Annotated in this window: 74 protein-coding genes (1 of these 74 cut by a window edge); 40 read left to right on the top strand and 34 right to left on the bottom strand. The window is 68.8% G+C overall.

Annotated features, from left to right (window positions below; translation table 11 throughout):
* Positions 1–263: 263 nt before the first annotated feature.
* The 4 genes from LFM09_RS12660 to LFM09_RS12645 are packed head-to-tail and all read left to right on the top strand — an operon-like array spanning position 264 to position 5,889.
* Positions 264–1,253, top strand: a complete 990-nt coding sequence (locus LFM09_RS12660) for an ABC transporter permease (protein ID WP_414096590.1) — start codon at positions 264–266, stop codon at positions 1,251–1,253.
* The gene (locus tag LFM09_RS12655) at positions 1,250–2,173 is read left to right on the top strand and encodes an ABC transporter permease (protein WP_414096589.1); all 924 of its coding nucleotides are present in this window, start codon (positions 1,250–1,252) and stop codon (positions 2,171–2,173) included. Before LFM09_RS12660 ends, LFM09_RS12655 begins: the two co-directional genes overlap by 4 nt.
* Positions 2,145–4,175, top strand: coding sequence for a dipeptide ABC transporter ATP-binding protein (locus tag LFM09_RS12650; protein WP_414096588.1), 2,031 nt, complete (start codon positions 2,145–2,147; stop codon positions 4,173–4,175). Before LFM09_RS12655 ends, LFM09_RS12650 begins: the two co-directional genes overlap by 29 nt.
* Positions 4,147–5,889, top strand: coding sequence for an ABC transporter family substrate-binding protein (locus tag LFM09_RS12645; protein WP_414096587.1), 1,743 nt, complete (start codon positions 4,147–4,149; stop codon positions 5,887–5,889). The genes LFM09_RS12650 and LFM09_RS12645 overlap by 29 nt, the downstream gene beginning before the upstream one ends.
* Before the next feature lie 290 nt (positions 5,890–6,179).
* Here the strand turns inward: LFM09_RS12645 and LFM09_RS12640 are convergent, their stop codons facing one another.
* The 4 genes from LFM09_RS12640 to LFM09_RS12625 form a co-directional block, all read right to left on the bottom strand.
* Positions 6,180–9,002 carry an ATP-binding protein gene (locus LFM09_RS12640; protein ID WP_414096586.1) on the bottom strand — a complete coding sequence of 941 codons (2,823 nt, stop codon included), beginning with the start codon at positions 9,000–9,002 and terminating at the stop codon, positions 6,180–6,182.
* 1,919 nt (positions 9,003–10,921) lie between these two features.
* Positions 10,922–11,548, bottom strand: coding sequence for a TetR/AcrR family transcriptional regulator (locus LFM09_RS12635; protein WP_414096585.1), 627 nt, complete (start codon positions 11,546–11,548; stop codon positions 10,922–10,924).
* Positions 11,549–11,575: 27 nt separating this feature from the next.
* The gene (locus tag LFM09_RS12630; RefSeq protein ID WP_414096584.1) at positions 11,576–12,595 is read right to left on the bottom strand and encodes a hypothetical protein; all 1,020 of its coding nucleotides are present in this window, start codon (positions 12,593–12,595) and stop codon (positions 11,576–11,578) included.
* Entirely contained in the window at positions 12,592–14,025 is a 1,434-nt protein-coding gene (locus LFM09_RS12625) for an FAD-dependent oxidoreductase (RefSeq protein WP_414096596.1), read from the bottom strand. Before LFM09_RS12625 ends, LFM09_RS12630 begins: the two co-directional genes overlap by 4 nt.
* A 177-nt stretch (positions 14,026–14,202) precedes the next feature.
* Here LFM09_RS12625 and LFM09_RS12620 point away from each other — a divergent pair, with 177 nt between their 5' ends.
* Complete coding sequence (locus LFM09_RS12620; RefSeq protein ID WP_414096583.1) at positions 14,203–17,418, top strand: BTAD domain-containing putative transcriptional regulator; 3,216 nt, start codon at positions 14,203–14,205, stop codon at positions 17,416–17,418.
* Positions 17,419–17,691: 273 nt separating this feature from the next.
* Here the strand turns inward: LFM09_RS12620 and LFM09_RS12615 are convergent, their stop codons facing one another.
* A complete protein-coding gene (locus LFM09_RS12615) occupies positions 17,692–18,108 on the bottom strand; it encodes a DUF3592 domain-containing protein (RefSeq protein ID WP_414096582.1) in 417 nt (138 codons plus the stop codon).
* 153 nt (positions 18,109–18,261) lie between these two features.
* Here LFM09_RS12615 and LFM09_RS12610 point away from each other — a divergent pair, with 153 nt between their 5' ends.
* The 3 genes from LFM09_RS12610 (at position 18,262) to LFM09_RS12600 (ending at position 22,182) form a co-directional block, all read left to right on the top strand.
* Positions 18,262–19,482, top strand: a complete 1,221-nt coding sequence (locus tag LFM09_RS12610) for a hypothetical protein (protein WP_414096581.1) — start codon at positions 18,262–18,264, stop codon at positions 19,480–19,482.
* A gap of 21 nt (positions 19,483–19,503) precedes the next feature.
* Complete coding sequence (locus LFM09_RS12605; protein WP_414096580.1) at positions 19,504–21,099, top strand: helix-turn-helix domain-containing protein; 1,596 nt, start codon at positions 19,504–19,506, stop codon at positions 21,097–21,099.
* A 132-nt stretch (positions 21,100–21,231) separates the two neighbouring features.
* Positions 21,232–22,182, top strand: a complete 951-nt coding sequence (locus LFM09_RS12600; protein ID WP_414096579.1) for a winged helix-turn-helix domain-containing protein — start codon at positions 21,232–21,234, stop codon at positions 22,180–22,182.
* A gap of 38 nt (positions 22,183–22,220) precedes the next feature.
* Here the strand turns inward: LFM09_RS12600 and LFM09_RS12595 are convergent, their stop codons facing one another.
* Positions 22,221–22,649: a hypothetical protein gene (locus LFM09_RS12595; RefSeq protein WP_414096578.1), complete on the bottom strand. Its 429-nt coding sequence runs from the start codon at positions 22,647–22,649 to the stop codon at positions 22,221–22,223.
* Between the two features lie 111 nt (positions 22,650–22,760).
* On the opposite strand from LFM09_RS12595, the gene LFM09_RS12590 reads away from it, so the two are divergent.
* Positions 22,761–23,540, top strand: coding sequence for an SDR family oxidoreductase (locus tag LFM09_RS12590; RefSeq protein WP_414096577.1), 780 nt, complete (start codon positions 22,761–22,763; stop codon positions 23,538–23,540).
* On the opposite strand, the gene LFM09_RS12585 is transcribed toward LFM09_RS12590, so the two are convergent.
* A complete protein-coding gene (locus tag LFM09_RS12585) occupies positions 23,537–24,907 on the bottom strand; it encodes an amidohydrolase family protein (protein ID WP_414096576.1) in 1,371 nt (456 codons plus the stop codon). The two genes, LFM09_RS12590 and LFM09_RS12585, sit on opposite strands and share 4 nt — an antisense overlap.
* An 89-nt stretch (positions 24,908–24,996) precedes the next feature.
* Between LFM09_RS12585 and LFM09_RS12580 the strand changes: the two genes are divergently transcribed.
* The 3 genes from LFM09_RS12580 to LFM09_RS12570 are packed head-to-tail and all read left to right on the top strand — an operon-like array spanning position 24,997 to position 29,073.
* On the top strand, positions 24,997–27,819 hold the full coding sequence (locus LFM09_RS12580) for a CHAT domain-containing protein (RefSeq protein ID WP_414096575.1): 2,823 nt from the start codon (positions 24,997–24,999) through the stop codon (positions 27,817–27,819).
* Between the two features lie 28 nt (positions 27,820–27,847).
* Positions 27,848–28,246, top strand: a complete 399-nt coding sequence (locus LFM09_RS12575) for a hypothetical protein (protein WP_414096574.1) — start codon at positions 27,848–27,850, stop codon at positions 28,244–28,246.
* On the top strand, positions 28,246–29,073 hold the full coding sequence (locus tag LFM09_RS12570) for a hypothetical protein (RefSeq protein ID WP_414096573.1): 828 nt from the start codon (positions 28,246–28,248) through the stop codon (positions 29,071–29,073). The genes LFM09_RS12575 and LFM09_RS12570 overlap by 1 nt, the downstream gene beginning before the upstream one ends.
* Here LFM09_RS12570 and LFM09_RS12565 read toward each other — a convergent pair.
* The 19 genes from LFM09_RS12565 to LFM09_RS12475 all read right to left on the bottom strand — a co-directional run bounded on the left by LFM09_RS12565 (position 29,056) and on the right by LFM09_RS12475 (position 50,380).
* A complete protein-coding gene (locus LFM09_RS12565) occupies positions 29,056–30,096 on the bottom strand; it encodes an acyl-CoA dehydrogenase family protein (RefSeq protein ID WP_414096572.1) in 1,041 nt (346 codons plus the stop codon). The two genes, LFM09_RS12570 and LFM09_RS12565, sit on opposite strands and share 18 nt — an antisense overlap.
* Complete coding sequence (locus LFM09_RS12560; RefSeq protein WP_414096571.1) at positions 30,093–31,094, bottom strand: methyltransferase; 1,002 nt, start codon at positions 31,092–31,094, stop codon at positions 30,093–30,095. Before LFM09_RS12560 ends, LFM09_RS12565 begins: the two co-directional genes overlap by 4 nt.
* Positions 31,091–32,122 carry a methyltransferase gene (locus LFM09_RS12555; protein ID WP_414096570.1) on the bottom strand — a complete coding sequence of 344 codons (1,032 nt, stop codon included), beginning with the start codon at positions 32,120–32,122 and terminating at the stop codon, positions 31,091–31,093. The genes LFM09_RS12560 and LFM09_RS12555 overlap by 4 nt, the downstream gene beginning before the upstream one ends.
* 17 nt (positions 32,123–32,139) lie before the next feature.
* Positions 32,140–32,574, bottom strand: a complete 435-nt coding sequence (locus LFM09_RS12550; RefSeq protein WP_414096569.1) for a PhzA/PhzB family protein — start codon at positions 32,572–32,574, stop codon at positions 32,140–32,142.
* A gap of 8 nt (positions 32,575–32,582) precedes the next feature.
* Positions 32,583–33,245: a phenazine biosynthesis FMN-dependent oxidase PhzG gene (gene phzG, locus LFM09_RS12545; RefSeq protein WP_414096568.1), complete on the bottom strand. Its 663-nt coding sequence runs from the start codon at positions 33,243–33,245 to the stop codon at positions 32,583–32,585.
* A complete protein-coding gene (locus tag LFM09_RS12540; RefSeq protein WP_414096567.1) occupies positions 33,238–34,059 on the bottom strand; it encodes a PhzF family phenazine biosynthesis protein in 822 nt (273 codons plus the stop codon). Before LFM09_RS12540 ends, phzG begins: the two co-directional genes overlap by 8 nt.
* Positions 34,060–34,070: 11 nt before the next feature.
* Positions 34,071–35,912, bottom strand: a complete 1,842-nt coding sequence (locus LFM09_RS12535) for an anthranilate synthase family protein (RefSeq protein WP_414096566.1) — start codon at positions 35,910–35,912, stop codon at positions 34,071–34,073.
* Positions 35,909–36,520: an isochorismatase family protein gene (locus LFM09_RS12530; RefSeq protein WP_414096565.1), complete on the bottom strand. Its 612-nt coding sequence runs from the start codon at positions 36,518–36,520 to the stop codon at positions 35,909–35,911. The genes LFM09_RS12535 and LFM09_RS12530 overlap by 4 nt, the downstream gene beginning before the upstream one ends.
* Positions 36,521–36,530: 10 nt before the next feature.
* Positions 36,531–36,992, bottom strand: coding sequence for a PhzA/PhzB family protein (locus LFM09_RS12525; RefSeq protein WP_414096564.1), 462 nt, complete (start codon positions 36,990–36,992; stop codon positions 36,531–36,533).
* Complete coding sequence (locus tag LFM09_RS12520; protein ID WP_414096563.1) at positions 36,982–38,124, bottom strand: DegT/DnrJ/EryC1/StrS family aminotransferase; 1,143 nt, start codon at positions 38,122–38,124, stop codon at positions 36,982–36,984. The genes LFM09_RS12525 and LFM09_RS12520 overlap by 11 nt, the downstream gene beginning before the upstream one ends.
* Complete coding sequence (locus LFM09_RS12515; RefSeq protein ID WP_414096562.1) at positions 38,121–39,251, bottom strand: nucleotide disphospho-sugar-binding domain-containing protein; 1,131 nt, start codon at positions 39,249–39,251, stop codon at positions 38,121–38,123. Before LFM09_RS12515 ends, LFM09_RS12520 begins: the two co-directional genes overlap by 4 nt.
* 2 nt (positions 39,252–39,253) lie before the next feature.
* Positions 39,254–40,357 carry a DegT/DnrJ/EryC1/StrS family aminotransferase gene (locus LFM09_RS12510; RefSeq protein ID WP_414096561.1) on the bottom strand — a complete coding sequence of 368 codons (1,104 nt, stop codon included), beginning with the start codon at positions 40,355–40,357 and terminating at the stop codon, positions 39,254–39,256.
* On the bottom strand, positions 40,357–41,634 hold the full coding sequence (locus LFM09_RS12505; RefSeq protein WP_414096560.1) for an NDP-hexose 2,3-dehydratase family protein: 1,278 nt from the start codon (positions 41,632–41,634) through the stop codon (positions 40,357–40,359). Before LFM09_RS12505 ends, LFM09_RS12510 begins: the two co-directional genes overlap by 1 nt.
* 431 nt (positions 41,635–42,065) lie before the next feature.
* Entirely contained in the window at positions 42,066–43,007 is a 942-nt protein-coding gene (locus LFM09_RS12500) for an NADP-dependent oxidoreductase (protein ID WP_414096595.1), read from the bottom strand.
* A gap of 15 nt (positions 43,008–43,022) precedes the next feature.
* A complete protein-coding gene (locus tag LFM09_RS12495) occupies positions 43,023–43,457 on the bottom strand; it encodes a nuclear transport factor 2 family protein (protein ID WP_414096559.1) in 435 nt (144 codons plus the stop codon).
* Positions 43,454–43,852 carry a nuclear transport factor 2 family protein gene (locus LFM09_RS12490; protein ID WP_414096558.1) on the bottom strand — a complete coding sequence of 133 codons (399 nt, stop codon included), beginning with the start codon at positions 43,850–43,852 and terminating at the stop codon, positions 43,454–43,456. Before LFM09_RS12490 ends, LFM09_RS12495 begins: the two co-directional genes overlap by 4 nt.
* 127 nt (positions 43,853–43,979) lie before the next feature.
* The gene (locus LFM09_RS12485; protein ID WP_414096557.1) at positions 43,980–48,017 is read right to left on the bottom strand and encodes an acyltransferase domain-containing protein; all 4,038 of its coding nucleotides are present in this window, start codon (positions 48,015–48,017) and stop codon (positions 43,980–43,982) included.
* 143 nt (positions 48,018–48,160) lie between these two features.
* Positions 48,161–48,946, bottom strand: coding sequence for a helix-turn-helix transcriptional regulator (locus LFM09_RS12480; RefSeq protein WP_414096556.1), 786 nt, complete (start codon positions 48,944–48,946; stop codon positions 48,161–48,163).
* A gap of 126 nt (positions 48,947–49,072) precedes the next feature.
* Positions 49,073–50,380, bottom strand: coding sequence for a hypothetical protein (locus LFM09_RS12475; protein WP_414096555.1), 1,308 nt, complete (start codon positions 50,378–50,380; stop codon positions 49,073–49,075).
* 355 nt (positions 50,381–50,735) lie between these two features.
* Between LFM09_RS12475 and LFM09_RS12470 the strand changes: the two genes are divergently transcribed.
* The 3 genes from LFM09_RS12470 (at position 50,736) to LFM09_RS12460 (ending at position 53,680) form a co-directional block, all read left to right on the top strand.
* On the top strand, positions 50,736–51,674 hold the full coding sequence (locus tag LFM09_RS12470) for a hypothetical protein (RefSeq protein WP_414096554.1): 939 nt from the start codon (positions 50,736–50,738) through the stop codon (positions 51,672–51,674).
* A gap of 102 nt (positions 51,675–51,776) precedes the next feature.
* The gene (locus LFM09_RS12465; protein WP_414096553.1) at positions 51,777–52,931 is read left to right on the top strand and encodes an IS701 family transposase; all 1,155 of its coding nucleotides are present in this window, start codon (positions 51,777–51,779) and stop codon (positions 52,929–52,931) included.
* A gap of 170 nt (positions 52,932–53,101) precedes the next feature.
* Positions 53,102–53,680, top strand: a complete 579-nt coding sequence (locus LFM09_RS12460) for a short chain dehydrogenase (RefSeq protein WP_414096552.1) — start codon at positions 53,102–53,104, stop codon at positions 53,678–53,680.
* Between the two features lie 49 nt (positions 53,681–53,729).
* On the opposite strand, the gene LFM09_RS12455 is transcribed toward LFM09_RS12460, so the two are convergent.
* Positions 53,730–54,629, bottom strand: coding sequence for a helix-turn-helix transcriptional regulator (locus tag LFM09_RS12455; RefSeq protein ID WP_414096551.1), 900 nt, complete (start codon positions 54,627–54,629; stop codon positions 53,730–53,732).
* Between the two features lie 164 nt (positions 54,630–54,793).
* On the opposite strand from LFM09_RS12455, the gene LFM09_RS12450 reads away from it, so the two are divergent.
* From LFM09_RS12450 to LFM09_RS12365, 18 genes are all read left to right on the top strand, one after another.
* Positions 54,794–56,257, top strand: a complete 1,464-nt coding sequence (locus tag LFM09_RS12450; RefSeq protein ID WP_414096550.1) for an MFS transporter — start codon at positions 54,794–54,796, stop codon at positions 56,255–56,257.
* Between the two features lie 231 nt (positions 56,258–56,488).
* Positions 56,489–57,961, top strand: coding sequence for an FAD-dependent monooxygenase (locus LFM09_RS12445; protein ID WP_414096549.1), 1,473 nt, complete (start codon positions 56,489–56,491; stop codon positions 57,959–57,961).
* A 190-nt stretch (positions 57,962–58,151) separates the two neighbouring features.
* Positions 58,152–58,625 (top strand): VOC family protein, encoded by a 474-nt coding sequence (locus LFM09_RS12440; RefSeq protein WP_414096548.1) that lies wholly within the window; start codon positions 58,152–58,154, stop codon positions 58,623–58,625.
* A gap of 25 nt (positions 58,626–58,650) precedes the next feature.
* Complete coding sequence (locus LFM09_RS12435) at positions 58,651–59,733, top strand: aldo/keto reductase (RefSeq protein WP_414096547.1); 1,083 nt, start codon at positions 58,651–58,653, stop codon at positions 59,731–59,733.
* Positions 59,734–59,934: 201 nt separating this feature from the next.
* Positions 59,935–61,383 carry an ankyrin repeat domain-containing protein gene (locus LFM09_RS12430; protein WP_414096546.1) on the top strand — a complete coding sequence of 483 codons (1,449 nt, stop codon included), beginning with the start codon at positions 59,935–59,937 and terminating at the stop codon, positions 61,381–61,383.
* A gap of 20 nt (positions 61,384–61,403) precedes the next feature.
* Positions 61,404–61,712, top strand: coding sequence for a muconolactone Delta-isomerase (locus tag LFM09_RS12425; protein WP_053720081.1), 309 nt, complete (start codon positions 61,404–61,406; stop codon positions 61,710–61,712).
* Between the two features lie 16 nt (positions 61,713–61,728).
* Complete coding sequence (locus tag LFM09_RS12420) at positions 61,729–62,406, top strand: EthD family reductase (RefSeq protein ID WP_414096545.1); 678 nt, start codon at positions 61,729–61,731, stop codon at positions 62,404–62,406.
* 192 nt (positions 62,407–62,598) lie between these two features.
* A complete protein-coding gene (locus tag LFM09_RS12415; RefSeq protein ID WP_414096544.1) occupies positions 62,599–64,551 on the top strand; it encodes a maltotransferase domain-containing protein in 1,953 nt (650 codons plus the stop codon).
* Positions 64,548–66,224, top strand: coding sequence for a maltose alpha-D-glucosyltransferase (gene treS / locus LFM09_RS12410; RefSeq protein ID WP_414096543.1), 1,677 nt, complete (start codon positions 64,548–64,550; stop codon positions 66,222–66,224). Before LFM09_RS12415 ends, treS begins: the two co-directional genes overlap by 4 nt.
* On the top strand, positions 66,221–67,471 hold the full coding sequence (locus LFM09_RS12405; protein ID WP_414096542.1) for a phosphotransferase: 1,251 nt from the start codon (positions 66,221–66,223) through the stop codon (positions 67,469–67,471). The genes treS and LFM09_RS12405 overlap by 4 nt, the downstream gene beginning before the upstream one ends.
* Entirely contained in the window at positions 67,471–69,255 is a 1,785-nt protein-coding gene (glgB, locus tag LFM09_RS12400) for a 1,4-alpha-glucan branching protein GlgB (protein WP_414096541.1), read from the top strand. Before LFM09_RS12405 ends, glgB begins: the two co-directional genes overlap by 1 nt.
* Positions 69,256–69,354: 99 nt before the next feature.
* Positions 69,355–70,179 carry a type 1 glutamine amidotransferase domain-containing protein gene (locus LFM09_RS12395; protein ID WP_414096540.1) on the top strand — a complete coding sequence of 275 codons (825 nt, stop codon included), beginning with the start codon at positions 69,355–69,357 and terminating at the stop codon, positions 70,177–70,179.
* A gap of 25 nt (positions 70,180–70,204) precedes the next feature.
* Entirely contained in the window at positions 70,205–71,806 is a 1,602-nt protein-coding gene (locus tag LFM09_RS12390; protein ID WP_414096539.1) for a thiamine pyrophosphate-binding protein, read from the top strand.
* Between the two features lie 5 nt (positions 71,807–71,811).
* Positions 71,812–72,474: a DJ-1/PfpI family protein gene (locus LFM09_RS12385; RefSeq protein WP_414096538.1), complete on the top strand. Its 663-nt coding sequence runs from the start codon at positions 71,812–71,814 to the stop codon at positions 72,472–72,474.
* Positions 72,464–74,290 (top strand): AGE family epimerase/isomerase, encoded by a 1,827-nt coding sequence (locus tag LFM09_RS12380; RefSeq protein WP_414096537.1) that lies wholly within the window; start codon positions 72,464–72,466, stop codon positions 74,288–74,290. The genes LFM09_RS12385 and LFM09_RS12380 overlap by 11 nt, the downstream gene beginning before the upstream one ends.
* Complete coding sequence (locus tag LFM09_RS12375; protein WP_414096536.1) at positions 74,287–76,260, top strand: glycogen debranching protein; 1,974 nt, start codon at positions 74,287–74,289, stop codon at positions 76,258–76,260. The genes LFM09_RS12380 and LFM09_RS12375 overlap by 4 nt, the downstream gene beginning before the upstream one ends.
* Complete coding sequence (locus tag LFM09_RS12370) at positions 76,257–76,577, top strand: STAS domain-containing protein (RefSeq protein WP_414096535.1); 321 nt, start codon at positions 76,257–76,259, stop codon at positions 76,575–76,577. The genes LFM09_RS12375 and LFM09_RS12370 overlap by 4 nt, the downstream gene beginning before the upstream one ends.
* 233 nt (positions 76,578–76,810) lie before the next feature.
* Positions 76,811–77,581 (top strand): class I SAM-dependent methyltransferase, encoded by a 771-nt coding sequence (locus tag LFM09_RS12365; RefSeq protein ID WP_414096534.1) that lies wholly within the window; start codon positions 76,811–76,813, stop codon positions 77,579–77,581.
* Here the strand turns inward: LFM09_RS12365 and LFM09_RS12360 are convergent.
* The 5 genes from LFM09_RS12360 to LFM09_RS12340 are packed head-to-tail and all read right to left on the bottom strand — an operon-like array spanning position 77,574 to position 82,674.
* The gene (locus tag LFM09_RS12360) at positions 77,574–78,452 is read right to left on the bottom strand and encodes a dioxygenase (protein ID WP_414096533.1); all 879 of its coding nucleotides are present in this window, start codon (positions 78,450–78,452) and stop codon (positions 77,574–77,576) included. The two genes, LFM09_RS12365 and LFM09_RS12360, sit on opposite strands and share 8 nt — an antisense overlap.
* A complete protein-coding gene (locus tag LFM09_RS12355; protein ID WP_414096532.1) occupies positions 78,449–79,462 on the bottom strand; it encodes a maleylacetate reductase in 1,014 nt (337 codons plus the stop codon). The genes LFM09_RS12360 and LFM09_RS12355 overlap by 4 nt, the downstream gene beginning before the upstream one ends.
* The gene (locus LFM09_RS12350; protein ID WP_414096531.1) at positions 79,459–81,261 is read right to left on the bottom strand and encodes an FAD-dependent oxidoreductase; all 1,803 of its coding nucleotides are present in this window, start codon (positions 81,259–81,261) and stop codon (positions 79,459–79,461) included. The genes LFM09_RS12355 and LFM09_RS12350 overlap by 4 nt, the downstream gene beginning before the upstream one ends.
* 37 nt (positions 81,262–81,298) lie before the next feature.
* On the bottom strand, positions 81,299–82,237 hold the full coding sequence (locus LFM09_RS12345; RefSeq protein ID WP_414096530.1) for an AraC family transcriptional regulator: 939 nt from the start codon (positions 82,235–82,237) through the stop codon (positions 81,299–81,301).
* A 20-nt stretch (positions 82,238–82,257) separates the two neighbouring features.
* A complete protein-coding gene (locus LFM09_RS12340) occupies positions 82,258–82,674 on the bottom strand; it encodes a Rid family hydrolase (RefSeq protein WP_414096529.1) in 417 nt (138 codons plus the stop codon).
* A 92-nt stretch (positions 82,675–82,766) separates the two neighbouring features.
* Here LFM09_RS12340 and LFM09_RS12335 point away from each other — a divergent pair, with 92 nt between their 5' ends.
* The 5 genes from LFM09_RS12335 (at position 82,767) to LFM09_RS12315 (ending at position 87,813) form a co-directional block, all read left to right on the top strand.
* On the top strand, positions 82,767–83,657 hold the full coding sequence (locus LFM09_RS12335; protein WP_414096528.1) for a GlxA family transcriptional regulator: 891 nt from the start codon (positions 82,767–82,769) through the stop codon (positions 83,655–83,657).
* Positions 83,658–84,061: 404 nt separating this feature from the next.
* Complete coding sequence (locus LFM09_RS12330; protein ID WP_414096527.1) at positions 84,062–86,407, top strand: nitrate- and nitrite sensing domain-containing protein; 2,346 nt, start codon at positions 84,062–84,064, stop codon at positions 86,405–86,407.
* Entirely contained in the window at positions 86,407–86,868 is a 462-nt protein-coding gene (locus tag LFM09_RS12325) for a roadblock/LC7 domain-containing protein (protein WP_414096526.1), read from the top strand. Before LFM09_RS12330 ends, LFM09_RS12325 begins: the two co-directional genes overlap by 1 nt.
* Complete coding sequence (locus tag LFM09_RS12320; RefSeq protein ID WP_414096525.1) at positions 86,865–87,239, top strand: DUF742 domain-containing protein; 375 nt, start codon at positions 86,865–86,867, stop codon at positions 87,237–87,239. Before LFM09_RS12325 ends, LFM09_RS12320 begins: the two co-directional genes overlap by 4 nt.
* On the top strand, positions 87,220–87,813 hold the full coding sequence (locus LFM09_RS12315) for a GTP-binding protein (protein WP_414096524.1): 594 nt from the start codon (positions 87,220–87,222) through the stop codon (positions 87,811–87,813). Before LFM09_RS12320 ends, LFM09_RS12315 begins: the two co-directional genes overlap by 20 nt.
* 54 nt (positions 87,814–87,867) lie before the next feature.
* Here LFM09_RS12315 and LFM09_RS12310 read toward each other — a convergent pair whose 3' ends face one another.
* Both LFM09_RS12310 and LFM09_RS12305 read right to left on the bottom strand, forming a co-directional pair.
* Positions 87,868–89,226, bottom strand: coding sequence for a tryptophanase (locus LFM09_RS12310; protein WP_414096523.1), 1,359 nt, complete (start codon positions 89,224–89,226; stop codon positions 87,868–87,870).
* A gap of 12 nt (positions 89,227–89,238) precedes the next feature.
* Entirely contained in the window at positions 89,239–90,333 is a 1,095-nt protein-coding gene (locus LFM09_RS12305; RefSeq protein ID WP_414096522.1) for a tryptophan dimethylallyltransferase family protein, read from the bottom strand.
* A gap of 449 nt (positions 90,334–90,782) precedes the next feature.
* Here LFM09_RS12305 and LFM09_RS12300 point away from each other — a divergent pair, with 449 nt between their 5' ends.
* Together LFM09_RS12300 and LFM09_RS12295 are read left to right on the top strand one after the other, a co-directional pair.
* On the top strand, positions 90,783–90,944 hold the full coding sequence (locus LFM09_RS12300) for a hypothetical protein (protein ID WP_414096521.1): 162 nt from the start codon (positions 90,783–90,785) through the stop codon (positions 90,942–90,944).
* Between the two features lie 59 nt (positions 90,945–91,003).
* Positions 91,004–91,064 carry the beginning of a TlpA family protein disulfide reductase gene (locus tag LFM09_RS12295; RefSeq protein ID WP_414096520.1) on the top strand. 878 nt of this gene lie beyond the right edge of the window, so the window shows 61 of its 939 coding nt (coding positions 1–61); its start codon is at positions 91,004–91,006; its stop codon lies off the right edge, out of view.

Genomic DNA, 91,064 nt, shown 5'->3' with positions numbered 1-91,064 from the left:
TCCCTGCCCGCCAACGCTGTTGATCATTACGGGACAACCTTTAGGTGTTGATCACAAGTAGCCCTCCCGCTTTGTGTCCGTCCGGCCACTAGTGCAGCGAGTAAACTCGGACCTGAAACAGTGGCGTCGGAACGGTATTGTGATAGTCTGCGTCGATCTGGTCGACGGCAATCGAATCAGAATCCATCATAGCGGCGGATTGTGAAGCCTTTCACAAGTAATGTGGGCGCAATTCCTGCGGTGAGCGATCGGAGAGGAGTGCGTTGGTTCGCTACGTTGTGCGCAAGGCGATCGGTTGGCTGATCATGATCGTCATCGCAACGAACACGACGTACTTTCTTGCGTGCGTCTTCCTCGATCCCCGGTCAAACTACCGAGAACTGCGTCCGGTGCGCACCGACGAGCAGATCGGCGCCGCACTCGCGCCGTACGGCCTAGACCCCCGTGCGTCCATCCTGAACCGCTGGTGGAGCTGGTTGACTGATGTCGTCCTGCACTTCGACTGGGGCCACTCGCCCACCGGGGTGGCGGTCAACTCCGAGATTCCGCATCGCGTTCTGATCAGCGGTCAGCTGGTGCTGGCGGGGGTGGTGCTCTCGGTTGTTCTCGGCGTCGCGCTCGGTGTCTACACGGCGAGCAGGCAGTACGGTGCGATTGACCGGGTCGTCCAGACCATATCTGTACTGCTCTACAACGTGCCGACGGCGGTGAGCGCACTTGGCCTGGTGCTGTTCGCGGTGTGGTTCAACCAGCGGATCGGATGGATGGTATTCCCCGTGGCCGGTGCGAGCGCACCCGGTGGGGCCGACGGCTTCTGGGTGGGTTTGCTCGACCGGGTGGAGCATCTGGTCCTCCCCACCGTTAATATGACGCTGCTCGGCTATGCAGGGTGGCACCTGACGCAACGGGCGTTACTGCTGGACAACATCAACGCCGATTATGTGCGGACGGCACGTGCGACAGGACTCACACGGTCGCAGGCGATCCGGCGCCACGCGTTGCGGGCTTCGCTGATCCCGACTGCTACGTCGGTCGCCTTCACAATCCCCGCAGTGCTCACCGGTGCGGTCATCACCGAGACTGTGTTCGGGTGGGAGGGCATGGGCCGGTATTTCGTTCAGACGATCAGCAAGAACGACGTCCATGGAGTAGTCGCGGTGGCAGCGTTCGGCGCAGTCATCACCGCAGCGGGTGCGATTCTGGCCGATGTCGTCACGGCGGTGCTCGACCCCAGGGTGCGTGTGTACTCATGATCGCGGCACGGATGAAGCAGTCAGGCGGCGCGTCGCCCGTGCGGCTCGGCCGCACGCGGCTCTACTTGCGCCGGTTCGTCCGCAACCGCGGCGCCGTAGCTGGGCTCGTCCTGCTGGGGCTGCTCGTCGGTTACGCCGTGCTGGGTGGCCTGCTGACCCCGTGGCACTGGTCTGATCAGGACTTCCGCGCTCTGACCCAACCTCCAGGCGGTACGCACCTCCTCGGCACGAATCAGGGTGGGAACGACGTGCTCGCCCAGACCGTGCACGGCTTGCAGCGGTCGCTGGTGATCGCGTTCAGCGTCTCGGCGCTGACGCTGCTAATCGCAGTGGTGGTCGGCGCAGGCGCCGCATACCTAGGCGGCCGGGTCGAACAGGTCGCACTGACTGTTGTCCATTTTCTACTCGTCGTCCCGTCGTTCCTGGTGCTTGCCCTCGTGTCGAACCGCGTGGGGGGCGACTGGCGGGTGATCATCGTCGTGCTCACCGCGTTCGGTTGGATGTTCACTGCCCGCATTGTGTGGTCGTTGTCGAGGTCTTTGCGCGAACGGGACTACGTGCTCGCGGCAGAGTTCATGGGGGTGTCGAGGTGGCGGATCGTCTTGCGTCACATCGTCCCGCATCTTGGCGCTCTGCTGATCGTGAGCTTCACACTCGGAGTCGTTACCACTGTGCTCAGCGAGACCTCGTTGAGCTTCCTAGGATTCGGCGTGAAGACTCCGGACGTCTCGCTCGGGTCGCTGCTCGCCGACGGAGCGGGCACAATCGCCAGCGCGCCATGGCTGTTCGCTGCACCGGCCACGCTGCTGGTGCTCCTCACCGCATCGGTGACGTTGATCGGTGATGGCCTGCGCGACGCCCTCGACCCCACGTCATCGGCTGGAGGATTGCATGACCGGGCCGCTGCTCTCGGTGCGTGATCTGCATGTCACCTTCCCTTCCGAGAACGGGCCCATCGGTGCGGTCCGGGGTGTCAGCTTCGAGGTCAACCATGGACGAACTGTCGCGCTGGTCGGAGAGTCGGGGTCGGGCAAGTCCGCCATCGCGATGAGCGTCGCCGGCCTGTTACCTCCTACGACCAAGATCACTGGCGACGTGCGCCTGGACGACCAGCCACTGCTCGGTCTGACCGATCGGCAGTGGTCGAGCGTCCGGGGTCGGCGTATCGGAGTGGTGTTCCAGAATTCGCTGTCCGCGCTCACCCCTATCCTGTCCGTCGGACGGCAGCTCACCGACGCGGTGCGAGTGCACACCGATCTGCCGAAGCGCAGGGCGTGGCAACGTGCGGTCGAGCTGCTCGATCTGGTCGGTATCGCCGATCCAGCTCGACGGGCACACGAGTTCCCACATCAGTTCTCCGGTGGCATGCGGCAGCGCGTTGGCATCGCGCTCGCCATCGCCAACAATCCGGATCTGATCATCGCCGACGAACCGACTACCGCACTTGACGTCACCGTCCAGGCTCAGATCCTCGACGTGCTCGAGCTGGCCAAGGCAGAGACCGGAGCGGGTGTCCTGCTCATCACCCATGACCTCGGTGTCGTCGCAGGTCACGCGGACGAGGCTGTGGTGATTTACGCCGGGCGCGTCGTCGAGCGCGCCCCAGTCGACAAGTTCTACCGTGCTCCAGCGATGCCCTACACCTTGGGACTGCTCGGGTCGGTACCCGATCCCGAGGCTGCGGATCGGCGTCCGCTGGTTCCGATCGATGGTGAACCGCCGTCACCTCTGCACCGGCCGCCCGGCTGCGCATTCGCGCCGAGGTGTCCGCTCGCCGAGGACGCATGCCTGCGCGCAGAACCGGAACTCATGCCGGCCACCGTGCAAGGAAATGGGCACACCGTTGCCTGTTTGCGGTCCGCAGAGGTGCAGGGGCGACGTCCGAACGATCTGTTCCGCGACACCGTCACTGCGGACGCCAAGGTCCTTGGCCACGAAACAGTGCTGCGAGTCCGCGGACTGGGACGAACCTTTCCCATCACCAAGGGCGTGGTGCTGCGCCGTAGGGTGGGTACGCTGCACGCCGTCAACGATATCTCCTTCGACATCAGGACGGGCGAGACCTTGTGTCTCGTCGGAGAGACTGGCAGCGGAAAATCCACGACCCTGCTGGAAATTCTTCGCCTGAGGCCACCGGAGCGCGGCTCGATCGAAGTACTCGGATACGATGTTGCCTCGGCATCCGCTCACGACATTGCCACGCACCTGCGCCGATCGGTTCAGCTCGTAATGCAAGATTCGCAGGCCGCGATGGATCCTCGGCTCCCTGTCTTCGAATTGCTCGCGGAGCCGTTGCATAGTGCTGGCTTAAACGCACGCGCGATGGGTGAACGGGTGAGTGAACTGCTTGATCTCGTCGGCCTCTCGCCGGACAGTCTGGACCGATTTCCTGTCACCTTGTCCGGTGGGCAGCGCCAGCGCCTGGCGATAGCGAGGGCGCTCGCGACTCGACCGAGGCTGCTGGCGCTCGACGAGCCCGTGTCGGCACTCGACGTGTCGGTGAGAGCGAGCGTGCTCAACCTTCTTGCACAGCTCAAGGCGGAACTCGGCCTCGCGCTACTGGTGGTGGCTCACGATCTCGCGGTCGTTCGCCACATCGCGGACCGGATCGCAGTGATGTACCTGGGCCATGTCGTCGAGATAGGCCCCAGTGAGACGCTTTTCGCATCTCCGCGCCATCCGTACACCCAGGCTCTGCTGTCGGCAGTGCCGATCCCGGATCCCCAGCGAGAACGGAATCGCCGGAGAATCGTGCTCACCGGCGAGCAACCCGCCGCCGCTGGCCTGCCGGACGGATGCGTGTTCGCCGCCCGGTGCCCGCTTCGGCCGACCTTGCCCGAGAGCCTCCAGCGGAGCTGTCGCACCAAGCGACCGGCGTCTGTCAACTACGGCGGTGTTCAAGTTGCTTGCCACGCCGCCTGAACGCGGACTCAGTGAAAGAAGGAGGATCAGAATGGCTAGTGGGGCTTCGCAGCAGCAACGAAAAGTAGCGGCGGGTGTACTTGGCACTTTGGCGTTGATCGCGGCAGCGTGCGCAAGTGGGCCGACGTCCGTCGCGCCAGCGCCGTCCACAGCTTCTGCTGCCGTCGACTTCAACCCCCAACCGTACGAAAACATCAAGGACGGCGGTATTCTGCGGGTACCGGGTTCGGTGATCGAGCAGGGCAACCCGTTCCACGCCGACGCGAACCTGCCAGCCCACCGACTGTGGTTCTGGTATAACGCGGACGCGATCACGTATTCGCCGACGGGAGAAGTGCAGTACAACCCGGACTACTTTTCTGACGTCCAGGTCGGCGTCGTGGGCGGCAACCAGAAGGTGACCATCCGGATCAACCCCAAGGCGACGTTCAACGACGGAACGCCGATCGACTACCGTGCACTAGAAGCAACTTGGCGGGCCAGCAATGGTTCGAACAAGGACTTCTTCGCCGGCGACATCGTTCCGTACTCTCGGATCACGTCCGTCCACGCAGGCCAGGATGACAAGGAAGCCGTCATCGAGTTCACCGGCGTGGATACCGCGTGGTCCGCGTTGTTCACCACGTTCCTGCACCCGAAGGCGGCGGCGGACCCGGCAACGTTCAACCAGGCATACCTAGGCAACGTGCAGCCTGACTGGGGCGCCGGTCCGTACACTGTGACCAGGTATGACGCCAAGGTGGGCGATATTACATTCGAGCGCAACACGAAGTGGTGGGGAAAGAAAGGCAAGCTCGACAAGCGCATCGTGGTCGGCTTGGACTATCAGGCCTCGATCAACGCATTTCGTAACGGTGAGCTCGACTACATCACGGCTTCCGCCGCCGACCAGCTCCGGCAGATCTCCGCGGTTCCCGGCACAGAGGTTCGCAAAGGCGGCAGTCCCTTCCAGTCCTATCTCTTCCTGAACTCCAAGTCACCTCTGCTCGCCGACCTCGTGGTGCGGAAAGCCGTACTGGAATCCATCGATCGCCGGCAGATCGTCTCGATCTACCTGCAGGGCCTGGACTATCAAGAGCCTCTGCCTGGCTCCGCGTTGCTCTACTCCTTTCAGCACGGTTACCAGGACAACGTCTCCCAGGTGATCAAGTTTGACCCCGAGGGTGCCAAGAAGGACCTCGACGACGCAGGTTGGAAGGTGGGTGCCGATGGCATTCGTGAGAAGGACGGCAAGCGGCTGGAGCTCGGTTACACGCTCTTCGGAGACGATCCTCTGGGCAAGGCTGCGGCGGGTGCGTTTACGAAGCAACTTGAACCCATCGGCGTCAAGCTGACCGCGAAACCGACCGCTGCGTCCGACTTCGACTCTGTGGTCAGCGGGCGCAAGTTCGACGTCTTCTTGTCAGGCAACCGATCCGCAGACCCGTTCGGCGCACGCTATCTGGACACCTTCTACGGCAGCACCAGCAATCAGAACCTGTCTGGTGCCGGCACGCCGGAACTCGACGCCAAGATCAAGGCTGTCTCCGAGATCGCAGATCCGGAAGCCCAGATCGAAAAAGCCAACGAAGTCGAACGTGAAGGTCTCGCCCTGTGCGGGTTCGTTCCCCTGCACAGCGGCCCGTCGATCTACGGGGTTTCCCAGGGGTTGGCCAACGTCGGCGCGACCATTTTTGGCACGCCACTACCGGAGACGGTCGGCTGGCAGAAGTAGAAAACTGTCACAGATCGCGGCTGCGGTCGGCTCGCTCATTGCGAGTCGGCCGTCCGCTACTCCTCGCCAAAGACCATTCTCGCTGCCATGCGAATGCTTGGCTGTAGCCTCTTGAACCCGTTTGCACACAAATAGCTGGCAGGCCGACGCTGTCGAGTCGAATGCAGCCTGCTCTGGCAGACAGGCTACTCGGTGCACGCAGGCATAAGGTCAGGTCATGAGCAAGCGACGGCGCGATCAAGGGGCTTGGGCCGCGTGAGCAGCACTCAACCCCGCGTCAAGCAGGCGGCTCAGGGGCGGTGATTTACTATTCGGGCGATGTCCACGCGGCCGCGCAGGCTGAGTTTAGCGAGGATGTGGGAGACATGTGTTTCGATTGTGCGGCGAGACAGAAAAAGCTGTTCGCCGATCTGTGGATTGGACAGGCCTTGTGCTACGAGGTTGGCGACGATTGTCTCGCTTTCCGTAAGGCTGTTCCAGCCAGTAGCGGGGCGTTTTCGGGCGGCACGTGAACCGGCGCGCACGCCGTGTGCGCGAAATGTGGCGCGGGCGCGTCTAATGTCCCAGGCGGCGCCCATCTTCTCGTACAGGTCAAGTGCTTCGTTCAACGCAGCACGGGCTTTGCCGGTGTTGCCGTGCTCAACCCAAACCAACCCAAGCGCCTCAAGCGTCATGGCGAGCCGTGGGCGAAGTTGCCGCTCGCGAAGGAAGTGTGCGGCCTGCTCCAGCGCGGCAGGGTCGCGGTCGAGCAGGCCGCGGCAGAGCAGGGCCAGTCCTGGAAGTGTCTTCTTGTATGGTGTGACTTCCGCAAACGCCACCGCGACTTTCGCGTCAGCCTTCCGGTCGCAAGCGACGGCAAGCCGGACGGCGTCTGCAACTGGCCAGTATGCCGCATCCCACTTGCGCACACCCTTCATCAGCTCATCGAGAGCCTCAATCGGCTTTCCCTGGTACTCGAGCCACAGCGCCCGAATGATGAAGATGTTGTCAGCAATCGAAGCACCAGCGGCGGCTTCGGCCGCACTTTCCGCGAGTTTCGTGTATCGATCCGCCTTCTCCATGTCGTCGCAGTGCAGTGCAGCGGCAGCAGCGTCGATAAGCACCAGGGGCTCGCGGAGGTCTACAATGTCTGAAGCCTCGAGGTGAACGGAGTAGTCCTGCCACTCGCCAGTTTCGAACAGTCGACAGGACTCGAACAACTCCGCCTGCATCATCCTGCGTCTGTTGCCGACACGTTCGGCCAGCTGTCGTACTTGGAAAACCGCCGACGCGAGGTCGTCAAAGCTGCCCATCAAGTAATATGCGTAGGCTCGGTTTGCCATCAGGCACAGATACAGGTCGTAGAGTGCTGGATCGCCTTCGACGGCGGCGATGCCAAGATTGAGGTATTCCATTCCTGCGTCGGGGTCATAATGTACGATGCGAAGAAAGGCGAGCATGTTGCATGCCGAGCCTATCGCCCAGGGCACCCCTACCTCGCGCGCTTGCGCTAGGCAGTCGATGGCCAGCGACTCGGCTTCAGTCTCTCGAAACTTGCCCATCGCCCGTGCGCGTAGCACGTCGATCCGGACGAGGTGGCGAATCGACCAATCCCGCAATGACCTGGCTTCGTCGGCCAAGATGAGCATGGCGTCGAACTTGCCCAGTGACAACACGACGTCCGCTAGTGCGGTGTACGCGTCCAATAGGAGGTCGTCGTCGATTCGACGAGTGTCGATGGTGGTGAGAGCCTGGGTGGCGACGCGCTCACCAGCCTCGAACTCACCCGCTCGAAACAGCGCCGATGCCAACAACACGGAGATGTCGAACCGTCGCGGATCGGCGAGTGAAGTGTGGTGGAGCGCCTCGGCAAATAGAGTCTTAGCCACCGAGACCGACTGGTTGACGAGTGTCGGTCCTTCGGTGACTAGCCAGTCAGTGAGCCAGTCGGCGCTGGCGAGTTCGGCGCTGATGTCGATGGCAGCAACGAGTTGTCGGGCGACCGCCGTGGCTGGTTGGGCTGCGAGCGCAAGCGCGCGGCCCATTTCGACGTGCAGGGCAGCACGGACGCTGGCGGGAACTTGTTCACACAGCGCGTCGCGGATGAGTGGGTGGCGAAACGCCATTCCTCCATGAACTGTCTTGAGAACGCCGGCGCTCTGTGCACGGCCGAGCATGCCGACGAGCTCCGCCACGGTGCGGCCTGCGACGGTGGCGAGATTGCCGACCGAGAACTCGACACCGAGTAGTGCCGCGAGGCTCAGGACCTCCTGGACATGCGGTGGCACCTGGTCGAGCCGGTCGGCGATCGCGGCACTGAGCGACGCTGGTGCGTTCTCGAACGTCGCGTCGACATGGCCGTCATCGTCCTGGGTCAGCGAGCCTTCGCGGGCGAGCGCGCCTATCAATTCTGTAAGGTACAGCGGATTCCCGCCTGCTCTGGCCGCCAGTTGGGAGAGTCGGCGACTTGGCGTGCCACCAACCAATTCGGCAACCAGCTCGGTCACAGCATCTGACGCCAACGGCTCCAGCTCAAACTGCATTCCGAGGCCGACCTCGCGCAAGGCAGCCACCCGGCGGCGCAGTGCGGCGAGTTCCTGCCGGTCATAGCCGGGACGCATGGCGCCGACGACGAGCAACGGCAGTTGTTCCGCCTTGCGCGTTAGCCGGTGCCACAGGCGAATGGAAGCACTGTCAGCCCAATGCAAGTCGTCCAGTACAAGCACGACTGGGGTCGTGGAACAGAGATCGTCAATCCAGTCAATCAGCTGGTCTGACGCCGCGAGCACCGGATCGACGATGTGAACGCCATCAGCGTCTTTGCCGCGTAGCAAGCCGGCGATCACGGCTTGCTTGGCACCTTCAACCGCGTCCACCAACGGCAACAACGGGAAAGCCTGGCTAAGTTCATCCCCGGCCGCCCACACGAGCCGAATGTCGTGATCGTGGGCGTAGTCGGCCACCGAACGCAGCAAACTCGACTTCCCTGACCCCGCTTCACCTATCACCAGCGCGACGCCGCCGTGCCCTCGTGCAACCTCGTGCAACTGACCATGCAAGGCGGCCAGCTCCGCTGTGCGCCCCACCAGGGGCTGCACCTGCGCGCCAGCGGTCGTAAGCGCACCGTTCGACACGTCGGCAAGCTTAACCCTATGCCGTGACCACGTGATGTCGGCGCGGAGTCTTCCAGAGGGCAAAGGTGGCGTACGTGCGGCTGACGCGAACGTTCGCCTGGGACATCTGAGCGCTGCTACCAGCTCCGTGATCAGGTCGAACCCCGGGAAGCGACACGACATGAACATCTGTGGCTTGGCGGGCCAACACCGTCTTGGAGTGCTGTGTCGGGTGTAGTGCTCGGGTAGCTGTTCGCGTGTGTCCTCATCTTGAGGCTGCCTTCGGGGGTGGGTTCGCAGCGGGGTGATCAACGGGCGAAGCCCGAGCTGTACTCGGTGTGAGCTGGTGCTGAATGGCAAGCGCATGTCGATGCAGTCGACGGAGGGAGGCGCGGGGTCGATCACGCGCTGTGGAGCAGCTCGTGAGCACTCGACGTGGATTCGCGTAACGGCGCCTGGCGGGGCGGGTCGCCGTGGATCGCCAATCCGGACGCGCGGAACTGGGCGGTTGTCACCCCGGAATCGTGGAAGACGAGACAGCCTTGAACGAGCAGCCACCGCCGGGATCCGGGCGCGTCGGGCCCGCCGTGCGATCCAGTCGGCGGTGGCCGACGCCGACGCAACCGAGTTCCGGCGCGGTCTGATCGCAGCGTGGCCGGGCCTACGTGCTGATCGCTGGCCCGGCCGTGACCTGCCACCACGTGGAGGCCGTGCCGGTGGCTCCGGCGCGGAAAGGCAACGGCGGCGGCCCACCTGCCCTCGCCAACCCGACAATCAGATGGATCCTCAAGGCCTTGGTCACGTCGGCCGGCTGCGGGCCGGTTCGTGTCGTGTCTGGCGGTACCGATCCAATAGGTCGCGGGCATCCGACCGTGGCCATGCGGCCACGATTCCTCGCTCTACGGGTGGGCCGACCGGCCAACCGCACCATCCTCAGCACCCAGGACTCAAGCCCGCCGGTTTCCGACTAGGTGGCTGTTCTGCACACCCGAGTCGACCTTCCGCTGGCCGTCCACACTGCCTGCGGGCACCGGAAGTCCGGCTGGCCAAGATCCAGTGGTGCATCGAGCGCGACTACCGTCAACCTGGAGATGGTCTCGGCCTGGGCCATTTTGAGGCTGCAGCAGGCCCTGCCGCACCCCAGCAAGGCCCTGCGCTCTTCGCGGTTCGACGCGAAGTCCATGCCAAACTCTCGGTCTGAACAGGCATGTGCCACACCTGGGTGCAGCTCGTTCAGGCCCACACCCACGACAACAACGCAGGTCAACGGTGCCTGACAGAGCAGTAGGTGACGCCGGATCACTTAGATCTTCGTTCAACCTACGTGAGTTCCCGGATGTTATGGAGGTCACAGCAGCGGAGCCTGGAGGTCCACACAGCTCTGGAAGGGACACAGAACATGTTGTCACACCGATCTCCGCAGCCATGTGCCGAACGCTACAACGACCTTGCAGACCGTAATCTCGCTGCGGTTCTCGCAACCGAAGACGCAGAGGAGGAGGGCGGCAGCCTGTCCGCTCTGGATCGGATTAGCTGCGCGGTGCACCGTCGGTGGGTGCATGAGTGTGTCGCATCGCCGACACATGTGATCATGATCACCGGCCATCGCTGGTGCCGGCCTTGTCAGGCGATCGCCTTCGTGTCGGTGGACCACGTGGAGCTCACTGTGAAGGTTCTCTGCCCGCGTTGTTGGCGCGCTCCTGCTAACGCCGCCACAGCGCAGATCATCCGCACTTGCCAGGCCAGCCTCGCAGCCGCCCGGCATCGGCACACGGCTAAGCCAACCGAGGTCCCCACTGGCGTGGACAGCCTGAAGCCGCCGTCCTGGCCTAGTGGTGCGGTACACCGGCTGCCCGTCGCGGCGTGAGTGACGTCGGCCCTGCATCCCTCAAAGGCCTGATCAGCCCCACGCTGTGAGCACCGGCCCACCGTAGCGGCAGTCACTGTCCGTCGCGGGCTGATTCGTCGTGTTGCCCACTATCAAGCGACGGGCCGAGCCAGCGCAGGACCAGCGCGCGCAGTTCGTCGTCGGTGAGATCAGCCGGATGTTGCAGGTACGACAGGAAGAGTCGCATCAGCAGTTCGGCGAGTCCGCGGAAGTCGTCTTCGGAAGTCACTCCGGCGGCGGACCAGTCGACCGGCACGTTGCGCAGGATCCGGGCACCGAGCGCGAACGACTCGGGCGAGGTGACCGCGCTGGTGAAGAAGCCGGACTCGCCCGCCTGCAGGAGCAGGCCCAGGTACGGCTCGCCGGGGACCTCGCGCACGCCCCACACCACGGACTCCGCAGCGACCTCGGCCGGGGTGCCGAACGTGGCGAGGTGCTGTTCCATGCGGCGAGCGAAGTCCTCGACGTTCGTCAACGCGATGGCGCTGAGGATGTCGGTGAGGCGCGGGAAGTACCGGTAGACGGTCTGGCGGGTCACCCCTGCCTCGGCGGCGACGTCGGACATGCTGGTCTTGGCGAGGCCCGCTCGGTCGACGCACGCCATGGCGGCTTCGATGATGCGGCGGCGCGCCTCGTCGTGGGTGCCGGGTGGGTTGCCCTGCCATCCGTGATACCCCATGCACGACATCTTCCCCGAGGGCTCACCTCAGACGGTGGCGGGGACACGGCTGCGGTAGAGCGCGGTCACCAGGAGGCCGCCGCCGATGAAGCACGCAAGCGCATAGAGACCGCTGCCGGCCGGACCCTCACCGGGAGCCAGCATCGCGCTGATCCAAATCACGGCCATCACACCCAGGTAAGCAGCCGGGTAGTACCGCACGAACGGCGACAGGGGCTCAGGAGCCAAGCTCGTCGCCACGATCCAGGCACCGGCCAGCCAGACGAGCCCGAGCTCGACACCGAGAATCCAGGCCTGCGCGGTGGGATTGCCCGCGAAGAGACTCGACGGGAGGCCCGCGACGGCCATGGAAGGCGGCGTCAACACGCCGGCCACCAGCACCGTCCACCACCCGCGCCGGGCCAGCCGCACGACCAGATAGGTCATGGCTCCCATCGACACGGACGCGAACAGCAGCATGCTGGTCATCGGCACGGACGCCAGCGCGGGGTGGTTGACGATGTGGTTGTCCGGGTTCCAGGCCCACCACTTCAGGTGCGGTCCGATGTGGTCGAACACCTCGTAGAACACCTGACAGGCAAAGGCGACCGCGACCGATCCCGCCAGCGGCCCGCGCCGGGCGAAGATCCCGAGCGACCGCACGAGCTCGTAGGCGAGCTGACTGATCATCGGGTAGAACGCGATGATGTAGAGCGGCAACCGGTCCCACATGAACTGCACGGTGAACAGGTTGTGCGCGAAGATGAACCCGTACTGCTGGTCGAGCCCGAACCACTCGGGGAAGTACAGCGGCGGCTCGACCACCGCGAGGTAGACCAGCGAGGTCCACCACAGCGCCAAGTTCACCGGATCACCAGCGCGGTAGCGCCGGATCGCGTGCACGAAAGCGAAAACGGCCCCGACGATGACGATCAGTTCGAGCAACGGCATCGTCCAGTGCGCGAGCTCCCATGGCGGCCGGACCGACACGACCGGCGCCACGTCGTGGCAGTCGAAGCCGAGAGCACGGGTTACGGCTTCGGCTTGCGGTCCACAGAGGACGTTCATCGCGCGGCCACGAGCGAGTAGTCGGTGGCGGGAGGCTCGGCCTGCGGGTCGAACCCGAACGGAACCCGTTGCCGGCCGAGCGCTGTGCGGAAGCCGTGGGCCAGCAGTCCCGCGATCACCCGCGGGTTCCTCATCATCGCGCCCAGCGACTCGTCCATGTTGAACACCTTGGCGAAGTGCTCGTCGACCACCGCGTCCTCCCGCGCCGCGCCGACGATGAAGCTGAACGCCGGCCCGGACACGGCGTCAAGCAAGCGCCGCTGCCATTCGGGCGCCTTTTCCGTGCCCTCAGCGCACTTGTAACCCTTGTCGCGAGCCATCGCCAGACGCCACGGCACGTTGAGCATCGCCCGTTGCGCGCGGAGAAACCGAACAAAGAACCGAGCATCGAGCCGTTCTGCTCGCGAGAGGTGCTCACGCAACAGCAGCGCCGAGTTCGCCGCCGAGCTGACGCCCTGCCCGTAGAAGGGGTTGAACGCGCAGATCGAGTCACCGACGCACGCCAGTCCGCGCAGGGGAGTGCGGTCGTAGCGGCGCCACTTGTTGCCGGTCGACCGCGTCAGGTGCACCTCCGAGGTCGGCGAGCACCGGTCCATCGCTTCCGCGAACAGAGGAGTCCGCACGCGCCGTGCCGACTCGACGAACGTCTCGGTGGTGCGCGGCATCTCGATGCCCCACGAGCCCATGCAGGCGATGGCCCTGTTGTTCTCGACGGGGAAGAAGTTCACCAGGAACTCGTGCTCGGCCGGGTGCTCACCCCGGTGCGGCGTCGGCATGATCACCAGGTGCTGCCACCACCACGTCGAGGGTCGCGGCGAGGGAAGCTCGTACCAGCGCGAGGTGTAGGTGACCTTGGCGTCCAGCGTCAGCACCTCGGGTTCCGGCCGTCCCGCCGCGGCCAGCCAGGTGCTCACCGACGAGCCGCGGCCCATCGCGTCCACCACGAGATCGGCGGCCACGTGCTCGTCACCGAAGTAAACGCCGGTGATCCCGTCCGGGCCCACCGCCAGCCCGGTCACCGCGACACCCTCGCGGATGGTCACGTTCGGCAGTTCCCGCACCTTGTCGCGCAGCACGCGTTCGATGAGGATCCGCGAGCCGTAGACCATGGTCATCGAACTGCGCTTGCGCGCCGACCACCCCTCGCCGTCGAGGTAGGCGGCGTCCAGCGACGGCATCAGGTGCAGGCCGCCCGCGGCGATGAGCGCCTCTTCGAAACCGGGGAACAGCGCCCCGATCGCGCGGCGGCCGGAGTTCAGCAGGAAGTGCGGGTGCTTGCTCTGCGGCACACCGCGCCGGTGCTCGGCCTCGGCGGGCAGCTCGTCCCGTTCGAGCACCAGCACCTGGTCGAAGTACGGGGCGAGCGCCCCGGCGGAGCACAGACCGGCGACGCTGCCGCCGAGCACGACGGCGGTTCTGCCCAGCTGCACGTGGACCACCTCGTCATTCATACAGACTGGCATAGACTGTATGAATCACGGGCGGGCAGGGCAATCCACTGATCGGAGGGCTCGGCGTGCAACTGCTGCGATACTCGATCGCGGTGCATGTCGCACCAGGCCAGAATGACCGCATTTGACTGATCGAGATCTGACGTGACGGAGAACATGACGGAGCCCGCAGCCCGCATCCACGTGCTCGGGCCCATCTCCGTCGAGGTGGACGGACGTGCCGTGCCCCTCGGTGGCGTGAAGCCGAAGACCTTGCTGGCGGCGTTGCTCGCCAGGGTGGACAGCGCGGTGAGCACCGAGGCGCTGGTGGACCTGATCTGGGGCGCGAAGCCGCCCGCCTCGGCCAGGGCGATGGTGCAGACCTACGCGTCGACGTTGCGCAGTGCGTTCCGCAAGGCAGGGGCTCCCGACATCATCGTGGGCGACGCGCTGGGGTACCGGGCGGACGTCGAAGAGGTGTGGCTCGACCGCCTGGAGTTCGAGAACGCCCTCCGGCGAGCGCAGGCTTCAGAACCCGGCGACGAGACCGCCGAGATCCTGCGATCCGGGCTGGAACTGTGGCGGGGACCGGCGTTCGGTGGGCTCGGCGACGGTTTCCTGCGGGCCGAGTCCGAGCGGCTCGAGGAGTTGCGGCTGACTGCACTGGACCTGTGGATCGGCGTGGAACTGGACAGCGGCGCGCACGAGCGGCTCATCCCGCAGTTGCGCGGCCTCGTCGCGGAACACCCGCTGCGCGAGTCGTTCGCGGCGGCGTTGATGCTCGCACTCGCCGCAGCGGGGCGGCAGTCGGCGGCGCTGGCGGTCTTCGAGGACGTGCGGACGCTGCTGCGTGAGGAGTTCGGCTCGGACCCCGGCCCACGCCTGCGCGAGGCGCACGAGATCGTTCTCCGCGACGAACCGCCGGTGCAGGCCGCCACCGAGGTGCCCATGCAGCTGCCGGCCGACCTGGCGAGCTTCTCCGGTCGCGGCGCCGATCTGCTCGCGCTCGACGGTCTGCTGCCGGCACCGGGTTCGTCCGCACCGCGCACTCTCGTGATCGTGGGACAAGGTGGGATCGGGAAGACCGCGCTGGCCGTGCACTGGGCGCATCGGGTGCGCGACCGGTTCCCCGACGGGCAGCTGTTCGTCGATCTCCGCGGCTACGACCCGGTTTCCCCGGTCAGCACGGAACAGGCGCTCACGCGGTGCCTGCGCGCGCTCGGCGTCACCGCCCAACGCGTGCCCGCGACGCTGGACGAACAGGTCGCGCTGCACCGCTCGTTGCTCGCGGGCAAGAAAGTGCTGCTGGTGCTGGACAACGTGGCGGGCGCCACGCAGGTCCGCCCGCTGCTGCCACCGGACCGCGGGTGCGTCGCGGTCGTCACCAGCCGCGACGACCTGCGCGGGCTGACCGTGTCGAACGACGCCCGCGTGCACTACCTCGACGTGCTGACCCCGGAGAGCTCCCGGGACCTCCTGGCCGAACTGTGCGGCTCGGATCTCGTGGCGGGCGAGCCACAAGCGGTGGAGGAGCTCACTGCGCTGTGCGGGTATCTGCCGCTCGCGTTGCGCATCGCGGCGGCGAACCTGCTGGGCCGGCACGCCCGGATCTCCGAGTACGTGGAGGCGTTGCGCGCGGACCGGCTGGCCGAGCTCGAGATCGAGGGCGATCCGTCGGTTGCCGTCCGCGCCGCGTTTCACCTGTCGTACCAGATGCTCGACCCGGACACCCGGCAGCTGTTCCGCTTGCTCGGCCGTTCGTCCGGGCCCGACATCACGGCGGCGGCCGCGGCCGAGCTCGCCGGGCGGAATGCGCGGAGGTCGCTGGAACGGCTCGTCTCGGCGAGCCTGCTCACCTTGCGGCCGGGCGGCCGTTACCAGTTCCACGACCTGGTGCGCGAGTACGCCGCCGACCGCGCCCGCGAAGAAGACGCGCCGGACGTCCTGCTCGCCGCCGAGACCCGGTTGCTGGACCACTACCTGCGCACCGCGTCCGCCGCGACCGCGTTGTACTACCCGGGATTCCGCCGGCTGCGCCCGGTCGAGGTGGCCGAACCCGGCCCGTTCGAGGACGGGGAGGCCGCACTGCGCTGGCTCGACGACGAACGCGCGAACCTCGTCGCCGCCGCGGAACGGGCCGCCGCCACCCCGCGGCTGCAGGCGTACGGCGGCCGGTTCGTCGACGTGCTGCGCGGCTACTTCTCCGGCCGCGGGTACGCCGCTGACGGCCTGGCCCTGTGCGCGGCGGCCATGACCGCGGCCCGTGCGTCCGGTGACCGTCAGGCCGAGGTGGCCGTGCACGCCTTGCGGGGCCTCATCTTCTACTTCCTCAGCGAGTACGACCAATCGATCGCCGAGTACACCGCCGGGCTGGAGGTGAACGAACAGGAACCGAACCCGATCGCCGAGCTCGAGTGCCTGCACCACCTCGGCCGGGTGGACGCGCAACTCGGCCGCCCTCACGACGCCATGCGGCACCACCAGGCCGCCCTGGAGATCGCCCGGCGCCTCGGCGACGAGACCATCGAGGCCCGCGAGATCAACTACATCGGTGTCGCCCACCTGTCGCTGGGCCAGATCGACTCCGCGTTGTCCTGCCACACCCTGGCGCAGGAGATCAGCGCCCGGATCGGCGACAAGATCGTGTGGCTGCACGCGTTGAACGGTCTCGGCCTCGCCTGCTGGACCGCGGGCAGGCTCGCCGACGCCGCCCGCTACCAACGCGACTGCATGGCGCTGTGCGAGAAGTGGGGCCTGGTGCCCCAGCAGGTCGCCTCCCTGGTCGTGCTCGCGGAAACCTGCGGCGACCTGGGTCTGTACGACGAAGCCGAAGAACACGCGCGCAAAGCTCTGGAGCTGGGCCGCAAAGTCGGCGAACGCCGGCACGAGGCGAGCGCCCTGGAACTCACCGCGACCGTGATCCGGCGGCGCGGCCACCCCGAAGACTCGATCGCCCCCTACACCGAGGCCCGCGAACTGGCCGCGAAGATCGGCTTCAGGTACGGCGAGGTGTCCGTCCTCATCGGGCTTTCGGCCGCCCACCGGGCCGCGGGCCGGCCCGGCGAGGCGGTGAACCACATCCGGCAGGCGCAGGACAAGATGAACGAGACCGGCATGGGTGTGCTGCAGGGCCCGGCTCTCATCGAGCTGGCCGCGGCTCATCTCGCTCTCGGTGAAGTCGGTGAGGCAGCCGGCCACGCCGTTCGGGCGCTGGAGATCGCGGTGGAGGACGGACAGCGGCTCAGCGAGGCACGGGCGTTGGCGGTGCTGGGCCAGATCCGGTTGGCGGAAGGCGATTCCGATGCGGCCACCGGCCACTGGCGGGCGGCGCTGGAGCTCTTCACGGACATCGGCGCACCGGAGGCGGCGGAGGTCGCCGAACTGCTGAGCTGACGGCGAAAGCGCTCCGGTCCCGCCGCAGGGACCGGAGCCTCGAACGCTCGTGGCGACGGGCGCGGTGAAGGCGGTCTCCCCCCATGCTCAGACCGTCTTCAGCGCGTGTTCGGCGGTCACGCCCGCCGCCACGCAGGTCGACCCCGGTCACCACCTCGTGGAGATGATGACCCATTTGCGAACCCCCCAGGTGCGTCAGCCGACCCTTGTCCGAGAGTGTGGCCAAGCCGCCTTCAAAATCCCTTCAACCGGTCTTGAAGGGGATCTCGACCGTCACTTGGCTCGTGCCGGGGGAGTCCAGGCCATGAAGTTCGCGAACAGCGCGCCGAGGATCACGAACCCCAGCATGACGCCGCCCACCCAGAACACCTGGTCGTTGTCGGCCAGCGCCGCGTCGACGACCTTGCCGTCCTTCAGGTCGTAGCGCACCGCCACGCGCTCACCGGGCTGGTGGGCCGACCCGTTCTCCGACAGGGTCATGACCTGCTTCGAGCCGTTCGGCAGCGGGAACTCGACCTTGACCGAGACGCTCTTGCCCGACTTCAGCCGCTCCTGCACCGTCGCCTCGGCACCGGCCCACGAGTGCTGCTCGGTCGCCGACTGGAGCAACACCACCAGTCCGATGATCGAGCCCACCAGCACGAGCCCCGCCACGACGCGACCTGTCCGAGACTTCACCGATTTGGCCACCACGCCTCCTTTCGCACACAAGATCGCTCCATCGGCGATGAATGTGACAGTGCTCCACTGGCGAGCGCTGTGCTGTGTCGATCGCACACGTGGTGCTGCCGTGATGCTGGTTCCTAGCCTTGACGCCCTGCCTGCAACGACGGAGGCGTACACATGCGACTGACGAACGTTTTCCTGGCGCTCGCCGCTGCGACCGGCCTGGCCGCGGCTTCCCTGACCTGGTCGATGGCCGCGGTCCCGCCACCGCAGCCAGGCACCCTCGACAGGTACGACATCACCGGCACCTACGTGAGCGGGCTGTCGTCCGGCGGTTATCTGGCCAACCAGCTCCACGTCGCGTACTCCGGCGTGTTCCAGGGCGCGGGCATCTTCTCAGCCGGCCCTTACGACTGCGCTCAGAACAACGTGAACACCGCCCTTTACGCGTGCATGGACACGTTCCAAGCGCGCAAGACCCCGGCCGAGCTGGAGCAGCTGACCAGAAACCGGGCTTCCGCCGGCACGGTCGACCCGGTGCAGAACCTGTCCGGCGATCCGGTGTGGCTGTTCCACGGAGGCGCGGACCAGACGGTCGATCGGGTGGTGAACGACGATCTCGCCACCTACTACCGCGACTTCGGTGCGACGGTTCTGTACAACACCAGCACCGCGGCCGGTCACGCGTGGATCAGTCCTATCGGGCCGAACAGCTGCGGCTCCACGTCTTCGCCGTACGTCAACAACTGCGGTGCTGTGGATCCGGTCAAGGACATGCTGAGCCACCTGTACGGTCAGGTGAACCCGGCCGCGTCGACGTTGACCGGCAAGCTCGTCCAGTTCGACCAGAGCCGGTACGTGCCCGGCGGCAACGCGGCCGCGGTCAGCATGGGCCGCGAGGGCTTCGCGTACGTGCCACGGGCGTGCGAGACCGGGCCGTGCAAGCTGATGGTGACCCTGCACGGCTGCTACCAGTACTACGGTCTGGTCGGGAACGCGTTGATGGACAAGGGTTATCTCAACGAGTACGCCGACACCAACAACATGGTCGTGCTCTACCCGCAGGCCACCACGATGACCGGCAACCCGCGCGGCTGCTGGGACTGGTGGGGCTACCAGTCCGCGCAGTACGCACTCAAGACCGGCCCGCAGATGGCCGCCATCACGAACATGGTCAAAGCGCTCACCAACGGGCAACCGCCGCCCACAACGACCACAACGCCGCCGGTTGCGGAGTGCGTCACTGCCAACAACTACGCGCATACGACCGCCGGTCGTGCCTATGCCGCGTTGGGACAGACCTACGCCAACGGTTCCAACCAACTGCTCGGCCTGTGGAACACCTTCACCACCAGCAGCATTCGCCAAACCTCACCGAACTACTGGGTGAGGTGCTGATCCAGATGCGAGACTCGGCGGATGGCGGGTGGTGGGGAGGCTGCCGCGCTGGCGTTTCAGCTCGCTGAGCTGAAGCGGCGCAGCGCGTTGAGCTACGAGCAGCTCGGAAGGAAAGCCCACCTCAGCCGGTCGACCGTGCACCGCTACTGCACGGGAAGCGCCGTGCCACCGGCGTTCGCTCCGATCGAGGCGATCGCGAACGCGTGCGGAGCTGACCGGGCAGAGCTGACGAAGCTGTACCGCCTCTGGGAGCGCGCCGGCCGCCCCGCCGTAACCAACGCGCTGATTCAGGATGAACGGCTCTTTCGTCCACGTCCACCTCAGGTGGACGAAAGGGCCGTTCATCCGTTTCGACGCAGCCGGTGGGCGGCGGTCCGGCCCGCGATCGCTGCCGTCCTCGCGGTTCTGTTGCTCGTCGGGGGCAGCACGAACGGGCCGGTCGCGGTGTCGCCGATCCAGGCACCGATGTGGACGCACGCGCCCCGTGCGCTGGAGCCGGAGTTCGTCGGGGTGACCGCGAACTCCAACACCGGGCAGATGCCGTCGTTCGACGTCGGTTCCGTGCGGTTGTGGAACTCGCGCACCCGGTGGCAGAACCTGGAACCGGCGCGCGGGCAGTACGACTGGACGACGCTGGACCGGCTGGTGGACGGTGCCCGCTCGAAGGGGCTGCCGGTGGTCCTCACGTTCGGCGGCACACCGGCGTGGGCGGCCCCGAACGGCAAGAAGTCGCCGTACACCGACGAGTCCAGGGCCAGTCCGCCCGACGACCTGGCGGACTGGGAACGGTTCGTGCACACGGTCGCCGACAAGTACCGCGGCCGGATCGGCGCCTATGAGCTGTGGGACATGGCCAACCACCCGAACCTCTTCTCCGGTTCGATGGCCGAGCTGGCGGAGATGGCCCGCTTGGCCGGCCGGGCGATCAGAGCCGCCGACCCCGCCGCGACCGTGGTGTGCCCGTCGATGGGGGAGCTGTGGGACCCCGTGATGCTGGGCGAGCTGCGGGAGTTCGCCGAGCTGGGCGGCTACGACCACTGCGACGCCGCCGCGGTGAAGCTGTCCGCCCGCAACGACTCCGATCCGCCGGAGACGATGCTGAGCCTGGCGCGGGAGATCGACGCGGCACTGCACGCGGGTGGTGCCGGCGTGGTGCTCTGGAGCACCGGCTCCGCGTACGACGTGAACCTCCATCAGCCCGTGGACGCCGACCGGGGTGCCCAGCACGCGGTCCGGTTCTACCTGTCCGGGCTCTACGCCGGGTATCGCCGCATGTACTTCTACAACTGGGGCAGCGCCAAGCTCCCCATCGTGCTGCAGCCGGTCGGCGGGCCGTACACCAAGGCAGCTGGTCACGTGGCCCGCCTGCGCCAGTGGCTGGCCGGCAGCCGGATCCACTCCTGCGGACAGGGACGCGCCGCCGGGTTGCCCGAGGACCTCTGGCAGTGCCGGTTCGACCGCGACGGCAAGACGTTCCTCATCTGGTGGACCGTCGACCGGAGCCTGCGAGTGCCCGCGCCGGCCGGCACCACCTCGGTCGAGGACCTGGACGGCGGCACCCGAGCCGGGTCCGATCTCACCGTCACCGGGAGCCCGATCCTGGTCAGGATCGGCTGAGAGGCCGTCCCAGAACGCCACGTTCCAGCAGGTCACGGCGGTTTTCTCATCCCAGCGTCCCAAACGTCGCGGCAGCCGTTGTGATGATCGGCAACGCCTGATGAAGCTGTCCCCCGTTCGAAGGGGGGAACGTTGCTACGGCTTGTCTTCAACCGGGACGATCTGCAACGGGTGAGGATCGCGGCGGCGCCGGATCCGATGTGGGAGACCGTGCTGAGCCTGCACCGGCTCCGCGACCGAAGACCCGGTCCGCGTCACGAGGAGTGGGCGCGTCGGGTTCGTCACCGGACCGACGCGGGGTGGCTGTCCACGCTGTTCGACCTGGTGCCACGACGGGGTGGCTTCCCGGACTTCCTGACGCCGGGCGACCAGGTCACCGCACTGGACGAGGGCTGTGAGGCGCTGGCCGGCACCGCGCGGCACAGCCTGCGCGCCGACCTCGAAGCTGTGTTCACCGGGCACGTACCGACGTGGGTCCGTGCTCTCGCGGACGGGGATCGCGACCAGTTGCTCGGCGTCGTCGGCGCGACTCGTGGCGCGTACAGCGCGCTCGTGGCGCCGTTCGGGCATGAGGTCCGCGCAGCCGTGGCGGCAGACCGCGCCACCCGGCTGCACCGGCTCAGCACCGAGGGCGTCGGTGGCCTGCTGCAGAGCCTGCCGGGGGTGATCGGCTGGGACGGGCGCACCCTCGCGCTGGCCTATCCCGCCACGCGCACCGTCCCGCTGGCCGGGCGTGGCCTGATGCTGATCCCGTCGCTGTTCTGCCGGGGCGCGCCGGTCACGTTGATCGACCCGGACCGCACCCCGGTGCTCGTGTATCCCGCGGCAGGTCCGCAACGGGCACCCGACTCGGCGTCCCTGGTCGCCCTGCTCGGCCGCACGCGCGCCGACTGCCTGAGTGCACTGCGCACCATGTACAACACCAGCCAGCTGGCCGAACGCCTCGGCACCTCGGTCGGCACCGCGAGCAAACAGGCGGCCGTGCTGCGGGAGGCCGGACTGGTCAGCAGCCTGCGCGACGGCGGCACCGTGTGGCACGAGCTGACGCCGCTGGGCGCGGACCTGCTGGCGGGCCGGGGCTGACGAACGGGGAGGCAGCGACCGCTGCCTCCCCGCCGTGATCAGATCGCCAGCCAGCCGGTCCACCCGGTCTCGGCGTACCGCTTGTCGCCGTCCCAGAGCTCGACCTGGAACTTCAGCCTGCCGTCCTCGTCCATGTTGTAGTTGCAGTCAACTGCGCTGCCCTCGCTGCTCTTGTCGACGCAGGCGCCGTCGCGGTCGTAGTCGGTCAGCCAGTCGACCCGCACCCACAGGCCGTCCGCTTCCTTGTCCCAGGCGGTGACGTGGTCGCCGTCGCTCTTGAAACATCCCTGGGCGACGTCGTCCCCGTTGGTCTTCTCGATCAGGATGCAGGTGGTCGCCATCGCCCCGACCTCGACCGTGGTCTTGAACCCCGCTGCGGCGGTGTCAGCCGAGGCGACAGTCGCACCCGCGGTCACGATTCCCGCCGACACAGCCGCGACCGCGGCCAAGCGATACAAAGAACGCACTTCGTCACTCCCCCTCTTGGATCGGCTCCTTGCCGTGAGATCACGATGGCGGCCGGTCGCCGGGGGTCTCCAGGCCTTTTCCCTGCAACGAAAACCCGTCAGGCTGTGCCGATGTTCTCCGGCAGGCACGTGATCATCACCGGCGGTTCCAGCGGTATCGGCCTGGAGACCGCGAGGCTGCTGACAGCCCGCGGGGCGCGCGTGTCGTTGCTGGCCCGCGGTGCTGCCAGGCTGAAGGCCGCGGCGGAGGAGTTGCGCGCGACCGGCGCGTCCGTCGACACCCGGCCGGTCGACGTGGCGGATCCCGTTGCCGTCAAGGAGGTCCTGGACGACCTCGGGCCGTGCGACGTGCTGATCAGCTGCGCGGGACTGGCTAGGCCGGGCAGGTTCCTGGAACTGCCCGACGAGGTGTTCCGGGAGATGGTCGAGGTCGACTACTTCGGCACGTTGCACGTCGTCAAGGCGGTCGTGCCGGCGATGGTGGCGCGGGGCTCCGGGAGCGTGGTGGCGGTGTCGTCGGCGACTGCGTTGCTCGGGGTCTACGGCTACAGCGCGTACGGGCCGGCGAAGATCGCGGTGCGGGGCCTGATGGAGTCGTTGCGGGCGGAGCTGAAACCGCACGGAGTCCATGTGGGCGTGGTGTTCCCGCCGGACGTCGACACGCCGCAGCTGGCCGAGGAGAACCGGTTCAAGCCCGCCGAGACGTTCGCGATCAGCGGGACGGTCAAGCCGATCAAGGCGTCGGTCGTGGCGCGCGCGATCGTCAAGGGGATCGAGAAGCAGCGGTTTCTCATCTGCCCGGACCTGACCACGAAGATGCTGGCGAGGTTCGGCGGGGTGCTGGCGCCGGTGTTGAACCGCTACTTCGACGGCAAGATCGCCCGCGCTTAGCGGCCCAGGTACTTCCGCACCCGGTCAGCAGCGGCCTGAGCGTCGGCGACCACGCGCTCGGTGTCGCCCACGACCTTGCCGTTCTTCTTCAGCGCCACGCCGTTCACGAACACCCACTGGACGTTCACCGGCTGGGTGTTGAAGACCAGCTGACTGGGCCAGTCCACCTTGGGGGCGAAGTTCAGCGCCTGCGTGTCGATCACCTGCAGGTCGGCCTTCTTGCCCGGCGTGAGCGAACCGATCTCCTTCTCCAGCCCCAGCACCTCCGCTCCACCCAGCGTCGCCATCCTGAGGACGTCTGACGGGGTGGGGTAGCGGGCCGGGTCGGTGGACTGGGCTCGTTGCAGGCCAACGGCCACGCGCATGTTGTTGAACATGTCGGACGTGTCGTTCGTGCCACCGTCGAGGCCGAGCCCGACCTTGATGTTGCGCGCCTTCATGTCCGGCACGCGAGCGATGCCGGAGGCCAGACGCATGTTGGACAACGGGTTGTGCGCGACGCGGACGTCATGTGCCGCCAGCTCGTCCAGTTCCGCGTCGGTGGTGTGGACGACGTGGTTGGCCAGCAGACCCGGCCGCAGCGCACCGGCCTGGCGCAGCACCGCCATCTGCTCGGTCGCCGGGTCTGCCGGGGACTCCAGCAGGTGCACGTTCATCGGCACACCCAGCTCGTCGGCCAGCCTCTGCGACGCCGCGACGCCGGCCACGTTCCAGTTCGCGGGGTGCGTGCCGATCATCATGTGCGCCAACGGGTTGCGGTCGATCACGTCCTTCTTCAGCCGCCGTGCCTCATCGGCCTTCCACGGGTCCTTGCCCGCGCCGAAGCTGAAGACGAAGCGTTGCCCCGAGTCGGTCAGCGCCCGGAGGTTGCCGCGGGCGAAGTCGGCGTTGAAGGCGTGCGACCAGTCCGTCACGGTGGTCACGCCGGTGGAGATCGCGTCCAGAGTGGACAGACGAGCGCCCGCGTAGGCGTCGGCGCCGTCGACCGGGGAGGTGCCCAGCGGGAGCACGCAGCCGCCGAGCCAGCCGTTGAGCTCCTTGTCCGTCGCACAGCCCCGGATCAGGGACTGCCACAGGTGAGTGTGCAGGTCGACGAAGCCGGGCATGACGATCTTGTTCCGCCCGTCGACCACCTTGGCGCCCGCGGCCTGCAGGCCTGGGCCGACCGCCGCGATGCGGTCGCCGTCGATCAGCACGTCGGCGTTCTCCAGCGTGCCCAGCGCCGGGTCCATCGTGAGCACCATGGACGCGTTGCGGATCAGCGTCTTGCCGACACCGCTTCCCGCGTCGTCGTCCGTGCCGAGCCTGACCAGGAACACACACCCGATGACCAGCGCCAAAGTCAGCACGAACAGTCGTTTCGCCACGCGCGCGACACTATCGGTTGATCATGAGGCCGCTCCATCGTTGTTCCGAAATGGCGAGTTGGCCGAGCAAGATCTGCGAAGCTGGACCGATGGGGTTCCGGGTGCGCTTCACAGCCGTCGCCGTCGCGGTGGCGGCGTGGGGCATCTGGATCGGCTGGCGGCGGTACACCCTCGCGTTCCTGCCCGAGGACAGCGTGTTCGGGAACTTCGGCTACGTGATCAACCCCGAGACCGGGCGCCGCCTCAAGCTCACCGCGCCGCCGGCGTTCATGGTGGCCGGCTATCCGTTGCTGCTGCTGAGCTTCCTCGGCGTCATGGTGATGGGCTTCCGCGGCCACGTCTCGGACATCAAGGTCGGCTGGCGGGCGCTGCGCGAACGGCCCGTGGTCGTGGGTCTCGGCACGGCCGTGCTCGCCGCGCTCCCGGCACTGTGCCTGACGATCAGCTACGCGATCCACGTGACCACCGGCAACGTCAGCTTCCGCACCTACCTGGCCCTCGGCTTCTTCCTGGACGTGCCGCTGACGGTGACCATCTTCGGCACGATCTTCGTCGCCACGGTGTACTTCGCGGTGATCGGGCCGTGGATGATCGACCACATCCCCCGCATGCTCGGGTGGCTGGGGATGCTCAAGATCTTCAACGGCGGCGCCCTCACGCCCGAGCAGATCGAGGCCAGGGTCGCCCGGCTGGAGAAGGAGCTCACGGCCCGCCCGTACCGCAACCAGGTCGTCGTCACCGTGATGGCGCAGATGCAGGCTGCCAAGCTGGACGGCGGAGAATCCGTCGACGACGCCATGTTGCGCACGATGACCCTCATCCCAGCACTCGAAGAACCGAGCCTGCTGCACGTGTTCTCGCCGAGCCTGTACGACGCCGACGAACGGTGCCAGTTCGCCCGGACGCTGGTGAAGACCTACCGGCGCACGGACTCGCGGGCCCACCTCGACGTGGCGATCCGGCTGCTCGAAGGGATCCGGCGACGCCCGCCGCTGATCACCTCCCGCCGCCGGCGCGCCGAGATCTCGTTGATCCTCGCCGACGCCCTGCACCTGCGCGACGAGCCGGGTGACCTGGTCCGCGCCCATGATCTCGTCGACGAGGCGGCTCGAATCAGCCCGGACGAAGCCCGGCGGACGCGCGCGATCCTGCTGCTCGCCGACGGCAGCGACCTCGACGAGGCGATCGCCACCTTCCGCGACCACGACGGCGACGAGATGAGGCTGGCCGCCGCCCTGCTCCGCCGTCACGAGCTCAGCCACGACCAGGCCGACCTGGAGGAGGCCCTCGGGTGCACCAGAGGGCTGCTCTGCGAACCGGGCGAGGACGACCCGGAGGTGTTGAGGGTCCACTTGGCCGTGCTCGCCCACATGGACAACGACGACTCGCCGGAACTGCTCGACGCGCTGGCCAGGGTGGACGCCCTGACCGACCCGCCGTGGGAGCTCGCGCACCAGGCAGCGACGGTGAAAGGCTTCCGCGCGTTGGAGAGCGGCGACGTCGACGGCGCGATGACGCACCTGGACCAGGTCCTGCGGCTGGTGGTCGAGGCCGCGTCACTCGGTCTGAGCCGGGCCGACCGGCAGTCCGTCCTGCGCCGCTCCCTGCTCACCCCGAGCTCCGTCGCCGCGCTGGCCCTGATGTCCGGGCGGGTCGAACGGGCCGTCGAGCTGCTGGAGCTCGGCCGCACCGTCATCTGGTGGCAGGTGCGCGAGTTGCGGGTGGCCGACGCCGGTGATCACGCGCCCCGGCTCGCCGAGATCCGGAAAGCGTTGCAGCAGCCGAACTACTCGGAGTCCGGTTCGAAGCAGGACGTCCTGGCGGTGCACCGGCAGGCCGTGAGCCGGGCGGAGCTGGCCCGCGAGTGGGACGGCATCGTGCAGCGGCAGGCGTTCGGGCACGAGATCCGCTTCGCCGAACTGCGGGAGGCAGCCAGGGGCGGGCCGGTCGTGCTGGTCACCACCACTCCCGCGCAGTGCGACGCGATCATCGTCCTTGCTGATCACGACCCGGTGCACGTGCCGTTGCCCGACCTCACCGAAGCCGACGCGGCGGCGTGGGCAGAGGGTCTGCTGCACGCCGAGGCACGCCGGATGAACGCGCGGGCCATCGCACCCCGGCTGTGGGACGCCGTCGCGGCACCTGTGCTGGCCGCCGTGGAACCGCACCTCGGGGAGGACCGGCGGATCTGGTGGTGCCCGACCGGCGCGCTGACCTCCGTGCCGATGCACCTGGCCGCACGCAACGGAAACGCCGTCCTGGACGAGGTGGTGTCCTCGTACACGCCGAGTCTCTGGTCCTTGCTGGACGCCCGGCTCGGCGAGCGGCCGCGCACCACCGAGCCGACGATGCTGATCACGTCGCTGCACGACACCCCGCCGCGACCCGACGGCACGACGTGGGCCGCGCTGCCGCACGCGGACCAGGAAGCCGAGCAGATCGCCGCACGGATCCCCGGCGCGACCCGGCTCGCCGAACGCGACGCCACGGTCGCCGCGGTCAAGGACGCGTTGCCGGGCAGCACCTGGGCGCACTTCGCGAGCCACGGCGACCTGCGCGGACTCGTCCTGCACGACGGCAGCCTCGGCATCGACGAGCTCGCCGGACTCGACCTCGGAGGCAACGAGGTCGCGTTCCTGTCCGCCTGCGTCACCGCCGTGCCCGACTCGCAGAACCTCGACGAGGCCCTGCACCCGGCCGCAGCACTGCACCTGCAAGGGTTCTCGCACGTGATCGGGACGTTGTGGAACATCCGCAGCGACGACGGCCCGGTCGTGGCCGACGACTTCTACACCCACCTGCTCGACGACGCCCCGTCCGCGCTCGCCCTGCACGAGGCGCAGCGGCGGTTGAGGACGGTGGCGCCGGACGACCCGGCCCGCTGGGCGCCGTTCGTGCACATCGGGCCTTGATACCGTTCGTTCGCAAGAGAGGGAGTCGATGTCGTTTTTCCGCCGTGGCAAACAACAACCTGAACCGCCGCCGCGCCCTGAAAAGGGTCTGCTCGCGCACGCGTGGTTCTGCGACCGGCTGCCCAAGCTGCGAGCGGAGGCCGACAAGCTGGGGTGGCGCCGCGAGCTGGAGGCCGAGATCCAGGCGGTCAAGGACGGCAGGTCCGCCACGGAGGCGATGCAGAACCTCATGCTCGACAACCCCACCGAACGCGCCGACGGTGCGGCGGGGTTGCGCGAGCTGTGGGATCCGGCGCCGATCGGGCAGCGGTTCTCCTGCCCCCGGTTCATCTGCCCGGAACGCGGCCGCGGCCAGGACGCGACCGAACCCTGGTGCAACCTCGACGACCAGCCGATGACCCCGTCCACCCACCGGCTCGGTCCTTAGTGGACAAACTGCTGCCCGGGCTGGGCACCAAACTCGCCGAACGCTGGATCAACCTGCTCGCCCTCCCCGGCGTGCTGTTCGCGATCGTGCTGGCCTTCTCGTGGTGGGTGCACGCGGTCCCCGCGCTCGACTTCGCCGCGCTGGGCAAGCGGCTCGGCGAGATCGTGGTGCCGAAGCAGAACGTCCAGCTGGCGGTGGTCGCCGGGGTCGGCGCGATGGTCGCCACCGCGTGCGCCGGGATCGCCGCGGAGGTCAGCCGGCCGATCGCTCGTCTGTGGACCGGTCGTGGCCGGTTGTCGATGCTGTTGCTGCGTCCGTTGCTGAGTCGCCGGATCCGTCGGGTTCGCGCTGCCGCTCCCGATGGGCATGACGTTCCCGAGCGCTACCTCCCTGCCCGTGCCACCAGGATCGGTGATCACATCCGGCTGGCCGAGCAACGGGTCGCAGCCCAGTACGGGGTCGCCCTGGTGCGGGTCTGGCCCCGGTTGTGGCACCTGTCCACCGCGGACGAACGGGCGATGACCCAGCTCGCGTGGGATCGTTACACCGCAGCGGCTTTGCGTGCCGCGTGGTCTCTCGGGTACCTCCTCGTCGGGCTGCTCTGGTGGCCTGCCGCGGTGGCCGGGCTGGTGGTCTACGTGAGTGCGGTGGCCGCTGCTCGCCGGGCGGCCGCGGACCTGGGGTCCGCGATCGAGTCGCTCACCGACGTGAAGCTGCTCGGGCTCGCTGCGGCGGTCGGGATTCCGTTGGCGCACGGGAGGTTCACGCCGAAGGACGGTCCCGCGCTGGAGATCGTTCTCGACAAGGGGTCATTCCATCAACGCTGATCCCGCCTCGTCGTAGACGCTCTCGGTGAGCAACGCGTGGTGCGGCACCACCGAGGCGTCCCGCAGGTAGCGCTGCAGCGGGTGGTCGTTGCTGATCGCCGCGATGCCGCTGAGGCCGTAGGCGGTGCGCACGACTTCGAAGCCGACCTCCGCGGCATGTCTCGCGGCGAGGCGGATCGTGCTTGCCTGCTTCGGGACCTCGTTGGTCACCTCGTAGAAGAAGGCGCGGGCGGACCGCAGTGCGGCTTCGGCCTTGCCGACTGTGATCCGGGCGTGCGGCCGGTCGGCCAGCCGCGGCGCGCCGGTGTGTCCACTGCGGACTGAACCGATGTGGATCACGTGGTCCAGGGCGGCTCTGGCGATGCCGAGGTTGACGGCCGCGAGCGCTTGCGCGGCGTAGGGGACGGCGGGGTAGTGGTACAGCGGCTCGTCGACGTTCGAGCGGCCGCCGCGGGCGAAGGTCCACTCGTCGGTGACGACGACGCCGTTCACCTGCAGGTCGTGGCTTCCGGTGCCCTCCAGGCCGATGACGTCCCAGTTCTCGACGATCTCGGCGTCCTCCGGGCGCAGCACCGCGAGCCGGGGGCCGTCGTCGGTCTGGATGCCGACGGCGAGGAAGTCGGCGCTCGTGCAGCCGCTGGCGAACCGCCAGCGGCCCGAGATCTTGAACCCGCCGGGCACGCGTTCGGCCGGCTGCAGGGGGAAGAGCGCGCCCGCGAAGACGATGTCCGGGCCTGTTTTGTACAGCTCGGCCTGGGTTTCCAGCGGCAGCGCGGTCAGGTAGATCTTGGCGACCTCGATGGCCGCCATCCAGCCCGCTGATCCGTCGACCTCGGCGATGCGTTCGACCAGGCGCAGGAACTCGGCGGGAGGCAAGGCATCGCCCCCGAACATCTGCGGTGTCGCGGCGCGGTAGATGCCTGCTTGGCGGAACTCGTCCATCACCTCGCGCGGCAGGTCGCGCAGTGCGGTGAACTCGGCGCGGCGGTCCGCGATGGTGGTGAGCAGGGCGTCGATCGTCATGCGGATACCGCCTCGATGATGGTGGCGTTCGGGGAGACCGGGATGACCTGGCTGACCGTGAACCCGGCTTCGGTGATCAGCGACTCGTACTCGGGCAGCGTGCGTTCCTTGCCGTGGAGGAGAGTCATCATCAGGATGTCGATGGTCTTGCCGGGGTGGGGGTCGTTGCCGGGCGGGATCACGCCGTTGATGACGAGGATCCTTCCGTTGGGGGAGATGGCTGCGCGGCACGCGGCCAGCAGTCGTGCGCAGTCGGCGTCCGGCCAGCTGGCGAAGACGTGCTTGAGGAGGTAGATGTCGCCTGCGGGGATCTTCTCGAAGAAGTCGCCGCTCTCCACGCTCCAGCGCCCGGCCAGCGCGGGTTCGTCGAGGACGTGGTGCTCGACGGTGGTGGGCAGGTCGAACAGGACACCGGTGAGCTTCGGGTGCTGGAGCAGGATGCTGCGCAGCAGGCCGCCCCGGCCACCGCCGATGTCGACGACCGTGGCGTTCTCCGGGAAGTCGTAGGCGGCGGTGACGTCGTTGCTGACCAGCTTGGAGAAGGCGGCCATGCCGGAGTCATATGCCGGGCCTGCCACCGGATCGCCGGCCAGGTAACTGTAGAAGGGCGCCCCGAAGATCTCCTCGAACACCGGTTGTCCGGAGTGGACGGTGTCGTGCAGGCGGCGGGCGGGGTCGAGGTAGATGCTGTCGCCGAGGCTGAGGATGAAGTCCCGCAACGACTTCGGCGAGTCCGCTCGCAGTGGTTCGGCCAGCGGGGTCAGGTGGAAGCGGAACTCGTCGTCCTCGCGGAACACGCCTCGGGTGGCGAGGAAACGCAGGAGGCGGTGCAGGTGCGGGCCGTGGGTGCCGGTGGTGGCGGCCAGCTCGGCGGCGGAGCGGGGGCCGTCGTGGAGGTGGTCGGCGATGCCCAGGCGGGCGGCGGTGTTCAACGCCGACGAGTACAGGTAGCCCAGGGCATGCTCGACCAGCAGGCCTGGTCTCACTTCGGTGGTCATGGCTTCTCCTCACGGCCGGGGGCGAGCGCGGAGTTCTCCTGGTGGCCGGGGACCAGCACCAGGACGGAGTTCTCCATGGGCAGATCGAGCGATTCCTTGATCTCGAACCCAGACCGAGCCGCGAGCCCGAGGTATGTGCCGTACTCACGCTGGGTTCCGCCGTTGATCACGAACAGCTGCAGGTCCCACAACGGGGCAAGCAGGTCCGTTCGGCCGTCGTGCACCACCCGTTCGATGATCAGCAGACGAGCGTTGGGCGGCATGGCCTGGCGGATGTTGCGCAGCAGCTGCACGCACTCGTCGTCGGACCAGTCACCCAGGACCCGTGACAGCAGGTAGGTGTCGGCCTCGGGCAGTTCGCCGGTGAACATGTCGGCGGCGACCAGGTCGACCCGGTCCGTCCCGATCGTCGCGGCGAAGTGCTCGCGAGCGATTGGAATCATGTGCTGCAGGTCGATGTAGGTGCCGTGAACGTGTGGCGCGGCGTGCAGCACGGTGGAGAGCAACTGTCCGCTGCCGCCGCCGATGTCCACCACGTGACCACTGAAGTCGATCACGTCCGGCACGGCGTCGAAGAAGAAGCTGTTGGCGCGCAGGCTGCGTTGGAAGCGGGCGGCCGCGCCGGGATCCTCCCCGAGATGTTCGATCAACGTGCGGCCGAACGCCAGCTCGAAGCCGGGGACGCCGGTGCGGAACGACTCGGCCGCGTGCCCCCAGGCGGTGTAGAACTCGTCGCCGTAGAGCAAACAGGTGTCGCGCAACGATCCTGGGCGCTCCTGGAACTGCTCGCCGAGCGCCGTGACGGTGTAACCGCTCTCGTCATCGCCCTCGAACAGACCGAGCAATGCCAGCACTCGCAGCAGTCTGCGCAACACCGAGGCGTCGACACCGGTCGGAGCGGCCAACGCCGTGCTGGTCCGGTGGCCCGCGGCGACGAGGTCCGGTAGTTGCAGCGTGGCCGCGACGTGCACGACCTGGGCCCGCCAAGCAGCGGTGACCAGGTCGAGTGCGGCACGGGATGCGTCCATGATCACTCCGTGTTGAATCATTCTGGAATGAAATCGCGTTTGATGTGCGGGGTCTCGATGCCGAGAGCGCGCATGTGCTCGATCGGGTTCGCGTACTCCCTGCTCGCCGCGATGAGACCGTCGACGAGCGTGAACCTGTGCACGAAGTGGTTGCGGTAGTGGCCTTCCGGGTAGTCCGGGAACCGGATCGTGCCCTCGCCGTCGCACTCCACCCAGATGGTGCCGGGTGTCTCGTGGATCTCGACGTCGGTCCACCGCCAGTCGGGCAGGACCTGCAACGAGAGTTCGTTGTGCCGCTTCAGCTTCTCCCGGCCGCGGACGGTGATCGGCCGGCCGATGTCGGTGTTGACCAGCGAGGCGGTGCCGTCCTCGGTGTAGAGCAGGTAGCGGCTCAGCCTCGCCTCGGGTTCGGTGCGGAGGTACTGCTCGACGGCTTGTCGGTTGCTGGTCATGGTTCCCCTCACGGCTGCAGCCTCGTGGCGCGCCAGCCGGTGTCGTCGCGGTCGTAGCGGAGTCGTTCGTGCAGCCGGTCGACGCCGTTGGCCCAGAACTCGACCACCACCGGTTCGAGCAGGTAGCCGACGTAGTTCTCCGGGCGTGGCAACGGTTGCGAGCCGAGCCGGCGGGCTTTCGCGCGCAGGGCCTCGACATCGGTCAGCGGGCGGCTCTGCCGGGACGCGGTGGTCATGGCGTGGGCGAACGGCGGGCGGTCCGCCCACATGGCGTCGGTTTCGGCTTCGGGCAGCAGCAGCGCCGGTCCGGCGACGGTGATCTGCTGGCTGGTCTCGCGCCAGTACAGGACTCCGGACGCCCACGGGTTCACCGCGAGCTCCCGGCCCTTCTGGCTGTCGTGGTGGGTGGCGAACACCAGGCCGGACCGCGTGATCCGGTTCAGCACGACGATCCGCGACGATGTGCGTCCGTGCTCGTCCGCCGTGGCAAGAGCCAGCGCCCGAGGCTCGCGAACGCCGTTCGTGGCGGCGGCTTCCAGCCACGAGGTCAGCAGTTGGAACGGATCGGCGGGTGGATCGATGTACTCGGGGAAAGGGATCGCGCCGTTGCCGGTCAGCGACTCGGAGCGGGACGCCGAGAGATCGCCGGTCAATGAGTCGGGCTCAGACATGGAACGTTCCCCGGGCCACCACCACTGCGTGTCCGCCGACCTCGACCGATTCCACCCGATCGCCACCCGGCTCCCCACCCACTTCGATCCGGGCCCGCATCCATGCGTGCCGTCCGATCTCCACCCCCTGCTCGATGTCCACCCACTCACCGTGCGGTGCCTGAGCGTGCCGAGCGACGTGAATGGCGATCGGACCCGCCGCCGACCCGGTGGCGGCGTCCTCGACCACCCCGTAGGCGGGGGAGAACATCCGGTTGCGCCACTGCGTGCCACCACCCGCGATGCAGTTGATCGCCATGTCCTCGAACCCACCTAACGCCCGGTGATCCGGGTCTACTTTGGACAGCGCGGCGACGCTGTCCAGTCCGACCAACACGTGCCGCGGGCCGTTGTGGTAGATCTCCACCGGGTAAGGCGGTTCCGGCACCCCGAGCGCGTCGAGCAGTTCCGATGTCCGGTCGAACGGCCGCCAGCTCGGCACCGGCTGGCGCATCACGGCGTACCCGTCCGACACCTCGAACGGTACGATGCCCATCGCGGTCTCCAACCGCAGCGAGCCGCGACCGAGCACGATCGCGGTGCCGAGCAACGGATGCCCGGCGAACGGCAGCTCGTTGACCGGCGTGAAGATCCGGACCCGCGCGTCACCGCCCTCCAACGGCCGCAACACGAAGGTGGTCTCGGACAGGTTGGTCTCGCGCGCGATGCGTTGCATCTGCTCAGGTGTGAGGTCGTCGGCGTCGAAGAACACCGCGACCGGGTTGCCGTGCAAGGGTTTGTCGGCGAACGCGTCCGCCACCGCGTAGTGGTGCACGTCGGATCTCCCTAGGCGGCGATGGCGGCGGGGCAGCCCAGCAGCCTCAGCAGCGCGGCGCCGACCAGCCCGGGACCGCCGGTGGTCAGCACGGACTCGGGGTGGAACTGCACGGAGGCGAAGTGGGCGCCGCGCAGGGCGTGCACCTCGTGAGTCGCCGGGTCGCGGGCGACTTCGACCGAGCCGACACCGTCCACCGCGAGCTCGTCGTGGGAGCTCAGAGCCGTGAACGTGTTGTAGAACCCGACCTGGGCCAAAGAGCCGAACAGGTCGATCTTCGCCTGCACGCCCTGGTTCGGCTGCGAGCGGCGGTGCAGGTCGAGCCCGAGCTGCAGGCTGAGGACCTGGTGGCTCAGGCACACGGCGAGGAACGGGCGTGACTCGGCGAGCAACCGCGCGATCCGGCGGTGCAGGAAGCCGATCCTCGGGTGGGTCAGATCGCGGGGGTCACCCGGACCCGGTCCCAGCACCACGAGGTCGTAGCCGGCGTCGTCCGGGGCCTCGGCGTGGCTCCTGACGGTCACCCGCAGGCCGAGTGCCCGAAGCTGGTGCCCGATCATGGCCGTGAAGTCGTCCTCGGCGTCGATCACCAGCACCTCGCGGCCCTCCAGCCCGGCCAGCGGGGCAGGGCGCGAGCCGAGCCAGAAGTCCGCGATGGTGTCGTTGCGGCGGGTCAGCGCGGACCGGACGCTCTGGTGCGCACCGAGTCGCGTGCCCTCCGACTCCAGCGCCGCGACCAGAGCCGCGGCCTTCGCGCGAGTCTCGGCGGCTTCGGCCGAGGGGTTCGAGTGCCGCACGACCGTGGCGCCGACGTCGATGCGGACCCGGCCAGAACGGTCGATGTCCGCGGTGCGGATGAGGATCGCCGAGTCGAGCGTCCGGCCCCCGCCGCCGATCAACGCCGCGGCGCCGCTGTAGTACGCGCGGCCACCGGGTTCGTGGTCGCGGATGGCGCGGCACGCGTTCTCCAGCGGGCTGCCGGTGACGGTCGGGGCGAACATCGTCTCGCGCAGGATCTCCCGCACGTCACGGGTGCTGCGGCCCTCGATGAAGTACTCGGTGTGCGCGACCCTGGCCATCTCCTTGAGCCGCGGGCCGATCACGCGCCCGCCGTGCTCGCAGAGGCGGGCCATCATCTTCAGCTCCTCGTCGAGCACCATGTAGAGCTCGTCGGTCTCCTTCTGGTCTTCGAGGAACTCCAGCACGCCCTGCAGGGTCGGGCCGGTCGGCGGGTAGCGGTAGGTGCCGCTGATCGGGTTCATCACGACGGTGCCGTCGTTCAGGCTCACGTGCCGTTCCGGTGACGCGCCGACGAGCGTCCGTTCGCCGGTGTGCACCAGGAACGTCCAGTAGGCGCCCTTCTCCGTGGTCAGCAGCCGGCGGAAGAACGCCGCCGCGCTGAGCGGGCCGTAGTCGCCGATCTCGGCCGTGAAAGACCGCTTCAGCACGAAGTTCGCGCCCTCGCCCGCACCGATGTTCTGCTCGATCACCCTGCGGACGATGCCCGCGTAGGTCTCGTCGTCGAGGTCGAACGCGCCGCCGGTGACCGGGGTCGGCACGTCCGGGAGGCGGGTGAGCACCTCGGCGAGCGAGAGCTGCGTTCTGGCCGTGACGGTGAGGGCCAGCAGTGGCGTTCCGTCGTCGTGGCAAGCGAACCCGCGTTCGGTGACCTGCCGGAAGGGGATGAGGGCGAGCACGTCCGCGCCGGTGTGGACGGGCAGGTCGTCGAGCGTCTCGTGGTCGGACACCGGGCCGGTCAGGACGTCGAGCACACCGGGGCCGGTCGTCTCCGGCCGGTGCAGCAGCGCGAACGGACCCGCGCGGCCGGAGAGCAGCTCGTCGAACGGTCTCATGTGAACATCTCCTTTGCTGTTGTGACAACAGCGCAGCGACCGGCGGCGTAGCCGAGTGCCATGCGGTGGTCGTCCTCGGTGAAGTCGGCTGTCGCGTCGGCGACGAAGAACGTCTGGATGTCGTTGCTGTACGCGTCGAGCGCGGTGGTCAGCACCCCGACGTGGGCGTAGACCCCGCACAGCACGAGCTGGTCGCGCCCGGCCGCACGGCAGCGTTCGAGCAGGTTCGTCCGGGCGAAGGCGCTGTAGCGCCACTTCGTCAGCACCCAGTCCCCGTCGGTGGGCGCGAGCTCCGGCACGATCTCCCGGTCCTGCGCGGTGGCGCGCATGCCGGGTCCCCAGATGTCCTTGAGCAGCCCGCGTTGCTCGTCGGTCATGCTGCCGGGCTGCGCGGTGTAGGCCACCTGCGCGCCCAGCTCCCTGGCCTGGCTCACCAACTCCGCAACCGTCGTGACCAGCTCGTCCCGCATCGGCGGGGGGAACGGGGCGAGGAAGTACCGCTGCATGTCGTGCACCAGCAGCACGGCGCGTTCCGGGTCGGCGGTCCACTGTGGAACGGACTCGGGGAGGTCGGTCGGCAGGGCGTAACCGGTGATCGGCGGGAGCATCTGAGGTCTCCTAGGTGGGAATGCCTTCGCGGCGGATCTCAGGCACCGGGATGCTGAGCGCGCGCAACTGCTGGAACGGGTTCATGAACTCGCGCTGGCGCACGATCAGGCCGTCGGAGAGCTCGAACGAGTGCAGGAAGTGGTTCTCGTAGAACCCTTCCGGGTAGCCGGCGAAGAGGATCCTCCCGCGGCCGTCGCACTCCACCCAGAAGCGGTTCGGGTCCTGGGTCTCGAAGACCTCGACGTCGAACCATTCCCAGTCGGGGAAGCACCGCAGCGACCACTTCGCGTGCTCGGCCAGGCGGTCGCGGCCGGTGGTCACGATGGGTTCCAGCTTGTCGCTGGTCCACAGACCGCCGCTGCCGTGCTCCACGAACAGCTCGTGCCTGCGCAGCCGGTCCTGTCCCTTGGTGTGCATGTACTTCTCGACCGTCGCGCGGTTGCGAGCGCGCAGCTCCTCGTCAGTGGACATGGATCCTCCTCATCGCAGCTCTCAGCGCTGTCACCACGGTGTCCACATCGGACTCCGTCAGTGCTTGGTGGATCGGCAGGTTGAGCGTGCACTCGGCGGCCTGCTCGGCCTTGGGTAGTGAGGCGTCCGAGTCGTAGGCCTTGACCTTGTGCAGCGGCGTGTACCGGTAGGTCGTGTAAATGCCTCGCGCGTACAGCTCCTTGGCCACCTGGTCGCGAACGCCCTCCGGCAGCTGCACCCAGTAGAAGTAGTACGAGTTCTCGTGCCCCGGTGGCAGCGGGGGAGGCGTTACAACGCCAGGAACATCGGCCAGCAGCGCGTTGTAGCGTTCGGTGATCTGCTTTCTGTGGGCCACGAACGACGGGAGCTTGCCGAGCTGCACATGGCCGACGGCCGCGTGCACGTCGTTCATGATGGTGCGCCGGCCGAACGAGCCGACCTCGATGTCCCACCAGCGGTTCGCGTGCCGCTCCGCCTGCGAGGAGTTGCTCTCCTGCTCCAGGCCGAAGAACGCGATCTTGCGGGCGCGTTCGATCAGCTCGGGGTCGCGGGCGTAGATCATGCCGCCGTCCACGGCGACGACCATCTTCGCGTAGTCGAAGCTCCACGCGCCGATGTCGCCGAACGTCCCGCACGCCTGACCATCCACTCTGGACGCAACGGAGTTCGCGCTGTCCTCGATCAGGAAGAGGTTCCGGGACCGGCAGAACTCGGCGATCTGCGCGACCTCACCGGGATGTCCGCCGAAGTGCAGCACCATCACGGCCTTGGTCGCCGGGGTGATGGCCGCCTTGACGTCCTCCAGCGTCGGGTTCTGCGTGCGCGGGTCGACATCGCAGAACACCGGGCGTGCGCCGTGCGCAGCGATGGCGTTCGCTTGTGCCACGAAGCTCAACGTGGGCAGCACGACGTCGTCACCGGGCCCGATGCCGAGCAGCTGCATGGACAGGAACAGCGCCTCGGTGCAGGTGTTGAGGGTGGCGACGTTCTCCCGCGGGACGCCGATGTGCTCGGCGAACGCGGCCTCGAACGCGTCCACTCGCGCGCCCTTGCCGATCCAGTTGCTGGCGAAGACCTCCTGGACGGCCTTGAGCTCCTCGGCGCCCAGCGACGGCTGGGACACGTTGATCATCGGCCGGCCAGTTCTTCGAGTCGCGGCACCAGGTCTGCTGGTGAGGGCATGGCGGCGATCTCCGTCCGCACCTCGTTCGCCGCCGTGCGCATCGACTTGTCGAACAGCACCGCGCGGATCATTTCGGCGTTCACCTCGTCAGGAGCGGCGGCTTCCAGACCGAGGCCGCGCTTGATGATCTGTTCGGAGACCTGCCAGGAGTCGGCGCTCACCGGCATGGTGAGGTGCGTGACGCCCGCGGTGAGCCCGGTGAGCGCGGTGCCCCCGCCGACGTGGTGGATCATCGAGTCGCAGGTGCTCAGCAGCGCGTGCAACGGCACCCAGCCCGCTGCCCGCACGTTGCCCGGCAGCTCGCCGAACCCGGAGATGTCGGCGTCGCCGGTGGCGAGCACGAACTCGGCGTCGACCTGGCCCGCAGCCTCGATCACGGTGCGGAACGCGCCCAGGTCCATGAAGCCGGGGGTCGTGGTGCCGAGCGTGATCGCGACACGACGCCGGGAGGGCGGTTCCAGCAGCCAGTCGGGCAGCACGCTTGATCCGCTGTGCGGTACGAGCCGCATCGACCAGCCGCCGAAGTCCTGCTGCCGCATGCTCGGCGGCCGGGTGTCGAGCAACGCGGACCTCTCCGGCGCACCGACGACCTCGTGCCGGTCGTACACCTCGTCGAGGTGCTGGCGCATGCCGTCGCGGATCTCCCGGTAACCGCAGACGCTGAGCACCTGCTCGACGGCGGGAACCCCGAACTTGCTCGCGATCAACGGCCCCGCGGGCTGCAGTTCGTCGTACAGGACGAGGTCGGGCCGCCAGTTCCGCGCCACCGCAACGGTTCGGTCGATCGTGACCTCACCGAGCCGGGCCAGCAGCTCGCCGCCCATCTCGACTTCCTTCGCGTACTCGTCGCGGCTGATCTCGAACCCGAGCCCGTACTTGGCCAGAACCGACTGGATGATCTCCATCGGGTTCACGCCTGGCGCGGGGTCGAACGCGGACAGCCCCGCCTTCGCGACGAGCTCAGGCTGGGGAGTCGCCCAGAGGATCTCGTGCCCGGCGGCGCGCAGTGCGTGGGCGATGGAGACCAACGGGAAGATGTGTCCCACCAGCCCCACGGTGGTGACCAGTACTCGCATTGTCAGAGCCCTTTCAGGACTTCTCTCACGGCGTGGATGACCTTGTCCTGCAGGTCTTCCGGCAGTGAGGCGTACATGGGCAGGGAGAAGATCTGGCCGGCCAGCCGCTCGGTGACGGGCAGCGGTCGTTGCTTCAAGTGGGCGAAGCCGGACATCGTGTGCACCGGCCAGCGGTAGCTGACGTTGAGCTCGATGTCGTAGGCCTTCAACCGTTCGAGGATCTCGTCGCGCTTCGGGTGGCGGACGACGTAGAGGTAGTAGACGTGGTCGTTGCCCGGCGCGACCTTCGGCAGCACGAGGTCGGTGTCGCCGAGCCCTTCCTGGTACCGCTGTGCGACCTTCCGGCGTGCGGCGAGGTAGCCGTCGAACCGCTTCAGCTTGGTGCGCAGGATCTCCGCGTGCACCTCGTCGAGCCTGCTGTTGTGGCCGGGTGTCTGGACGACGTAGTACTGCTTCTCCATGCCGTAGTAGCGCAACCGGCGCAGGTTCGCGGCGACCTCGTCGTCGTTGGTGATCGTGGCACCGCCGTCGCCGTACGCGCCGAAGACTTTGGTGGGGTAGAAGGAGAACGCAGCCGCGTGGCCTGTTGTGCCTGCCACGACCCCGTTGCGGCGCGCGCCGTGAGCCTGCGCGCAGTCTTCGAGGATCATGAGGCCGTGCTGGTCCGCGATGCGCTGCAACGGTTCCAGGTCGACCTGTTGCCCGTACAGGTGCACCGGCAGCAGGCACGTGGTCCGTTCGGTGACGTGCGCGGCTATCTGGTCGGAGTCCATCAGGTAGGTGTCGGGGTCGATGTCCACGAACACCGGCGTGGCGCCGACCTGGTCGATCGCGATCACCGTGGGAGCGGCCGTGTTCGAGACCGTGATGACCTCGTCGCCAGGCTTGACTCCCAGCGCGCGCAGGGCGAGCACGAGCGCGTTCGTCCCGTTGTCGCAACTGACGCAGTGCTTCGCGCCGTGATGGTCCGCGTACTCCCGCTCGAAGTTCCGCACGCTCTCACCCATGATGAGCGTGCCGGAGCGGAACACCCGGTCGACCGCGGCCAGGATGTCGTCGCGTTCGTTCTCGTACTCGGCCAGGTAGTCCCAGACCCTCGTGGTCATCAGCGTCCCTCGGATGGCTGGAAGATGAGGCAGGCCAACAGGTTGCGCGCCTCGACGTTGACGTGGTTGCCGTACCGGGCGATCTCCGCGAGCTGCGGCAGGGTCATCCAGGTGAAGTCCGGCCCGACGTCGTCCAGCTCACCCGCGTCAACGACCACATACCGGTTCTCCGCGTGGAAGAACCGGCCGCCCTCCTCCGAATGCACCGCGTCGAAGAGGATCTGTTCCTTCGGCGCCTTGAGCACGTGCTCGACGAACGCGGGCGAGGTGTCGTGATTGCCGGGCGCGCATTGCACCGTCGGCCCGATCTCGACGACGTCGTGGGTGCCTGCCTGGGTGAGCGCGCGCATCAGCACGTGCAGCTGCCCGTCGACCCGCTTGGCGAGCATCGCCACCAGGCCTTTGTGCTTGGGTGCGAGCAACGGCTGCGACCAGCTCGCCACCTCGCGGTTGCCCGCCACGACGTCGACCCCGATGACCTCGAAGTACCTGTCGTCCTCGTGCCGGATCGCGTCGTGCGACCAGATCCACTTCTTGACGGCGTTGAGCGGAAGCCGCCTGCGTTCGAGCCGGTAGCGGGACTTGGCCTCGGTGAACCAGCTCAACAGGCTCGCTGTGTCGTTGTGCGTGCCGGCACTCGTGCCGGGCAGCGGATAGCCCGCGAGCACGGTCCGCGAGTCCATGTTGACCAGGTTGTCGACGGCGAACAGCGCAGCCAGCTGCTCCCGGCTCAGCCAGCAGAACCCGTCCAGCACCTCGACGTCCTCGTCGACCTCGACGATCATGTTCCGGTTGCGCTTGCGCAGGAACCACGCACCCTGCTCGGACTGCAACACGTCTGACAGAATTCGCCCTCGCCGCGGCGCCAGGAAATGTTCGAGATAGGGCACGGCTTTACCCTGGTGAACGCGGCTGTAGTTGCTCTTCGTGGCCTGGACCGTCGGCGAGAGCTGCAACAGGTTCACGTTCCCCGGCTCGGCCTTGGCCTGCATGAGGAAGTACGGCACCCCGCGCACCCTCTTCACGAGGATGCCGAGAATTCCCGACTCGGGCTGGTCGATGATGGGTTGTGACCATTCCTCGACGGGTCCGTGGTCGGTGCTGACCTCAAGCCCTTCCACCGAGAAGAACCGGCCGCTGTGATGCCGGATGACGCCCGTGTCCTGGTCCGCTGACCAGCCCTTGAGCTGGTCGAGCGGTGCGGGCGTGACGTGAAAGGGATGTGCCTGCAGCTGTTCGTTCCACCAATTGTGGAAGTCGCCGATGAGTGAGAACACCACACCTCCCGGAAGAGGGACGAGGGTTCGGAGTTTGTCACGCGAGTTCGGCGAAATCCATCATTTGGGTACGTCTTGATTGGATGAAACGGTTTCAGCGTCTCACTTCGTAGACGAAAGAACCTTTTTGGTAGCTGAGCTGTTCTCGTAAATTATTCCTATCGGAAGGGCCGGTGGTGAAAAGGTGGTGTGAATTGCATTTCGGGANTTCGTGGACCGGTCGATCGCGGTGAGCGTGCCGGTGGACAGCAGCTGGCACACCATGGTGGCCGCGACGCCCTGGCCGCAGCCGATCTCCAGCACCCGCTCGCCGGGGCGGATCGCGAGTTGGTCGACCACGCACCGCAGACGCTCGCTCATGGTCCACATGATGCGACAGCGCGGCGGGGGGGGGGGCGGCCCCCCCCCCCCCCCCCCCCCGGCGGTGACCGTCATCCCCGGGCTTCGACGGTCAGCACGACCTTGCCCCTGGTGTGGCCGCCGTCGAGCATCTCGTGAGCCTTGGCCGCCTGCGCCAGTGGCAGCGTGGCGGTGACGGCGGCGGTGAGCAGACCGTCGTCGACCGCTCGAGCCAGCCGCGTCAGGCCGTGTCCGTCCGGGTGGACCACGTGCCGCACGACCCGCACGCCCGCAGCCGAGGCCGCCTCGTCCAGCGGGCCGGGTCCGTTGCCGGCGCCGGGAACCCTGGCGAACACCCCGCCGCGGCGCAGTGACGCCACGAGTGAGTCGTCGCCCGCGCAGTCGACGACGACGTCGACGTCGCGCACGGCATCGGCAACCCGGACCTGCTGGTAGTCAACGACTTCAGCCGCGCCGAGGGTGCGCAGGAACTCGTGGTTGTACTCGCGCGAGACACCGATCACGTGTGCGCCCAGTGCTTTCAGCAGCTGGACCGCGAGATGACCGACGCCGCCCGCGGCCCCGTTCACCAGCACCCGCTGACCGGCGGACACGTCGAGCAGGTCGAGCGTCTGCAGGGCGGTCAGCCCGCACAACGGCAGTGCCGCAGCCTCGACATGACTCGCCTTCTCCGGTTTGGCCGCCAGTTCGTGGGCGGACGCGACCACGTGCTCCGCGTAGCCGCCCGCGATCTTGGGGAAGCTCGGCATGCCGAACACCTCGTCACCGGGCGCGAACCGCACGACGCCAGGCCCGACCTGCGCGACGGTGCCGGAGATGTCCCAGCCCCAGATGTACGGCGGCCGGCCGAACCAGTCCGGGATCAGGCCCGCCCGCGACACCACGTCGACCGGGTTGGTGCCCGCGGCGGCCACCCGGACGAGCACCTCGCCGGGGCCGGCGACCGGGCGGGGCACCCGCGTCAGCTCCATCACTTCCGGCGCGCCGTATCCCCGCGCCACGACGGCTTGCATGTCCACGTCAGGTCCTCACTGCCGGAAGGAGTCGAAGCTGTCCACGAAACCCAGCTGGTGCAGATACTCCGTGAAGTGGTGGATGAGCCCGTCCGGGCCGAACTCGAACAGTCCGACCGTCTCGTTGGTGTAGACGGAACCGTCCAGCATCGCGCAGCGCGGACGCCAGCGCGCGAACACCTTGTCCGGGTCCTGCAACGGGGAGAACTCGATGAGGGTGAAGGTGACGCTGCTGAAGCCGTCGATCACCCGCTGGTAGAACTCCTGGACGGCGGCGGCTCCGTCGAGCCGCGCCGGCAGGTCGCCCGCCGTGTACGGCAGCCGCAGCACGCAGTCCGGTGCCCACAGGCGGATCCAGCCGTCCAGGTCCCGCTCGCCCAGCAACCGGAAGTACTCGCGCAGCGTCTCGAGGTTGGTGCTGCGCCGGGTGTCAGTGTCCACAGTGGTCACGACGTCTCCTTCGGCACGAACCGGTCGCCGACGCCGGCCGGGTTGAAGTACTCGGTGAACCGCGCGATCAGGCCGTCGGCGCCGAACTCGAACATGGCGATGTTCTCGTTGCTGTACTCGGTGCCGTCGGTCAGTTCGCCGCGGGGCTTCCACAGAGCCAGCACCTGGTCGGGGTCGGTGGCGGGGTAGAGGGTCAGGTCGTCGAACCGCAGCGTCCGGTACTGCCGCGCCATCCCGTCGTACAGGTCGCGCACGGCGTCACGCCCCCGCACCTCGCCGGGCAGGGAACCGACGGCGAACGGCATGACCTGCACGCAGTCCTCGCTCCACAGCCGGGACCACTCGTCGATGTCCAACGCCGCCAACAGGGTGAAGTAGTTTCGCAATGTCTCCACGTTGCGAGCACTTCGTTGTGCCGCAGGGAGAATCTCCGCACTGGAGGTCATGTTCCGAGCGTAGGGAGCGTGTTCTCCGGCCGCCAAGCGCGGCGAGCGCCGCCGTCGTGACTCCCGAAAGACGGCGTTATTCAGTCAAGTCCGCACCGCCGAGGGCACGTTCCAGTTCGCGGATCACCGCCTGGACGGTGTTCGAGCCGAGCAACGCCTTGGTGGGCAGCCGCACGCCCAGTTCGATGCGCGCCCTGGCCAGCAACTTGGTCGCCAGCACGGAGTCCATGCCCAGTTCGGTCAGCGGCCGGTGCACGTCCACGTGGTCGCTGTCGAGCAGGGCGCCCACCGCGGCGACGAACCAGTCGCCCACCGCTCGCGGCTCCTCGCGCGCCTCCGGTTCCGGCACGTCCGCGGCTTGAGTCACGTGCCCGCTCAGCACGGGGAACCAGCGGGACAACCCGTTCCCGTCGGACTCCTCCGCCCGCACGGCGAACGACCACTCATCACCGGTGGGCTGCAGGACGACGCGCAACGGGCTGCCCGGCGCGGCGGTGCCGTGCACGCGCGTTCCGGAAAGCCGCCTGCCCGCACCGAAAGCCTGGTCCACCGCGGCGGTCGCCAGCGCGGTGGCCACCTGGACGAGCTCGTGCGGCTCCGGAGCGATGACCTTGGGGTCGTAGGTCCGCACCTCGCCGGAGAGTTCCGTTGTGGCGTGCGGCTTCCGCACCCAATGCCGGCGCTCCTGCCACGGGTACAGCGGCAGATCAACGTGTGCACCGGCGGGCTGCACCTGGTCCCAGGCGATCGAGTGGCCGCGCGTGTAGGCCACGCCGAGGCCCGCCAGCATGACACCCAGCGCGGGCTCGCCGCGCAGCGCCGACCCGATGACCGTGCCGTCGACGTCGGTCTCCGCCAGCAGGTCCGAGAGCGCGGGCCCCAGCACGGGATGCGGGCCGATCTCGACGAAGGTCACCGGGCCGCTGCCGGTCAGCTCCCGGGTGAGGGCCGGGCCGAACAGCACCGGCTCGCACAGGTTGTCCGCCCAGTAGCGGCCGTCCAGCTCCACGCCGTCCACCCTCGAACAGGAAACCGTGGAGCGCAACGGAATCGAGGTCCGTTGTGGACGGACATCGGCGAGCAGTTCGGTCAGTTCCGCGCGAACCGGCGCGACGTGCGGCGAGTGCGACGCGTAGTCGACGTTGATGAGCGCGCAGAACGTTCCGGCGTCGCGCAGCGGTGCCAGGACGGTGTCCAGCGCCGCCGGATCACCTGCGAGCACGACGGAGGTCGCGCTGTTGACCGCGGCGACCGCGACGAGATCCGCGAACCGGCCGATCGCCCGGCGGGCCTGGTCGGCGCCGATACCGACCGCGGCCATCGCGCCCTGCCCCGGCAGCCTGCCGATGAGCTCACCGCGGCGCACCGCGATGGCGCCACCGTCCCGCAACGTCAACGCCCCGGACGTGCACGCGGCGGCGATCTCGCCCATGCTGTGCCCGATCACGAGGTCGGGCTCGACGCCCCACGCGCGCCAGGTGGCGGCGAGGGCGACCTGGGTCGCCCACAACGCGGGCTGCAGCTCACCGGGGCCCTCCAGCGAGTCGAAGCGGTCCGGCAGCCACCAGCCGGCCTCGGCCCTGATCACCTCGGCGCACTCGGTGAGCACCCGGCGGAACGTCGGCTCCACCTCGTAGAGGTCCTGGCACATGCCCTTCCACTGCGAACCCTGTCCGGAGTAGACGAACACGACCCTGGCCGGCGCGCTGCCGGGGACAACGCTGCCGGGGACAACGCTGCCGGGGACAACGCTGCCGGGGACAACGCTGCCGGGGACAACGCTGCCGGGGACAACGCTGCCGGGGACAACGCTGCCGGGGACAACGCTGCCGGGGACAACGCTGCCGGGGACAACGCTGCCGGGGACAACGCTGCCGGGGACAACGCTGCCGGGGACAACGCTGCCGGGGACAACGCTGCCGGGGACAACGCTGCCGGGGACAACGCTGCCGGGGACAACGCTGCCGGGGACAACGCTGCCGGGGACAACGCTGCCGGGGACAACGCTGCCGGGGACAACGCTGCCGGGGACAACGCTGCCGGGGACAACGCTGCCGGGGACAACGCTGCCGGGGACAACGCTGCCGGGGACAACGCTGCCGGGGACAACGCTGCCGGGGACAACGCTGCCGGGGACAACGCTGCCGGGGACAACGCTGCCGGGGACAACGCTGCCGGGGACAACGCTGCCGGGGACAACGCTGCCGGGGACAACGCTGCCGGGGACAACGCTGCCGGGGACAACGCTGCCGGGGACAACGCTGCCGGGGACAACGCTGCCGGGGACAACGCTGCCGGGGACAACGCTGCCGGGGACAACGCTGCCGGGGACAACGCTGCCGGGGACAACGCTGCCGGGGACAACGCTGCCGGGGACAACGCTGCCGGGGACAACGCTGCCGGGGACAACGCTGCCGGGGACAACGCTGCCGGGGACAACGCTGCCGGGGACAACGCTGCCGGGGACAACGCTGCCGGGGACAACGCTGCCGGGGACAACGCTGCCGGGGACAACGCTGCCGGGGACAACGCTGCCGGGGACAACGCTGCCGGGGACAACGCTGCCGGGGACAACGCTGCCGGGGACAACGCTGCCGGCGGCTGCGCGCAGTCCCGCGGCGATCTCGGCGGAGTCCCGTCCGGCCACGGCGATCCGGTGCCGGTGGTGGCTGCGGCGGACGGCGGCGCTGAACACCACGTCGGCCAGCGCGTCGTCGTCCGCTCGTTCGACCAGTGTCGCGTAGGCGGATGCCAGCTCCCGCACACCGTCCTCCGTGCGCGCCGAGACCGGCAGCAGATGGGCCTCCCGCTTCGGCGCGGACGGTGCGGCGGCCTGCTCGGCGGCACCGAGCACGAGGTGCACGTTGGTGGCGGACAAGCCGAAGGAGCTGATCCCGGCCAGCGCGGGCCGTCCGGTCGCGGGCCACGGTGCCGGGGAGGTCGCCGCCGCCAGCGGTGAGTTCTCGCGGGCCAGCAGCCGATGCGGCGTGCTGATCCGCAACGTCGCGGGGATGCGGCCGTGGTGCAACGCCAGCGCGGTCTTCGCCAGCCCGGCCAGGCCGGCCGCCGCCTCGACGTGGCCGATGTTCGACTTCACCGAGCCGATCAGGCACGGGCGATCCCTGTCCGCGGCGCCGAACACCTCGTCGAGCGCGGTCAGCTCCACGTCGTCGCCGACAGGTGTGCCCGCACCGTGCGCCTCGACGTAGTCGACGTCGGCAGGCGACACACCGGCGTCCGCGTAGGCCGAGCGCAACATCGCCACCTGGCCGTCGACGCTCGGCGTGATGAGCGTGTCGCTGCCGCGGCCGTTGTTGTTGACCGCACCGCCCAGGATCGTGGCGTAGACGCGGTCACCGTCCCTCAGCGCGGTGGCCAGCGGCTTGAGCACCACCGCGACCGCGCCCTCGCTGCGCACGTACCCGTCGGACGCGGCGTCGCCGAAACGGGCGGCACCGTCCGCGGAGAGGATGCCCGCCTCGGCCAGCGCGACGTAGAAGTCCGGTGCCAGCAACAGGTTCGCGCCCGCGACGAGCGCCGCGTCCGCCTGGCCCGACCACAGGTCGTGGCACGCCAGGTGCACCGCGAGCAGCGACGTCGCGCAGGTCGCCTCCACGCCGAGACTGGGGCCGCGCAGGTCGAAGAGGTGCGAGAGCCGGCCGGCCGGCATGCCCCACGCACCGTTGCCCGCCACCGCGTGCATGTCGGTGAGGCCCGCGGCGCGGACGGCGTCCCAGTAGTCGGCGTTCAGGCACGCCGTGTAGACACCTGTTCTGCTGCCTGCGAGCCGTTCCGCGGTCAGTCCGGCGTCCTCGAACGACTCCCACGCCGTCTGCAGCATCAGGCGGTGCTGCGGGTCCAGCCGCGCCGCCTCGTGGCCGGAGATGCCGAAGAAGCCGGCGTCGAAGCGGTCCACCTCGGGCAGGAAGCCGCCCACCGAGGTGGCGTCGCCCGCGGGAGGCCCGTGCCCGAACCGGTCGGGCGGCAGCTGGCCGACCGCGTCGACGCCGTTCGACAGCAGCTCCCACAGCTTCACCGGGCCGTGTGCCCCCGGCAGGCGACAGCCGATGCCGACCACCGCGACGGGCTCCCGGCCTTGTTCCCCCAGCGCCATGCGCATGTCCTCCTACGGGCACGACGGGGCCCGCGGACGGCGTGTGGCCGATGCGCCCCCGCACATCTCCAATTCATCACAAGATCGGATGAATCGGGCAGCGGTGGCAACGCCGACCTAACGGAGAACGCGTGGGAGCCTTGTCACTCGCCCTGTGTCGGCTCATGCTCGTCGACCGGCAGGTGCAGCACGACGGACCGGGTGGACTCCGCCAGGTTGAGCACGGCGACCTGGGCCGCCCGCAGCTCACCGTCGACCCACATCTCCCGCCTGCGAGGACGCTGCTTGGACACGTGGTGCGACGACCACCACTCGGCGAACTCCTCGCTGGACTCCCGCATCGCGGTGATCAGCTCCTCGAACCTCGCGTCCCAGGCGCGGGCGGCGGCGGCCCGGCGGAACCGGCCCACGACGTCGCGGGTGTCCTCCTCCCAGTTGACGAACCGCTCGCGTGCCTCGGGGGCGGTCAGCATCCACCAGAGCATGTTCCTGCGGTTGGCGGGCAGCGCACCGAAGTCGGTGTACCAGGTGGTCGCGGCGTCGTTCCACGCGACGAGGTCCCCGTGCACGTCGGCCGCGTAGACGGGAAGCCCTCGCTGCCCCATCGCGGCCACCGCCGCGCGGACGATCTTGTCCTCGGTCTCGCCGTACGGGCTCTCCTGGGGCGCCGGGCTGCCCGTCGCCAGCTGGTGCAGGTAGGCGCGCTCGTCGCTGGTCAGCCGCAGCACCCTGGCCAGGCTCGAGATGACCTCGGTGGACGCCCTGATGTCCCGTCCCTGCTCGAGGTAGGCGTACCAGGTCGGGCTGAGGCCGGCCAGGAACGCCACCTCCTCGCGGCGCAGGCCGGGGGTGCGACGACGGGAGCGCACCGGCAGGCCGAGGTCCGCCGGACTCGTCCGTTCTCGGCACCGGCGCAGAAACTGCGCCAATTCCTGCCTGTTTCGCCTGGTGTTCACACGTCCCCCCGTGGCCCCCCGGTCATTCCATCAATCTAGTCGGTATTTCGCGCGCAAGTGGTTCGGTCTTGCTCCGCGAATCTGCGGCCGCTGGTCTTCCTACCGGGAGTTCACCTGTTGGAAATCCATTTGCAAACGACTGCCCAGTGCTGCCGCAGCCCGTTGACCAGGATGTTCGCCCAGACCGGCGGCCGTCGTCGTGGCCTCGCCCACACGGCCCAGCAGCAGGAGGCTGTCGACGAGCGCGGCGGACAGGTGCGGAGGCAGCCACGGCAGCTCCTCGCTCAGGCCCTCCGCGCCGATCAACGCCCGGCGCAGAGCCGACACCGCGACCGCCGGCCGGTCCTCGGCCAGTGCGATCGCCGCCAGGGCCGCGTTGGTGAACACGGCGCTGGTGCGGTCGGTGCCGGCAGTCGCCTCCCCGAGCGCGGTGCGCGCCTGGTCGAGGCGACCGCTGACCGCGAACAGCCAGGCGCGCACGGCGTTCAGCCGCGGTGAGAGGCCACGCGCCCGCAGTGCCGCGTCCGCTCCCGGCACGTCGCCGAACCCGAAGGCGAGCACGATCGCCCTGACCAGGCTGCGCGCGTCCGACGACGTGCTCTCCGTCCGGTCCAGGTGCGCCACGGCCTGCTGGGCCTGCCCGCGCAGCAGCAGTGTCTGCGGCCACACGAGTTCCGCGGCCTCGTCTTCGCCGGCGAGCAGCGCGAGCCGGCACAACTCGTCCAGCACGTTGAGCGACAGGTCCCGCCACGCCCGCGAGATCGCCGTCCGCAGCCGCTCGCGGCCTCGCGCGTCGAGGTCGATCCGAGCGCCCGCGGCGAGATGTTGCCGAAGCAGCAGGGGATTGCCGCCGGTGGCCGCGCGAAGTGCCTCCACCGGAGCGGTTCCGCGCCCTGCGGCAGCGGCCATCTCGGCCACTTCGGCCGCGGTGAACGGCGGCACCTCCACCCGGCGGAAACCTGGCTCGTAGCGCAGGCAGTCCAGCGGGTCGGCGCCCACGTCCGACCGCATGGTCATGAACAGCAGGCCGTTCGTGCGGACCTGCACCGACCGGAGCACCTCGACGGTGGCGTGGTCGGCCAGGTGCACGTCGTCCACGAGCACGACGGGACGGCGCCCGGCGACCGCGGCCAGCAGGGCGTCGGTGACGGAGCCGAAGCCGCCCGCCTTCGGCAGCCGGAAGTCGCGTGGCAGGTGCTCGCGCAGTGCGGTCAGGCGACCGGGCGCACCGCGCAGTCGCAGCAGGGCGTCGGCCCGGTCGTCGATCATGTCCGCGATCGCCGCGAGGACGGTGGAACGGCCAGAGCCCGCCTCCCCGGCGAACACGACGGGACCGTGCCGGTCTGCCGCGAGCTCGCCGGTGATCACCTCGGTCAGGCCGGCGCGAGCGATCAGGTGCGATGACATCGGTCATACCTCCTTTACCCGGATGAACCGGATGAGGTGGCGAGATGGGAGAACGGAATCCATCGTGCACATGAGCCCGGCGGTAAAACCGTCCACCGGCTGAGTTCGGCGCCATCTCCGTCACGACATCCGCATTCCGTTAGCTGCGCGTTTTTCTCGGTCCTGTGCTTGTCGTTCGTCATCCGATTGGCGGAACCCGTGACTTCACGCGGTAACCGGGCATTCTGTTTGGGTGGAACTGGGAGTAAGCGGATAAATGCTTGCTGTACCGAGTCAGAGATTCGATGTGGAATGGGGTTCGCAGTTGATCTGACGCGGCGGCGGACGCCCGTCGCCGCGAGGGAGAGGACCTGGGATGGAAACCGGCTGGCTCTGCGTGGCCATGCGGTGGGGGATCTCGGTCCTTGGCGCGTTCGTTCTCGCATCGGTGCTGGTCGACGGCGTGCGAGCGGCGCTGGCCATCGGTGGCGGCGTGGTGTTGCGCGGCGCTGCCCGGCTCTGCGGTGCCACCTGCCGCCGGCTCTGCTCGGTGCTGGGTGACCGGGCCGCGGCGCTGGTGCTGCGGCTGAGCGGACCCGTGAGCCTCGCTCTCGTGCTGCTCGCCTGGCTGACCGGCTGGCAACTGGGCACCTGCGCCTTGGGCGCCCACCTCCCGATGGCCCTGCCGGTGGAACTCGCCGTGGTGGGTCACGTCACGCTCGTGGTGCTGTTCGGCATCCACGTCGCGGGCACGGGCGCCGCCTGGCGGGCCAGGGAACGCGGCGCCGCGCCGTTCGGCGACGACCTTGCGGCCGAGGACGTGCTCGCGGCGTTCCTCGACACCGGCGGCCGCGACCGGCTGGACCGCACGATGGTCGGCTGGGCGGAGTGGCTGGCCGAGGTGCGCGCCGCGCACCGGTCCTGGCCGGTCCTGCTGCACTCACCGCCTGCGCAACCGCCGGGCTGGATCGACGCCGCAGTCGTCATGCTCGACGTCGCCGCGCTGGCCGAGGCACTGGCGCCCAACTGGGCTCCGCCGCACACCACCCGCGTCCTCGTGATCGGCCGGGACTGCGTGCGCGACGCGCTGGTCGCCGCGGGCACGACGCCGCCGGGAGTGCCGATCAGCTTGCACGGCAGGGAGGACCGCGCGTTCGAGGACACCGTGCGTCTCCTCGCCGACGCCGGCCTGCGGATCGACCGCGATCCCGGCGACGCGTGGGCCGACTTCCAGTCCCGGCGCACCTGCTACGCCCCCGCCGCGTCCGCACTCGCGGACCGGCTGGGCCACTCGAGACTCCGGCACGCGCACTGAAGCCGTTGCCGGCATCCCGTCGCGACATCTGTGGAGGAGACCTGGACGACGAACTGAGGCACGACCTCTTCACGAAGTACATCATCAACATTGGGGGGATTGATGGTCATCAGCAAACGCGACCTGCGCACCATCCGGATGAACGAAGTCGACACCCTGACCCAGTTCTGCCACGAGCTGCTCGCGACTCTGCCGCGGTCGGACCAGCGGCGGTGGGGTGAGATCTACGTGCGCGGGCTGGTGTCGCTGGCCGGCCGGAAGTCCATTCGCAGGATGGCGGAGACGATGGCGGGCTGGCGCGCGGAACAGGGGCTGCAGCAGTTCGTCAACCAGAGCACGTGGAGCTGGGGACCGATCAGGCAGAACCTTGCGCGGCACCTGGGCCAGCTCTACCGGCCGAAGGCGTGGGCGATCGGCGAGGCCGTGTTCGCCAAGAACGGCACCAGTTCAGTCGGGGTGGCGCGGCAGTTCGCCCCGTCCGCGGGCAGGTTGCTCAACTGTCAGCTCGGCCTCGCGTTGTTCGTCGTGGGAGACGGGGAGGCGGTCCCGGTGAACTGGCGGCTGCTGTTGCCCCAGAGCTGGGACCACGACGCCGACCTGCGGGCCAAGGCGCACATCCCCGACTCCGCGCGGCACGTGCAGCGGTGGCAGGCGGTGCTGTCCCTGGTCGACGAACTGGCCTGGGGCTGGGAGCTCCCGCCCCAGCCGGTCGTCGTCGACGCAAGGCACGTCATGCAGACCGAACAGCTGCTCGCCGGGCTGGAACAACGGCGGATGCGCTACCTCGTGCAGGTGCCTCACGAGTCCGCGGCGCCGTTGTTCGGTGGCGAGCAGGGACCGCGGCCGGGCGGTGTCGGCCGCCCGGTGGCCACGATGAAGTGGTGGGACGCTGCCAACGGCAGGCAGCGCACCTCGCGGTACATGATCGAGGCGGCACCGGCGCGCCGCGGCGGCGAACCCGCCGGCCTGCACCGCACCCGCAAGCTGCTCACCCGGTGGCAGCCGGAGGACTCCCACCCGGCGCAGGTGTGGCTGACGAACATGCACGCGCCGATGCCGGAGCTGATCGAGTTGAGCCAGGCAGGCGCGGAGACGGCACGGGAGACCTCGAGGCTCTACGACGACGTGGGGCTCGACCACTTCGAGGGACGTTCGTTCCGCGGCTGGCACCACCACGTCACGCTCACCTCGCTCGCTCACGCGTACCTGGTGAGCCTGCGCAGGGCCGAGCTGGGCTGCGACCTCCGCAGCTGCTGACCGCTCGTCCGTGATCCACTCTTCCAGGATGGCGGATCGCGGAAGTCGTTGCCTGTCACCAACAGGGATACCCAGATCGGTGGCGCCGACAGCGTGGTCGGCGCTCCGATGCGCCACAGTGGAAGGACGAGCCCGTCCGCTGAGGCGGTGAAACCCCGTGGAGAAGCGACATGCGAGTCCTGGTGATCGGCGCGTCGGGCACGATCGGCGGCGCGGTGGTGCGCGCACTGCAGCCGGAGCACGAAGTCGTGCGGGCATCGCGCACCGGTGAGGTGCGGGTGGACATCGGCGACCCGGAGTCCGTCGACCGGATGTTCGCCATGACCGGCGCGGTCGACGCCGTGGTGTGTGCGGCGGCCCACGCGCCGATGACGCCGCTGGCCGAGCTCGGTGCTGTCCGGCTCACGGAGTTGGTGCGGCACAAGCTGCTCGGGCAGGCCGGTCTGCTCGCCCAGGCGCTGCCGCACGTGCAGGACGGCGGCTCGATCACGTTGACGGCAGGAGATTTCGCCGGAAGCGTGCCGGGCAGTGCTGCCGGGGTGCTGACGAACGAAGGGTTGCAGGGCTTCGTCCGTGCTGCCGCGCCTGACCTGCCGCGTGGTGTGCGGGCGAACGTCGTCAGTCCCGGCTGGGTCAGCGAGACGCTGGCCGAGGCGGGTGGGGTCGGCGGTACTCCGGCCGACGAGGTGGCGCGGGCCTACCTGGAGTCGATTCACGGCACCGAGAGTGGGCGGAATTTCAAGCCGTGACAGGCGAATCCGGCTTCCTGCTGCTGCGGGAGGCCGGATCGGCGTGTGGTCAGCGCGTGGCGTGCGTCTGCTTCTTCTCCGGCTGCGCAACCACACCGCGCTGGTACAGGCCCGCCAGGAGGTCCAGCGCGGCGGCTGACGGGGAGCCCGGCTCGGCGTTGAACACCGCGAGCCGCTGGCCGTCGTCGTCCGGCAGCACCAGCATCTCGTTGGTCAGCGTGAGCGAGCCGACCTCGGGATGGCGGAACTCCCGCACCGAGTTCGCGCACGGCTTGACCGCGTGGCTGTTCCACAGCGCGGAGAACTCCGGGCTCTTCATGGTCAGCTCGCCGACCAGTTCGGCCAGCCGCGCGTCGTCCTGGTACTGGCCCGCCACCATGCGCAGGTCGTCCACGGTGTCGCGGCACTTGCGCTTCCAGTCCGGGTACAGCTCGCGGACGTGCGGGTCGAGGAAGACCATGCGGGCGATGTTCGGGCGGTTCGCGGTGCCGGCGGGAGCGTCGAAGTCGAGGTGCCCGGCCAGCAGTGCGTGGGCGAGGCGGTTCCAGGCCAGCACGTCCGTCGTGCGGCCGATCACCAATGCGGGCACGGTCGCCGCGGCGAAGGACTCCACCATGAGCGCCACCGATGGACGCAGCTTCTCCGCCCTGCGCGGACGCTTGCGGTCCCCGCGCGGGCCTCTGGCCAACCGGTACAGGTGGGCGCGCTCCTCCTCGTCGAGCTGCAGCACCCGCGCCACCGCGTCCAGGACGGCCTCGGAGGCGCGGTCCGTGACGCCCTGTTCCAGCCGCGTGTAGTAGACCGCGCTGACCCCCGCGAGCTGGGCGACCTCCTCGCGGCGCAGGCCGGGGACCCGCCGCCGTCCGTAGTTCACGAGCCCCAGCTGCTCGGGGCGCAGCTGGGCGCGCCGGGAGCGGAGGAACTCGCCGAGGTCGCTGAGCCGGTTCATGCACCCCATTGTGACCACGCGCGCCGGTCTTAGCCTGACAGTGTCAGTGCTAGGCAACGCGGTCCTACCCTAAGTTCTGGTCTGGGTAGGCCCTCTGGCCGCCGTCACGATTGCCGCAAGTCCCCATCCGCTCTGGGTGTTCGCCCGGGAAGGCACAGGCAATCATGACCAAATCGCAGCGCGAGACCACCGCTGGCCTTGGGCTGCGCGGGTGGCTCACCCTGATCACCATCTGCGCGGCCCAGTTCATGATCGCGCTCGACTTCTCCATCGTCACCGTCGCGCTGCCGGCGATCGACGCCGGCCTGAACTTCGGCGGCCCGGCCCAGCTCCAGTGGGTGATGACGGCCTTCATCCTGCCCACGGCGGGGTTCCTGCTGCTGTTCGGGCGGGTCTCCGACGTCGTCGGGCGACGGCCGCTGTTCATCGCCGGCCTCGTGATCGTCACGGTGTTCTCGCTGGTCGCCGGCTTGGCGGACGCGCCGTGGGTGCTCATCGCGGCCCGCGCCGGCCAGGGCATCGGCTCGGCGATGGTCGGTGCGACGGCGCTGGCGCTGCTGACCGCGTCGTTCCCCGAAGGGCCTCGGCGCGACCGTGCGCTCGGGGTGAGCGGCGCACTGCTGTCGCTGGGCTTCGTCGTCGGCACCATCGGCGGCGGCATCATCACCAGCGGCCTGAGCTGGCGCTGGACCATGCTGATCCTGGTGATCATGGGCGCGGTCGTGCTGCTCGGCGCGGTGGTGCTGTTCGAACGCGACCAGGAGCGGCACGCCACCCGGCTCGACGTGCCCGGCGCACTGCTGGCCACCACCGGTCTGCTGGCGCTCGTGTACGGCATCTCGACGGTGGGCACCGTGGGCTGGGGTGCTCCGGAGGCCCTGATCCCGCTCGTCGGCTCGGTGTTGCTGCTCGGCGCGTTCCTCGTGGTCGAGGGCAGGCAGAAGGCTCCGCTGGCGCCGTTGTCCATCCTGCGCAGGAGCACCGTGAAGTGGGGCGGCCTGACCGGGTTCATCACGTTCGGCATGTGCGGTGGCGCGACCGTGCTGCTCAGCCTGTACATGCAGGAGGTGCTGCGCTGGAGCCCGCTGGCCACCGGCATCGGCTTCGTCGCCGAGGGCGCGGCCGCGATGGTGTCCGGTGCGCTGGCCGCGCGGTTCATCGGCCGGCTGGGCACGCCCGCGGTGCTGATGATCGGCCTGTTGGTGCAGGGCGTGGGCACGCTGGCGATGTTGTTGTTGCCCCAGCAGGGAAATCTCGCGCTGCTGATCGTGACGACCTCGGCGCTCGGCTTCGGCCACGTGCTCGCGGTGGTCGCGTTCATCGGCACCATGACCTCGGGCGTGCCGAGCGAGCACACCGGACTGGCCAGCGGCCTGGCGCAGACGGCGCAGCAGGTGGGCAGCGCGGTCGGTGTCGCGGTGCTCGCCGCCGTCGTGGCGGCGGCCACCGTGCCCGACGCGATCGCCCCCGAGGCCGCGTCGCTGGCAGGGTTGCGTGCCGGTCTGCTCGTCGCGGCGATCGTGACGCTGGCCGGACTGGTGGTGGCCGCGCTGTTCCTGCGCACGCCGCGGCAGCCTGACGGTGAAGCGTCCGGCCGCACGCGGTCCGAGGCGGTCACCGCGGCCTGAACTCCCCCACAGGACCCGGTGACTTCGGCCGGGGTGGTCCGGTGCGACACGGACCACCCCGGTCCTTTTCGTGCGCGGCGGCGACACTTCGTGAGGTCCGTGGTGTTGTTGGCCTTTCCGGCTGCTTTGGTCATTCTTCCTTGCCGCACAACGCATCCGCTCCCGAGACTGGACACATGCCACCCGGCTCGAACGGGATGGAAGTCCGTTTTCTCTTCTGTGGAGCGAAAAATGACCAGTGACACGGGCACGCGCCGACCACCGAGCAGCACCGACGTGCTCGTGGCCGGTGGCGGACCGACCGGGCTCGCGCTGTCTCTCGCGCTGACCCGCCTGGGCGTGGACCACGTCGTCGTCGAACGGCAGCAGGGCCCGGCGCCGAACTCCAGGGCAGCGGCGCTGCACGCGCGGACGCTGGAGTCGCTGGCCGCGGTCGGCGTGGCGGACGCGCTGGTGGCCGCAGGCCGCCCAGGCAGGGCGTTCGCCGCCCGCGACGGCGATCGCGTGCTGCTGCAGACCCCGTTCGACGAGCTGGACACGCCTTATCCGTTCGTGCTGGCGATCCCGCAGGAGACCACCGAACGAATTCTGGACGCCAAGGTCGCGGAGGTGGGCGGGCACGTCTACCGCGGCTGGTCCGTGCTGGACGTCGACGAGCAGTACCCCGGTGCGACCGCGTTGATCACCGAGGACGCCACCGGTGAGATCAGGGCCATCCGCGCGAAGTACGTGGTCGGGTGCGATGGCCTGCACAGCGTCGTGCGCGAGCGGGCCGGCATCGAGTTCGAGGGACACGACCGGCCGCACAACTTCGCGCTCATCGAGTTCGTCATGGACTGGGAGGGACCGGAGGGGGAGATCAGCTTCTTCTTCTCCCCGGCGGGCCTGGCCGCTATCTCCCACCTGCCCGGCCCGCTGTACCGGATGGTCGCGCTCGTCGAGGACGACACCCCGGTGCCGGATCTCGCCGCAGTGCAGGAAATGCTCGACGCGCGGGGGCCGGCCGCCGCCGGTGCGCAGGTGCGGTCGCTGGAGATGGTGTCCATCTGGCGGGTGCGGCACCGGCTCGCCAGCACGTTCCACAAAGGACCGGTCCTGCTCGTCGGCGACGCCGCGCACGTGCACAGCCCGGTCGGCGCGCAGGGGCTGAACACCGGCATCCAAGACGCGTTCAACCTCGCGTGGAAGCTGGCCGCCGTGCTGGACGGCACGGCGGGACCGGCGCTGCTGGACACCTACGACGCCGAGCGGCGCACGATGGCGCAGGGGCTGCTCGCGTTCACCGCGCAGCTGCACGACGTCTCGACGATGAGCAACCCCGACAGCATCGAGCTGCGCAACAAGATGCTCGCCGTGCTGGGGGAGTTGCCGGAGTTCTCCGGGTGGCTCGCCAGGCGCCTCGCGCAGCTCGCGGTCACCTACGGAGGTGGCGACGGCGGCCCGGCGCCCGCGGTCGGCGATCGCATGCCACCGCGGCCCGGCATGGCCGACGGCATCGGGTGGTCGATCGTGCTGCCGTCGCACGGTGACGCCGTCGCCGTGAAGGAGAACGCGGAGCGCGGCGACATCCCGATCGCCGTCGCGGTCGATCCCGACCTGCCGCACGCCGTGCTCGTCCGCCCGGACGGACACGTCGCCCTCACCGCGGCCACGGAGGAGGCGGCGACCCTGCCCGCCCGCCTCGTCGAGTGGTTGCACCGCTGACCCGACCCCGAGCGCCTGTATCGAAGTCTGGCCCGCGATAGCCAGGCCTGAGGCGGCCCCTGGCGGCACGGCCGGACGGCCCACGTGCAACACCGGTGTGCGAGCCGTCCGGCCGCACCACCAGAAACCACCTCAGGCGCGACCCCTCATCGAACCAGACCTCGACACAGCCCCTAGTCAGGAGCACACCATGAGTCCCGTTTCCATCCGCCCGCCCGGCGCCGCGACCCTGATGCACGTCGCGATCTTCTGCCCGGACGTCGATGAGTCGATCCGCTTCTACCGCGAGGGTCTCGGCTTCTCGCGCACCTACGAGTGGACCAAGACCTACACCGCCACCGGCCAAACCGTCTACCAGGGCAGGGGCGTCTACATCGAGCTCGAGGGCGAGACCTACCTGGAGCTCTTCCCCGGTGAGGTGCGCACCGACGGTCCCGTGCACCACATCGGCCTCGCTGTGTCCAATGTGGACGAGCTGTACGCGCGGAGCCTCGCCGCGGGAGGACGGCCGTTCGCGTTCGAGGACTGGTCGGGCGAGCCGACCACCGTCACCCTCGACGGCGACCCGGAGATGGAGGTCAGGGTGGCGTTCGTGCAGGGCCCCGCCGGCGAGCTGATCGAGCTGTACGAGCAGTACAGCCCCGTCGTCACCCGTGAACCGTAGAAACCGTTACCGGACAGGAGACATGATGCGTTACACCGTGCTGGGCCGCAGCGGGCTGCGGGTGTCGGAGCTCGCGCTGGGCACCGTCACGTTCGGCGAGGACTGGGGCTGGGGTGCCGCCGAGGACACCAGTGCCCGCCTGCTGGACATGTACGAGGAGGCCGGCGGCAACTTCGTCGACACGGCGGACCACTACACCGGCGGCACGTCCGAGCGCTACCTCGGAACGCTGCTGCGGGGTGCCCGCCGCGACCGGTTCGTCATCGGCACCAAGTTCACGTTGCAGACCGAGCTGGACAACGTGAACTCCGCCGGCAACAGCCGCAAGAACCTCGTCAAGTCCATTGAGGACAGTCTGCGGCGGTTGCAGACCGACCGCATCGACCTGTTGTGGGTGCACGCGCACGACACGCTGATGCCGGTTCCTGAACTGATGCGGGCGCTCGACGACCAGGTGCGGCTGGGCAAGGTGCTGCACGTCGGCGCCTCCAACTGGCCGGCGTGGGAGGTCTCCCAGGCCAACACGCTCGCGGAGCTGCGCGGCTGGTCGCCGTTCGTCGGGCTGCAGATCCGGTACAACCTGCTCGAACGGGCTCCGGAGCGCGACCTGCTGCCGATGGCCCGGCAGTTCGACCTCCCCGTGCTGGCCTGGGGCGCGCTCGCCGAGGGCCGGTTGACCGGCAAGTACCTCGACGGCAGCGGCACCGGCCGGCTGACCGTGCAGCCCCGCGAGCACAGCATGGCGGGCGGTGACGACGTGGTCGTGGAGATCGGTAAGATCGCCGCGGCGGGTGGCTGGACGTCCGCGCAGGTCGCGATCGCCTGGCTGCGCAACAAACCGGGTGTCGTGATCCCACTGCTCGGCGCGACCAAGGTCGAGCAGCTGGCCGACAACCTCGGGAGCACCGAGGTCGTGCTGACCGACGAGCAGATGTCCACATTGGATGCTTCCGCCGCGGTCGAGCTCGGTTACCCGCACGACCTGCTGCGGCACGAGATCACCGTGCGGGACATGTACGGCGTGCAGTGGGACTCCATCGACGACCGGCGCACGACGGTGCGCCGCGGTGTCGCCGACGACCACTACTCGCCGTTGCGCCCAGCCTGATCATCTCTCCCGGAACGGACCCGTCGCGCTCGCCGCGGCGGGTCCGTTCGCGTCTCTGAACATCTCCGAAAAGCCTTTGACTGAACGGAAAAACGCTCACCGTGAGGAGTGTTCGCGGAAGCGGGCGCATTCGTTGTCCCCGCCTGGGCGCGCTGGTTTCGTGGAGAACACGAACCCCGGAACTTGAAAGGAGAAACGGCTGTGGTGGAGACCGCCCGCACCCGTGAGATCGTGACGAGGCTGTTCGCCGACGTCGCGTCCGGTGACCTCCCCGGTGTGCTCGCCGCACTCGGTGAGGACATCGTGTTCGACCTGCCCGGCAACGAGTTCAACACCGTGATCCCGAACCTGAAGACGTGGCACGGCAAGGACGGCGTGATCGAGGCGTTCCGCCTGCGCACGCTGAACACCGACGTCGTCGAGTTCGAGCAACGCGAGATGATCGTCGAGGGCGCGCGTGCCTTCGTGCTCAACTACCAGAAGATCGTGCACCGCGGCACCGGCATGGCCGTGTCGTTCGAGTTCACCATGAGCCTGACCGTGGGCGAGGACGGCCTGATCCACGAGTGGCGGGCGTTCTTCGACTCCGCCCCCGAGATCGCGTTGTTCCGCTCGGACATCCAGCAGCGGCTGGTGGCAGCCGTGCGCGACCGTGACGAGGAGGCCATCCGCGTCCTGCTGCGCGACGGTGCCGACCCCGGCCACCGCGAGGAGTCCACCGGGCTCACGGTGCTCCAGATCGCGGCCGGTCTCGGTCACGCCGCCGGTGTCGCCGCGCTGCTGGCCGGTGGCGCGGACGTGCACGGCGTGGACACGAACGCCGGCTGCACCGCGCTGCACAAGGCCGTGCAGAACGGCGACCTGGCCACCGTGCGCACCCTCGTGGAGGCCGGTGCGTTCGTCGACGCGGTCGCGCCGACCACCGGGCACACCGCGCTGATGGACGCTCTTTGGTACAAGTGGCCGGACGTCGTGGCGTATCTGCTCGACGCGGGTGCCGGCGTGAACCTGGGCACCCACTACGGGTTCTCCATGAAGGAGCACTTCGAGTTCGAGCTGAACGTGAACTCGCTGGGCAAGGACAAGCTGCTCGAAGCCGAGAAGTTGTTGCGCGCCAGGGAGAACGACGACGAGCGGCGCATCTCCGAGCAGCAGCTGATGGCGGCCACCTCGTCCGGTGAGACCGAGCAGGTCGAGAAGCTGCTGGCGGCCGGTGCCGAGGTCGACGCAAGGTTCCCGGTGCGCAACGGTTTCAACGACCTGCACACGCCGTTGCTCGTCGCGACCCGCGACGGTCACCTGGCGATCGTCCGCGCGTTGCTGGCGGCCGGTGCGGACGTCAACGCCACCGAGCCGACGTTCGGCGCGTGCCCGCTGCACAAGGCCGTCTACAACGGACACGCCGACATCACGGCGGAGCTCGTCGGTGCCCCTGGCGTGAACCTGGACTTCCAGGGTGCCACCAACGGGTACACGCCGCTGCACGACGCGTTGTGGCACGGCTACGACGACTGCGCGCGAATCCTGCTGCAGGCAGGGGCCAGGACCGACCTCGTCGGTCACGACGGCAAGACCCCGCTGGACATCGCCACCGACGTGTTCGACGCCGGGCACCCGGTGTTCGACCTGCTGCGCGCCAGCGCCGCCTGACCGGGACGGAGACCCGACCAATGCTGTTCTACGTGCAGATGCGCTGGAACCACGAGGGCCGCATCACCCTCGACGAGCTCTGGGAGATCGAGCAGGAGGAAGCCGCGCACGCCAAGGAGACGCTGGACTCCGGCTTCGCCGTCGGCCTGTGGAAGGTCGCCGCGCAGAAGCGCGTGATCGGCATCATCGACGCCCCGAGCGCCGAGGAGCTGGACCGCACCGCGCTCGGCCGGTTGCCGATGCGCGAGTACCTGGAGTTCGAAGAGGTGTGGCCGCTGCGCGACTACCTCGGCTTCGCCGAGGACGTGCTGAAGCGCTACCAGGTCTGACGAGGAGACGAGAACCGTGATCCACCAACTGATCTTCGCCGCGCCCCGGCCCGGCATGACCGAGACCGAGTTCCAGCGCTACTGGCTGGAGGAGCACGCCGTCCGGTACGCCAGCAAGATCCCGCAGATCCGCAAGTACAAGATCGACACCCGGCTGCCGGTGGAGGGCGAGAACGCGCCGCTGTGGGGCGGCATCGCCGAGATCTGGCTGCGCCCGGAGGAGCAGATCGAGTCGCTCCAGACGCCGGAGTTCCTGGAGGGTGCCCGGCTCGACGAGCCGAAGTGGGCGGCGTTCTGGCAGTCGCTGGTGCTCGACACCTTCGCGCACGTGATCGTCGAACCGCCGCGCGCCGAGGGCGTGAAGCTGGTCCGGCTGGTCAAGCGGCAGGAGGGCATCTCGCTGCCCACCTTCCGCGAGCTCAGCCTCGGCAAGCACGCGGAACTGGTCGCGGAGGTCCCCGGCCTGCGGGGTTACCTGCAGGGCCACACCGTCGACGGCGCCTACGGGATCGGCGAGGCCACCCTCGACGCCGCCTACCAGCTGTGGTTCGACAGCGTCGAGGACCTGCGCGCGGCGGTGGCCTCGCCCGAGTTCCGGCGGGCCGACGAGGAGCTGGGTTCCTTCGTCCAGCAGCGCTACCTGCACGAGATGACGGTCGCCGAGCACTGGGTGATCGGACCGGACGCCCGCTAGGGCCGTGACCGACGTGGCCCGGTGCCCACCGGGCGAGGAGGGCGGGTGCGGGCACCGGGCCGCGTCGACCTTCGCCGCGTCTTCCGGCGTCCAGCAGGGCGCCTCGCGGCTGTCCTACCGCAAAACATGGGGGTAACGGCCGGCGACCAGGGCACTGGGCGCCGGTCGGCTTGCTGGGTCGAGGAGGAACCAGTGACGCAGAGGATCGCGATCGAGGACGTCCACCCGTCGGTGTCGGCGGGGCGGCGGCCGGCGAAAGCCGTTGTCCACGAACACGTCCAGGTCGGCGCGACGGTCTGGCGCGAGGGGCACCAGGCGGTCGGGGCGGAGGTGGTGCTGACCGGTCCCGGTGACGCCGCAGGGCGCCGGATCCGGATGAGTCAGGGCGACGACCGGCGCTGGACGGCCTCGGTCGTGCCGGACCGGCCGGGGGAGTGGACGTTCCGCGTGGAGGCCTGGAGCGACCCGTGGGCCACCTGGAGGCACGCGGTGACGGCCAAGCTCACCGCCGGGCAGTCCGCCTCGGACCTGGAGCTCGACCTCGACGAGGGGGCGCGGCTGCTGGAACGGTCGGCCGCGCACCCGAGGGCCCGGCTGGTCGAGGCGGCACAACGGTTGCGCCGCAAGGATCTGCTGCTCTCCGAACGGGTCGTGCTCGCGTTGTCGGAAGCCGTGCACGACTCGATGACGGAGACGCCGGTGCGGGAGCTCGTGGCCGGCAGCGGGCATCACCGCATCCTGGTCGAGCGCGAGCGAGCGCTCTTCGGGGCGTGGTACGAGCTGTTCCCGCGGTCGACCGGCGGCCTGGACGAGCAGGGCCGCCCGGTGCACGGCACGTTCGCCACCGCGGCCGCCCACCTGGACCGGATCGCCCGGTTGGGCTTCGACGTCGTCTACCTCCCGCCGATCCATCCGATCGGGGAGAGCAAGCGCAAGGGCCCCAACAACAATCCGCACGGTGAACCCGGCGACGTCGGCTCGCCGTGGGCGATCGGGTCGAGGCACGGCGGGCACGACGCCGTGCACCCGGACCTGGGCACGCTGGAGGACTTCGGCAAGTTCGTGTCCCGCGCCCACGAGCTGGGCCTGGAGGTCGCACTCGACCTGGCGCTGCAGTGCGCGCCGGACCACCCCTGGGTGACCGCGCACCCGGAGTGGTTCACCCGCAGGCCGGACGGGTCGATCGCCACCGCGGAGAACCCGCCCAAGCGGTACGAGGACATCTACCCGCTGAACTTCGACAACGACCCCGGCGGCCTCTACGCCGAGGTCCTGCGCGTGGTGCTGCACTGGGTCGACCACGGGGTGCGGATCTTCCGGGTGGACAACCCGCACACCAAGCCACCGGACTTCTGGGAGTGGCTGATCGCGAGGGTCCGGGAGACCAGCCCGGACGTGGTGTTCCTGGCCGAGGCGTTCACCGACCCGGCGCGGCTGTTCGGACTGGCCCGGCGCGGCTTCAGCCAGTCCTACACCTACTTCACCTGGCGCACCGACAAGGCGGGGCTGGTGGAGTTCGGCCGCGACCTCGTCGAGCACGCGGACGAGGCGCGCCCGAACCTGTTCGTGAACACCCCGGACATCCTGCCCGCCCAACTGCAGTCGGGGGAGCCCGCGGTCTTCGCGGCCAGGGCGGCGCTGGCCGCGACGCTGTCCCCGACCTGGGGCGTGTACTCGGGTTTCGAGCTGTACGAGCACCAGCCGGTGCGGCCGGGCAGCGAGGAGTACCTGGACTCGGAGAAGTACCAGCTGGTGCACCGCGAGTTCGGTGCGACCGCGGACGGGCGGCCGTCGCTGGAGCCGTGGATCACGCGGCTCAACGAGATCCGCCGCGCGCACGCCCCGCTGCGGGAGCTGCGCACGTTGCGCTTCCACGACGTCGACAACGACGCCGTGGTCGCGTATTCGAAGACCTCGCCCGGCACCGGCGAGATCGTGCTGGTGGTCGTCACCCTGGACCCCAGCCGTCCGCAGGAGGGCCTTGTCCGGTGGGACACCGCCGCGTTGGGCCTGCCCGCCGACTTCCCGGTGCACGACGAGGTGACCGGCCGGACCTTCCGCTGGAGCGGGCAGACCTACGTGCGGCTGGACCCGGACCAGGCGGTGGCCCACATCGCCGCGGTGCGCGAGGAGACGCGGTCATGACCGCCCCCGGCAGGGCCAGACCGGCCCGCGACGAACCCGAGTGGTTCAAGAGCGCCGTCTTCTACGAGGTGCTGGTCCGGGCGTTCGCCGACGCCGACGGCAACGGCACGGGCGACCTGCGCGGGCTGGCGGACAAGCTGGACTACCTGCAGTGGCTCGGCGTCGACTGCCTGTGGCTGCCGCCGTTCTACGCCTCGCCGTTGCGCGACGGCGGGTACGACATCAGCGACTTCCGCAAGGTGCTGCCGGAGTTCGGCACCGTCGAGGACTTCGTCCACCTGCTCGACCAGGCGCACCTGAGGGGCATCCGGGTGATCACCGATCTGGTGCTCAACCACACCTCCGACGCCCACGAGTGGTTCCAGGCCTCACGCAGCGATCCGGACGGACCGCACGGCGACTACTACGTCTGGAGCGACGACGACTCCGGCTACGCCGACGCGCGGATCATCTTCGTCGACACCGAGACGTCGAACTGGACCTTCGACCCGGTGCGCGGGCAGTTCTTCTGGCACCGCTTCTTCAGCCACCAGCCGGATCTCAACTACGAGAACCCGCGGGTGCAGGAGGCGATGATCGACGTGCTGCGGTTCTGGCTCGACCTCGGCATCGACGGGTTCCGGCTCGACGCGGTGCCCTACCTGTTCGAGGAAGAGGGCACGAACTGCGAGAACCTGCCGCGCACGCACGAGTTCCTGAGGCGTTGCCGGCAGGTGATCGACACCGAGTACCACGACCGGGTGCTGCTCGCCGAGGCGAACCAGTGGCCGTCGGACGTGGTCGAGTACTTCGGCGATCCGGCCGTGGGTGGCGACGAGTGCCACATGGCGTTCCACTTCCCGTTGATGCCGCGCATCTTCATGGCGGTGCGCAGGGAGAACCGGTTCCCCATCACGGAGATCCTCGCCCGCACCCCGAAGATCCCGTCCGGCACGCAGTGGGGGATCTTCCTGCGCAACCACGACGAGCTGACGCTCGAGATGGTCACGGACGAGGAACGCGACTACATGTACGCGGAGTACGCCAAAGACCCGCGGATGAAAGCCAACATCGGCATCCGCCGACGGCTCGCCCCGTTGCTGGACAACGACCGCAACCAGCAGGAGCTGTTCACCGCGCTGCTGTTGTCGTTGCCGGGATCGCCGGTTCTCTACTACGGCGACGAGATCGGCATGGGCGACAACATCTGGCTGGGCGACCGCGACGGTGTCCGCACGCCGATGCAGTGGACCCCGGACCGCAACGCCGGGTTCTCCGACTGCGATCCCGGCAGGCTGCACCTGCCCGTGATCATGGACTCGGTCTACGGCTACCAGAGCGTCAACGTCGAGACGCAGCTGCGCGACTCGTCGTCGTTGCTGCACTGGACGCGGCGGATGCTGGAGGTCCGGCGCGACCAGGCGGCGTTCGGGCTCGGCGACTACCGGGAACTGCCGTGCTCCAACCCCGCTGTGCTCGCCTTCGTGCGTCAGCACGAGGACGACGTGGTGCTGTGCACGTACAACCTGTCCAGGCATCCCCAGTCGGCCTGGCTGGACCTGTCCGCGCACGCGGGGGAACAGCTGGTCGAGCTGACCGGCGGCGTCGACTTCGGTGAGGTCGAGCAGGACGGGCACACGTTCACCTTGGCCGGGCACGGTTTCTACTGGCTGTCGCTCAAGGCGGCGTCATGACGCTCTCGGCGTGGGACCGGACGAGGCTCTGCCAGGCGCTGGCCGGCTGGCTGCCGGAACGGCGCTGGTTCGGCGCGGGCGACCGGGCCGTCGAACGGGTCGTGCTCGCCGAGGTGATCGACCTCGGCCGCGGTCTGCTGATCGTGTTCGCCGACGTGTCGCTGGCGGGCGAGGCCGAGCCGCGCCGCTACCAGCTGCCGATCGGTCTGCGGGCACGTCCGGGCGCCGACGCGATCACGTTCCTCAGCGGGGTGTGGGCCTGCGACGCCGCCGACGACCCCGCGCTCATGGGACACCTGCTCGACCTCATCGCCGGGGGAGGTGTGCGCGGCTCGACGCGGTTCACCGCGGAGGTGCCGCTGCTACCCGCCGGACCGGCCAGGCGGCTCACCGCGGACCAGTCCAACACCTCGGTGATCTACGGCGGCAGCTACGTCCTGAAGTTCTTCCGGCGGTTGTTCCCCGGCCCCCACCCGGAGGTCGAGATCGGCCGGGCGGTGCGGACGCCGACGATCGCGCCACTGCTCGGCGTGGTCGAGCACGAGGACACCACTCTCGCTGTGCTGCAAGGGTTCGCGGCGGGCGCGGTGTCCGGCTGGGACCTCGCGGGCACACCGGGGTTCGCCGGTCGGTCGGGTGCTCTGGGTGAGGCGGTCGCCGTCACGCACGAGGCACTCGCCGAGGCGTTCGGCCGGACGACGTTGTCGCGCACGGACATCCGTGCCGCGGTGGACGGGATGCGGGATCGGCTAGCCCGCACCGCGGCCGAGGCAACGGTGCTGGCCCCGTACGTCGGCGCGCTCGACGCACTGCTGCTGGAGGCCGGTCGGCTGGCCGTGCCGGGGTCCCCGTTGCAGCGGGTGCACGGCGACCTGCACCTGGGGCAGGTGCTGGCCACCGGACGGGGCTGGCTGCTCATCGACTTCGAAGGTGAGCCGGCCGCGCCGATCGAGCAGCGCGCCGCGTGGGACTCACCGGCCCGCGACGTCGTGGGTGTGCTGCGGTCACTGGACTACGCGGCCGGCCGCACGGTGGACCGGAGCTGGGCGACCACGGCGGAACGCGAGTTCCTCGCGGGCTACGCCCGCAAGTCCGGAGCTCTGCCCGATCCCGCGCTGCTGCGTGCTTACCAACTGGACAAAGCGATCTACGAGGTCGGCTACGAGACCCGCAACCGCCCGGACTGGGCCGGCATCCCGCTGCGCGCGGTCGAGGAGTTCGTGTCGACCTGGGGGAGGGCCGGCTGATGAGGTTGACCGATGACGATCGTTGGCTGATGGGCGAAGGCACGCACCGCCGGCTGTGGGAGGTGCTGGGGGCACACGCGCTGCCGGAGGGAGGCGTCGCGTTCGCCGTGTACGCGCCGGCCGCGCGCCAGGTGCGGGTGCGCGGCGACTTCAACGGCTGGGACGGCCGGGCACACGGGATGGTCCGGCACGGCGACGTGTGGGAGCTGACCGTCCCCGAGGCCGGACCCGGAGACCGCTACCGCTACGAGGTGCTGGGCGCGGGCGGGGTCTGGCAGGAGAAGGCGGATCCGCTGGCGCAGGCGGCGGAATGCCCGCCCGCCAACGCGTCCGTCGTGTTCCGGTCGGAGTTCCGGTGGACCGATGACGACTTCGTCGCGCGGCGCCCGCGGGACTGGGAACGGCAGCCGATGAGCGTCTACGAGGTGCACCTCGGCTCGTGGCGGCCAGGACTGGGCTACCGGCAGCTGGCGCACGAGCTGGCGGAGCACGTCGCCGGCCTCGGGTTCACCCACGTGCAGCTGATGCCGGTGGCGGAGCACCCGTTCGGCGGTTCGTGGGGGTACCAGGTCAGCGGGTACTTCGCGCCGACGGCCCGGTTCGGCGACCCGGACGAGTTCCGCTACCTGGTGAACCACCTGCACGCGGCGGGGATCGGGGTGCTGGTGGACTTCGTGCCCGCGCACTTCCCCAAGGACGCGTGGGCGCTCGGGCGGTTCGACGGGACGGCTCTGTACGAGCACCCCGAACCGTGGCGCGGCGAGCACCCCGACTGGGGCACCTACATCTTCGACTTCGGCCGGCCGTACGTGCGGGGGTTCCTGATCGCGGCGGCGTTGTACTGGCTCGCCGAGTTCCACGTGGACGGTCTGCGCGTCGACGCGGTGTCGTCGATGCTCTACCTCGACTACTCGCGCGGGCCGGGGGAGTGGGTGCCGAACGAACGCGGCGGCAACGAGAACCTGGCCGCGGTGGCCCTGCTGACCGAGCTCACCGGTGTGGTGCACGACGACTTCCCCGGCGCGGTCGTGATCGCGGAGGAGTCCACCGCGTGGCCCGGACTGACCGCCCCGGACGGCCTCGGCTTCGACCTGAAGTGGAACCTCGGCTGGATGCACGACGTGCTCGGCTACCTCGGGCACGACCCGGTGCACCGCGCGGGCCATCACGGGGAGCTGACGTTCCCGCTCGACTACGCCTGGCAGGAGCGGTATCTCCTGCCGCTCTCGCACGACGAGGTGGTGCACGGCAAGGGATCGCTGTGGCAGCGGATGCCCGGCGACGACAAGCAGCGAGCAGACGGCTTGCGCGCCCTGCTGGCGTACATGTGGGCGCATCCAGGCAAACAGCTGCTGTTCATGGGCGGCGAGCTGGGGCAGACGTCCGAGTGGGACTCGGCCGCCGGCCTGCCGTGGGAACTGGCGGCGGACCCGCTGCACCAGGGCGTGACCGACCTGGTTCGCCGGCTCAACGCGGTGTACCGGTCGCTGCCGGCGCTGTACGAGACCGACCACGACCCGGCCGGGTTCGCCTGGCACACCAGTGATCCCGGCCGCAACCTGGTCGCGTTCACCCGCACCGGACCCGGCGGAACGCTGTTGTGCGCCGCCAACTTCTCCGGTGTGCCACAGGGTCTGGACACCGGCGACGGTGAGTGGGCGGTGCTCGTGGACACCGCGGACGAGCACGCGGACGTGCACCTCGGCGGTGTGCTCGCGTTGCCGGCGTCCACCGTGATGTGGCTGTTTCGGTCCGACCACACGGAAAATGCCTCACCTGCGTGACTGAGGCTCCGCTACTTCCCTTGCCTTGTAAGGGAAAACAAGGTTCGCGAAGATTGAGTTGTTGGTTCTCCGGTAATCGGAACGAGATCAGGAGATCAAGTGAGCAAGAAGATTCTGTACGTGCTCTCGGAGTTCGGCTACTGGGGCGAGGAGCTGCTGGGCCCGCTGGTCGCCACCGACCGCCAGGGCTACACGGCCGTGTTCGCGACGCCGAACGGCAAGCGCCCGGTGGCACTGCCGCCCAGCCTCGACCCCGGCTACGTCGACCCGCCGCTCGGTCGCTCGGTCACCACGCCCGAGGTCGCGGTCGCGGCCAGGGAGCTGGACGAGTCCGCGCGGCTGGACCACCCGGTCAGCCTGGCCGACTGGATCCCGGAGCGTCCCTACGACAGCACGCCGAACCCGTTGCGCGCCATGGAGGCGTACTACCGGGAGATCGCCACTCTCACCGATGACATCGCCGAGTACGACGCGATGGTCATCGTGGGCGGCTCCGGCCCGATCGTCGACCTGGCCAACAACGGCCGGCTGCACGAGCTGATCCTCGCCTTCGTGCGAGCGGACAAGCCCGTGGTCGGCGAGTGCTACGGCGTCGCCGCACTGGCGTTCGCCCGCGAGTGGGACGACCGCAAGTCGATCATCTGGGGCAAGCACGTCACGGGCCACTGCAAGGAATACGACTACAAGGACGGCACCGGGTTCGTCGGGGTCGAGTTCAACATGGGCCCGCCGCCGTACCCGCTCGAGTACATCCTGCGCGACGCCACCGGCCCGGACGGCCAGTTCCACGGCAACGTCGGCAAGGAGACGTCGGTGATCGTGGACTTCCCGTTCATCACGGCACGGTCCACTCCGGACTCGTTCCTCGCGGGCGAGAAGCTGGTCGAGGTGCTCGAGTCCGGCCTGCGCCGGTTCGGCTGGTAACGAAAACCCTTGGGAGGGCAGGGCAATGACCGAACGGTGGGGCAAGAACGCCTTACTCGAGCAGTTGCAGGCCGATGGATTGACGACGATGTTCGGCAACCCGGGCACGGTGGAACAGGGACTGCTCGACGCCGTCGAACAGCACTCCGGGTTCGACTACGTGCTCGCGCTGCAGGAGACCGTCGCCGTCGGCATCGCGGACGGCTACGCTCGCGCCACCGCCGGGCCCGCCCTCGTGCAGCTGCACACCGGAGTCGGTCTCGGCAACGGGATCGGCATGCTGTACCAGGCCATGCGCGGTCACTCGCCGCTGGTCGTGATCGCCGGTGAGGCCGGTGTCCGCTACGACGCCATGGACTCGCAGATGGCGACCGACCTGGTGGCGATGGCCCGCCCGGTGACCAAGTACGCGACCCGGGTCACGCACCCGGACTCGTTGCTGCGGGTCATGCGCCGGGCGGTGAAGACCGCGATGACCGAGCCGCGTGGCCCGGTCTTCGTGGCACTGCCGATGGACGTGCTCGACGCGGTGAACACCGAACAGGCCACGCCGAGCACGATCCCCAGCCGTGCGGTCCAGCCCGTGGAAGCGGAACTGGACCGCGCGGTGGCGGCACTGCGCGGGGCGCGAAACCCGATCATCCTGATGGGCGACGGGGTCTCGGTGTCCGGCGCGCAGCGGGAACTGACCCGTGTCGCCGAGGCGCTCGGCGCACCGGTGTGGGGCCTGGACAACTCCGAGCTGAACATGGACACCCGCCACCCGCTGCACCGCGGGCAGCTCGGCCACATGTTCGGTGCGGTGAGCCGGAAGGTGGTCGCCGACGCGGACGCCGTGCTCATCGTGGGCACCTACACCTTCCCGGAGGTGTTCCCCGAGCTCGCGAACCCGTTCGCCGCGCACGCCAAGATCGTGCACGTCGACCTGGACGACTACGAGATCGCGAAGAACTTCCCGGTGGACGTGGCTCTGGTGGCCGATCCGAAAGCCACCCTGGCGGCGTTCGCCGACCGGTTGGGCGCACCTGCCGAGCCGGCCGCCGCACCGATGTGGACTCCTCCGGCGCTGACCGCGGAAAGCCCGCTGATCGAACACCTCAGCGCGGCACTGGCGGCCACCGCGGGCGACGACCTCGTGCTGTTCGACGAGGCGCTGACGGCCTCACCCGGCCTGCTCAGCCACCTGCCGCCGCACGTGCCGGGCAACTACTTCCTGACCAGGGGCGGATCGCTCGGCATCGGCATCCCCGGCGCGATCGGCGCCAAGATCGCCCGGCCGGACGCGACCGTCGTCGGCGTGACCGGTGACGGCGGCAGCATGTACACCATCCAGGCGCTGTGGACGGCCGCCCGCTACGGCGTCGCCGCGAAGTTCGTGATCTGCAACAACCAGCGCTACCAGTTGCTGGACCTGAACATCGAGCAGTACTGGCGGGACAGCGGGATCGCGTCGCACACGCACCCGAGCGGCTTCGACCTGACCGGGCCCGACATCTCCTTCGTCGACCTGGCGAAGGGGCTCGGAGTCGAGGCGCTGCGGGTGGACCGGCCCGAGCAGGTGGAGCCGGCGGTGCGCAAGATGCTCGACCACGACGGTCCCTTCCTGATCGACCTCGAGACGGTGTGACCGGGATGGACACGACGATCCTGCGAGAAGGCGGCGCGCTGACCGGGCGCACCATCGCGATTCTGATGGAGACGGACTACGTCGAGCCGGAGATCGACTACTACCGGATGAGGTTCGCGGAGGAGGGTGCGCGGGTCGAGTTCCTGACCCGGTTGTGGGGCCAGGACAGCATCACCTTCGTCGGGCACGAGCACCACCTCCCGTTCACAGTGGACGGTGACCTCGAACTGGTCGACGACGAGCGGCTGGCCGGCTACGACGCGCTGATCGTGCCGTCGGGCATGGTGTCCGACCGGCTGCGCTACGCCGAAAGCCCCGGCGGCACCGCACCCGCGGTCGACCTGCTGCGCCGCGCGTTCGCCAATCCCGCTGTGCTCAAGGGAATCATCTGCCACGGCCTGTGGCTGGTGGCGCCGATCGCCGACGTGGTCGCCGGCCGGGCGGTGACGTGCCACAACAACCTGATCTCCGACGCGCGCAACATGGGCGCGCAGTACGTCGACCAGGACGTGGTGGTCAGCGCCGACCTGGTCACGGCCCGCAGCGCGGACCACTGCCACCTGTTCGCCCGCACCATGATCGACCTGCTCGCCGCCAGGACGGCCGGGCGGGCGATGCGGTGGTGGCGATCCTCCGTCACGAACCAGGGAGCGAGCCATGTCCGCTGAGCCCCTCACTCCGTTGTCCGGCGTGCGGATCTCCGACCTGGTCGCCGGTTACGTCCACGCCGTGCACCCCGAACGGAACCTCGTCGACCTGCGCACCAGCGACGGCCGCACGGTGCGGGTCGGCGTCGGGGGAGCGTCCGCCGAACTGGTGCGCAACCTCGGCGAGCCGCACGTCGACCTCACCTCGCGCCGGCTGGAGCTGCTGACGCCGGGCAGGCACGTGCTCGTGCACGGGATCTACTCGCCGACCGGCGCCGGCCACGTCTTCGACGCGACGAGGATCGTGTTCCTCGGCAGGGAACCCGGCGGGTACGCGTTCGCCGAACCCGGCTGGTGGACCGCTCAGCTCCGCGAACTGGCCACGTTCTACCGCAGGGCGCAGTTCGGCACCGGCGAGATCGACTACGCCGACTACCGGACGATCCTGCGGCTGGGCGGGGACAAGAGCGGCAGGCACGTGCAGGAGACGGACACCATCTCCCGGCTCGTCTACGGCATGGCGTCGGCTTTCATGCTGACCGGGGAGGACGACTTCCTGGACGCCGCCGAGAAGGGCACGCGCTACCTGCGCGAGAACCTGCGGTTCGCCGACACCGAGAACGACGTCGTGTACTGGTACCACGGTCTGGACGTCGGCGGCAGCACGGTGACGAAGCTCTTCTCGTCGGAGTTCGGCGACGACTTCCGCGCCATTCCCGCGTACGAGCAGATCTACGCGCTCGTCGGCCCGACCCAGACCTACCGGGTCACCGGCGATCCGGCGATCCTGTCCGATGTGGACGCGACGCTGCGGCTGTTCGAACGGTTCTTCCGCGACGACGTGCACGGCGGCTACTTCTCGCACGTCGACCCGGTGCACCTGTCGCCGCACCACGAGTCCCTGGGGCCCAACAGGTCCAGGAAGAACTGGAACTCGATCGGCGACCACGCGCCCGCGTACCTGATCAACCTCTACCTCGCCGCCGGCCGCAGGCAGGACGCCGAGATGCTCAGGGAGTGCTTCGACCTGATCGTCAAGCACTTCCCCGACCCGGCGAGCCCGTTCGTGCAGGAGCGGTTCCACGCGGACTGGACGCCGGACCGGGAGTGGGGCTGGCAGCAGGACCGCGCGGTGGTCGGGCACAACCTGAAGATCGTCTGGAACCTGATGCGGATGAACGCGATCCGCCCGGACGCGGCCTACACCGAGCTGGCCGGCGGCATCGCGCGGACCATGCCCCTGGCGGGCGGGGACGCCCAGCGCGGCGGCTGGTACGACGTGATGGAGCGCTCGCCCCGCACCGACGTTCCTGGCCACCGGCTGACCTGGCACGACCGCAAGGCGTGGTGGCAGCAGGAACAGGGCGTGCTGGCGTACATGATCCTCGCGGGCATGACCGGCGATGCGGAGTTCCTGCGCCACGCGCGGGAGTCGGCGGCGTTCTACAACGCGTTCTTCCTCGACCACGACGAGGGCGGCGTGTACTTCATGGTGCTCGCCGACGGCACGCCCTACCTGCTGGGCACCGAACGGCTCAAGGGCAGCCACTCGATGTCCATGTACCACGCGGCCGAGCTGTGCTTCCTCGCCGAGACGTACGACCGGTTGCTGATCCGCCGCGACTCGCTGGACCTGTGGTTCCGGCCGCAGCCGGACGGGTTCGCCGGACGGGTGCTCAGGGTCGCACCGGACGCGCTGCCGCCGGGCTCGGTGCGGCTGCAGTCGGTGGAGATCGACGACCGGCCGTGGGACCGGTTCGACGCCGCGGCGCTGACCGTGCAGCTGCCCGACTCCAGGTCACCGGTGCGGGTGCGGGCCAGGCTGGTCGCGTCGTGACAGCGGAGTTGACGGGGCTGCGGGTCGTCCCCGCGGCCCCCGAACCCCTGGGCGCTCACGCGGTGCCGGGAGGCGTCACCTTCGCGGTCCGATCCGCCGGCGCCACCGACGTGGCACTGGTGCTGTACCGCACCGGCGCGGCCGAACCGTTCGCCGAGGTGCCGTTCCCACCGGAGTGCCGCACCGGCGGGGTCTACGCGATGACGGTGCGGGGCCTCGACCCCGACGGGATCGAGTACGGCTACCGGGTGTGGGGACCGGACGGCCCCGGCGACCGGTTCGACCCCGGCCGGGTGGTGGCCGATCCCCACGCCCGCGCGGTCGGCGGTGGCGGTCAGCGGTGGGGCGAGCAGCGTCAGCCGTTCGAGGGGTTCCGCTACCGCAGCCGGGTCGTGGCCGACGACTTCGACTGGCAGGGCGATCGGCCGCTGCGCCTGCCGGTGGAGGACCTGGTGGTGTACGAGCTGCACGTGCGTGGCTTCACCCGGCACCGGTCCTCGGGCGTCGCGTCGCCCGGCACGTTCGCCGGTCTCGCCGATAAGGTCGATCACCTGGTGGAGCTCGGCGTGAACTGCGTGGAGCTGCTGCCGGTGTTCGAGTTCGACGAGCTCGCCAACGACCGGTACGACCCGGTGACCGGTCAGCCGCTGTGGAACTACTGGGGGTACAGCACCGTCGGCTACTTCGCGCCGAAGCAGGGGTACGCCTGCGGCGACGCGGCACGTGAGCTGAAGTCGACGGTGCGGGCACTGCACGCCGCAGGCATCCAGGTCGTGCTGGACGTGGTGTTCAACCACACCGCGGAGGGCAACGACAACGGGCCGGCGATCTCCCTGCGCGGCCTGGACAACCAGGTCTACTACCTGCTCGACGAACACGGTGGCTACCGCAACTACAGCGGCACCGGCAACACCGTCAACGCGAACCACCCGCAGGTGGTCGAGTTCGTGCTGGACTGCCTGCGGTACTGGGTGACGGAGTTCCACGTCGACGGCTTCCGGTTCGACCTGGCGGCGGCGCTGACCAGGGGCGAGGACGGCACACCGCTCGCCGATCCGCCACTGCTGCGGGCGATCTCGACCGATCCGCTGCTGCGCGACACCCTGCTCATCGCCGAGGCGTGGGACGCGGCCGGCCTGTACCAGGTCGGCTCGTTCCCCGGTTACGACCGCTGGTCCGAGTGGAACGGCGCGTTCCGGGACACGGTGCGGCGCTTCGTGAAGGGCGACGAGGACGTCGGGCCGGACCTGGTGTGCAGGCTGACCGGCTCACCCGACCTGTTCCCCGGCCGCGGCCCGCTGGCGTCGCTGAACTTCGTGACCGCGCACGACGGGTTCACGTTGGCGGACCTGTTCTCGTACAACGACAAGCACAACGAACGCAACGGCGAGCACAACGCGGACGGCGAGACCCACAACCACAGCTGGAACTGCGGCCATGAGGGCCCGACCACCGACCAGGAAGTGCTGGCACTGCGCAGAAAGCTCACCCGCTTCGCGCTGACCCTGCTGCTGCTGGCCCGAGGTGTGCCGATGCTGGTCGCGGGCGACGAGTTCGGCCGGACCCAGCAGGGCAACAACAACGCCTACTGCCACGACGACGAACTGTCCTGGGTGGACTGGGACCTGGCTTCGCGCAACAGGGACCTGGTGGAGTTCACCGCGGCGTTGATCGCGTTCCGCCGGGCGCACCCGGCACTGCGCTCGGGCACGTTCGACGGCGTGACGAGCTCACTGAGCGGGCGGGTGGCCGGCCTGACGTTCGAGGTCCCCGGTGATGCCGTGTTCCTGGCGGCCAACGCCCACTGGGAGCCGGCTTGGACACCGGTGCCCGCCGCGCCGGACGGCATGGAATGGCGGCTGTTCGCCGACACGTCCGGTTCCCGTGCGGGAGTCGAGGACCGGATAACGCTCGAACCGCGATCAGCCGTCGTGCTGGAGGCGGTCCCGAAAGGAGAGACAGGACGATGACGCTGTACACCAGGGTGGAGATGGACGACGACTCGGCAACGGTGACCTTGACGGGTTACGCGGGCCAGGAGGCGGTGCCCAGGCTGGAGCGCCTGATCGAGGCGGTGGCCCTGCTTCCCGTGCGCAGCCTGCTGTTCGACGTCGAACGGCTGACCGCACTGCCCGCCGCGGGAATGCGCAGCCTGTTGATGGCGCACCAGGCTCGGGGGTCCGGTCTGCGGATCGAGATCACCGGCGCCAGCGGTGAGGTGGCCGAGACCATCAGGCTGGCCGGGTTCGAGGGGCGGAACCGGCCGGCGATCGGGCTGGTCGCGTGAGAGCCGCTCCCCCGCGGACCAGCCGGTCCGCGGGGGAGCGGCCCGCCCGGTCGTGTGACGCGGGGTGCACGCCGGTTGACGTCTCGCAGTCGGTCCGAGTTCGCAGGTGGCCGGGTCCGCTCCGGCCGCGCTGACCTGACTTCACCGGTACGCGTCACCGCGAACCCGCCCCATTCCGAACCGGGAGAGGTAGCCTGCACCGCACCCGAGGCAAACCCAGGAAGTGGTGCAGGATGCCGAGTGTCGAGGAAAACCACAATCGGTGGGCGAACTACGACTGGACCGACAAGGGGGACGAGTGGTCCGTCGGTTTCGGTGGTACCGAGGCGATGTGGGCCTGGTTCCTGCAGCCGCGGGTCAGCCCGTTCCTGCCGTCGGCGCACACGCTCGAGATCGCGCCGGGCTTCGGCCGGGCGACGCAGTTCCTCGTGCCGTCCAGTGAGAAGTTGACGCTGGTCGACCTCACGCAGGAGTGCATTGACGCGTGCAAGGAGCGGTTCGCCAAGTACGACCACATCGATTACCACGTCAACGACGGCAAGTCGCTCGACATGATCGAGGACGGGTCGATCGACTTCGTGTTCAGCTGGGACTCGCTGGTCCACGCCGAGCACGACGTGCTGGAGTCCTACCTGGCGCAGCTCGGGCGCAAGCTGCGGCCAGGCGGTACCGGGGTGTTCCACCACTCCAACATCGACTCCTACCGGGATCAGCGGACCGGGGAGCTGACCGTTGGCAACGAGCACTGGCGGGCGCCCACCATGTCGGCGGAGAAGTTCCGCAAGTACGCGGAGGCCGGCGGGTTGCGGGTTGTGGTGCAGGAGCTGGTTCCGTGGGGCGGTACGGACTTCTCGGACTGCCTTTCGGTGTTCCGGAAGGACGTGAAGCGGCCGTTGTTCAAACGCAACACCAAGGTCGTGCGCAACGCCCGGTTCTTCGCTCAGATCCAGGAGCGGCTGGCCGGCGAGGTCCGCGAGGTCACCGAGCTGTACCGGACTAGCTAGGCGCCAGCACGATGTCGAACCGGGCGCTGGTCCACGGCTTGTCGCCCAGCGCCCGGTCGTTCGGCGTCGGGGTGCCCGGAGGCTGCGACACGAACTGCTTGACCAGCGAGGACTTCACACCGAACACGGAGTCGCCGATCTCCAGCTGCGGGTCGCCGTCGACGAAGATGTGCGTGACCAGGGTGCGGAAGCCGGGAGCCGTGACCATGAAGTGCAGGTGGGCGGCGCGCATGGGAGAGCGGTCGGCGGCATCCAGCATCGCGCCCACCGGGCCGTCGTGCGGGATCGGGTAGGGCGTCGGGGTCACGCCCCAGAAGGCGTAGCTGCCGTCGTCCTCAGAAAAGAGATGACCTCGGCCTGAGACACGACCATCGGTGTACTGGACGTCGTAGAAGCCGTCCTCGTCGGCCTCCCACGCCTCGATGCGAGCGCCTGCGATCGGGTTGCCGTCCGTGTCGCGGACGGTTCCCGAGACCCAGCACGGGGTTCCGGCGGCTCCCGCGGCGATGTCGCCGCCGTTGCCGACCATCGGTGAGTCCTCGACGAAGAACGGGCCGAAGACGGTGGCCTCGGTGGCGTCGCGGTAGGCCTCGTTGTTCACCGCGATGGTCTGCATCGAGGCGCCCAGCACGTCGGAGAGCAGGATGAACTCCTGCCGCTTGTCGTCGGTGATGTTGCCGGCCGCGGTCAGGAACTCGATGGCGCGCGTCCACTCCGCCTCGGTCAGGCGCACCTCGCGGATGAACGAGTGCAGGTGCCGCACCAGCGACTCCATCAGCTCTTTCAGGCGCGGGTCGGGTGTGCGGGCGAACGACGCGACGACCTCCGCGGTCAGCTGTTCCTCGATGCGCCGTTGTGCTTCGGAGGTCATGCGAAAGCTCCACTCGGGTTGAGGCCCGCCGTGGCGGCGGCGAGCAGCGTGACCAGGTCTTCCTTGGTGACCGGTCGGGGGTTCGACACCGGGACGGACGGCAGGATCAGATCGGCGGCCGCGGAGACATCGGGTACGCCGCGCAGCACGTGCGAGGCGCCGATCTCGTCGTACAACGAGATCAAATCGCCCCCGAGCGCGGAAGCAACACGACCAGCCGCATCAGGAGCCGCCGGAGCGTTGAACGCCAGCACGTACGGGAGGATCGCGGTGTGCGTCTGGGCGTGCGGCAGGTCGTAGGCGCCGCCGAGGACGTGGCAGATCTTGTGGTGCAGCCCCGAACCGGCGGAGGCGAACGCCACGGCCGACAGGTAGGCGCCGTAGAGGGTCTGCTCCCGGCCCGCCAGGCTGCCGATCGCACGAAGACCGCTGCTCAACGCGCGGATGCCTGCCGTGGCCAGGGCCTGGTTGATCGGATCGGCGCGCGGCGCCCACATCGAGTCGACGCAGTGGGCCAGCGCGTTGCAGCCGGACGCGATCGCCAGGTCGTCGGGCAGCGACGCGGTGAGGGCCGCGTCGTAGATGACGGTCACGGGCAGGACGCGGTCGTCGCTGCCGGTGGTCTTGCGCGAAGCCTCGGTCAGGCCCCACACGTTGGTCGCCTCGGAGCCCGCGTAGGTCGTGGGCACGGCGACGATGGGCAGTCCCGTGGTCAGCGCGACGGCCTTGGCGAGGCCGGTCGTGGAGCCACCGCCGACGCTCACCAGCAGGTCCGCGCCAGCGGCTTGCTCACGGGCGCGCTGAGCATTCGCGAGAGGTACGTGCGGCGCAACGTCCGTGACGCGCGCCGCCACGTCGACCTTCGAGGTCACCTCGTCCGCGATGCCCTCCTCGGCGATCAACAGGACCCGTTGCGCACCAAGGCGTTCGACTTCGGCAGCAAGATGAGCTGCAGCTTCTCCGGTGCCGAACAGCACCCGCTGGCCGAGCGTGACGTGCTGCCAGCTCATGCGCTCTCCTCCCGGCTCAGCACCGTGGCCAGGACGGACATCAACGAGGCCTCGGGATCGGCGGGAAGCGATGCCGAGCGCCAGGCGACGTGCTTGTCGGGGCGCACCAGCACGGCACCGTCCTCGTCCACGCCGGACAGCCGGGACCAGTCGAAGTAGAGGTCGGTCACCGGCCGGCCGGGACCGATGACGACGGTCTCCACCACGACACCGAGCCGGTCGGCCGCCTTCTTCGCCGCGTCGACCCACGCGTCACCCGTGATGCCCGTCAGCAGCGTGAACTGGCCGTACGGCGCGAGGTCGTGCGTGGAGAGCTTGCGCCTGCTGTCACCGACCCAGGCGTGCGGCAACCGGGCTCCCGGCCAGGTCGACGGCTCGTAGTACAACTCGGGATCACGGGCCGGCTCAGCACGAGTTGACCCGTCCGGAACCACGGCGCTGGACGAGTACGACTGGCCCATCTCCACGCCGTGAGCGTTGAACTCGTAGTTCTTCAGCTCCATGGCCTCCCGCACGGCGGCGCGCTTGGCGGCACCGGTCAGGCTGCTGTCCTTGCGTTCCTCGATCTGGGCGTTCATCTGCTCGGCGTCCAAAGTCGCGTCCAGGCCGAGCGCCTCGAACAACGCGCCGAACTCACGAGCGGACTTGTTGGCGCGCAACACGATCTGCTCAGCCACGGGAGCGCGCTCGTCCGTGTAGGTGTCGAGCAGCGACGATCCCGCCTGGCCGTTCAACACCAGTGCGAGCTTCCACGCCAGGTTGTACGAATCCTGGATCGACGTGTTGGAGCCGAGCCCGTTCGACGGCGGATGCTTGTGCACGGCGTCGCCCGCGCAGAACACCCGCCCGCGCTGCAATCGGGTCGCGTACTGCTCGTTGTTGCCCCACAAGGAGATCCCGGTGATCTCCGCGTCCAACCCCGGATCTCCGACGAGGTTCCGGACGATCTGCAACGCGTCGTCGGAGCTCACCTCGGGCACGCCCTGCGCGAGATCGAAGCCCCACACGATGAGCCACTCGTTCCACGGCCGGACCATGCGCACGAGACCGGCGCCGATGCCGCCGACGTTCGCGCCGGGCTGGATCACCCAGTACAGCACCGAAGGGCGGTGCCGGCAGAGCTCGGAGAGGTCGGCCTTGAACGTGATGTTCATGGACCCGGCGACGTCCATCTGCCCTTCATACGGCAGGTCCAGGTCAGCGGCCACCGCGGACCGCGCGCCGTCCGCGCCGATGAGGTACTTCGCGCGAATCGTGTACTCGGCGCCGGTCAGCCGGTTCAGCACCCGCACGGTCACGCCGTCGGCATCCTGCACATGCCCCAGGTACTCGGTGCTGAACTGGGTCTGCGTGCCACGCGCGGTCGCGTTGCGGACGAGGATCGGCTCCAGGTAGGTCTGCGGGATGTCGCAGTTGAGCGACGGCGACGCGAGTTCGTGGTCGGCGTGCCGGGCGGGGTGGTTGCCCCACGTCAGGATGCGGCCGATCTCCTCGCCGGTGATCGACGTGCAGAACACCGTGTCGCCGATCAGGTGGTGCGGGGTCGCGTCGGCGAGCACCTGGTCCTCGATGCCGACGTCGCGGAAGATCTCCATCGTGCGCTGGTTGGTGATGTGCGCGCGAGGGGTGTTGGCCGTCCACCGGTACTTCGTGATCATGACGTTCGGGACGCCGAGCGTGGACAGGAACAGCGCTGCGGAGGCTCCGGCCGGGCCCGATCCCACGATCAGCACATCGGTCTCGACCGCGGTGTCTGTCGGGGGAGCGGTGTCGGCGTGGCCGTCGTGGAAAGTCACCATGCCGAAACGGTGACGTGTCCACCACCGTCGCGAGGGCTCAGCGCCCGGACGTGGCGGATTCAGGCAAAAACGCGCGGCGGTCCTCACGAGCGGTGGTCCCGAACCGCGCCTTGTACGTGCGGGAGAAGTGCGCCTGCGAGACAAAACCGCTCCGTGCGGCGACCTCGGCCAACGAGATGGGCTCGGCCAGCAGACGCCGGGCCGCGTCGAGCCTGGCGTGCAGGATCGCCTGCGGCACGCTCTGCCCCGACTTCGAGAACAGCCGGGAGAGGTGCCGCTCCGAGTACCCGACGGCGGCGGCGATCCGGCTCGCGGACAGGTCCTGGTCGTGCAGGTGGGCGGCGATGAACGCGTGCGCGGCGGCCAGATCAGCGGCGGCTGAGCACCCTCCGCCGAGCAGCGCGCCGAGCAGGTCCGTCGCGACGTTCTCCAGCCCGTCCCAGTCGGCCGGGCCGCCGCGCAACGCCCCGGACAACGCCGTCACCAACGCCCGCGCGTGCGCGTCGTCCTCGAAGCTGAACACCTGCGGTTTCACGGTGCCGGACCGGAACTCGCGCACCAGGGCACGCGGCGCCTTGAGCACGAGCTCGGTGAGACCGTGGGAGAACGTCCGCCGGAACGGCTGGTCCCCGTCCACGACGAGCGCCTGACCAGGCGTGATCAGCTGGTCGCCGCCCCGGTGCGAGAACTGGTTCGCACCTGCCAGCGCGAAGTAGACGACCACGCTGTCGGCCGGGTGCACGGCGATCTGCCGGACGTCCCGGTCGACGGCGTGCGGTGTTCCGGTCACCCGCGCCACCTGCAGGCGCGGCAGCGTGAGGTTGACCTCCGTGCCCTCGAACCGATCGCTGAAAGGCTGCGCCCGCAGGCCGACCAGCGCGCGGGCGTTGTGCTCCTCCCACCCGGCGAGCCGGCGCGCGCCAGGCAGGTCGTGCGTCCGGAACCTCGTCAGTCCGGGCGTGTGCACGGGTGCCATCCCGCCAAGATAACCCCTGTTCAGACGCGGGCGATGAACTTGATCTCGATGAGCTGCTCGGGAAGGGCCAGCCCGGTCGTGCCCACCAGCGTGCTCGCGACCTGCGGATCAGGCCGTCCGTACATCTCCTTGCGCACCGGGCCCGCGGCCGCGAACGCAGCCGGGATGTCGAGCACGTACAGGACCTCCTCGACCACGTTCTCCAAAGACGCCCCGAACCGGCTCAGCAGCTCGGCCGCATTGGCGTAGGTCTGCCGCATCTGGGCCTCCATGGCGGAGAAGTCCGTCACCCGGCCGTCCACCACCGGCGCGGGAGCCACGAAGTCGGCGCCGTCGTGCGACAGCTGGCCGGAGATGTAGATGGTGTCGCCGTGCTTGACGGCCTGCTGGTACCCGTACACGGCTTCCCACGGCACACCGAAGTTCTGAGTTTCCATGAGATCGAGCCTCGCGAATCCCCCACCAGGACTCCACCGCCGTTGATGCCGTAAACCGCAAGGATCGTGACACCGGGAGTACGGTCGAAGCCGTGCTGACCGTCGCGATCCTGGCGTTGCCAGACGTGTACCCGCTCGACCTCAGCATCCCCGCGCACGTGCTCGGCACGCAGTCCGGCTACGACGTCCGGGTGTGCGCGGAGGACGTGTCCGAGGTGCCGAACGCCGACATCGTCGTGGTACCGGGCTACGAGAACCCGGAGATCAAGCCCGCCGGCGAGTACCTCGACGCCCTGCGCGAGGCGGCCGGCCGTGGCGCGCGGATCGCCGCCATCTGCACCGGCACGTTCGCGCTGGCCGCCGCCGATCTGCTGGACGGCAGGGACGCGACCACGCACTGGAGGTATCTCGAACCCCTGCGCGCGCTGCACCCGTTGGTGAAAGTGGTGGAGAACCGGCTCTTCGTGGAGGACGGCAACTTCCTCACCTCCGCCGGTGGTGGCGCGGGGATCGACGCATGCCTGCACCTGATCCGCTCCGACTTCGGAGTCGCGGCCGCGGTGGAGGCGGGCAAGGAGGTCGTCGCGTCCCCGGTCAGGGACGGGGCGCAGCCGCAGTACGTCGACGTGCTGAGCCCGGTCCGCGCCGACCTGTCCGAGGTGCGGTCCTGGGCCATGGAGCACCTCGGCGAGCCGATCACCGTGGATCAGCTGGCCGAACGCGGAAACCTCGGCCGCCGGACGTTCATCCGCCACTTCGAACGGGAGACCGGGTACTCGCCGATGCGTTGGGTGACTATGCAACGGGTGTTGAGCGCACGGCGTTTGCTGGAGACCTCGGACTGGCCTGTGGACCGCATCGCCGCAGTTGCGGGCTTTGGCACCGGGTCGAACTTCCGCGCCGTCTTCCGGCGTGAGGTGGGCACCACACCCACGGCCTACCGCAAGGCGCACGCATGCGAATTCACGAATTCGAAACGGTGACGGAAAGCGACGCTCGGTCGCACTCCGCTCTCGCTTAGAAGACTTTGCGCGTCCTGTCAAGTTCGCCGCAATAACCTGTGCGTTTGTCTGGTTCGGTTTGAGAAAGCCCAGTTGGGCATCGGTTGCCCGCGACAACCATCGGTGACCGTTCTACCTGCGGGAGCGTGTTCACGCATGCCAACACGGGTTCCCCTGAGGGCCGAAACGTCTGATAGGGGGTGTTGCGATGGTCATCTGACTGAGTAGTCTCTACGCGCCCCCCAAGATCATCGCCTGTTGATCGTGTTGATCATGCAGTGCTACCTTTCCGTCGCCAATTCGGGTGGTCGTGGAGAGTTGTGAAGCTGAAGAACGTGCCTGAGACGAATTACAAGACAATTCGTTCTCGGCTCACTGGTGTCGTGGTGGTTCCCAGCATCGTCCTTCTGGCCATGTGGGCGCTGTTCTCGTCCTACACGGTGTTCGAGGGGCTGTACCTCCAGCTGGTCGCATCAGGTGTGAAGGACGCGTCGATTCCGGCGGTGCAGACGTTCTCCTCGCTGCAGAAGGAACGCGAGCTCAGCATGACGAGCCTGAGCCGGCCGGGCTCCGGGACGTCGGCGTTGCTCAAGCAGCAGCAGGCGACCGACGCGGACGTGAGCACGATGAAGACCGCGTTCGCCGAGCTCGCCTCCAAGGCGCCGCAGGAGATCGTCGACGGCATCGGCAAACTCAACGGGCTGCTGGACCAGCTTCCCGAGGTGCGTGAGCGACTGGAGTCGGGCGCCGCGTCCAAGGACGAGGTCTACCGCTACTACAACAGCCTGCTGGACTCCGGCGCCTCGCTGTTCACGACGCAGGCCCGCATCGTGCCCGACGCCGAGACCGTGGCGGCCGCGCTGCTCGCGCCCCAGTCCTTCCAGGCCGTCGACGCGATGTCGCGGTCCGGTTCGGTGGCCGCCGCCGCGCTGACGGTCGGCAAGTTCACCCCGGAGGAGCACCGCGAGTTCGTCCAGCTGGTCGGTCAGTACCGGTCTTCGTTGGCGGGCATGGAGCCTTACGTCCTGCCGAACGTGCGTGACCACTACAAGCAGATCGTCGCCAGTGCACCGTGGCAGCAGCTGACCGCCATGGAGAACCGCCTGATCCAGAACGCGGAACGCAACATCGGGAACTCGGTCACGCTGGCCGACTACGAGAACGCCAGCCGTGCGGTGAACACCGAGCTGACCGCGGTCGTGGAGGAGCAGTCCAACGGCGCCGTGAACCTCGCGATGTCCAACGGGCAGAGCAAGTTCACGACCGTGCTGATCGGTAGCTTGATCGCATTGGTCGCGGTGATCGTGGGCATCTTCGTCGCGGTGCGCGTCTCCAGCCGCCTGGTCAACAAGGCCTTGATCGTCCGGCTCACGAGCCTGAAGAGTGACTCGCTGAAGCTTGCGCACGAACGTCTGCCGGACATCGTGGAACGGCTGCGCGAAGGCAAGCACGTCGACGTGGCCGCCGAGGTTCCCGCGCTGGACTACGGCAACGACGAGATCGGTCAGGTGGCCGACGCGTTCAACGCCGCGCAGTACACCGCCGTCGCCGCGGCCGTGAAGGAGTCGCAGACCCGTGAAGGCGTCAACCGGGTCTTCCTCGACATCGCGCGCCGCAACCAGGGTCTGGTGCACCGCCAGCTGAAGATCCTGGACAAGCTGGAGCGCGAGGAGGAGAACCCCGACCACCTCGACGCGTTCTTCCAGCTCGACCACCTCGCCACCCGCGCGCGCCGCAACGCCGAGAACCTGATCATCCTGACCGGCGAGCAGCCGGGCCGGCAGTGGCGCAAGCCCGTGCGCATGCTCGACGTCGTGCGCGCGGCGGTCGCGGAGACCGAGCAGTACGCCCGCGTGAAGGTGAACCCGGTGCCCGAGGTGGCGCTGGCCGGTGCCGCCGTCGCCGACACGATCCACCTGATCGCCGAGCTGGTCGACAACGCGACGTCGTTCTCCTCGCCGCGTTCGCAGGTCGAGGTGCACAGCAGTGAGGTGCCGCAGGGTCTCGTGATCGAGATCGAGGACCACGGCCTCGGCATCAAGCTGGAGGACCGCGAGCAGCACAACAAGATGCTGGCCGCGCCGCCGGACTTCGAGGCCATGCGCCTGCGTGGTGAGTCCCGCCTGGGCCTCTTCGTCGTCGCGCGCCTGGCGGCCCGTCGCGGCATCCGGGTGGAGCTGCGCGACTGCCCGTCCGGCGGCACGATCGCGCTGGTGCTCGTCCCGGCCGACCTGCTCGTCGGCGAGGCGGGCGCGGCCGATCCGGCGGATCCCGTGCAGATGCCGAAGCCGACGTTCCGGCAGCAGACGCTCGCGCAGAACGCCCTCCCGCACGGCACTGACGACGTGGTGCTCGACGCCCGGCCCTCCACCTCGGAGCTCAACGAGTTCTGGGCCGGGGGAGGAGTGGGAAACGACTCGCGCCAGGTGAAGGACCCCGACAGCGGCAGCATCGGCGGTGTGCTGCGGGAGGAAGACCACCTGGCCGGAACCTGGCCGGCCGAGGACCCCGCGGACGGTGACGCGGCGCGTCAGGACGCGCGGCCGGAACTGCCGCGGCGCCGGAAGCAGCAGCACCTCGTGCCGCAGCTGGCGAACGACGACCACCGCCCGGCGGCCGACTTTCCCGAGGTCGGTCACGAGGAACGGGCGGAACGCACTCGCGACGGCATGTCGGCCTTCCAGCAGGGCACCCGTGATGCCCGCCAGGCCGACGACGCCGTCGAACCCTGATGACCCCGAACATCGAAAGGGCTGTTGAAGTGGACGACGACCTGACCGGCGGGCACCCCGAGCTCAACTGGCTGCTGGACGACCTCGTCGCCAGAGTGGTCGGTGCGAGGCACGCGGTGGTGCTCTCCGCGGACGGCCTGCTGCTCGCCCGCTCTCCCGAACTGTCCAAGGACGACTCCGACCACCTCTCGGCGATGGCGTCGGCGTTCCAGTCGCTGGCCCGCGGCACCGGAAGGCACTTCGGTGGCGGCCAGGTCCGCCAGACGATCGTGGAGATGGAGCGCGCGCACCTGTTCGTCACCGCAGCGGGGCAGGGCGCCTGCCTCGCGGTCGTCGGCGACGAGGACGCGGACATGGGCATGATCGCGTACGAGATGAACATGCTCGTGAAGCGCGTGGGCAGCTACCTGTCGTCGGCGCCGCGAACACTCGCGTCGCCGCGACTCCCGGGGCTGTCATGAGCTCGCGGTCGTCGGACTGGTGGTACGACGAGGCGGCGGGCCCGCTGGTCCGCCCCTACGCGTTGGTGAGCGGCCGCACCAGACCGACGTGGGGCCGTCTCAACCTCGCCACCCAGGTCCGCGCGATCCGCACCACGACGGAGACCGGATCGCTGTCCGTCGAGCACCTCGAGATCATGAAGATGTGCCGCAAACCGTTGTCCGTGGCGGAGGTCGCGGCCTACCTGCACGCGCCGCTCGTCGTGGCGAAGGTGTTGCTGAGCGACCTGATCCAGCGCGGTGACGTCATCACCAGCGACCCGTCGCGGCTCGCCGTCGCGCCGGACCGCAACCTACTGCAGAAAGTCCTGGATGGTGTCCGTGCGATCTGAGCAGCCCGAAGAACTGCTCGTCCCCGCCTCGGTCAAGATCGTCGTCGCCGGCGGTTTCGGCGTCGGCAAGACGACGATGGTCGGCGCGGTCAGCGAGATCACGCCGCTGCGGACCGAGGAACTGCTCACCGAGGCCGGTACCCAGATCGACGACCTGGCCGGCGTCGAGGGCAAGAACACCACCACGGTCGCGCTCGACTTCGGCCGCATCACGATCAACCCCGAGGTCGTGCTGTACCTGTTCGGCACGCCCGGCCAGGACCGCTTCTGGTTCATGTGGGACGAGCTGTCGTACGGCGCGATCGGCGCGGTCGTCCTGGTCGACACCCGCAGGCTCGACGGCGGTTTCGGGGCGATCGACTTCTTCGAACGCCGCGGGATCCCGTTCGTGGTCGCCGTGAACTGCTTCGACGGCAGCCACTCCTACACCGAGGACGAGGTGCGGCACGCGCTCGACGTCACCGACAACGTGCCGTTGGTGCTGTGCGACGCGCGTGACCGTGAGTCGTGCAAGGCGGTGCTGGCCCGCGTGATCGAGCACGCGATGGCCAAACTCGACCCCGCGATGGCCTGAACGGATGAAGGGCTCTCTCGTCGACCTCAGGTGGACGAAAGAGCCCTTCATCCGTTAGCGGACCTGTTCGAGGCGGCACCGGAACGGGCGCAGGATGGCGGGTGCCTCGACGAGGCGGTAACCGGGCACCCGCTCCGGGTTCTTGGCGATCCCCGCGAGTGTCTCGGCCACGTACTCCAGGTGGCTGCGCGTGTAGACGCGGCGCGGGATCGCCAGGCGCACCAGCTCGTACGGCGCCGGCGTGATCAGCTCGCCGGCGTCGTCGATCTCGCCGAGGTAGAGCGAACCCAGTTCGGCACAACGGATTCCGCCCGCGAGGTAGAGCTCCGACGCGAGCGCGTGGCCGGTGAACCGGTGCGGCGGGATGTGCGGCAACAGCCTGCCCGCGTTGAGGTACACGGCATGCACACCCGTCGGCTGCACACTGTCCACACCGGCCTGTCGCGCGCACTCGGCGAGATGTGCTGTGGCGTCAGCGCGCTCCTTGAGGTACAGCGGATCGGTGACCTCCATCATGCCCTGCGCGCACATGTCGAGGTCGCGGCCGGAAAGCCCGCCGTAGGTGCGGAAGCCCTCGGTGGCCATCAGCAGGAGTTCGCACTGCCGCGCCAGTTCCGGGTCGTTGAGGCCCAGCAACCCTCCGATGTGGACGATGCCGTCCTTCTTCAGGCTCGCCACGCAGCCGTCGGCGAGCCGGAACGCCTTCTTCACGACGTCGCGCACGCTGCGGTCGCGGTACTTCGCTTCTCGTTGCGTGACCAGCCAGGCGTTCTCGGCGAACCTGGCCGCGTCGAGGATGAACGGAACGCCGTGTTTCCGCGAAAGCTTGCTCGCGGCCTTGATGTTCGCCATCGACACCGGCTGCCCGCCGCCGCCGTTGTTGGTGATCGTCATGAGCACCAGGCCGACGTCGTCCGGGCCCTGCAGCGCCTTTTCGAGTGCTTCCAGGTCGATGTTGCCCTTGAACGGCGCGTCGCTGTCGAGGTCCTTCGCCTCCTGGCACGGGATGTCGCGCCACACCCCGCCCACCAGCTCCACGTTCGCGCGGGTCGTGTCGAAATGCGTGTTGCTGAGCGAGATCTGGCCGGGCTTGAGCAACGCGGTGAACAGGATCCGTTCGGCGGCACGGCCCTGGTGCACCGGGAAGATGTGCTCGTAGCCGGTCAGTTCCTCGGCCACGTCCCGGAACCGCTGGAACGACCGCGCGCCCGCGTAGGTCTCGTCCCCGCGCATGCCGGCCGCCTGCTGCTCCGCCGACAGGGCACCGGTTCCGGAGTCGCTCAGCAGGTCGATCGTGACGTCGTCCGCGGTGAGGTTGAACTGGTTGTAGCCACCCTCGGCGTACCGGCGTTCCCGGTACTCGCGGGTGGTGATGGGAATGGGCTCGACGACCTTGATCCGGTACGGCTCCACGATCTTGCCTTTCTATAACGACATTGCCTTCGTGCGTGGCGGAGTCACGTCGTACGCCTCCGACGACAGGTACACCGTGACTCCGGGCCGCGGCCGGCCCAGACGCAACGACACGTGGGCGATCAGCCCGACACCCTCGGCCAGTGGTCTGCGCACGATGCTCGCCAGCGCCATGACGAACGGCGCGGTGTCCAACCCGCACCTGGCCATGATCGTGAGAACCCTCTCACAGGCCTCCAGGTCGTCCTGCACGTAGTCCCGCAGGGGGATGTAGATCGAGTAGCCGCTCGGCCGGTCCGTGTCGCCGGACATGAAGGTGTAGCTGGACATCAGCGGCCTGCGGGTGAACGGCCCGGTGCCGCCGCAGGCCAGTGCGACGACGTCCGACAGGAGCTCCAGGTCGACGTCGGGTGCGGCGGCGGCCGCGCGGACGACGTCCGCGATCTCGGCGGCCTCGTGCGACACGTAGGTCTTGACCCGCGCCTGCGGCTCCTCGGTGAGGTCGAGGGCGAAGAACGAGAACCGGTCCAGCCCGTCGCGCTGCAACGCGTGCCCGGTCACCCTCGGGTAGGCGTCCCGCAGGCCGAGTCTGGCGAGCGCCTCGCTGACGAGCGCCGTCGCGCTCTCCCGGCCCCGCACCTCGGGGTTGAGGTAGACCTTGATCGCGGGCGCCGCGTCCGCGTGGACGATCAGCGAGTACCAGAACGCGAACGCGCCCTGTGGTTCCGCGGGCAGGAACAGGTCGCGCACCAGGTCGAGCTGCCGCAGGTCCAGCCGGTGCTGCACGGTGAGCCGGTCGAGCACGCCGAGCGCCGCGCTGAGGTTCGCGCTGCGGTCCGGGTGCTCCGCGATCGACTCGACGATCATGCGGACGGCGGGCGGTTCGTTTTGGGTCAAAGCGACCGAGAATTCGACCGGGGTGTGGTCGTCGGCGACGAATGACGGCCAATGCGGAACCGCGGATAACGGCAGCTCACAGCCGGGGCCCATTGCCTCGGCCAGCAGTTTCGTAGATCTTTCTGCGGAACCCGTTAAACCGACGGCTCGGAGCAGGTTTCGAAGTTGACCAATGGCGAAATCGCGTAACGAGACGTGTGGCGCGCTCAAGATGGGGCACTCCTGATCGGCCGGGGAATCAGGACAGGGTGCAATCCGTTCGGGGTGGAATCGCGCATGAATTCTCTCAACCCACCACATGGCCAGGTCAAGGTCCAAGGGGGTTGCAGGCGCCACTCTCGGCTGTGATCAAGATTGCACTGCACGGCCTATTGACTAGGTGGCTATCCGATGTTTGTGAGGCATTCCGGTGTAGAGATTCGTGACTTAAAGTGCAGAATTGCACAGGCTGGCGGGCGTGTGATATGCACTAGCGTTTTGGTTTCAAAGGAAGTACCGATTGTGGATTAATCGGACTCGTGATAGGGCGCAGTTGATCAGGTTCGCGATGCCCGGCGGCGTCCGAGGGCGTCCGAGACCGTCCGACTTTCCTTCCGTTTCCGGCCCGGCCGAGCGAGCGTGGTCGCCGTTCAGTGTTGATCAACTGGGAGGAGCGGACGATGAAGCGACTCGCGCAGCTGGCCGGTGAGCGGCTCGTGGCGATGGTGCTGCCGAAGGTGGATGCCGGTGCCTGCGTGCCGGAGCACGGGCAGTGTTGCAAGAAGGGGTACCGGTTCAACTGCAACGGCATCTGCTCGTCCAAGAGCACCAGCTGCAAGTGACGCGCTGATCCGCGGTGCCGGCGGGGCGCCCCCGCCGGCACCGTGCTTGGAGGCCGAAAGTGCTCGACCTGTTCGCTCGCGTGCTGCTCGCGGTGGTGTTCCTCGTGGCATTCGCCGGTA

It is taken from the genome of Lentzea alba (assembly GCF_047445655.1).
Classification (GTDB): Bacteria; Actinomycetota; Actinomycetes; order Mycobacteriales; family Pseudonocardiaceae; genus Lentzea; species Lentzea alba_A.
This window is presented reverse-complemented; position numbering and strand designations above follow the sequence as displayed.

What these genes read in the sequence shown, in the direction of transcription:
- LFM09_RS12560 (WP_414096571.1), bottom strand. Translation starts at nt 31,094, where the DNA reads ATGACCACCGAAGTGAGACCAGGCCTGCTGGTCGAGCATGCCCTGGGC.
- LFM09_RS12435 (WP_414096547.1), top strand. Translation starts at nt 58,651, where the DNA reads ATGCGTTACACCGTGCTGGGCCGCAGCGGGCTGCGGGTGTCGGAGCTC.
- LFM09_RS12405 (WP_414096542.1), top strand. Translation starts at nt 66,221, where the DNA reads ATGACGCTCTCGGCGTGGGACCGGACGAGGCTCTGCCAGGCGCTGGCC.
- LFM09_RS12385 (WP_414096538.1), top strand. Translation starts at nt 71,812, where the DNA reads ATGGACACGACGATCCTGCGAGAAGGCGGCGCGCTGACCGGGCGCACC.
- LFM09_RS12390 (WP_414096539.1), top strand. Translation starts at nt 70,205, where the DNA reads ATGACCGAACGGTGGGGCAAGAACGCCTTACTCGAGCAGTTGCAGGCC.
- LFM09_RS12325 (WP_414096526.1), top strand. Translation starts at nt 86,407, where the DNA reads ATGACCCCGAACATCGAAAGGGCTGTTGAAGTGGACGACGACCTGACC.
- LFM09_RS12350 (WP_414096531.1), bottom strand. Translation starts at nt 81,261, where the DNA reads ATGGTGACTTTCCACGACGGCCACGCCGACACCGCTCCCCCGACAGAC.
- LFM09_RS12470 (WP_414096554.1), top strand. Translation starts at nt 50,736, where the DNA reads ATGGAAACCGGCTGGCTCTGCGTGGCCATGCGGTGGGGGATCTCGGTC.
- LFM09_RS12340 (WP_414096529.1), bottom strand. Translation starts at nt 82,674, where the DNA reads ATGGAAACTCAGAACTTCGGTGTGCCGTGGGAAGCCGTGTACGGGTAC.
- glgB (WP_414096541.1), top strand. Translation starts at nt 67,471, where the DNA reads ATGAGGTTGACCGATGACGATCGTTGGCTGATGGGCGAAGGCACGCAC.
- LFM09_RS12535 (WP_414096566.1), bottom strand. Translation starts at nt 35,912, where the DNA reads ATGAGACCGTTCGACGAGCTGCTCTCCGGCCGCGCGGGTCCGTTCGCG.
- treS (WP_414096543.1), top strand. Translation starts at nt 64,548, where the DNA reads ATGACCGCCCCCGGCAGGGCCAGACCGGCCCGCGACGAACCCGAGTGG.
- LFM09_RS12555 (WP_414096570.1), bottom strand. Translation starts at nt 32,122, where the DNA reads ATGGACGCATCCCGTGCCGCACTCGACCTGGTCACCGCTGCTTGGCGG.
- LFM09_RS12440 (WP_414096548.1), top strand. Translation starts at nt 58,152, where the DNA reads ATGAGTCCCGTTTCCATCCGCCCGCCCGGCGCCGCGACCCTGATGCAC.
- LFM09_RS12345 (WP_414096530.1), bottom strand. Translation starts at nt 82,237, where the DNA reads ATGGCACCCGTGCACACGCCCGGACTGACGAGGTTCCGGACGCACGAC.
- LFM09_RS12550 (WP_414096569.1), bottom strand. Translation starts at nt 32,574, where the DNA reads ATGACCAGCAACCGACAAGCCGTCGAGCAGTACCTCCGCACCGAACCC.
- LFM09_RS12620 (WP_414096583.1), top strand. Translation starts at nt 14,203, where the DNA reads ATGACGGAGCCCGCAGCCCGCATCCACGTGCTCGGGCCCATCTCCGTC.
- LFM09_RS12510 (WP_414096561.1), bottom strand. Translation starts at nt 40,357, where the DNA reads ATGACCACGAGGGTCTGGGACTACCTGGCCGAGTACGAGAACGAACGC.
- LFM09_RS12365 (WP_414096534.1), top strand. Translation starts at nt 76,811, where the DNA reads ATGCCGAGTGTCGAGGAAAACCACAATCGGTGGGCGAACTACGACTGG.
- LFM09_RS12465 (WP_414096553.1), top strand. Translation starts at nt 51,777, where the DNA reads ATGGTCATCAGCAAACGCGACCTGCGCACCATCCGGATGAACGAAGTC.
- LFM09_RS12530 (WP_414096565.1), bottom strand. Translation starts at nt 36,520, where the DNA reads ATGCTCCCGCCGATCACCGGTTACGCCCTGCCGACCGACCTCCCCGAG.
- LFM09_RS12355 (WP_414096532.1), bottom strand. Translation starts at nt 79,462, where the DNA reads ATGAGCTGGCAGCACGTCACGCTCGGCCAGCGGGTGCTGTTCGGCACC.
- LFM09_RS12635 (WP_414096585.1), bottom strand. Translation starts at nt 11,548, where the DNA reads ATGGGGTATCACGGATGGCAGGGCAACCCACCCGGCACCCACGACGAG.
- LFM09_RS12460 (WP_414096552.1), top strand. Translation starts at nt 53,102, where the DNA reads ATGCGAGTCCTGGTGATCGGCGCGTCGGGCACGATCGGCGGCGCGGTG.
- LFM09_RS12525 (WP_414096564.1), bottom strand. Translation starts at nt 36,992, where the DNA reads ATGTCCACTGACGAGGAGCTGCGCGCTCGCAACCGCGCGACGGTCGAG.
- LFM09_RS12605 (WP_414096580.1), top strand. Translation starts at nt 19,504, where the DNA reads ATGGCGGGTGGTGGGGAGGCTGCCGCGCTGGCGTTTCAGCTCGCTGAG.
- LFM09_RS12610 (WP_414096581.1), top strand. Translation starts at nt 18,262, where the DNA reads ATGCGACTGACGAACGTTTTCCTGGCGCTCGCCGCTGCGACCGGCCTG.
- LFM09_RS12650 (WP_414096588.1), top strand. Translation starts at nt 2,145, where the DNA reads ATGACCGGGCCGCTGCTCTCGGTGCGTGATCTGCATGTCACCTTCCCT.
- phzG (WP_414096568.1), bottom strand. Translation starts at nt 33,245, where the DNA reads ATGTCTGAGCCCGACTCATTGACCGGCGATCTCTCGGCGTCCCGCTCC.
- LFM09_RS12485 (WP_414096557.1), bottom strand. Translation starts at nt 48,017, where the DNA reads ATGGCGCTGGGGGAACAAGGCCGGGAGCCCGTCGCGGTGGTCGGCATC.
- LFM09_RS12500 (WP_414096595.1), bottom strand. Translation starts at nt 43,007, where the DNA reads ATGCAAGCCGTCGTGGCGCGGGGATACGGCGCGCCGGAAGTGATGGAG.
- LFM09_RS12475 (WP_414096555.1), bottom strand. Translation starts at nt 50,380, where the DNA reads ATGTCATCGCACCTGATCGCTCGCGCCGGCCTGACCGAGGTGATCACC.
- LFM09_RS12315 (WP_414096524.1), top strand. Translation starts at nt 87,220, where the DNA reads ATGGTGTCCGTGCGATCTGAGCAGCCCGAAGAACTGCTCGTCCCCGCC.
- LFM09_RS12630 (WP_414096584.1), bottom strand. Translation starts at nt 12,595, where the DNA reads ATGAACGTCCTCTGTGGACCGCAAGCCGAAGCCGTAACCCGTGCTCTC.
- LFM09_RS12590 (WP_414096577.1), top strand. Translation starts at nt 22,761, where the DNA reads ATGTTCTCCGGCAGGCACGTGATCATCACCGGCGGTTCCAGCGGTATC.
- LFM09_RS12575 (WP_414096574.1), top strand. Translation starts at nt 27,848, where the DNA reads ATGTCGTTTTTCCGCCGTGGCAAACAACAACCTGAACCGCCGCCGCGC.
- LFM09_RS12370 (WP_414096535.1), top strand. Translation starts at nt 76,257, where the DNA reads ATGACGCTGTACACCAGGGTGGAGATGGACGACGACTCGGCAACGGTG.
- LFM09_RS12380 (WP_414096537.1), top strand. Translation starts at nt 72,464, where the DNA reads ATGTCCGCTGAGCCCCTCACTCCGTTGTCCGGCGTGCGGATCTCCGAC.
- LFM09_RS12360 (WP_414096533.1), bottom strand. Translation starts at nt 78,452, where the DNA reads ATGACCTCCGAAGCACAACGGCGCATCGAGGAACAGCTGACCGCGGAG.
- LFM09_RS12320 (WP_414096525.1), top strand. Translation starts at nt 86,865, where the DNA reads ATGAGCTCGCGGTCGTCGGACTGGTGGTACGACGAGGCGGCGGGCCCG.
- LFM09_RS12445 (WP_414096549.1), top strand. Translation starts at nt 56,489, where the DNA reads ATGACCAGTGACACGGGCACGCGCCGACCACCGAGCAGCACCGACGTG.
- LFM09_RS12565 (WP_414096572.1), bottom strand. Translation starts at nt 30,096, where the DNA reads ATGACGATCGACGCCCTGCTCACCACCATCGCGGACCGCCGCGCCGAG.
- LFM09_RS12515 (WP_414096562.1), bottom strand. Translation starts at nt 39,251, where the DNA reads ATGCGAGTACTGGTCACCACCGTGGGGCTGGTGGGACACATCTTCCCG.
- LFM09_RS12425 (WP_053720081.1), top strand. Translation starts at nt 61,404, where the DNA reads ATGCTGTTCTACGTGCAGATGCGCTGGAACCACGAGGGCCGCATCACC.
- LFM09_RS12580 (WP_414096575.1), top strand. Translation starts at nt 24,997, where the DNA reads ATGGGGTTCCGGGTGCGCTTCACAGCCGTCGCCGTCGCGGTGGCGGCG.
- LFM09_RS12520 (WP_414096563.1), bottom strand. Translation starts at nt 38,124, where the DNA reads ATGATCAACGTGTCCCAGCCGTCGCTGGGCGCCGAGGAGCTCAAGGCC.
- LFM09_RS12655 (WP_414096589.1), top strand. Translation starts at nt 1,250, where the DNA reads ATGATCGCGGCACGGATGAAGCAGTCAGGCGGCGCGTCGCCCGTGCGG.
- LFM09_RS12450 (WP_414096550.1), top strand. Translation starts at nt 54,794, where the DNA reads ATGACCAAATCGCAGCGCGAGACCACCGCTGGCCTTGGGCTGCGCGGG.
- LFM09_RS12300 (WP_414096521.1), top strand. Translation starts at nt 90,783, where the DNA reads ATGAAGCGACTCGCGCAGCTGGCCGGTGAGCGGCTCGTGGCGATGGTG.
- LFM09_RS12455 (WP_414096551.1), bottom strand. Translation starts at nt 54,629, where the DNA reads ATGAACCGGCTCAGCGACCTCGGCGAGTTCCTCCGCTCCCGGCGCGCC.